Below are 113,658 nucleotides of genomic sequence, written 5' to 3' on the forward strand. Positions count from 1 at the left end.
TGTCGGCGGCGAAATCCTGGCCAGAGGCTACACGCTGGATTCGATTGTCCCCTTTAAAAACATCATTGAGCATCTGCAGCATCCCGATATTATGCTCAACGTCGGCAACCACGTGATCAACCTGTTCTGCGCGTTTTATCAGCAGCGGAAAATGGGCGATCTGCGTTTTAACCTTAACGTCTCACATCTGCAAATTCAGCACCAAAAATTCCCCGCCATCATTGAGAAGACGCTTAAAAACTATCATATCGAGCCCAAAACGCTGATGCTCGAAATTTCCTGCGATGAACCAGCGCTGGATGAGGTCGCGATACAAAATCTGCATCAGCTTGAAGCGCTAGGAGTAGGCATTGCCTGGGATAATATCTCCAGTGAGGAGCAGCTGCGTGCGCTGCATGGCCTTTTTAAAGTCCGCACTCTGAAGCTAAAGCCGGGGAAAATTGATGAGAAGCAGACCCAGGAGATTAACCTGATCATTGATTTCGCGGACCAGCATGATATCGAAGTGATCGCAGAACAGATTGAGACCATGAAGCAGGCCTCCATCTTCTTAAAAAGGAACGTCACCAAGGGCCAGGGCTACATCTATTCCCGGGCGATTAACACGACGGAATTTAAGAAGCGCTATATTAATACGCAGTAAAGGGCGAACCGGTGCCAGACGCTAACGCGAGAACGATTTATGACTGCTACCAGAGAGAGTTCCTGAGTTTCAATACCAACCCGGGCTCAGGCGTCATGCTAAAATGAGGTCTGGGATCATGATTTAAAAGGGAATAATAAACCCGGAAATCAAATTTACACTTTCCACACAAAATAAATACCGAATAGCCGACGTATTTAACGATATTCACACTCATTTTCATGCTAATGATTAATAAATAAATGTTCCTCCTTATGACTATTATCATTTCCAGGCAATGCCTTCCCCCATTTTTAATTGACCTTAATCAAACAATAGACACTCTCCATCGATTAATACAGACACATCAGCTTACCTTTCTTTACGAAACTGTTGCAGAAACCTCCCATCCTTTTGTACTAGCATACTGATTAATAAAGTATACTTTAAGTGAGTATTTGCATAATCAATCAAATTTGATGACTAAACCACGCTGAATAACGATCGTGCATTTTCGCGAAACCGAATGCCGTAATTGGCTGGCAGCGCTGAAATTTATGTCAATACGCAACACGCTCGGGTCTGCGGATCAGACTGTCCCTCGCCGCTTTCGTCCCATTATTTACGGTCTACTATTTCTAAATATCGTGTGTGCTTCGAACTTACGATGTCTACTTTCATTCGAATAATTAAATAATAATCATCAATCGCCTTAACGTTTTTAATACAAAATGTGAGGTAACCTACAAATATTGACATGTCTTTTTTCCCGATTCATATTTTACGAAGAAAAATAATGAAGCGGATTGCAATATGAATCTTATAAACAACACAAGAACCTATCCCGCGAAACGCAGACGTCGCGGTGAAGCACAAAATGACAGTTTAACCATGCTCAGCGCGCGTATCGCCAACGATCTATGTGAATACGTCCGTGAGGTCGCGTTTCAGACGCGCAAAAGTAAACAACAAATTATCACCGAAGCGCTGAGGCTACATCAGGCCCACAGCGCAGAGACAGCGGAATAGACGGAATAAACAACAATAATAACCCGTTTTTTATTTATTTTTTTGGATGCCGTATGCAAAAGAGTGAATAACAACAATTTACCACTTTTCATATTTAGAGAGATGCCCCATTGGGTATCGGCTTTTGAAGTAGCAGAAGAAATGACTTAACAAAGCTGTAATAACGACAACAGCGTTGTGGCAGATCTGACTGACCCTTTCTCACCGCGAGAGTTAACCACCGCTGGCGAGACATTCGGACATGAGACCGCCGACAACCCCACTGACCTGCCTGATATATCCATTTTTAGTATGTCTTATACTGACCCCCTGGTGATGAGGGGGTATTTTTGACTGCATAAAATCGGATGCCGCGGGCGGTTATGCTGAATATTCCTGACTAGATAGGCTATAACACAATGAAAAAAATCATGATGTCTGTTCTGACGCTAGCGACTATCGCCGCCGCTCCCGCGCAGGCCATTAATGCGAAGTACCGTGAGCAGCTTATTCGCTCCGGCTGTACTGAAATGAACGCCGGCATCTCCTGCGACATCCACAAAACGAAGGCGCAGAATGCCAGGCCGTCTTCGAAAACGGCAACAAAACCAACGCAGACAACCAGCCAACACTATGAGCAGATCGTCCGCGAGGTCGAAACCATTATGGGCATGAAACATATTGAGGCGGAGGCGTATTTGGTCGAAAAAGGCTGGCGTCAGCGGCCCAACGGCGACTGGAAAAAAGCGGGCCACGAGATGCGTACCGTCGAAGAGAAAGGCGTCGTGGCTAACGCGCAGATGCTTAAATAATAATAAGGCTCCTCAGGAGCCTTATTATTACCTTAAATGATGAGGTCGCAGACCTGTCCGTGCGGTCATTCTGGGCAAAACCGAGGATCTTCTTACCCGATGACGCAAATCAGTCGCCAGCGCTAATTCGCCCCTCGGCGCCATAAATTACATGATATTATGCGCGCATTCCTTGATTGTCGCGGCATACAGACCGTCGATAAAAACGATTTCTAACCCATAAACCATTGCCACAATGCCTACGTATAATAAAAAAGTTCGTGCCTACCATTTCCCCGCGTTTCGTTACCTCTTTTCCGCTCGCTTGTTGACCGTCCTTGGTAACGGTATGGCGCCGATTGCGCTGGCCTTCGCGGTTCTTGATATCGGCGGTACCGTGTCGGATTTGGGGATCGTCGTAGCCTCACGTTCGATTCTTAACGTCGCGTTTCTGCTGCTGGGTGGCGTGCTGGCGGATCGCTACTCGCGCAGCCGGGTGCTGGTTTGCTCCTCCACTATTGCCGCTCTTTCACAGGCCATCGTGGCGTGGTCGGTGCTGGATGGCTCCGCCACGGTATTAAGCCTGGCGCTGCTGGGTGCGCTCAACGGGGCTTCCGCCGGTATTGCGTTACCCGCCTCTCAGGCGCTGGTGCCGCAGACGGTGCCAACCCAAAATCTGCGTGAAGCCAACGCGCTGGTTCAGCTCGGCATCTACAGCGGTACGGTGATTGGCGCTTCGCTGGGCGGCATCCTCGCCAGCTCGGTCGGGCCGGGATGGGGGCTGGCGATTGACGCCATGGGCTTTGCCGCCTCCGCCCCGCTCTATTATATGATTCGTGTGACGGCAGCCAGAGTCAGCGCCGCGCCGAGCAACATCCTGCAGGATTTAAAAGAGGGCTGGAAAGAGTTCGCCAGCCGCTCCTGGGTGTGGTCGATCGTGGTGCAGTTTACCATCATCAACGCGGCGTTCAGCGGCGTGATGATGGTGCTCGGCCCGGCGATTGCCGACGCCACCTTCGGGCGGGCGAACTGGGGCATGATGATTGCGGCGCAGAGCGTGGGGCTGATTGTCGGCACCTTCATTGCCCTGCGCTGGCGTCCACGCCGCGATCTGTTCATCGGGGTGATGCTGGTGGGGCTGTGCGCGGCGCCGATTCTCCTGCTGAGCCAGGCCGCCTCCGCCGCGTGGCTCATCACCGCCTTCTTTATGACCGGCGTGGCCATGGGCCGATTCGGGGTGTCGTGGGCCCATTCCCTGCAAACGCATATCCCGCCGGAAAAACTGGCCCGCGTCTATGCCTATGATGCCGTCGGCTCCTTCGTGGCGATTCCTTTTGGCGAGCTGGTCGCCGGGCCGCTGGCGATGCAGTACGGCAACAGCCATGTGCTGCTGATTTCAGGCATCGCCGTGGTCATCGCCACCGTCTGCGCCAGCCTGGTACCGGGCATCCGGCGGCTGGAGAACGCCGCGCAGATCAGGTCTCTGTAAGCTGATAAACCGGCACGCGGCGGGTGGTGCCGGTCAGGGTATCAAACACGTCTGTTTCCGAGGTGGCGATACGCATACCCGATTTACGCAGCCGCTGCACATCGGCGGCGATGCGCTGAAGGCCAAACCAGAACAGCCCATCCAGCGCCGTGACCGCCAGCCGCTTTTCCAGCGCCAGCCGTAGGCGCTCGCGCGGATGTTTCACCTGCTGGGCAATTTCACGGTACGGTGTTTCGCCGTGGCCCGCTCCGTCGGTGCGCCGGATACGCGTGGAGAGGTGGTACTGGAAAGCGTCCGGTATGCCGCTGAGATCGCCTTTCAGGCTATAGACGCAGCCAAAGCGCTTACCGTTAAAGGTGGCGCTTTTCTGACTCAGGACCAGTTCGTCGCGCACGCTGGCAATCAGCTGCGGCGCGCGCGTCAGCAGCAGCCGGAATGGCAGCTCGAAGCTGGTCACGTAATCGACGTTCAGCAGGGCTATGCGCAGACGCTCTTCGGCCCCCGCCCCGCAGGTCTGACATTCCGCAATCACGTCAGCCCACTGTTTGCTGAGGCGCTCGCTTTCCAGCGCCTCCGTAAAGCGGTATTTCTCAATCTGGTAGTCAATGCGCCCGCTCACCGTTGATACCCTTCTGGTTATCGTATTATGCGTTGATCACTTTACCAGCGACGCACTGGTCATGAAAGTCAGGTTGTCAGGGTGATTAGTGGAAATCCAACGTGTCACACAAATACAGTTCGGAGATTTGGTGGCGACAAGGACAGCAACTCGCCTATCAAAGATAACGTAACTAATACTCCATTACGTTTCAACATAGATAGCTATGCTTTCAAAAAGCCACTTGAACAGTATAAAATACAGCCATATCAATGCTGTTTTTGTACTGGAAGTGGAATCTTGTGTTTTTCGTTAGTTACCGCTAAAGCAGTTCCAAGTTTCGGAAAATCAGCTACTATCATTTTTGGCACTTCACAATATTTTTTGAGGCAGTTAAATTCAATGCACATGAAATTTATCATCGCCTGCAAAACATGCAGATATAATCCAGGTTCGCTTCATAATTTCATTTAGTTAAACACCTCACTTAAGTTCAAATCCACAAACAAAGGGAAAAATATGATAGCAGGAGTACACATATCAGTTCTGGTCGTTATCATTGGCGCTGGTCTTGCGTTAGCGCCAATGATGTTATTCTCCACATCATGCCTCTACTTTATTTTTATGCATTTTAAAGGCACAAAAATATATTTATTAAAGACCATAGCCATAGGGTTGTTGTCAGTCCCTGTCGCTCTATTAATTTCAATTCTTGGGTTTTATTACTTAATATCTATGGCATGGCTTTGGGCGCACAGACTCTTTCAAAAAACCTACAGAAGATACTTTACTAAGGACTTAAGTGACAGTCACCAGGATAAAGTTGATGATCGACCTGTTGATGCCAATACAGTTATTGTCCATCTGGTACATGGCACTTTCGAAACAGAGGCTCCCTGGACAAAACCTGGCTCTGCCATGAGAAAAGCGATTGAGGATATTAACCCCGAAGCACATTTGGTGCGTTTTAACTGGAGTGGCGGAAATACCCCTGGAGCAAGAACGCTAGCAGCGAAGGAGCTTGCCGATAAAATTTTATGTTCAACCAGTGAACAACATTATATAGTCGCTCACAGTCATGGTGGAAACATTGTTCGAGAAATGTCTCATTTCTATCCAGATACTGCGAATAAAGTCCGCGGCGTTTGCTTACTTTCGCCACCATTCCTCTACAGAAAAGTGTTATCTCGTTCAGCAAACAGATTTCTTGCTACCAATGTTTTTGGGTTTACTTTTGCACTGCTTATTCCAATCACAGCCCTCTATCTCGCCTTTGGTTTGACAGAGCCAGCTATTATTGCACTATGCGTACCGTTAGCCGCACTGCTTGAAATATGGCTTACTAAGCGATGCAGAAACTCCTTTGAAAATGAACCACAGGCACCTGATGACTCTGTTGATTATAGTTCTGTCGAAATAATCCATGCAGCCGGAGATGAAGCTGATTCTGCATTGAGGTTTTCCAGTTTTGTTCACGAAGCTTGTTTTGGTGTACTTACCCAGTTAAATTCAGCATCAGAAATTGCCCACAAGAAACGTCATACTCCCTTTATCCTGAGTTATTTTATTCTTTTTTTATTCGGCATCTATACACTTGTGATATCACAGACAGCAGAGTTTTTTACTTTATTCGTCGGGTTAATCATGCTCGTAGTTTTACACCTGGCAATGATTAGACGAAAAAAAAGTGAACCTGCTAACGTATTAATTGCTGCAGCACTCCCTATCACTATTTTCTCATTCTGGCTGGCTACGGCTAAAGCGTTAGCCTATGGCGATTGGCGGCTGATTTTTTGTCCAGAAATGTTTGTCTCCTCTTCAGAGACGCCAACCGGTTCACACCAGATACTAAAACTTGGGCCTGTGGGTGATAGTGATATGGTGCATTCCACGCACTCTCACCCCGACGCAGTGCAAAACATTGCTAATTGGATATTTGCTAGCATCACAGGGTCACAATGCCGACATACCAGCAAATGTGAAAAGTGCGGGAATTCATTAATTCATCAAGACTAATTTAGATATGCTGTTTCAAGCCATATAGCGTCAAGACATTGACAGGTAAAGTGGTAGTTTCTTCCTGTCAATGTCTTAATCAGCAAAATGAAACTATTTTGTTAAGGCATTGCGACCTATTTTATTTAGTGTACCAATTATCAATTCACATATATAACTGTTCTAATCCTATGTGCCCGTGCGTCTTTTTTCAACAAATGCTATGATATGCCAACGATTTTTAGCTGCCCTCTAGCCATCTTCAACATGATGAATGACAAGGAATCCCGGCATGAAACCGAAGTCTGTCACCCTTTATGACGTTGCCGAGCACGCCAACGTTTCTTACCAGACCGTCTCCCGGGTCATCAATCAGGCCGCCCACGTTTCTGAGAAAACCCGCCTCAAGGTTGAAGCGGCGATGGACGCGCTGAACTATATTCCCAACCGCATGGCCCAGCAGCTGGCGGGGAAACTGAGCCATACGCTGGGCTTTGCCACCAGCAATCTGGCGCTGCATGCGCCGTCGCAAATTGTCGCTGCCGCCAAGTCGCGGGCCGGTGAGCTGCAGTTTAACGTGGTGATATCCATGACCGAGCAGTCGGGGCTGGAAGCCAGCAAAGCCGCCGTGAGCCAGCTGCTGTCGCAGCGCGTGGACGGTATTCTGGTCAATATTCCGATGGAAGATGAACAAACCCAGGAAATCGTGCGGCTGTGCGGCGCGATTCCGGTGCTATTTCTTGATGCATCGCCGTCGACCGAGATGCACCACATTGTGTTCGACCCGCACATGGGTGCGAAGCTCGGCGTCGAGCATCTGGTCCAGCTGGGGCATCAGCAGATAGCGCTGCTGGCGGGCCCGCTCAGCTCCATCTCCGCGCGTCTGCGCTTTGAGGGCTGGCAGGACTGCCTGGCAGAGCATCAGTTGACGCCGGTAGCGGTGATGCACGGCGACTGGAGCTCGCTATCGGGCTATCAGCACGTCACGCGGCTGCTCAACGAAGGCGTTACGCCCACGGCTATCCTGGTGGCGAACGATCAGATGGCGCTGGGCGCACTGCGCGCGCTGTCGGAGTTCGGCCTTCCGGTGCCGGGCGCGGTCTCGGTGGTCGGCTACGATGACACGGAAGATAGCGCCTGCTTCACCCCGCCGCTGACCACCATCAAACAGGATTTCAAAGCGCTGGGGAAAGTCAGCGTTGAGCGCCTGTTGGGGCTGATCGAAGGCGAAGAGACGGTGTCCGAACTGCTGCCGGTGAGCCTGGTCGAACGCAAAACGACGGCCAAACCCCAGTCTGATACGCTCTCAGCCCAGCATCTTTCCGAAGAGCTGGCCCGCCTGGCGCGCCAGGTTGCCCGCCTGCAGTAATATCACCGTCCTCCGAGCCCCGTCGCTGGGGCCATTATTTGTGAGTCCCATCACCCTCTATCGCGATGGGGCTTTACAAGCAGCAGGTATCCTCGCATAGTGATTAAAATTGTGAGCGCATCACAAAATATATCAAGGAACCTGGATAATGAGCCTACAACCTCTCTCTTTAGCCGCTGTACTCGCCCGTCGCGACTGGGAAAACCCAGCCGTCACCCAGCTCAACGCGCTGGCCGCCCATCCGCCGTTCTCCAGCTGGCGATCCGCCGATGACGCCCGCCGTGACGCCGCGTCGCCTTCACGGCAAATCCTCAATGGCCGCTGGCAGTTCAGCTACTTTACGCAACCGGAATCGGTACCGGAAAGCTGGTTACAGCAGGACCTGGCGGACGCGCACAGCATTGAGGTTCCTTCGAACTGGCAGATGCTCGGCTACGACGTGCCGATTTACACCAACGTCACCTATCCGATCCCGGTTAATCCGCCGTTTGTTCCGCAGGATAACCCTACCGGGTGTTACTCGCTCACATTCAATGCCAATCCACAATGGCTGAGCAGCGGCCAGACGCGCATTGTCCTCGACGGCGTTAACTCCGCCTTCCACCTGTGGTGTAACGGCCAATGGGTCGGCTACGCGCAGGACAGCCGCCTGCCGTCGGAATTTGACCTCAGCGGCCTGCTGGTCGACGGTGAAAACCGGCTGGCGGTAATGGTGCTGCGCTGGAGCGACGGCACCTACCTGGAAGATCAGGATATGTGGCGCATGAGCGGTATTTTCCGCGACGTGACCCTGCTGCATAAGCCGGACACCCGCCTGAGCGACGTGCAGCTGGTCACCCAGCTCAACGACGAATTCAGCCGCGCCACGCTGGAAGCAACGGTAATGGTTGAAGGCGATATCGCCGAGGATACCCGCGTCGCCGTCCAGCTCTGGCAGGACGATCGGCTGATCGGTGAAGTGGAACAGCCGCTCGAAAGCGACATCATCGATGAGCGTGGTCGCTATAACGATCGCACGACTCTGCGCCTGCCGGTAGCGCAGCCCGCGCTGTGGAGCGCGGAAATCCCGACGCTCTACCGTACCGTGGTGCTGCTCAAACAGGGCGAAAATGTGGTGGAAGCAGAAGCCTATGATACCGGCTTCCGCAAGGTTGAAATCAGCGGCGGCCTGCTGAAGGTTAACGGCCAACCGCTGCTGATCCGCGGCGTCAATCGCCACGAGCATCACCCGGAGAACGGCCAGGTGATGGATATCGACACCATGCGTCAGGATATTCTGCTGATGAAGCAGAATAACTTTAACGCCGTACGCTGCTCCCACTACCCTAACCATCCGCAGTGGTATCGCCTGTGCGATTACTACGGGCTGTACGTCGTCGATGAAGCGAATATCGAAACCCACGGCATGGTGCCGATGCGCCGTCTCAGCGACGATCCGCGCTGGCTGCCCGCGATGAGCGAACGCGTCACCCGCATGGTGCAGCGCGACCGCAACCACCCCTCCATTATTATCTGGTCGCTGGGCAACGAGTCCGGGCACGGTGATAATCACGACGCGCTCTACCGTTGGATCAAGTCCAACGATCCGACCCGCCCGGTGCACTATGAAGGCGGCGGCGCGAACAGTTCAGCCACCGATATCATCTGCCCGATGTATTCCCGCGTCGACCAGGACCAGCCGTTCCCGGAAGTGCCAAAGTGGTCAATCAAAAAATGGGTCAGCATGCCGGGAGAAAACCGCCCGCTGATCCTTTGCGAATACGCCCACGCCATGGGCAACAGCCTTGGCGGCTTCCATAAATACTGGCAGGCCTTCCGTCAGTATCCGCGCCTGCAGGGCGGCTTTGTCTGGGACTGGGTTGACCAGTCGCTGAACAAACGCGACGAAAACGGCCAGACCTTCTCCGCCTACGGCGGCGACTTTGGCGATACGCCGAACGACCGTCAGTTCTGCATGAATGGCCTGGTCTTCTCCGACCGCACGCCCCACCCGTCGCTGCATGAAGCGCGCTACGCGCAGCAGTTCTTCCAGTTCCGCCTGCTGGACGACAATCAGCTTGAAGTGACCAGCGAATACCTGTTCCGCGCCACCGACAACGAACAGCTTTTCTGGACGCTGAAACTCGACGGTGAAGCGCTCGCCAGCGGCAGCGTCGCGCTAGCGATTCCCCCGCAGGGTAAACAGACGATCGCGCTGGATCTGCCGGCGATCGCCCGCAGCGGTGAAGTGTGGCTGAACGTCGAGGTGCGCCAGAACGCAGCCACCCGCTGGAGCGACGCCGGTCACGTCTGTGCGCACGGGCAGTGGCCGCTGCCGGGCCTGCTGTCCGCCGCGCCTGCCGCCGCTAACGGTCACGCCCCGACGCTGACGCAAAGCGACGCACATTTCCTGATTGAGCATAGCGATCAGCAGTGGCAGTTCGATCGCGCCAGCGGTTTGCTCACCCAGTGGGTAAGTCAGGGGCAAAATGTGCTGCTGACGCCGTTACAGGATCAGTTCACCCGCGCACCGCTGGACAACGATATCGGCGTCAGCGAAGTCACGCGTATCGATCCCAACGCCTGGGTCGAGCGCTGGAAAGCCGCCGGTCATTACGCGATGGAGTGCCGCACCGTCAGCCTGAACGCCGATGTGCTGGCGCAGGCGGTGCAGCTGCGTTCGGAGCATCACTGGCTGGCGCACGGTAAGCTGCTGTTTATCAGCCGTAAAACCTATCTGATTGATGACCAGGGCGAGCTGCATATCAGCGTCGACGTTGACGTGGCGCGCGGCACGCCGTCACCGGCGCGTATCGGCCTGACCTGCCAGCTGGCCGAAGTGGCGCCGCAGGTTAGCTGGCTGGGCCTGGGCCCGCACGAAAACTACCCCGACCGCTGCGCGTCGGCACAGTACGACCGCTGGCAGCTTCCGCTGGCTGATATGTACACGCCGTACGTATTCCCGAGTGAAAACGGCCTACGCTGCGGCACCCGTCGTCTGGAATACGGTGCCAACCTGTGGCGCGGTGATTTCCAGTTTAACCTCAGCCGCTACAGCCAGGATCAGCTGCGTGAAACTTCGCATCGCCACCTGCTGGTTGAGGAAACCGGAAGCTGGCTGAACATTGACGGCTTCCATATGGGGATTGGCGGCGATGACTCCTGGAGCCCGAGCGTTTCGGAGGAGTATCTGCTGCAACAGCCGCACTACCACTACAGTCTGCGCTGGGCGCGTCGTTAACCCTGCAATGCATCCCTTTCGCGGCGGCCATCAGAGCCGCCGCTTTTTTTGGCCTGCTAAACCCACATCACATTTTGAATAAATTGTTAATCGCTCACATAATTAAATAACCCAATTAAAATCAATGAATTATGGGTTTAATCGTTAATAATAGTGAGTATTAATCGGCCTAAAAGTCGAGAAAAATGAGCATCTAACAACATCTGAGTGAGCGGTCACAATTACAATTTGTAATGGATGTTAATATCCCATCATCAACAGGAATATGTATAACAGGATGACGTGATGGAACCGACGCGCTTTCTCTCTGGTAATACCTCCACTTTATGTATCGATACCGCTAACGGCGGTGAAATCCTCTACTGGGGCCGGAAAATGGCCGCCAATGCGGCGGTAAAAACCGCCCTCGCACGCGCCGTACCTTATGGCCGACTGGATAAGGACACGCCGGTTTCGCTGATGGCGGAAAACGGTCGCGGCCTGTTCGGCAGCCCGGGCATTGAAGGCCACCGTAATGGGCAGCACTGGTCACCGGTGTTTACCATTGATGAGGTGCAAGAAACCGCCGACGGGCTGCTGATCCGCAGCGAAGATCGTGCGGCGGGCCTGCGCGTGGTTTCACATCTGTTGTTCGATCGCGACAGCGACGTCATTCGTCTCAGCCACACGCTTACTAATATCGGTGAAGGCGCCTACGACGTCTCGCGTCTGGCCGTCACCCTGCCTCTGCCGGAACGCGCCAACGAATGCCTCTCGTTCTATGGGCGCTGGGTCTATGAATTCCAGCAGCACCGCCACGCGCTGCTGCACGGCGGCTATCAGCAGGAGAACCGTCGCGGTCGCACCTCGCACCAGCACTACCCGGCGCTGATTAGTGGTACCACGGGCTTTGGTGAAAACCACGGTGAAGTCTGGGGCGCGCACTTTGCCTGGAGCGGCAACCACCGCATGCGCATCGACGTGAAAGCCGACGGCCGTCGCGTTTTACAGGCCGAAGCGCTGTATGTTCCGGGCGAAATTGTGCTCCAGCCTGAGGAATCCGTTTCAACGCCGTGGCTGTATGCTACCTGGAGCGACCGCGGGCTGAACGGCATGAGCCAGCAGTTCCACCGCCACGTTCGCCGCCAGCTGCTCTCCTTCACGCCAGCGCAGCCGAGACAGGTTCACCTCAACACCTGGGAAGGGATCTACTTCGATCATAACCCGGAGTACATCATGCAGATGGCGACCGAGGCCGCGCAGATGGGCGTCGAGCGTTTTATCATTGATGATGGCTGGTTTATTGGCCGCAACGACGACACCGCGGCGCTGGGCGACTGGTTTGTCGACGAGAGCAAGTATCCGCAGGGGCTGGAGCCGGTGATTGCGCACGTGCTGCAACAGGGCATGACCTTCGGTCTGTGGGTTGAGCCGGAGATGATCAGCAAAAATTCCGACCTCTATCGTCAGCATCCGGACTGGCTGCTTCAGCTCAGTGATTATCAGCAGCCTACCGGTCGCAACCAGTACGTGCTGGATCTGAGCAATGACGCGGTCTTCAGCTACCTGTACGAACGCCTGGACACCCTGCTCAGCCGCTACGCTATTTCATACCTGAAGTGGGATATGAACCGCGAAGTGGTCCAGCCGGGCCATCAGTTGCGCCCGGCGCAAACCCGTCAGGTAGAGCGCCTGTACCAATTAATGGCCAAACTGCGCGCGAAGCATCCGAACGTCGACATTGAATCCTGCGCCGCCGGCGGCGGGCGTATCGACTATGAAATTCTGCGCCACGTTCAGCGTTTCTGGCCGTCGGATAACAACGATGCGCTCGAACGCCACGCCATTCAGCGCGGCTTCAGCTACTTCTTCCCGCCGGAAGTCATGGGCGCGCACATTGGCGCCAAAAAGAGCCACTCCACCCGCCGGGTGTCCGACATTCATTTCCGCGGCATCACCGCCCTCTTTGGCCATCTGGGTATTGAACTCGACCCGCTACAGGCCTCTGACGAGGATAAAGCAGGCTTCAGCCGCTATATCGAGATCTACAAACAGCACCGCCCGCTGATCCACGAAGGCACGCTGTACCGCCTCGACAGCGACGATCCGCAGGCACAAAGCATCACCGCTATCGTTTCCGCCGACCGCCGTCAGGCGCTGGTCGCCGTTGCCCAGCTCGCCATGCCGACATGGGCGCTGAGCGGCACGCTGCGCCTGCAAGGGCTGGACCCGCAAATCAGTTATCGAGTGCGCGTTGTCGATGCCGCCGACAACTTCCGCAATGGGATTGTTAGTACCCAACCGGCATGGGTGGAAGAAGGCGTCATCTTAACGGGCGACTGGCTGCAACATGCCGGGCTGGCGATGCCGGTACTGGATCCGGAATCTGCCGTGCTGCTGTTGCTTGAAGCACAGCCTTAATATTTCATCTTTGTTGCCGTAATTAAAAAAAGGGACGCATATGAGTATTAGTAATACCAGCAAGCTCTCCTATGGCATTGGAGCGCTCGGCAAGGATCTTGCCTGCTCCATTATCTATCTGTACCTGATGTTCTATTATACTGACGTGGTCGGCCTATCTGCCGCCTTTGTCGGTTCATTATTTTTATTCGCCCGAATCTGGGATGCCATAACCGACCCGGTGATGGGATTAATTGTTGATAATACGCAAAGCCGCTGGGGTAAATTCCGCCCGTGGATTTTAATTGGCACCATTGTCAATTCCGTGGCGATGATTGGCGTCTTTATTTGCCATGAATTTGAAGGCGTCTGGCTTTATGTTTATGCCTCGGTTTCCTACGTGTTATGGGGAATGACCTATACCATGATGGATATTCCTTACTGGTCCATGATTCCGTCATTAACCAAAGAGAAAAAAGAGCGCGAAAAGATCGTCGTTATTCCGCGTCTGTTCGCCAGCATCGCCTGGCTGCTGATGGGCGCTTTCGGCCTGAAGGCGATCGAGCTGCTCGGTGACGGCGACAGCGCCACCGGCTTCGTTCGCGTCAGTATTGCTATTGCCGTCTTCTTTATTATCAGCGCGATTATTACTGTGGTGAACGTCAAAGATGTCGTGGACGTGAAGATCAGCAAACCGAAAATCAGCTTTAAGGATATGGTCAATATCATCACCAAAAACGACCAGCTGAAGGCGCTGATTGGCATCGTGCTCACCTTTAACATGGCGATGCAGCTGGCGGGCGGCTTTGCGATTTACTACTTCGCTTACGCCATCGGCAATAAAGACCTGTTCCCGGTCTTTATGATGCTGTCCGGTGCGGCGGAAATTGCCGGGCTGGTGCTGTTCCCGAAAGTGGTGGCCAGCGTCTCCCGCCCAACGGTCTGGCGTCTCGCCTGCCTGTTCCCGCTGCTGAGCTGCGCGATATTACTGTTCTCCGGGGTCTTTATGCCGGAAAGCCACATCCTGGTCGGCCTCTCCGGCGCGCTGCTTAAGCTGGGTTCCGGCTTCTCGCTGGCAATGGCCACGGTGATGCTGGCCGACGTGGTGGACTACGGCGAGTACAAAACCGGAATGCGCAGCGAAAGCGTCATCTTCTCGGTGCAGACCATGCTGGTGAAAGCGGCCTCGGCGTTCGCGGGCTTCCTGATCGGTATTGGCCTGACCATCATCGGCTACGTGCCCAATGAAGTGCAGGACGCCGATACCGTCTTCGGTATGCGCATCCTGATGATCGCCATTCCCTTTATTCTGGTCTCCGCGAGTTTCTTTATTTACCGCCGTTATTACAAACTCAACGGCCAATATCACGACGACGTGATGGCGGCGCTGGTTGAAAGACGTGCCTGATTGCTAGTACCCTGCCAGCGGCCATCCCGCCGCTGGCAACATTCATTCATAAATAAAAAACAGTATGGAATTTTATATGATGATACGCCGTGGTCTTTTACCTCTGCTCGCTTTAGCATTGCCTTTTTCTGCCTCCGCCGCATTAGAAAACTTTACCCCCATGGGTTACGTAAAATGGGGAAATATCTATACCAATAATAAAGACAAGAATGACGGCAAAGGAAAATTGAATGACGTTATTCGCGCTTCGGAAGGTTTTGGTAATTATCGTTTAGGTAATGAAATGAACTGGTGGGAAGGCGGATTTAAAACCGATATTACCACCAGCACCGATGCCATCTTTGATTTTACCTGGTATATCGGCAGCGGCGAGTCGTGGGGCGATGTGGGTACGCTCCAGACCTGGGCTTCCGTTTATAATATTTTACCCGGCCAGCCTGATGCCAAAATCTGGGTCGGTAAGCGTTTTTACCAGCGCCACGAAGTGCATATGATCGATATTAAATACTGGGACGTCTCCGACAACGGTATCGGCCTGGAAAACGTCGACCTCGGCTTCGCCAAAGGCCACGTCGCCTGGCTGGCCCCGGAATCCAGCGCCGATGAACGCGCGCTGCACAACATCGACCTGCGTCTGAGCGAGCTGAAAATCAACGACGATGCTGATTTAACCGCCGGTCTTAACTACGTTTTCGCCCAGAATTCAAGCTACGCTGAAAAAGACATCACCACCGACGGTTCCATGCTGTCGTTAATCTATCGTCAGGCCTGGTCGATGGGCAGCAACTCGCTGGCCTTCCAGTACGGACGCGACGCGCTGGCGGGCGGGCTGATGAGCGCGGAAGGCGCCAGCGCCACGAAATACAACACCGGCGTTAACCACGATGGCTATAGCTGGCGCATCTTTAACTACGGCGAAATTAACTTCACCGACAACATCCAGAGCATGTACTCCATCGCCTGGCAGGATCTCAACCTCGATAACAACAGCGGGATGACCTGGTTCAGTGCCGGTTTACGTCCGCAGTACAGCTGGAACGACTATCTGGCCACGGCGCTGGAATTCGGCTACGAGCGCGTCGACGCGCAGAACCACGCGGGCGTCAACAGCATGTACAAAGTGACGCTGGCGCAGATGATTCAGGCCGGTAAAGGCGTGTGGGCGCGCCCGGCGCTGCGCCTGTTTGTGACCTGGTCCGACTCAGACACCCAGTGGGAGCGTCTCAACAGCTACGGCAATCACAGCAAATATGCCGCGCCGGTGAAAAGCGATCGCGGAAGCACGGAAGAAGTGACCTTCGGGTTTAACTTCGAGCTGTGGTGGTAACGGACAACATGATTCAGGAGCGAACAATGATGAAAAAGATGATCCCACTGGCTTTTGGCCTGCTGTGGCTGAGCGGCTGCGCGCAGCCTGTTTCGACGGTCACGGAAACCCGCAGCCTCTCCCCCGCCGCCTGTTGCACGACGCTTGAACAGCTGCCAGCGCAGAGTTTTAACGGCAAGTCCTCGCGAACGCTAATCTTCGACGCGCAAACGCCGCGCATTGCGCTGGCCAACGGCAGCGCTCGCGCCCAGCTGCTGGCGCTGCCGGCCTATAACGGCGCGTACACCATTGAGCTGACCACGCCGCTGAATGAGAAACACTTCCTTGCCACCGAGGCGGTGATTTATGACGCCCAGTGGCAACCGCTGCAAAAACTGGCCTACGCCGACTTCGAATACCGTAAACCGGCGCTGCTGGAAAGCCATCGCCTCTTCGCCCGCATGCAGGTACAGCCCGGCATCAACGCGCCGCGCTGGCTGGTGATTTCCACCGTCGCGCATCCGCAGCCGGACAGATTAAAGCGGGTTGCCGAGTCGGAGATTTATGCCGAGAAAACGCAGGTTGAAGCGCCGCTTGAGCAGGCGAAATATACGACGGCCAGCGAGGACGGTACGATCCACGTGCGGATTGGCCGTTTTAGCCAGCTGGCGAATGAGTTGATTGATGTGGTGACCGGGCGGTAATTCTCCTGAGCAGAGGGCGGCGGCGTGAGTCGCCCTCTCTCAACCCGCATCACGCGACCCCGTGTTTTTCTGCGTGCGCGACGCCTCGCCATATGATAATCGTATTCCTACACAGGCTTATGATTATCGCGCTTTATATCACGGGAAAAATGGATGTTGATGAAAACAACGGTCTCAGCGAATCACGAGACCAGAGCACAGTTTCGCGCCGGCGTCGTCGCCTGTTTCCCGACGATCCCCGGCTACTGGAGTATTGGCTTTGCCGCCGGAGCCATCGGCACGCTTTCCGGCTTCACCACCCTGCAAACGGCGCTGCTGGCCAGCCTGCTGTACGCCGGGTCGGCGCAGTTTTTATTCTACTCGCTGTGGGCCGCGGGCGCGGAGGTGGCGTCGGTGGTGGTCAGCGTGCTGCTGGTTAACCTCCGCTATCTGCTGATGAGTTCGGCGATGAGCGTCTTCTTTCGTGAACATACCACCCTACAAAAAATTATCAGCGGCCTGCTGCTCACCGACGAAACGTTTGGCGTAGCGGTTCAGCACGGCGGCGCGCACGGTAAAGTGCCGTTTGCCTGGATGCTGGGCATTAACGTCGCCGCGTGGCTGAACTGGATCCTCGCCTGTATCGTCGGCGCGGGGCTGGCCTCGGCGCTACCGCCTGCGCTGATGGAAGGGTTGAGCTTTAGCCTGGTGTCGATGTTTATCGGCCTGGTGCTGATGCTGTGGTTCGCCAGCCGCCGTCGGCTGCTGGAAACCGTCGCCATCGCCGTTTCGGTGCTGATTACGCTGATCATGGCGGGTCATACCGATACCAGCGTGGTGGTGATCGTCGCCGCGTCGGTTTCCGCGACCCTGGCGACGCTGGGGCTGCGCCTGTTCGTGAAGGGAGAACGCTAGGATGGAACGCAATATTCTGCTCGCCATTATTGCTTCGGCGGTGGTCACCGCGCTGATGCGCACCGTGCCGGTGCTGCTGTTGTCACGTTTTCGTATGCCGCCTGCGCTGCAGCAGTGGCTGAGCTTTATTCCGGCCGCCATTATGTCGGCCATTATCGCCGCCGAGCTGATCGGTAAACCGGCGCTAACCGCCAGCGGTATTAGCGTTTCGCTGCTCGCCGCCGCGGTGGCCACGCTGGTCGGCATCGTGAGCCGCAGCCTGTTTGCCACCGTGATCGCCGGGATGGTGGCATTTACCGGGCTAAGCTACCTGCTTGCCTGATTCCCCCGGGCGCCCTGCGCATCGGCAGGACGCCCGGAGGGCCGCGCGTTACTCCAGCGTTGCCGCTTTGACCCGCACGCCCGCCAGTACCACCATCATGGACACCACCAGCAGCACGCCGCTGGCGGTAAAGACGCCGCTGGCCCCGTTCAGGTCAAAGACCAGCCCGCCGCCTGCCGCACCGGCGCTAATCGCCAGCTGAATGGCGGCGACTAACAGGCCGCCCGCGCTTTCCGCTTCATCCGGTACCGTGGTGGCAAGCCAGGTTGACCAGCCCACCGGTACCAGACCGAAGGCGAATCCCCACAGCGTCACCAGCAGGCCGTCCAGCAGCGCCAGGTGACCAAAAGCAACCATCAGCAGCGCCAGAATCCCCATCGCGAACGGCACCAGCGCCAGCGTCAGGCGCAGATTGCGCGTCAGCAGATATCCGGCAATCGAGGTGCCGATAAAATTCGCGACGCCAAAGCCGAGCAGGATCAGCGAAATGGTTTCCACGCTGGCCTGGCCAACCGTTTCAAGGAACGGGCGCAGGTAGGTGAAAAAGGCAAAATGGCCGCTAAAAATAAAAATAGTCGCCAGCAGTCCGCCAACCATGCCAGGACGGCGCAGCACATTAAACAGCGTGCCCAGGCTGCCGCCGTGATCCGGACGCATCGACGGCAGCACCCACAGCTGCCACAGCAGCGCCAGCACGCCGGGCACCACGCAGAGGATAAAGACGTTACGCCAGCCGACCAGACTACCGAGGAAGCTGCCGAGCGGTGCCGCCACCACGGTGGCTATCGAGACGCCGGCAAAGATAATTGACAGCGCTTTCGGCACATCGCTCGCCGGCACCAGCCGCATGGCGGTGGCGGTCGACATCGCCCAGAAGCCGCCGATAGCGATGCCCAACAGCAGCCGCCCCATTAACAGCACGTGCAGCGATGGCGCAAAGGCCACCAGCAGGCTGGAGACAATCTGCAGCAGCGTGAAGAACATCAGCACCCAGCGGCGATCGATGCTTTTGGTTGCGGAGACGATCAGTAGCCCGGTCACCAGCGCCACCAGCGCGGTCGCCGTCACCGTTTGCCCGGCAACGCCCTCGCTAACGCCGAGGCTTGCCGCCATCGGGGTTAACAGGCTGGCCGGTAGAAACTCGGCGGTGATCAAACCGAAAACGCCCAGCCCAAGCGACCATACGGCACGCCAGGCGGGTTTTGCCGGGGCTAAGGACCCGCTTTCAGCGACGCATGAATTCATCTGTTACTCTCCCGTTATGAAAATGTGATGTCTGTCGCAAAGCATAGAAAGTTCCGCCTGGACGATCTATGACATATAATCTCCAATTATTGATAATTCGTCCGGAGTTGCGACTATGACCCACCCTGCCCCCGATTTAATCAGCGAGCTGCTGCGCGGAATGCGCCTTTCCGGCGTGAGATATCGCCGCATTGAAGCCAGCGCGCCCTTTGGCGTGGCCTTCGGGCAGGCGGCCGGTAAAGCGCAATTTCATTTCGTCAGCCAGGGCCCCGCGCTGTTAAAGACGCAGAGCGGCGCGCGTTTCGAGCTGCAAAGCGGCGACGCGCTGTTTATTCCCAACGGCGATGCCCACGCCCTGCTCTCCGATGACGCCGCCGACATCACCCCGCTGGCTGACTTCCCCAGCGAGCCGATTTGCAGCTCGGTGTGCGACATCCACTGCCAGCCCTGCGCCGACGGCGGTAACGTGGTTATATTCAGCGGATGTATGGATTTCGATCTCGGCGGTATGCAGCCGCTGGTCAAAGCGATGCCGGAAGTTATGATGGTCAGCCGCCTGATGTCGACCTGGCCGGAGATCCATCCGCTGCTATCAGCGATGGAACGTGAATCGCTGGGACGTCAGGTCGGTTTTGCCGGGATCCTCGCCCGGCTGGCGGATGTGGTTGCGGCGCTGATCGTCCGCGGCTGGGTAGAGGCGGGCTGCGGGAAGGCCACCGGGTGGATTCAGGTGCTGCGCGATCCGCGTCTGAGCCGCGCCATCTACGCTATGCACCAGCAGCCCGGTATTAACTGGAGCGTGGCCGATTTAGCCAAAGAGGCCGGAACCTCCCGCTCGGTCTTCGCAGAACGCTTTCTCTCTGCCACCGGCACCACGCCCGCGAAGTATCTGGGCGAACTGCGCATGCGGCTGGCGGTGCAATATATCGGCCAGGAACAGCAGGCAATTGAAACCGTGGCGCTGAAGCTGGGCTACAGCTCGGTGGCGGCGTTTAGCCGGGCTTTTAAGCGGGTGGTCGGCCACTCACCGGGGACCATGCGCGCAGCCGGCGAAGTATCACCAGAAGCGCCATAGTCGCGAGGCAGGAAATAAAACCAAGGGCCTTTCCGTCATGGAAAAGGCCGCGGCGGGAGACAAGGCTCAGAGATAATGGATAGTCACTTCCTGGAGATGAGGAGTCCCCGGCAACGTCCGACGATCGATTTTGCTGATAATCGGCATGATGGGGGCATTATCGGTGGTTGACATCGTCACCTGCTGGACCCGATGTTCGCCATCACGATAGCAGGCAATCTGTAGCGTCTGACGGTGTGACGAGACGTCGCAAGCGCCTTCAACCACCTGACCAATAAAGTGAATGGTGCCGGAAGATACCCGACTCTGAGCCTGTGCAACGCTGGATAACATCAACCCTACCAGCGCCAGACTGATTCCATGTACAATTTTCATCCATCCTCCACTTCCTGTGAGAATTACCCCGTATCAGCAGATTTCGCCAATAGCGCTTGCTTTACGTCCTTGCATCCTCATTTTTAATGAGAATTATGCGTCTCATCTTATCGCGCGCGCTACGCGGGGGAAATCACTCATTCGTCGTATTCATTCGCCACGAGATAACCCTAGCGCGATTATTTTTAGGAATATCCTTAGCCCGAAATAAAGCTATGAAAGAATAATTGCGGATATTTAGGATTGCGCGCGCGAGGTATTATGCTAGGGTAAAGTTATTGTCATCAGGCTCAGGAGAATTTATTCGTTATCTCTTTCCTTATTTCCACCTTTTATCCAAGCGGGATAATTTGCCACCTCTGGCTTAACACGCGAAAATAATAAGGTTATTATTATGCAAACAACCACGCTACGCACTATTACGCTGGCAGTGCTATTCGCCTCCCCTACGCTTTTTGCCGCAGACCTTCCTGGCAAAGGCATTACCGTTCACCCGGTACAAAGTACCCTACCGGAAGAGACTTTCCAGACCGAAATCATCAACCGCGCGCTGAAGCAGCTCGGCTATGACGTCACCCCGACGGAAGAGGTGGAATATAACGTCGCCTATACCGCGATTGCTGCCGGTGACGCCACCTATATGGCCGTTAACTGGCTGCCGATGCAGCAGGATATGTATGACGCCAGCGGCGGCGATCGGAAATTCTACCGCCAGGGTACTTATATTAGTAATGCCGCTCAGGGGTACATGATCGATAAAAAAAACGCTGAGCAATATAACATTACGGATATTTCTCAGCTCAAAGACCCTAAGCTGGCGAAATTATTTGACGCCAACGGTGACGGTAAAGCGGATTTGGCTGGCTGTAACCCCGGATGGGTTTGCGGCTCGGTGATCGATACTCAGATTAAAGCCTATGGCCTCAGCAATACGGTCACGCAGAATCAGGGAAATTATTCGGCGATTATTGCCGACACCCTCTCCCGCTATAAAGCCGGTAAGCCGGTCATTTATTATACCTGGACACCTTATTGGGTCAGCGATGAGCTGAAGCCCGGTAAAGACGTGGTCTGGCTGACCGTTCCGTTCTCCGCCAACCCGGGCTCGCTGAAAGACCAGAATACCGAACTGCCTAACGGTAAGAACTACGGTTTTGCGGTCAACAACGAGTTTATCGTGGCCAACAAAGAATGGGCGGCCAAAAACCCCGCCGCGGCGAAGCTGTTTGCCATCGCCAAACTGCCGCTGGCTGACGTCAATGCTCAGAACCAGCTGATGCATAAGGGTGAATCGAGCGCCGCCGATATTCAGCGTCATGTGGACGGCTGGATCCACGCCCACCAGCAGACGTTTGACGGCTGGATCAAAGAGGCGCTGGCCGCAGCGCAGTAAAGCAAACTCCCGGCGTCGCTAACCTTGCGGATTAAAGCGACGCCGGGACATCCCCATCAGAAGGTATAGCTCGCCCCCACCTGCACCGTACGATCGCGGCCAATCCAGCAGTTGGTGCTGTCATAGCAGGTCAGCGTCTCTTTGTTGGTCAGGTTCTGCGCGCTGGCTTTCAGCATCAGCCCGCTCAGGCTGCTGTCCAGCGCCGACATATCGTAAGACAGCGACATATCGTACTGCGTCGTGCCCCCCAGTTTACCGGCCGTGTTATCCGGGGAGATTTCCATCGGCCCGGTATAGCGCGCGCCCGCGCCGATCGTCAGCCCACGCACCAGGCTCTGGTCGAAGGTATAGTCGCCCCACAGATTGAACGCGTTTTCCGGCACCTGCGTCGGACGTTTTCCCTGGTAGCTCTCGTCCTCGGTGTTGATGGCGTGAGTATAGGCGTAGTTGGCGATCAGGTTGATGTTGTCGGTTGGCCGGCTGATGACCGACAGCTCCGCCCCTTTAGACTCAATCTCCCCGGTCTGACGGTACACCCAGCTCGGATCCGCGCTGAGAACGTTTTTCTGGCGAATGTTAAATACCGATGCGGTAAAGGTCGTCGCATAGTCTGCCAGCAGGTACTTCAGGCCGCCCTCCACCTGTTTACTGGTGGTCGGTTTCACCTGGTCGGCGGTCAGGCCGTTCGCCGGAGACACCGGTTTAAACCCTTCCGAGTAGCTGATAAACGGCGACAGCCCGTTATCAAACGCGTACAGCATGCCCAGACGCTTGGTGACGCGATCCTGAGAGATCCACTCTTTCTCACCGTTATTGAGATAGTCGGTGGTCGCCGACTGGTATTCGTCGTAGCGCAGGCTGGCAAGAATGTTCAGGCCGCCCCAGGCCATCTGATCCTGCAGATAGTAGCCTTTCTGGTTGTATGAGAGGCGGTTTTTCTGGGCGGTGTAGAGCCCCAGCGCCTGTTCATTGACCTGACCAAAGTCCGGGTTGCGCATGTCGATGCCCGGAGTAACAGAAGCATAGCGATAGTGGTAATGCGAATTCAGCTTCTGATAGTCGAACCCGGCCAGCAGGTGGTGCTGCCAGTCGCCGAACGCCAGCGTCCGCGTAATCTGGTTGTCGATATTGAAGCTGTGCAGATCCTCATCGGTGGTATAGGCAAAACGGTTTAATTCATATACCGGGTTACCCGTATTACCGGTGGAATAGACGCTTTGCTGATGGCTGTCGATATCAAAGTAGCGCGCTTTCTGGGCAATGCCCCAGCCGCTATCGAACTGGTGTTCGAAGCTGTAGCCCACCATCCACTGGCGCTGTTTGAAGCCGTTCCAGTCATCGCCAGCGTAATCGCGTTTATTGGCGTAGCTTGAGCGTAAATAGGAAAGCGGCAGCGGGTTCGACGGCGTCAGGCTCGGCGTATTCTGCGCCAGCGCATCCAGCGTCAGACGGGTTTGCTCGCTCGGCTGCCAGGTCACGCTGGGGGCCACCAGATAATCTTCATAGCGGGTAGTGTGCGCCTGATCGTCACCCTCAGTCGCTTTGCCCAGCAGGCGATAGCTCCAGTCGCTGTTGGCGATGCGCCCGGTTGAGTCCAGGTAGCCTTCTTTAAGGTTGCGGGTGCCGGTGTTAAAACCGATTTCCGTGCGCGGGGTGGTTTGCGGTTTTTTCCCCTGAATGTTGACCAGACCACCCGGCGAGCCGCTGCCGTACAGCACGGAGGACGGGCCTTTGAGGATGTCCACGCTGTCAATCAGCAGCGGGTCGATGCGCGCCTTGGTATTGCCGGTCACGTTATAGGGTAACTGGATGCCGTTATAGAATTCGTTATCCACGTTAAAGCCGCGAATCTTATATTCGCTCATATAGGTCGTGCTGCCGCGCGACTCGGTGGCCACACCGGGGGCATAGCGCAGAATTTCATTCACCGAGGTGGCGTGACGCTGGCTGATTTCATGCTGGCTGATGGTGTTGATCACCTGCGGCGTTTTGCTTTCCGCCACCGCCGATTTGGTGGCGCTATTGGTCCAGCCTGGCAGCTCGCTGCCCTCACCGGAAGCGGTGACCACCATGGTGGTTTCATTTTTTTCGGCATAGGCCTGCGGCGCAAGCGCGAGTGCAATCATCCCAGAGAGTGCGCAACGGCGAAAAACGGTGTTATTCATTATCGTTAAGCTCAGATACAAACAAAAAACGATAATTATTATCATCCGCATTTACTATTCAACCCCAAAATAAACAGGGATTAAAAAATGTGATCGAGGTCTTATTTTACGTCTAATGAGAAGCGGCCCCTTGCGGGGCCGTCGGGAGATGTTATTCGCGGCGAATCAGGCGGAATACGATCAGCACAACGATGGCGCCAACCACGGCTACCAGGAAGCTGTGCAGGTTAAAGCCGGTGACGCTGCCACCTACGCCGAACGTGGTGGCGAGCCAGCCACCCACAACCGCCCCGACAATCCCCAGGATACAGGTGAGGATAAAGCCACCCCCATCGCGCCCCGGCATAATCAGTTTGGCACTAACACCGGCAATCAGACCAAAAATAATCCAGGTAATAATACCCATTTTTCCCACCTCTCCTGTTCCATTAACAACAATAAAAGCGCCGACATTCTGCGCCGCTAATGTTTCAAGTATAGGTAATTGTTCTTAAAAAACCTGGCACGGCGATGATATTTTATTCGTACGGACACGAAAATTGACGTACACGCTGCCTTAAGTCAGTTCAGCTGCACAAATCTACCGCAATGTTAAATAATTTATTGGCGACGCTTAAGTTATCTCTTCCGAAGCCGATAGTTTACTGAGAGCCTGCCCTTCAGGAGCCATTTCAGGTGAGTGAGCACAACGAACAGTTTCTTAAGCAAAACCCGTTAGCCATCGTCAATATTCTTCGCGATCTGCAGCGCGCCGGGACCGTTTTGCGCGTCAGCTGGTCATCGCACCAGTTTATTAGCCGTATTCTCGACGCCAGTCAGGAGCGGCTGGTGATCGACTTTGGCAGCCAGGGCGGAGACAACGAAGCCGCCCGCGCCGCCAAAAATCTCACCATGGTGGCCGAGACTAACGGCGCAAAAATTGAATTTAGCGTTGAGCAAATGCAGGTCGCCGATTTTCAGGGGCTACCGGCTTTTGTGATGCCGACGCCGCCGTCGCTGTGGTTTATTCAGCGCCGCGAATTTTTCCGTATTCCCGCGCCGCTGCACCCCGCCTATTACGGCGTGGCGACGCTGCCGGATAAAACCGCGCTGCGCTTCCGTCTGGTTGACCTTTCTCTGGGGGGCATGGGCGCGCTGCTGGATGCACCGCCGCCGGAATGCCTGCAGTGCGGCATGGAGCTGAAAGAGATCGAACTGGATATGGGGGAATGGGGGCGTTTTCGCTTTGATGTCCAGCTGCTGGCGATCAGCGAACGCAAGATGGTGGATCGTAAAAATGAAACCGTTGTCGTACCGCGCCTCAGCTTCCGTTTCCTGCATATTACCCCGGCGCTGGAACGATCGCTCCAGCGCATTATTTTCTCGCTGGAGCGTGAGGCCCGCGAACGGGCCAATAAAGTCCGCTAACTACATGGCGTCCATCGCTTTCTGTACTTTCCAGATATAGCGCGGCGCCTGCGGTGCCGGATGGTTCTTCACCACATGCTCGAAGAACTCATCCTTATCCAGTTCATTAATTTCCGCAATCGCCTTTTTACGGTCCGACGAGAAGGTGCGCAGCAGCGCACCGGCGCCGTTAGCGTACGAGACCACCAGCGCATACTGCATCACTTCCGGGTCGTTAATCCCCGCCAGCGATCCGTGCTCCAGGATGCTCAGATAGGCCGCGCCCATCGAAATATTCCGCTCGGGGTTTTTCAGCTCGCTGGTCGACGGCTGGCCGCTCCAGCCCATATGACGGTATACGTCCAGCCCGGAGGTAGAGGCCTTAAGCTGCATCAGACCGACCGCGTTTGATTTGCTGACCAGCGTCGGGTTCCCGCCGGACTCCACGGCAATAATCGCGGTGATCAGGCGCGGGCTTACGCCCCATGCCTCACCGGCTTTTTCGCTAATGGGCATCCACTGCATCGCTCGCTTCACCGGCACTTCAGGGTTCCAGGGGGGATTGCGGTAATCCGATTTAGAGCTACACCCGGCGAGTAATACAATTAAAAAAGCAAACCATCTTAATTTCACGCATCTATCCTTTTAGCTGAACTTTGTTGCCGTTAATGACAACCACGGGCTCAGGCGGCATGATACTCGTTTCATACTCAGCAAGGAAATGCCATGTCTCAGTTTCATCTTATCGCCCCTTCCGGCTACTGCATTAACCAATCCGCGGCGCTGCGCGGGGTGTCGCGATTAGAAGAGGCCGGGCATCAGGTCGCCAATCAGCAGGTTATTGCCCGCCGCGACCGCCGTTTCGCCGGGGTTGAAAGCGAGCGTCTGGGCGATATTAACGGGCTGGTGACGCTGGCGGGGAAAAATCAGATTGTGATGCCGGTGCGCGGCGGCTACGGCGCGAGTCGTTTACTCGACCGAATCGATTGGCAGGGGCTGGTTGCCCGTCAGCAGCGCGATCCGCTGCTGATCTGCGGCCACAGCGATTTTACTGTGATCCAGATGGGTCTGCTGGCCCACGGCAACGCCATCACCTTTAGCGGGCCGATGCTGGCGGGCAACTTTGGTGCGGAAGCACTCAACGATTTTACCGAGCACCACTTCTGGCTGGCGTTGAAAAACCCAACCTATAGCGTGGAATGGGCGGGTGACGGCCCGAACTGCACGACTCATGGCACGCTGTGGGGCGGCAATCTGGCGATGATCGTGTCGCTGATAGGGACGCCGTGGCTGCCGGAGATCCGCGACGGCATTCTGGTGCTGGAGGACATTAACGAGCACCCGTTCCGCGTCGAACGCATGCTGCTACAGCTGCTGCACGCGGGTATTTTGTCGCGTCAGCGGGCCATCGTGCTGGGCAGTTTCACCGGCGCTGCGCCGAACGACTACGACGCCGGTTACGATCTCAACGCCATGTACGATTATCTGCGTTCCCGGCTGGCCATTCCGGTCATTACCGGCCTCGATTTCGGCCATGAACAGCGCACGGTGACGCTGGCGCTCGGCGCGCAGGCGCAGTTAACCCATTCATCCGGTCACTCAACGCTCACCCTGAGCGGCCATCCGGTAGTAAATGAGTAAAAAAAACAATATTCACCGCTTATTAGTCCAATGTTCGCGCCCTAAATATGGTAACGTTTTGTTACTAGTCAGCACGTTTAGGGGAGTACGTGAACATTGGACGCCACGGCAGTCATTAGTCTCTTTATTTTAGGTTCGGTCTTAGTAACCTGCAGTATTCTCTTAAGCTCATTTTCTTCCCGCCTCGGCATCCCGATTCTGGTTATCTTTTTAGCCATCGGTATGCTGGCAGGCGTTGACGGCATTGGCGGCATTCCGTTCGACAACTACCCTTTCGCGTATATGGTCAGTAACCTGGCGCTGGCGGTGATCCTGCTGGACGGCGGGATGCGTACGCAGGCCAGCTCCTTTCGCGTGGCCCTCGGCCCGGCGCTGTCGCTGGCGACAGTCGGCGTACTGCTCACCTCCGGCCTGACCGGGATGATGGCGGCCTGGCTGTTTAAGCTGGACATGATGGAAGGCCTGCTGATTGGCGCGATTGTCGGGTCGACCGACGCCGCGGCGGTGTTCTCGCTGCTCGGAGGCAAAGGGTTGAACGAGCGCGTGGGCTCGACCCTGGAGATCGAATCCGGCAGTAACGATCCGATGGCGGTGTTTCTGACCATCACCCTGATCGAGATGATTCAGCAGCATGAAACCGGCCTGAGCTGGATGTTCCTGGTGCATATTATTCAGCAGTTCGGTCTGGGGATTGTGATTGGTCTTGGCGGCGGCTATCTGCTGCTGCAAATGATCAACCGCATCGCCCTGCCCGCCGGGCTGTATCCGCTGCTGGCGCTGAGCGGCGGGATCATGATTTTCGCCGTCACCACTACCCTCAACGGTAGCGGGATTCTGGCGGTGTATCTGTGCGGCTTCCTGCTGGGCAACCGCCCCATCCGCAACCGCTTCGGTATTCTGCAAAACTTCGATGGTCTGGCCTGGCTGGCGCAGATTGCGATGTTCCTGGTGCTGGGGCTGCTGGTTACGCCGTCGGATCTGCTGCCCATCGCCATTCCTGCGCTGCTGCTCTCCATCTGGATGATCTTTATTGCCCGCCCGCTGTCGGTGTTCGCCGGGCTGCTGCCGTTCCGCGGCTTTAACCTGCGCGAGCGCACCTTTATCAGCTGGGTCGGCCTGCGCGGCGCGGTGCCGATTATTCTCGCGGTGTTCCCGATGATGGCCGGGCTGGAGAACGCGCGGCTGTTCTTTAACGTCGCCTTCTTCGTGGTACTGATTTCCCTGCTGCTGCAGGGGACATCTCTGTCATGGGCGGCGAAAAAAGCCCGGGTGGTGGTGCCGCCGGTGGGCTGGCCTATCTCCCGCGTGGGGCTGGATATTCATCCGGAGAATCCGTGGGAGCAATTTGTCTACCAGCTTAGCGCCGACAAATGGTGCGTAGGCGCGGCGCTTCGCGACCTGCATATGCCGCCGGAAACGCGCATTGCGGCCCTGTTTCGCGACAACGCGCTGCTGCACCCAACCGGCAGCACCCGCCTGCGGGAGAATGACATTCTGTGCGTGATTGGCCGTGAACGCGATCTGCCGCTGCTGGGCAAGCTGTTCAGCCAGTCGCCGCCGTTATCGCTGGATCAGCGCTTCTTTGGTGACTTTATTCTGGAAGCGAACGCCAAATTTGCCGACGTGGCGCTGATTTACGGCCTCGACGGCGGTGAGGAGTTCCGCGATAACCAGCAGTCGCTGGGGGATATTGTCGAGCACCTGCTGGGCGCCGCGCCGGTGGTCGGTGACCAGGTCGAGTTTGCCGGGATGGTATGGACGGTGGCCGAGAAAGCGGAAAATCAGGTGCTGAAGGTCGGCGTGCGCGTGGCCGAGGAAGAAAGTGAGTAGTTCTCATCTTGTCGCCCGGCCGAACGAAGTGACGCCGGGGTTCCCCGGAGTCGGTGCTTGCGCACCTCGTCCGGGCGACACGTAAAGTTACACCGTCACAACGGGTACGCGCGGTGCCAGCGCGCACATGAGCTCATAGCCTACGGTGCCAGCGCTGGCGGCCACGTCGTCAATTTTAATCTCTTTGCCCCACAGCTCAACCGGCGTACCGATTCCCGCCTGTGGGCAAGGGGTTAAATCCACCGCCAGCATATCCATCGAAATTGCCCCTACCGTGCCGGTACGGATGCCATCCACCAGCACCGGGGTGCCGCTGGCGGCAATCCGCGGATAGCCATCCGCATAGCCGCAGGCCACAATACCAATGCGCTGCTCCTCTTTCGCCCGATAGCGGCTACCGTAACCTACCGCATCGCCCGGCTTAAGATTCTGCACGCCGATAATCTGGCTGCTGAGGGTCATCACCGGCTTCAGACCGGTGTTGGCGATATCCTGCCACTGGCCGGTAGGCGACGCGCCGTACAGCACAATGCCCGGCCGCACCCAGTCGAAATGGGTCTCCGGATGCCACAGGGTAGCCGCCGAGTTGGCGAGCGAACGCGGGCACTCCAGCCCTTCCGCAGCCTGCTCGATAAGCCGCATGGGCTCGGTGACGCCGTCGGTGTTTTCCGCCTGCGCAAAGTGCGACATCAGCGTCATTCCGCCGACGTTGCCCATGCCGCGCAGCTGCTGCCAGACGCTCTGCACCCGCTCCGGCGCAAAGCCGAGTCGGTTCATGCCGCTGTTGACCTTCAGATAGACATCAAGCGGCGCATGCAGGCGCGCGTTTTGCAGCGCTTTAACCTGCCAGTTGCTGTGCACGCTGGTGGTCAGCCGATATTTATCGAACAGCTCCAGCTCGTCGGCGTGGAAAAAGCCCTCCAGCAGCAGAATCGGCCCCTTCCAGCCGCGCTCGCGCAGCAGAATGGCCTCTTCCAGATTCAGCAGCGCAAAGCCATCGGTTTCGCGCAGGGCGCTCCACACCCGGTCCAGACCATGACCGTAGGCGTTGGCTTTCACCACCGACCAGACGCGAGCGCCGCTGGCGGCCCGGCGGGCAATGGCGAGATTCTCTTTCAGCGCCTGCAGATCGATGCTGGCGAGCACAGGACGTGACATGCTTTCTCCTTAGTGGTGCGCACCATGCAAGTGCTGCAAACGAGTGGGGGTAAAGCCCGGCGAGTAACGCGCAACGCTGAGATCATCATAGGGGATTGCCGGCATTCTGCCAGACATCAAGTCGCTCAGCAGTTGCCCGGAACCGCAGGACATGGTCCAGCCCAGCGTACCGTGGCCGGTATTGAGCCACAGGTTTTTAAACGCCGTTTTACCCACCACCGGCGTACCGTCCGGCGTCATCGGGCGCAGCCCGGTCCAGAAGGTGGCCTCTTCCACGCGACCGCCGCGCGGGAACAGATCGCGCACCACCATCTCCAATGTCTCACGCCGCGGCTGGAGCAGCTTGGTATTAAAGCCCACGATTTCCGCCATGCCGCCCACGCGGATCCGGTTATCAAAGCGGGTAATGGCAATTTTGTAGGTTTCATCGAGGATCGTCGACACCGGTGCCCCGCTCTCTTCCACAATCGGGATGGTCAGCGAGTAGCCTTTAAGCGGGTAAACCGGGATATCCACCAGCCCTTTGAGCATCGCGGTCGAGTAGGAACCGAAGGCCATCACGTAGGCGTCGGCTTTGATGATTTCATCACCGCATTTCACCCCGACGATGCGTTCACCGTCTTTGATCAGGCTCTCGACCGGCGTGTTAAAACGGAACTGGACGCCCGCCTGCTCGGCCATTTTGGCCAACCGTTGGGTGAACAGCTGGCAGTCGCCGGTTTCATCGTTAGGCAGACGCAGCCCGCCGGTGAGCTTGTGGGCAACTTCGGCCAGCGCGGGTTCCACTTCCGCCAGCCGCGAGGCCTCCAGCAGCTGATACGGCACGCCCGCGTCTTCGAGCACCGCGATATCGCGGGTCGCGTTCTCATACTGTTGTTCGGTGCGGAACAGCTGCAACGTGCCGCCCTGGCGGCCTTCATAGGAAATACCGGTGGTTTCACGCAGGGTTTTCAGGCAGTCGCGGCTGTATTCCGCCAGCCGCACCATCCGCCCTTTGTTTTCCATATAGTGGCGGGTGTCGCAGTTGCGCAGCATTTGCCACATCCACTTCAGCTGGAAGCCGGTGCCGTCAAGGCGAATCGCCAGCGGCGCATGGCGCTGGAACATCCATTTGATCGCCTTCAGCGGTACGCCCGGCGCGGCCCACGGCGCGGCGTAGCCCGGTGAGATCTGCCCGGCGTTAGCGGCGCTGGTCTCCAGCGCCGGGCCGGCCTCGCGGTCGATCACCGTGACCTGATGCCCCGCCTGACTTAAATACCAGGCGCTGGTCACGCCCACCACGCCACTTCCCAGTATGACAATGTGCATAGCCACTCCAGTCCAGAATGAGTAAAAGAACAATCATCTAATTACAAATTGATAACCCAGATGAAAATATTATTCAACATATGCTTTTTTTATGGTGACTTACCTCACAGAGCGCCCATGCAGCGGGCTAGTGCGGATATTGATATCTCCTGCTACGCGCTATTTTTTGTCAGCATAAAACTCTGCAAAACAGCCAAAATAGCGCCGGCAAAATGAATAAATCATGAAGTTTAGAAAACGTGGTTGTTACAGAATTTCTGCGGTGTTCTATCCTTGAAGAGAGGCTCTCCAGACAGAGAGAGTCGCCAACAATGAGGGCGCGCTAATGGCTACGATTGACTCGATGAATAAGGACACAACTCGTCTGAGCGATGGACCCGACTGGACGTTTTCGCTGCTGGAAACCTACCTGGCGGAAATTGACCGGGTGGCGAAGCTATACCGACTGGATACCTACCCGCATCAGATCGAAGTCATTACCTCCGAACAGATGATGGATGCCTACTCCAGCGTCGGGATGCCGATTAACTACCCCCACTGGTCGTTTGGTAAAAAGTTTATTGAGACCGAGCGTCAGTATAAGCACGGGCAGCAGGGGCTGGCCTATGAGATCGTGATTAACTCCAACCCGTGCATCGCCTATCTGATGGAAGAGAACACCATCACCATGCAGGCGCTGGTGATGGCGCACGCCTGCTACGGACATAACTCGTTCTTTAAAAACAACTATCTGTTCCGCAGCTGGACCGATGCCAGCTCGATCGTCGACTATCTGCTGTTCGCCCGTAAGTACATTACCGAATGCGAAGAGCGCTACGGCGTGGATGAGGTTGAGCGGCTGCTCGACTCGTGCCATGCGCTGATGAACTACGGCGTTGACCGCTACAAACGGCCGTCGAAAATTTCGCTCCAGGAAGAGAAAGCGCGGCAGAAGAGCCGTGAAGAATATCTGCAAAGCCAGGTGAATACCCTGTGGCGCACCCTGCCGAAACGCGATGAAGAAAAGGCCGTCGAGTCGGCGCGCCGCTACCCGTCCGAGCCGCAGGAGAACCTGCTGTACTTTATGGAGAAAAACGCGCCGCTGCTGGAGCCGTGGCAGCGTGAGATCCTGCGCATCGTGCGTAAGGTCAGCCAGTATTTCTATCCGCAGAAGCAGACGCAGGTGATGAACGAAGGCTGGGCGACCTTCTGGCACTACACCATTCTTAATCACCTGTACGATGAAGGCAAAGTGACCGAACGCTTTATGCTGGAGTTCCTGCACAGCCACACCAACGTGGTGTTCCAGCCGCCCTATAACAGCCCGTGGTACAGCGGTATTAACCCGTATGCGCTGGGCTTTGCGATGTTCCAGGACATTAAGCGTATCTGCCAGAACCCGACTGAAGAAGATAAATACTGGTTCCCGGACATGGCTGGTTCCGATTGGCTGACCACCCTGCATTTCGCCATGCGTGACTTTAAGGACGAAAGCTTTATCAGCCAGTTCCTGTCGCCGAAAATCATGCGCGACTTCCGGCTGTTTACCGTGCTGGACGACGACCGCAATAACTATCTGGAAATTTCGGCGATCCACAACGAAGAAGGCTATCGGGAAATCCGCTCCCAGCTCTCTTCTCAGTACAACCTCAGCAACCTGGAGCCCAATATTCAGGTGTGGAACGTCGACCTGCGCGGCGACCGTTCGCTGACCCTACGCTACGTGCCGCATAACCGCGCGCCGCTCGATAAGGGACGTAAAGAAGTGCTCAAGCACGTGCACCGGCTGTGGGGCTTTGATGTGCATCTGGAACAGCAGAACGCCGACGGCAGCGTTGAGCTGCTGGAGCGCTGCCCGCCGCGGCCGAATGCGCTGTAAGGGGTAATAGAAGCAGCCTGAGATAAAACAAAAATCCCCGCATCGGCGGGGATTTTTGTTAGCGTCCGTGGAGGGCTAAATCACCCGGCAGCGACTTCTGCATGCGATGCCAGATCTCGCCGCTCTCATGACCGTAGCGACGAACCGTTTCGTACACCTTGTCATACTCGCCTTTCTCGCACAGCTCGATCAGCTGATGATAAAAACCCAACCCCAACGCGCGGGCTTCCGGGCTGGAAAAATAGTGACGCCCCAGACGGGTATACAGCCCTTTCATGCCGTTAAGGATCAGCCCATAGATTGGGTTGCCGGAGGCAAACGCCAGGCCACGGAACACGCTGTAGTCCAGTTCGGCAAACGCGTCAGCGTGGTCGGCAACTTCACGAGTTGTCGCCAGCACTTCCAGCGCTTTCTCAGGGTGCTGACGGAACGCGGTACGGATATAGATAGTGGCAATGTTGGTACGAACGGACAGCAGATTATCAATCAGCTGCGGCACGCTGTCGTGATCGAGACGCGCCAGCGTTTCCAGAATATTGAGCCCGGACGTTTCCCAGAAATTGTTGACCTTTGTCGGCTTACCGTGCTGAATCGTCAGCCAGCCGTCTCGCGCCAGGCGCTGCAACACTTCACGTAAGGTAGTGCGGGTAACCCCAATTAATTCAGAGAGTTCGCGTTCTGCCGGAAGAATTGACCCTGGAGGAAAACGGTTGTTCCAGATGCTTTCGACAATATACTCTTCCGCGAAACCCGCCGGGCTTTGCGCCTTAATAACCATAGTAAAAATTCCATTACACAGCGTTGCAATTGGACTCATCATACCAGAGCCAACATAGCGCAGATAGCAGGGCGACCGAATTAAAAAGGGATCGCCGTTTCATTTTTCACATTTCGTTGAAAGGACGGAAACGGCCATTGCAGGGGGAATTCTGGCGGCATATCTGTTTTAATGGTAAAAAAATGTCAACTTTTCAGGAGGAAGACGATTGCCATGGAAATCTCTTACGGTCGCGCCCTGTGGCGCAACTTTCTGGGTCAGTCACCGGACTGGTACAAACTACTACTGATTATTTTCTTAGTTATCAACCCGCTGGTCTTTTTGATCAATCCATTCGTCTCCGGATGGCTGCTGGTGGTGGAGTTTATCTTCACGCTGGCGATGGCGTTGAAATGCTACCCGTTGATTCCCGGCGGCCTGCTGGCGATCGAATCGGTCTTTATCGGCATGACCTCCGCCGAGCACGTTCGTAACGAGGTGGCCGCCAATCTGGAAGTGCTGCTGCTGCTGATCTTTATGGTTGCCGGTATCTACTTTATGAAACAGCTGCTGCTGTTCATTTTTACCCGGCTGCTGCTCTCTATTCGCAGTAAACGCCTGCTGTCGCTGGCTTTCTGCCTCGCTGCCGCCTTCCTCTCCGCGTTCCTTGACGCGTTAACGGTGGTAGCGGTTATCATCAGCGTGGCGGTGGGGTTCTACAGCATCTATCACCAGGTCGCTTCGTCGCGACCGGATGATGGCGACCTGCTCGACGATAGCCATATTGATGCTCACGCGAAAGAGATCCTTGAGCAGTTCCGTGCCTTCCTGCGTAGCCTGATGATGCACGCGGGGGTCGGTACCGCCCTGGGCGGCGTGATGACGATGGTGGGCGAACCACAAAACCTGATCATTGCCAAAGTCGCGGGCTGGCACTTTGGCGAGTTTTTCCTGCGGATGTCGCCGGTGACACTGCCGGTATTTATCTGCGGCCTGACGACCTGTCTGCTACTCGAAAAATTTAAAGTCTTTGGCTACGGGGCGGAGTTGCCTGATTCAGTGCGCAAAATTCTTCATGATTATGATGTGCGCAGCAGCAAGCAGCGTTCTCGTCAGGAAAGCATGCGTCTGATTGTCCAGGGCATTATCGGCGTCTGGCTAGTGCTGGCGCTGGCGCTGCATCTGGCGGAAGTGGGCCTGATTGGTCTATCGGTGATCATTTTCGCCACCGGTTTTACCGGCATTACCGATGAACATGCCATCGGCAAAGCCTTCACCGAGGCGCTGCCGTTTACCGCCCTGCTGACGGTCTTTTTCTCGGTGGTAGCGGTGATCATCGACCAGCACCTTTTCGCCCCGATAATCGACTTTGTGTTGCAGGCCTCGCCGCACGCCCAGCGTTCGCTGTTCTATCTGTTCAACGGCCTGCTGTCATCGATTTCCGATAACGTCTTTGTCGGCACGGTCTATATCAACGAGGTGAAAGCCGCACTCGACAGCGGTGCCATCAGCCAGAACCAGTTCGAACTGCTGGCGGTGGCGATTAACACCGGCACCAACCTGCCGTCGGTCGCTACGCCAAATGGGCAGGCGGCATTCCTGTTTCTGCTCACATCGGCGCTAGCGCCGCTCATTCGTCTCTCGTATGGCCGGATGGTGATCATGGCGCTGCCTTATACCCTGGTCCTGACGCTCGTCGGTCTGCTGTGCGTGGAGTTCACGCTGCAGCCCGCTATCGACTGGATGACGCTTCACGGGTTCCTCAGTTTGCCGAATGTTGTGCATTAATCCACCAGCCTGCGGTTTTACCGCAGGCTTTATAGATCCATTTACGAATTATTGCGTATAGCCAGATGGCAGGGCTACCGTTTTCGTTTACACTGCGTTTTCAAAGCACGTTCCAGGGAAATGATTATGTTGCGATATTTAAACCAGAGCTCACGTGGCCGCAGTGCCTGGTTATTACTGGCGTTAACCGCTTTTGCGCTCGAGTTAGTGGCATTATGGTTTCAGCACGTGATGTTGTTAAAACCGTGCGTCCTGTGTATTTACGAACGCTGCGCGCTGTTTGGCGTGATGGGCGCCGGGATTGTCGGCGCTATCGCCCCGAAAAGTCCATTGCGCTATGTGGCGCTGCTGATCTGGCTGTACAGCGCGTTCCGCGGGCTGCAGCTGGCCTGGGAGCACACCATGATTCAGCTGCACCCATCGCCGTTTATGACCTGTGATTTTATGGCCCGTTTCCCAAGCTGGCTGCCGCTCGATAAGTGGCTGCCGCAGGTGTTCGTCGCCTCGGGCGACTGCTCGGTGCGTCAGTGGGAATTCTTATCGCTGGAAATGCCGCAGTGGCTGGTGGGGATTTTCGCCGCCTACCTGATCGTGGCGCTGCTGGTGCTGATTGCTCAGCCGTTTAAACCTAAACGTCGCGACCTGTTCGGCCGTTAATCGTCTCCTCCGCCAGCTGCGATCGCCTCGCGGCTGGCCCCTCTCCTACCAGATCCCCGCCAGCGCCCCAACGCCGTAACCGGCGACAAACAACAGCCCCCAGCCCCCGAGATTAATCATCACCGCCAGCGCTAACAGCTTTATTGAATTACGCATAGAAATCCTCACACCCATGCCGATTATTTATCTATCGGCACGGCGCAAGAATTAAGGAGTGGTTTTTATTAGCAGAATAATAAAAAAGAGCATTAAACCAAAAATCGGGCTTTAGTCCGCCCACTCAGGTTTGTTTAAGATGTGATCCTGCCAGTCGCGCACTTCCGACTCTTTTACCGCAATATGGCGCACCGAAATACGTTCACCGTGCATGGCCGCTTTTGAGCCGCTAATCAGCGGGTGCCACTGCGGCAGCGGCTGCCCTTCCGCCAGCAGGCGATAGGCGCAGGTATGCGGCAGCCACTCGAAGGTGGGCAGATTATCGCGGGTCAGCTTGATGCAGTCCGGCTCGTATTCAAAGCGGCGCTCGTAGTTACGGCACTGACAGGTTTTGATATTCAGCTGTTTGCAGGCAACGTTGGTGAAGTAAATCTCGTCGGTGTCTTCATCCATCAGCTTGTGCATGCAGCACTGCCCGCAGCCGTCGCACAGCGACTCCCATTCGGCATCGGTCATGTCGTCAAGGGTTTTACTCTGCCAGAAAGGTAATTCGCTCATCAGGATGTCCACATCAAAAATCAGGGTGCTTCTTATAACCAGTCTGGCACAGGGATGCAAGTTTTGCCGCCCGATTAAGGCGGCAAGCTGGGATTACAGCACGCGGGTCGTCAGCGAATGGCCGTTGAACATCACCTCCAGCTCATCGCCGGCGCTGAGCGGGCCAACGCCTTCCGGCGTGCCGGTGAGCACCACATCGCCCGGCTTAAGGGTGAAAAAGCGGCTCATGTAGGCAATCAGCGGCACGATTTTATGGATCATGTCGGCGGTGGAGCCCTGCTGGCGCACCTCGCCGTTCACCTTGAGGCCCAGCGGGGTATTTTGCGGGTCGCCCTCGAAGGCGGCTGTCGGAATAAAGCCGGAGATCGGGCAGGAATTATCAAAGCCTTTGGCTTTTTCCCACGGCTGCCCGGCTTTCTTCATTTTGCCCTGCACATCGCGCAGCGTCAGGTCCAGCGCAACGCCGTAGCCAGCGATCGCCTGCAGAACATGATCTTCCGTGGCCTGACGCAGCGTCGCGCCAATCAACACCGCCAGCTCCACTTCGTGATGCACCGACCCCAGCCCCTGCGGCAGAATCAGCGGCTGGCGCAGATCGCACAGCGCCGTTTCCGGCTTAATAAACAGCACGGGCTCTTCCGGCGTCGCGCTGCCCATCTCCTGGATATGCTTTGCATAATTACTGCCAACACAGACAACTTTGCTTACCGGGTAATCCAGCAGGGCGCCCTGCCAGTTATGATGTTGATACATACTTTTCCCTTATTTGTTGTGTAACCAGGAGCAGACATCCGCCGGAAGCGAAAATTATTCGCCCTTATTTTTGGCGTCGGCCAGATGCTGCTTCAACAGATTTTCAGGCGGCGGCGGGATCTGTAAATAATAACCCTGCTCTTTTAACGCCTGTTTTACCTTTTCCAGATCGGCATTGATTAACTTCTTACGACCATCCAGCGGCAGCAGCATTGCCAGCTGCGGCTGGCCAAAGCCCTGCATCAGCTCTTCAGGCACGCGAGAGAAATCGTCTTTTTTTTCGACATACAAATAGGTTTGATCACGTTTAGAACTACGATAAATCACACAAAACATACTTTATACTCGGAATTAGGACTGTGGTTACTTGCTTGAATATATTAGTGACTATAACATGACTGATAGTCTTCGGAATATCGCTGCGCGCGAAGCGGCGATAAATAGCAAATTGAGTAAGGCCAGGATGTCAAACACGCCAATCGAACTTAAAGGCAGCAGCTTCACCTTATCTGTGGTCCATTTGCATGATGCAAGACCCGAGGTTATTCGTCAGGCGTTAGAAGACAAGGTCGCCCAGGCTCCGGCTTTTTTCCGTCACGCCCCGGTTGTGGTCAACGTCAGCAACCTTGAAGAGTTTACCCAATGGCGCGCGATTCAGCAGGCGATTATGGCTGCCGGTCTGCGCATCGTGGGCGTCAGCGGCTGCAAGAACCCGCAGTTTAAGGCTGCTATCGATCAATCGGGCCTTCCTTTACTGACTGAAGGTAAAGAAAAAGTGGTTCGTGCGGCCCCGATAGAGCAGCCCAAACCCGTTGAACCCGAGCCAATTGTTAGTCCGATCACAAAAACGCGAATGATTGATACGCCGGTACGTTCCGGTCAGCGCATTTATGCACCAAACTGTGATCTGATTGTGACAAATCACGTTAGCGCAGGCGCGGAGCTTATTGCCGACGGTAATATCCACGTGTACGGCATGATGCGTGGGCGCGTTCTGGCTGGCGCCGGCGGAGACCGGGAAGCACAAGTATTTTGTACCCACCTGGCCGCGGAGCTGGTCTCCATCGCCGGGGAATATTGGCTGAGCGACAAGATCCCAGCCGAATTTTATGGCAAAGCGGCGCGTCTGCGTTTAGACGACAGCGCTTTGACTATTCAACCGTTAAATTAATCCCTTTTTAACAAGGAATTTCTATGGCACGCATTATTGTTGTGACTTCAGGTAAAGGGGGCGTGGGTAAGACCACCTCCAGCGCGGCCATCGCGACTGGTTTGGCGCAGAAGGGAAAGAAAACGGTCGTTATCGATTTTGATATCGGTCTGCGTAACCTTGACCTGATCATGGGCTGCGAACGTCGCGTCGTGTATGATTTCGTTAACGTTATTCAGGGCGACGCTACGCTGAACCAAGCATTAATCAAAGATAAACGTACCGAAAATCTCTATATCCTGCCCGCTTCGCAGACGCGTGATAAAGATGCGCTGACCCGCGAAGGCGTCGAGAAAGTCCTCGACGAGCTGAAAAAGATGGAATTCGACTTCGTGGTCTGCGACTCCCCTGCGGGTATCGAAACCGGCGCGCTGATGGCGCTGTACTTCGCCGACGAAGCCATTATCACCACTAACCCGGAAGTCTCCTCGGTACGTGACTCCGACCGCATCCTGGGCATTCTGGCGTCCAAATCTCGTCGTGCGGAAAATGGTGAAGAACCGATTAAAGAGCACCTGCTGCTGACGCGCTATAACCCAGGCCGCGTGAGCAAAGGCGACATGCTAAGCATGGAAGATGTGCTGGAAATCCTGCGCATCAAACTGGTTGGCGTCATCCCGGAAGATCAGTCCGTCCTGCGAGCGTCAAACCAGGGCGAGCCGGTCATCCTGGATACCGTGTCTGACGCAGGCAAAGCCTACGCCGACACCGTGGAACGTCTATTGGGAGAAGAACGTCCTTTCCGCTTCATTGAAGAAGAGAAGAAAGGTTTCCTCAAACGCCTGTTCGGAGGATAACTCATGGCATTACTCGACTTTTTTCTCTCACGGAAAAAGAATACCGCCAACATTGCTAAAGAACGCCTGCAGATCATTGTCGCGGAACGCCGCCGCAGCGACGCAGAACCGCACTATCTGCCGCAGTTAAGGAAGGATATTCTGGAAGTGATTTGCAAGTACGTGCAGATTGACCCAGAAATGGTCACGGTGCAGTTAGAGCAAAAAGACGGGGATATTTCGATTCTGGAACTCAACGTCACGCTACCGGAAGCAGAAGAGTCAAAATCCTGACTTTCGGCGGTGTAAAAGAGAGGCGCTAGCGATAGCGCCTTTTTTTTTTGTGAGGTTTGGTGCCCCCGGCGGCGCTTCGCCTGGCCGGGCTACTGTCGCTCGTAGCCCGGCCGAACACAGTGCCGCCGGGAAGCTCCCCGCTTAACGCGGATATTCCGCCAGCAGCTTGTCCAGCGCGCCGGACAGCAGCTCGCCGCGCCAGCCGGAGACCATTTCCGGTGCGGTGTTGCGTGGTTTCAGCTGCCAGTGCCAGTTCAGCAGTTGGTTAATCTGGCGGCGCGAGGCGAGCATTTCGGCGCTAACGTCGTTCGCCTGCCCCACTTCCTGCACCAGCGCCTTAATCTCTTTAAACGCTTTACGATAGCCCGGCATATCCATCAGGTTCAGCAGCGGCTCCGGCAGCGCCTCATCGGGCAACGCCTGTGCTTTCTCAACCAGGCTAATCAGGGTTTTACCGTGGAAGCGAATTTCGCTGCCCGACAGCCCCAGGCTATCCAGCTCGCCGAGGCTGCCCGGCATATAGCGCGCTACGCTCCACAGGTGCTCTTCACGCACCACGAAGTTCACCGCCAGGTCGCGCTCACGCGCTTTGCGCAGACGCCAGTCGGCCAGCAGCTGGAGGCAGGCGAGCTGACGGGTGCGCAGCTGCCAGGCGTTGGTGATATCGCGCCACGCTTCGCGCGGGTCGGTCACTTCCTGACGGCGCTGCTGCATCAGCTGGCACTCATTCAGCGCCCACGCCAGCCGCCCCGCCTGCTCGGTTTCCGCCATCAGCTTATGGGCGATGGGCAGCAGATACCAGACATCCGCCGCCGCATAGTCGCACTGACGCGCGGTCAGCGGGCGCGCCAGCCAGTCGGTACGCGACTCGCTCTTGTCCAGCTCAACGCCGGAATATTCGGCCACCATCGCGGCAAAGCCCCAGGACATCGGGCGACCGCAGAACGCGGCCAGCACCTGGGTGTCGATCAGCGGCTGCGGCATAGCGCCGAAAACGTTCATAAACACTTCTAAATCTTCACTGCCCGCGTGCAGGAACTTGGTGATGTTGCGGTCCTGCATAATCGCCTGCAGCGGCGACCAGTCGGTAATCTCCAGAGGATCGATCAGCGCCGTGCGCTCCCCATCAAAAAGCTGAATCAGGCCCAGCTGCGGATAGTAGGTGCGGGTGCGGACAAACTCGGTGTCCAGCGCAACGGCGGTGGTCTGACGAACGGCATCGCACAGGGTGCGCAGCGCATCGTTGGTAGTGATCATCTGATAGTTCAAATCATACTCTCTTATTTTGTGCCAAAAAAAACGCCAGCTGAGCTGGCGTTAGGCATCATGACTCGTGACTTATCCCTTATTGTCCACTTTGGCGCGGGCTTCGTCACGTAATTCTCGTCTTAAAATTTTACCGACGTTAGACTTCGGCAATTCCTCACGGAATTCAACCAGTTTCGGTACTTTGTAGCCGGTAAGATGGCGACGACAGAAGGTGATCAGCGCCTCTTCGGTCAGGCTTGAGTCTTTTTTGACGACGAAAATCTTCACCGCTTCCCCGCTGTTGCCGGACGGCACGCCGACGGCAGCCACTTCCATTACCCCAGCGTGCTGCATCACCACATCTTCAATTTCATTCGGGTAGACGTTGAAACCGGACACCAGAATCATATCTTTTTTGCGGTCGACGATACGCAGGAAACCCTCTTCGTCCATGACCGCGATATCACCGGTGTGCAACCAGCCATCTTTGATAATTTCAGCGGTGGCATCCGGACGCTGCCAGTAGCCTTCCATTACCTGCGGCCCCCTCACGCACAGCTCGCCAGGTTGACCGGCGGGTACTTCATTATCGTCGTCATCGACCAGCTTGACGTCGGTAGACGGCACCGGCAGGCCAATGCTGCCGCTGTGGTAGTCGATATCGTGCGGATTCACGCTCACCAGCGGCGCACATTCGGTGAGGCCGTAACCCTCAAGCAGATACTGCCCGGTTAGCTTCACCCAGCGCTCGGCCACCGAATGGTTAACCGGCATCCCGCCACCCGCCGAAAGGTGCAGCGTTGAGAAGTCGAGCTGCTGGAACTCTTTATTGTTCAGCAGCGCGTTGAACAACGTGTTTACGCCGGTCATGGCGGTGAACGGGTATTTCGCCAGCTCTTTCACCAGCCCCGGAATATCGCGCGGGTTGGTGATCAGGATGTTCTGGCCGCCCAGCTCGATAAACAGCAGGCAGTTCATGGTCAGCGCGAAGATGTGATACAGCGGCAGCGCGGTGATCACCACCTCTTTACCTTCGTGCAGCAGCGGGCCGTAGGTCCCTTTCACCTGCTCGAGGTTGGCGAGCATATTGCGATGGCTCAGCATCGCCCCTTTCGCCACGCCGGTGGTGCCGCCGGTATATTGCAGGAAGGCGATATCGTCGGCCTTCACCACCGGTTTCACGTACTGTAAGCGGTAGCCGCTATGCAGCGCGCGGCGGAAAGAAATAGCGTCCGGCAGATGGTACTTCGGCACCAGGCGCTTAATGTATTTGACGACAAAGTTGACCAGCGTCCCTTTGGCGGTCGAGAGCTGATCGCCCATGCGGGTCAGGATCACGTGCTTGACCTGGGTTTTGTCGACCACTTTTTCCAGCGTGTGGGCAAAGTTGGAGACAATCACGATCGCCTGCGCACCGCTGTCGTTCAGCTGATGCTCCAGTTCGCGTGGGGTATACAGCGGGTTGACGTTAACCACAATCATCCCGGCGCGCAGGATACCGAACAGGGCGACCGGGTATTGCAGCAGGTTAGGCATCATCAGCGCGACGCGGTCGCCCTGCTTCAGCCCCAGCCCCTGCTGGAGGTAGGCGGCGAAGGCGCGACTGCGTTCTTCGAGCTTACGGAAAGTCATCACTTCGCCCATATTGACGAAGCCGGGCTGATCGGCAAAGCGGGTTGCCGCGTGTTCAAACAGTTCCACCAGGGATTGATAACGGTCAGGATTGATCTCTGCCGGGACATCGGCAGGATAACGGTTGAGCCAAACCTTTTTCAAAGCATCACCTCTAAAATACGTATTCGTCGTCATCGCAGCCCCAAATGATAAACTTTCGTTAACATAATATTAACTCAGCGTACCAGTTTAAGAATCAATCAGAATTAAGGTTGCGAAGCGCGTCACTCTTTATTTTTTTTATATCCATTACAACGACGAAACAGCGGGCTAGCCGCTGTTTCGTTTTTGTCTGCTTTATCTCAGATCTTATTCCGTTACGACGTTGCGAACTTCCGCAGGACCGGGGTTATACCATCCCCAGCCGCCGTAACCGTAGTTCCAGGGGTGTGGGCCGAAGACCCACGGATCGATAGGCTGTGGCGGCATCACCACCTGTTGGGTGACGCGCCAGCGTTTGTAACCCGTCACCTTGACGTGCAGGAAACGATATTGCGTGGTCCCGATTTTACCTTCGATGGTGTCGATAATCGGGCCGACGACCGTCACCAGCTGGCCGCGGAAATCAACCGGGTCGAGGAAGCCGTTGATGTCTGCATAGATGCGCCCGCGCGACGCTTCGCCAAGAATCGGCCGCGCGCCGCTGTCCAGCGGTACGGTGGCAATTTCCAGACGGGTAAAGCCCTGCTGGTTCTCTATACCAACCACTTTACCGCCAAAGCGTGACTCCTGGCCAACGTACAGCTGCGGTGCCGCCATCACGCGCACCAGATCCTGCTGCGGCGTAGGGCTGCTGCCCTGAATGGCCTCCGGCACGCTGACGCAGCCGCTTAACGCCAATGCAAGAAGCCCGACGACCGCGCCGCGAACAAGGTATTTTTTTGCTGCCATCATCTGGCTCCTGGTCACAATATTTATCAACTTAGAGTCATTCGCGGCCAGGAAGTTTCTTCCACGCAACTTCGTTACGCAAATAAACCGGTTCCGCTTTATCCACGGCGACGGTGTTGCCCGCCGCCAGCAGCTGGCAGGCGATAGGCAGCATATCTTCTGCCTCCGGCAGGTTAACGCCGCCGTCGTTCAGCGTCGCGTTGGCGCCCTGGACCATCTCCGGCCATGCCGCCCAGCCGGTGCCGACGGTGGCCCATTCGCCACTTAATTCAGCCAGACGCTGCTGTACCGCTTCCGGCTTCAGTACCGCTTCGGTCTCTTCACCGTGCCACACGCCCTGTTCATCACGCTGGTACTCGGCCCAATAGACCTCCCCCATACGCGCGTCGATGGCCGCCAGCACGCGGGTTGCGCCCTGCTTACGCCATGCGCCCTGCGCCATGGTCGCCAGCGTTGATACGCCGATCATCGGCAGTTCTGCGCCCAGCGCCAGCCCCTGTGCGATACCAATACCGATACGCACGCCGGTAAAGCTGCCCGGCCCGCGGCCGAACGCCAGCGCGTCGAGATCGGTCAGGCTTACGCCGCCTTGAGTGAGAATATCCTGCACGATCGGCAGGATACGTTGGGTGTGTTCCCGAGGACAAAGCTCGAAGTGAGCACAGGTGTTACCATCATTCCACAAGGCAGCCGAGCAGGCTTCCGTGGCGGTATCGATAGCCAGAATTCGCATGGTTAGTCGCGCTCTCGCAGTTACGGATCAACAAAATGGCGCGCATCTTATCACACTTTGCCGCGTATTACCGCGTCGATGACAGGGCGAGGAACCGCACCGCCCGTCGAATGTCGCGGGTGCGCGGCGCGGGCGGCAGGCTGGCGAGGAACGTTGCGCCGTAGGGGCGCATCACCAGACGGTTGTCGCAAATCACCAGCACGCCGCGATCGTCCACGTCGCGAATCAGGCGGCCTACGCCCTGTTTGAGGGTGATCACCGCATCCGGAAGCTGCACCTCTTCAAACGGATCGCCGCCGCGCAGACGGCAGTCCTCCATCCGCGCCTTCAGCAGCGGGTCGTCAGGCGAGGTGAACGGCAGCTTGTCGATGATCACCAGCGACAGCGCGTCGCCGCGCACGTCCACCCCTTCCCAGAAGCTGCTGGTCGCCACCAGCAGGGCATTACCGGCGCTGACAAACTGCTGGAGCAGCTGGCCCTTACTGGTTTCCCCCTGTAACAGCACCGGCAGCGTCATGGTGGCGCGGAACTGCTCGGCGAGATCGCGCATCATGGCGTGCGAGGTACAGAGCATAAAGCAGCGGCCATCGTTGGCTTCAATCAACGGCTTGAGCATGGCCGCCAGATGCCGCGCCGCCCCCGGCTGGTTGGGCAGTGGCAGGTTTCGCGGCACGCACAGCAGCGCCTGGCTGGCGTAGTCGAACGGGCTTGGCAGCAGCAGCGAATGCGCCGCTTCAATGCCCAGGCGTTCGGTGAAATGGTGCAGATCGTCATTGACCGACAGCGTCGCGGAGGTGAAAACCCAGCTGCCCGGTTTGGCCGCCATCACCTCTTTAAATTTGTCCGCCACGGTGAGCGGCGTCAGCGCCAGCGTAAAGTGGCGCGAGTTGCATTCGTACCAGTAGCTGTAGCCGGGTTTGTTAATCTCTTTTAAGCGTTTCAGACGCGCGCGGTACAGCGTGGCGCGCTCGAAGGCGGCGTCGAGCAGCGCGGAGCGGCCGAGCGACAGCTTCGCCACGTCGTAGCACAGCTCCAGCGCATCATCGAGCAGCAGCAGCGCGCGCTGCACGGCGCTATCCGCCAGCAGATCGCGCAGGTTACCGCGGTATCCCGGGTCCCCCACCTGCAGGCGAAAATCCTGGGTGGCCTGCGCCAGACGGTCGGCGCACTTTTGTAACTGCTGGGTATCTTTCAGTTCGGTACGGTAGGCAATGACCACGTCTTTCGCCAGATCCAGCAGCTGACGGCTGGAGAGCGACTGGCCAAAATACTGGCTGGCAATATCCGGTAGCTGATGGGCTTCATCGAAGATCATCACGTCGGCCTCGGGAATAAGCTCGCCGAAGCCGCTCTCTTTGACCACCATGTCGGCGAGGAACAGGTGATGGTTGACCACCACGACGTCGGCGTCCATCGCCTTTTTACGCGCCTTCACCACAAAGCAGTCCTGGTACTGCGGGCAGTCGCTGCCAAGACAGTTATCGTTGGTGCTGGTGACCAGCGGCCAGGCCTGGGAATCTTCGGCCACGCTCACGCAGGTGCTGATGTCGCCATCGACGGTCTGGTTGGCCCAGCTGCGCAGCAGGATCACATCGCTTAAGGTATTGACCGGCAGATCGCCGCCCGCCAGCGCCTGCTGCTCCAGACGCTCCAGGCACAGGTAGTTTGAGCGCCCCTTCAGCAGCGCCAGCTTGCCGGTGTAGTCCAGGGCTTTCGACACGGTGGGCAGGTCGCGGCTATAGAGCTGATCCTGCAGCGCCTTCGACCCGGTGGAGATAATCACCTTTTTGCCCGAACGCAGCGCGGGCGCGAGATAGGCGTAAGTTTTACCGGTACCCGTACCGGCCTCAACCACCAGCGGCTGACCTTCGTCAATCGCCTGAGCGACGGCGTGCGCCATCTGGCGCTGCGGTTCACGCGGTTTAAAGCCGGTTATCGCCTGCGCAAGCTGGCCATCTGCTGCAAAATCGTCCGTCACATTACCCCCTGGAAAAATTCCCAGTGATTATGTCAGGCCAGTCCAGGTTATGCCAGCCTAAGCCGTGACGTCGCGGCGACAATGTGGCAGTCTTAGCGCATCGACGTGATGTTAAAAAGGAAAGGAAAATGACGATTGTCCGTATTGATGCCGAAGCGCGCTGGTCTGACGTGGTGATTCATAACCAGACGCTGTACTACACCGGCGTGCCGGCCAACCTGGATGCCGACGCGTTTGAGCAGACGGCTAACACGCTGGCGCAGATTGACGCGGTGCTGGAAAAACAGGGCAGCGACAAGTCGCGCATCCTCGACGCCACCATTTTTCTCCCCAACGGGGATGATTTCGCGGCGATGAACAAAGCGTGGGATGCTTGGGTCGTTGCGGGTCATGCGCCAGTGCGCTGTACGGTGCAGGCTAAGCTGATGAACCCGAAATACAAGGTTGAGATTAAGATTATCGCCGCGGTGTAAGCGACAATCCCGTAGGCCGGATAAGGCGGCACGCCGCCATCCGGCAACGTGCGCCTGCAATGCCTGATGGCGCTGCGCTTATCAGGCCTACAACCCCGGGCACCACATCAGCTGCTCTTTTAACTGCAGCGTCTCCTGCGGCAAGCACTTCAGCACGTCGCGATAGCTCGCCGCCTGCTTCGGATATCCGCGCACCGACTGCAACAGCACCCGCAGCGCGCTATCCCAGACGATCCCCTGCAAATCGCTGTAGGGCCACAGATCCGGTTCACGGATAAACGGCACCAGATAATCAATCCCCTGCTTCACCCCGCGCCCGTCGCGAATGGTGTTCCAGCGGTCAAACTCCACGTGCTCGGCGTAGCGGTTGAGCAGCAGATGCGCCTCAAGGTTAAACAGCGAATAGTGGAACGGAATGGTGCGCTCCAGCTCCATCGTCTGCTTGCCGTCCTGGTCGATCTGCGCCGCCATGCGCTGGGTGATCCCCTGCTCAATAATGCGCGCCGCCAGCCCTTTATCGCCATAGAACAGCGCGTTCACCGTGCGCTGCGCGTCGTACCAGGTGCCGTGGTTGTTATGCCAGACGTATTCCGAGTGGCCAATTTCGCTGTAGTACATCCAGTGGTTGAAGTCGCGGAACCACTGGTGCAGGCCAATAATATCGTCAGTATCCAGCACGCTGGCGCCGTTAATCAGACCGATGGTGTCGACCACCATCCACAGCAGCCGGGTATCAATCAACCCGGTGCCGCGCCCGGAGACGATCCCCGGGATCGCCTGGCCGTAGTTAAGGTGTGGGTTCATCCGCGTTTCGGCGTCGAGGAACCAGCAGCGGATCTGCTGCGCGGCGGCCTGCGCGTACTGGCGCTGGCCGGTGAAGTACCACGCCAGCCCCAGCGTCAGGCAGCGCTCGCACATACGGATAATGCGCGAGGTGTCGGTGTCGTTGTTTTCGCACTGCGGGTTGATATGCCCGTCGCGGCGAATATAGGGCAGCCCGTTGGGCCGCCGTGGGTTCGGCCACCAGTAGGTGCCGAGGCTGTAGTAGTCGTGGGCGTCGCCGCTCGCCGGGCGCAGTTTCTTATGCACCACGCTTTCCGGCGGCTCGCGCCGCAGCTGGTCGGCTTCCGCCACCAGCTTGCTGAGCGCCAGCTGCAGCGGCGAGAACGGCTGTTTCAGCCCGGCGCGGGCGTTTTCCAGACAATGTTCATCCAGGGTGTACAGCTTCATTGCCACCTTATTGGCCCTCCAGGCACGCTATGCGCTGGCCGCTTTGCGCATCGAACAGATGCACGCCGGAGAGCTTCGGCTGCAGCCAGATGTTGTCGCCCTCTTTCACCGCCAGTCGCTGCTTAAACACCGAGGTAAAGGCCCCGCCGCCGGTATCGCAGAACAGCTGCATATCCGAGCCGGTATTCTCCACCGCCGTCACTTTCGCCGCCAGCGCATCGTCCCGCGCTTCGCTGACCACGTTCACCTGCTCGGGGCGAATAGCGTACACCACCTGCTGGCCGTTTTTCACCTGTAATCCGGCGGGCAACGCCAGCAGCGAACCATCCTTCAGGCGCAGGCTGGTGCTATCACCGTTCAGCACCACTTCGCCCGGCAGCTGGTTAATTTCCGGTGAGCCGATAAAGCCGGCAACGAACAGATTGGCCGGCTGGTCGTACAGCTCCAGCGGCGTCCCCGCCTGCTCGATACGCCCGTCGCGCAGTACCACAATCATCTGCCCCATGGTCATCGCTTCAATCTGATCGTGAGTAACGTACACCGACGTGGTCTTCAGGCGACGATGCAGTTCGCGGATCTCGCCGCGCACCTGGGTACGCAGCTTGGCATCAAGGTTCGAGAGCGGTTCATCAAACAGGAACACCTGCGGCTTACGTACAATCGCGCGCCCCATCGCCACGCGCTGGCGCTGGCCGCCGGAGAGATCCTTCGGCAGGCGCTCCAGCAGCGGTTCCAGACCCAGCAGCGCCGCCGCTTCGTCCACTTTCTGTTTAATTTCGGTCTTCGGCAGACGCGCCATTTTCAGCGCAAAGCCCATGTTTTCGCGCACCGTCATCTGCGGATAGAGCGCATAGCTCTGGAACACCATCGCGATATCGCGCAGCTTCGGTTCCACCTCGGTGACGTTGCGCTCATTAATATGCACTTCGCCGCCGGAAATCTCTTCCAGCCCGGCAATCATCCGCAGCAGCGTGGATTTGCCGCAGCCGCTTGGCCCCACCAGCACGCAGAACTCACCGTCAGGGATAGTCAGCGACACATCTTTAATCACGTGCGCATCGCCATAAGATTTACGCACGCTGTTCAGTACAACGGATCCCATTGGTAACTCCTTATCCTTTGACCGCGCCGGACATAATCCCGCGGTTGAAATGTTTTTGCAGACCCAGATACACGATGATGCTCGGCAGCATCGCCAGCAGCGTAATCGCGATGAAAATGTTCGGCGTGATGCTCTCGTCGGTACGCAGCGTACCGAGGATCACCGGGATGGTGTTCAGGCTGTCCTGGTTAACCACGATCAGCGGCAGCAAATACTGGTCCCAAATCATAATGAAGCCGAACGTGACGACCGTCCCCAGCGCCGGTTTGACCAGCGGCAGAATGACGTGGAAGAAAATCTGCCATTCGTTGGCGCCGTCGATGCGCGCCGCCTCTTCCAGCTCTTTCGGGATCGCCGACATAAACTCGGTCAATACGAAGATAGAGAACGCCCAGCCGACCACCGGCAGAATCATCCCGAGGTAGCTGTTGTACAGCGAGGCGTCGATAAACGGCAGCCGCCAGTTGATGATCATGTACAGCGGAATGGCGATCACCTCTTCCGGCAGCATCATGGTGGACAGAATCACCAGGCTCACCAGCGCCACGCCGCGAAACTTCTTGCGGGCCAGCGCGTAGGCCGCCAGCGCGCTCACCGACACCTGCAAAATGGTGCCAAAGAACACCACCAGGATGGAGTTGAGCAGGTACTGCCAGACACCGATGTCCTGCCAGGCGAAGATAAAGTTCTCCAGCGAGAACTGGTTAGGCCATGCCAGCAGCTCGCCCGGCTTTACCGGCGCGCCGCTGAAGGCGGTGGCCACGATGCCCCAGAACGGCCCGACGAAAACAATCAGCAGCAGCGCGTAGATGCACCAGCGTCCTGCGGTATCCCAACGTTTACTTAACATCACGGCTCCTTAGTAACGTGCGATACGTTTTTTCAGCGTCAGATGGCAGATGGTTAACACCACCGTGAAGGCGAACAGCAGGAACGACACCGCCGAGGCGTAACCGTAGTCGAACTGCTCGAAGCCCAGCTTATAGATGTGGGTCATGATCATCTCCGTGGCGTTAGACGGCCCGCCGCCGGTGGTGGCATACACCTCGGCAAACACGCGGAAACCACGAATAAAGGAGAGCATCAGCACCACCGACAGCGCCGGAATCATCCCCGGCAGCGTGACGTAGCGCAGACGGTTCCACCAGTTAGCGCCATCAACGTTAGAGGCGTCGTACAGGTCGCGGCTGATACCGGCCAGGCCGGCGATGAAAATCACCATGTTGTACGGCACCGCCTTCCAGATATGCAGCAGCATGATGACCCCCAGCGCCTGATCCGAGCTGGCGAGGAACCCCTGATCCGCCACGCCAAACCAGCTGAGAATATGGTTCACCACCCCGTTCGGCGTTGGGTTGAACAGAATGCGCCACATTTCGGCGACGATCGCCGCGCTGGTGACCGCCGGCAGGAAAATGGCGGTACGAATAAAACGCAGGTGGCGCGCCGGGCCTTCCAGCAGCATGGCGAGGAAAAAGGCCAGAATCGCCGCGGCAAACATGGTCACCAGCACGTACAGCAGCGTGTTGACCACCGCCGCGTGCAGCTCTACATCAGCAAACGCGCGGGTAAAGTTGTCGAAGCCTACCCATTCGTTCGGCTGGTTAAAGTTGACCTTGTAAAAGCTCATCACCAGGCCCTGAATCATCGGGATGAACTTAAACCAGCTGAAGATCACCAGCGCCGGGGCCAGAAACAGCCACGGAATCAGCGCCCGTTTGCGTTTTGCCGTTAGCCATCCGGTCGCGTCAGGCGAAGCGGCTGGCTTTAGCGGCGCGGACTTCGTCTCATGCAGCGTCATCACTTACTCCTTTACTTAGCCAGCACGTTTTGTTTCGCCAGCTCGGCGTTCACCTTGCCGTCAATGGTCTTCAGCTCGGCGCTGATATCGCTATTGCAATCGGCAAAGATACGGTTGAAACCGTCGGCGGCCACCTGGCGGACCGGCGTCCAGTTCGGGATCTGCGGCACATAGCGGCCCTGCTCGTTATACAGTTTGGCGAAGGTTTCCCAACGCGCGTCCTGATAGACGGCTTTGACATCAACATTCTTGTTCACTGGCAGGCGCACCACAGGAATATTCTTGCTGCCCTTACCCATGCCGATCTCCTGGCCTTCAGCAGAGATCATAAATTCAATAAATTTCCGCGCCGCCTCTTTCTGCTGGCTGCTCTTCATCATAAAGACGGTGGTCCCCTCGGCGAGCGTCGCTTCTCCTTTTGGCCCGACGACCGGCACCACTTCAAAATTGTCTTTGCCTGGGTCTCTATCAAACAGCGCAATGTGGTACGGGCCGCTGAAGAACATGCCGCTCTGGCCGGAGCGGAAGGACGGGATCACGTCGGCGGTGGTGGCGTTAATCGCCCCCGGCTGGGTGACTTTCTCGCACATCATAGTGCGCATAAAGGTCAACGCCTGGGTGACTTCCGGCGTATTTAGCGAGGCGCTGAAGGTACCGTTGTGCTCTTTGACAAAATCGCCGCCCGCCTGCCAGATAAAGCTGCTCATAAACCAGCTGGCGTAGCCGCGGGTGGTGGAAGCCGGCACGATAAAGCCGTAGGTATCGTTTTTACCGTTGCCGTCCGGATCCTGAGTGGTAAAGGCTTTCGCCAGCGTTTGAATATCTTCCCAGCTTTTCGGCTGCGGCAGGCCGAGCTTTTCGCGCCAGTCTTTACGGACAAACAGGGCGAAGGTTTGCGCAGAGGTGGGCACGCCGTAGTATTTGCCGTCGATATAGCGCGTACTGTTCCAGGCGGTGGGATACAGCTGATCGCCGCCGTTGATGGTTTTTGGATCGATCTCATCGGCAATACCGAGCTGGATAAACTGCCCCAGCGATGCCGCATCGTTAAAGATCAGATCCGGCAACGCGTTGCCCGCCGCCGCGCGCGCCAGGCGCTGCTCAAAGTCGGTGGTGGCGTTGAAATACTCAATTTTGATACCGGTTTTCTGTTCGAACGTTTCTGCTTCTTGCTTGTAGATGTTCTTTGAGTCGTTACTTGCGCGGATCCAGACGTTAAGGGTGGTGGCGGCGTAGGTCTGACCCGCGCCAAGCCCCAAAGCGGTGAGAAGTAATAATGAACGTAATTTATTCGCAGACATGATCGCATATCCTTTATTGTAGGGCACAACGGTAAATAAATTCGCACCGTCAACTTAACCTTTGGGATAAGTTGACGGTATTAATACAACAGGCGTAAAAATTATTTTCGAATATTAAATAGAATTAAATTTTTTCAATACAACCACACAAAAAAGAAATCCTATTTCAGAAACACAAAACTTGAAGCAGATCACACACAGAAGTGACACAATAAGTGACAAAAATAATTAATAATTACATTTCAATAACTTAAGTTATTACCAATTTTGTTGACGTTATAAACAAAAATAGAAAATGGCCAAAATTTGTGACCCACCCTGCATAAAAAACGTCATTTTTTATTCAACTCGATAAGCATGATGAACATCACAAAAAAAATCACTTTGTCTTTTACACTGCACGCCATCCTATTCGTTCATTTATTTTTCGTTAATTAACAACCCGCCTTTGCGTTTCAATAAATATGCAACGGCGTCATTCTCTTGTTATCTTTTCTCATATTTGCAGAAGGGTTATCACTATGCGCTCAATATCACGCCGAGGATTATTAAGCCTTGCTTTACTGACTTCCGGTCTCAGCGCGTCGCTGTACGCCGCCGAGCCGTATACGCTGGATGCGAAAGATCTCGCCTTCAGCCGCCAGCAAATTGCGGCGAAAGATCCGCTATTTTTGCAGGCCGAAAGCGCGCTGCTGAAAAAAGCCGACCTGGCGCTGAAGCACCCGCTGTTTTCGGTGATGGATAAGACGCTGGTGGCCGCCAGCGGCAACAAGCACGATTACTACAGCTTCCCACCGTACTGGTGGCCGAATCCGGACACCAAAGACGGCCTGCCGTACATTCGCAAAGATGGGCAAACCAACCCCGCCGCGAACAGCGACGCCACCGATAAAAATCGACTGGTGAAGATGAGCAACGATGTCTCTACGCTGGCGCTGGCCTGGTATTTCTCACAGGACGCACGCTACGCGCAAAAAGCGGCGCAACAGCTGAAAACCTGGTTCCTCGCTCCCGAAACCCGCATGACGCCGAATCTCCAGCACGCCCAGGCAATCCCCGGCATCAATACCGGCCGCGGCATCGGCATTATTGACAGCCGCGCGCTGGTTGACGTGGTTGACGCTATCGCCATTCTGCAATCTTCCGGCGCGCTCGATGACCAGCAGGTGAACGGGTTAAAGCAGTGGTTTGGCGATTTTTATCACTGGATGACCACCAGCCAGAACGGCTTTGAAGAGGAGAACTGGCACAACAACCACGGCACCTACTTTGACATGCAGGCCGCGACCTTTGCGCTGTTCAGCGGTAAAAGCGAAGAGGCGAAAAAGCGGCTGTACGTCACCCAGCTGCGGCGTATCGCCGGGCAGTTTGACGTGGAAGGCCGCCAGATGGCCGAGCTGGAACGCACCCGCCCGTGGCACTACAGCAACTTTAATCTCGACGCCTATAGTCGCCTGGGCCGCCTTGGCGAGAAGGCGGGCGTCGATATCTGGAACTTTACCCTCGACGATCACAGCCTGCGTAAGGGTTATCACTACATTGCCGGGTTTATCAACAGCGATACCCCGTGGCCGTGGAAAGACCTCGACAAAATGGACGACAAAAAAGCGCTGCGCAATATCGCCACCGCCGCCCACGCCTGGCCGGAGGATGCCCTGTTCCGCGAGAAAGCGCAGTGGCTACGCGCGAAATATCCCGATGACATCACCACGCTGATCGCCCCACTTAACGTGCCAGCAGAGGTCAGGGATAATCAACAATGAAACAATTTTCTGGGCTATGGCCCGACATTGCCAGACGTGCAGCCGGCAATAGTGGCCTGATTGGACGGCTCATCAAGGATGCACAACCGACGCTCGACGCTGAAGTGCGCATTCCGCAAAGCGGGATTGCCACCTGGAATCTGTACTATTTTTGCCCGCACCACGGGGTGCGGCTGATCTGGCGGCCAGACTCACCGCACCGCCACTGCTGCCCGGTAGACGGCGAAGCCTTCAGCGGCGAACCGTGGGACGGCGCGTGGTGGCGCGAGATGAACGGCCGCAACGCCAGCGCCTGCCAGCAGCTTGGGCTGCTGTGGCAGCTGACCGGCGAGGCGGTTTATCGCGATAAGGTGCGCACGCTGCTGATGGGCTACGCCGACGTTTATGTGATGAAGTAATCTATTCTGGACTCTGAGGGAATTATTTAAATCTGCTGGAAGCCTTGTGAATCCTAGTGCTGTGAGTTTTTCTATATTTTGGACTCTTCCGTATGTTTTTCACGGAATGCCCTAATTCAGCACTCAATTCTGGACTCTACTGAGGTGTCATGAAATGGGTTTAAAAGCGCTTTAAAACGGTCGAATTAGCACTGCTAATCAAGAATAACAAAACTCCCCTACCAATGATAGCAGAGGCCTCGTGGTGAATCAGCCAGCTTGTCTGTGCGTGGGGTCAGTCAGGTCGTTTTCTTGATCAGCTTCAGAAGCCCCCTCTCTAATCTGTTGAGCCAAACGAACAACTCTCTCAAGTTCTGAGGGGGACAGAGAGGCCAATTCCTCTATCAGTTCAAGCATTGTATCAACACCTTTCCTCACCATCGCTTGATAGAGTGATTGCCTCTCTTTGTCAGTTAAGATGCTCAGTAAGGCATACAACCCGTCTGGTTCCACATTTACACCAATGGGTGTTTTTATTGGTGGGCTGGTGTTTTTATCTGGAATCGAATGTGGAGCTTCTCCTTCACCGTTCATCAGCCATTCAAGAGACACGCCTTCATGCTCTGCGATCTTTTTCAATAATGCAGGTCTGGGAGTGGGCTGGTCTTCCTGTCTGCGATAGTAATTCTTGATGGTATTAACATTAACCCCCCAAGCCCGCGCTGCAGCATTCCGCGAAGGGTATCGTTCAACAAGTGTAAAAATCCTATCAATTACAGGTTCTTTTCCTGCCCCAAGAAAAACACCTTCGGGTTCTTTTCCCATTATTGGTTTTATTCCTCGTAATGTGTTGATTTAAATGAACAAATAAATTAAACACCAAAAAACCCAAAAACACCTTGAAAAGGTTCTTTGTGGTGTTCTATATTTACCCATACAGATAACCGCGCAGATGTCCGCGCGGATAACTTTTAAGGGTAATCCAATGACGGATAAAAATGAAGATCAACGCAGAGACTGGCTCCCGGCCAAGGTTCGGTTTGAACTTGAAATGCGTGGTCTGTCGTTACGTGCTTTGTCACTGGAGGCAGGCTACAGCCGGGATTCGCTCAAGGCGGTACTGCGTACCCCATGTGAAACCTATGAACAGGTAATTGCCGATGCCCTCGGGATGAAACCAGAAGACATCTGGCCTTCCCGTTGGGAAATCCGTAGCCGTAAACGTAAGGCGGCATGATTATGTTCTTTACAGTGAAAGAGTTGGTCGGTCAGCCCGGTCTCCCTGCGACTGAGAAAGGGATTCGCGGGGCGTTGAAAAAATTGACCTGTGGATCATCGGAGTTTGTCCGTAAGCGTCCAGGCTCAAAAGCGTTCGAATATCACGTTGATTGCCTGCCACGTGAGGCCCGCGAATACGTTCGCCTGAAGCACTGCCGCACGACGATTGAACAGCCTGAGCTTGAACTGGCCGACGCGCCAGCCGGGAAAGTGGTTAAAGCCACGGCAACGCTTGCCACACTGGATGTGATCCGCCAGCACCCGGTTATTGCCGAGCGCCGCGTGGAAGGGCTGACAACTCAGCAAAAACAGATCGCCGATGCGCGAATGGTTCTGGTCAATGAGGTCCTGCGCCTGATGGGTAATGGCCTGAACCGTAAGGAAGCGGTTCAATTTATCGCATCTGAATCAAGACTGGGTTCACTCCCTGCACACATCCAGTCAGCGGCTGCGCTGGCTAATGCCCGCAAAGGAACAACCCGCTCAGGCGTTGGTAAAAGCAGCCTGCAGAAGTGGCTGACGGATTATATGGCAACCCGCAATGTTACTGAGCGTCTTGCCCTCATGGCCCCGGCGGTGATTAAACCCCGCAAGCCGGAAGATATTGCCTGGTTCACGCTTTTCTTATCGTACTGGCGTGACCCACGCGGCTTCAGCATCAGGGCTTGTTATCGCAAGTTTACTGATGACTGGGCGAAAAATTTCGCCGGTCAGGACGCGATGCTCGCCGTGATGCCGTCATATGACGCGGTTCGTCGCGCAATGGATAAGCTCCAGCCTAATGAGAAGCTACGTGGCCGTGTTACGGGTGGAGCCTGGACAGCGCTGCAGCCGTTCGTCCGCCGCGACTGGTCAGTACTGACAACCAATGACGTGTGGATTGGTGACGGTCACGGTATGAAGATGACCATTCGTCATCCAGACCACGGCCAGCGCTTTAAACCGGAGCTGACACTGATTATCGACGGCGTGACCCGCTATGTTGTGGGCTGGAGTATTTCATATTCTGAGAACGTCATCGCGATAGCGGACGCTATGCGTCATGCGGTCCAGAAGAATGGTGTCCCCTTGTTTTATTATTCAGATAACGGTGGCGGTCAGAGCAACAAAACACTGGACGCTGATATTACCGGTATGCTGCCTCGCCTCGGTATTGGTCACGAAACGGGTATACCCGGCAACGCTCAGGGGCGCGGCATCATTGAACGTGCGCACCAGACCATCCTGATTCAGGTGGCGCGTGAGTTTGCCACGTTCAATGGCAGCAGCGCAGATCGTGACTGGGTACGAACCACCAGCATTGCGATTGATTCTGCCGTCAATGCAGAAAGCAAAGGCCGTGAGCTGACGACGAAGCAACAGCGAGACCTGCGTAAGCTGCCAACATGGCACGAGCTTATTCTGGCGGTTGAAGCCGGTGTCGAGTGGTACAACAACAGCCACGAGCACTCAGAGCTTCCAAAGCGGGCCAACGGTAAGCATTACACCCCTGCACAGTACCGCGCAGAGAAAATCGACGCTGCAGCGCTGGAGCTGCATTATCTGAGTGATGTTGAGCTGCGCGAAATGTTTCGCCCTGCCTTCAAAATTCCGGTGCGCCGGGCTGAAATTCGTTTCCTTAATAATATTTACTTTTCAGATGCACTGGCTGCATATCACGGCGAAGAAGTCATGGTCTCTGTGGATATTCACGACGCTAATAGCGTTATTGTCCGTACGCTGGAAGGGGCTTATATCTGCGAAGCAATATGGGACGGGAATAAACGTGCCGCCTTCCCGGTTGCGATGGTGGATGATGCCCGAGAGAAACGCGCCCGCCGCCGTGAAACACTCGTTAACCGCAAGCTCGAACAGATTGAGGCTGAACGCAACCCTCACCGCACCATCGAACACGCGCCTGATTTTAGCCTTCTGGCCGGTGGTGAGGTTCTGAGACAGGAAGAAGAACCCGTATTTTTATTCCCGTCAGAGCGGGAAAAATGGCTGAAGCAGCAAAAGCAAAAAGCCGGATAACTATTTTAAACAGTATTTAAAGAGGTCCTAAATATGACGACTTATGCAGAGCAATTAACCGCCATGATGGCTAAACGCAACTGGAGTCAGGGTGATGTGGCACAAAAAATTGGAATGAGCCACGCGACTATTAGCGCATTTATCAGCGGGAATTATGCCGGAAATGTGGAAAAGCTGACGGGCAAAATTATTAACCTGATTAACCGGGAAAATAAGAAAGACGGTATGACCTGTGTTTCGACCGGCTTTGTGATGACCGAGACGGCAAAACAGATGCTGTTTGTCTCTGATATTGCCCGTGATGATGGCGACATATCCGTTATCTGTGGCGGTGCTGGCCTCGGAAAAACCAGCTTCCTGATGCACTATGCCCGTGAAAATCCGGGTTCGATCCTGATTGAAACCGACCCCAGCTTCACCGCCCGCGCCATGTTGGAGGGGCTGTGCCGCAAACTTAGCCTTGATGTAAAGGGCAACATGCATGTGCTTACTGAAGCGGTCATTAAGAAGCTGCAGAACTCCGGTCGCGTGCTGCTGGTTGATGAAGCCGAACTGCTACCTTACCGGGCGCTTGAAGTTATTCGACGCATCCATGACAAGACCCGTATTGGCGTTGTTCTGGTCGGGCTTGAGCGACTGGTTACCAACCTCAAGGGGCGTCGGGGTGAATTCCTGCAGCTATACAGCCGTGTCGGCTGCTGCCTGAAGATTGGTAACGAACTGCCAGCCGATGATATTCGGGCTATCGCGGGCCAGCTGATTGATGGTGATGACGATGATCTGATGGCGACCCTTTATGAAAAATCCGGAGGCAATGCCCGCCGGTTATCTAAATTGCTGCGCGGTGCCATCCGCATGGTTGAGACCAACAACAAACCCGTAAGCACTACCATCGTGCGTGAGTTCGCAAAGTATCTGATTGATTAAAATCCAGGAGAACAAGTCATGTGTAAATCAATGCCTATTAACAACCCAGCACTGATGGCCCCGATTAATTCGCTTCATCGTCGTGGCGTTGAAGTTATCAACTCCAGCATTGGTAACAGCGGAAGGCCAATTATTGAAATCAGCCACCCGCTGAAGGAGTGGGAAAAGCAAGCGGTAAAAATAACGGAACGTAAAGCCGGTGCATGTCGGCGTGAAGTTAACATGCATATCTGGAAAGAATGTTATCTCATTTGGGCATAATTAATTAACTCAATTCATTTAATGTAAATAAGGTATTTATATGACTATTCACGACTCTGTCGCGGCCACCCCGCACCTGATTGATGGTAAATACATGAAAGACCGCAAAGGTCGTCTGGTGCCGGTTGACCAGGTTCCTGCACACGATATGGAAATGGATGCCTTCGTCCGCTCTAATATTGCGGCAGCAATTGAGCTTCAGCAGCATATGCGCGAATTCAAGCAGCGTATATTTGGCGACTGCAACGCCTTCATTGCCCTTCTGGATGAAAAGTACGGCGTCAAGCGTGGCGGCGCGAAAGGTAACGTTACGTTCTCCACCTATGATGGAGAGCAGCAAATCATCATCAGCATGAATAACATCGTCGGTTTTGGTCCGGAAATTCAGTCGGCAAAATCGCTGATTGATGAATGCATTGAAGACTGGAGCGAGGGTGCCAATGAAAAGCTGCTGGCTATCATCAACGATGCTTTCGTGGTTGACCAGCAGGGCAAGCTGAATATGTCGCGCATCGTTAGCCTGCTGCGCATTGATATTGATGACGAGCGCTGGACCGAGGCCAAGAACGCCATTAGCGATGCCCTTATCGTCAACGAGACCAAAGCCTATCTGAACTTCAGACAGCGCAACGACGACGGGAAGATGGTTGAAATCCCACTGGCAATGGCGGCGCTGTAATGAAGGCGGCTGAATTCAATAAGTGCTATCCGGTTGGTACTTCCTTTATTTACCAGCCACACCCGGCTTTGCGTGGTGGCCGTGTTGTTAAAACGGTTGATAGTGCAAATGACTTTAAAAGTGGTGCCGTGGTTGAGATTGATCGCGAACCCTACTTCGCCCGCGTTGCAGCCCTTAAATGTGCAGAACAACCTAAATAAGGTTTAGTCGCTAATATCTGGCGCGGTAATCACCGCGTCAGTAACAGGAAAATACAGGTGAATAAATATTGCCATCTTTGCGGGTGGGTGCCGCCCCGCATCCGAAAACTGGCGATGCGCAGACTTTCAGATTATCGGGAGGGCTTTATTAAACCGCGCATTACCCGAGTAAAAAGGCACTTTGTTATTAACGTCACTCCACACTACCGGCTTTTATCCCGTGATAAAGGTCAGCACTGGAACCTTATGTCTCACAAAATATATGACACAGAGGTCGATATATAATGAACGCAAAAGAATTTAATGAAGCCTTTCCGGTCCGTACTCAGGTTATTTATACCAATCCACTCGGCGGTAAGCGGGTTACTACGATAACGTCTCCTGCCCGCGTCATGTTTGGCGGCGCGATGGTCTGCCACGTGGGCGGCGTTGCGGGTGAAGTCGATATTAACCGCCTTGAGAAAGTCACGCCGGAAGTGAAATTAAAGCAGCTTAAAACGGTGAATACGGATGAAGAATTTAACCTCCTTTATCCAATTGGCTCCTCGTTCCGTTATTACCCGGTAAAGGGGGATGACAATTATCGCGAAGTTAAAACACGTTCAACCGCCTGGAAGCTCGGCTGCAATGAAGTGGTGGTGTGTGTCGATGGTATTGCCGGTGGCGTCAGTATTCGCCATCTGGAAGCGACGGAGGCGGGGTTATGACGCTCTATCCTGCAACTGATCGTCAGCGCCGCCTGAATGCCGCCAACGCGCTTATTCAGGTTATTGCATCCTGTGGCAAGCAATTTTTCCGTAATAAGTCCACCGGTCAGGTGGCAGAGCTGACATTCGACTGGGGCGGTCGCGTATGGCTCACCGACGAAGTCACAGGTCAACGCCTGCCCGCCTATGACACGACCGCTCACAACTGGCGTCATTTCAGTCACGGCCAGCAGCTGCGTTTCTTCATTCGCTATCTGTGCGAGTACATCCTGGATGGCCGCAAGCTGGAGCAGTCTATTTTCGTTCATAACGACGGTCAGGAACGCTGGGGATACGGAGACGACATCTGGCAGGTTATCGCCGCAGCTGCGACAGCTGATATTTTGGCTAAAAGCAAGGGTTAATATATGGAATATCCACAAGTATTAGATCGCTTTATTAATGATATTCGTGACCATCAATTATCAGTTCTGCGCGATGATGGTTTATATCGCCACCTGACTTTTGGTCGTCCGGGCACTAACTCTTATCGCTTCGATCTGGTTACGTGGCCTGGTTATCTGTGTGTCTCCGGCGATATGGGCACATGGACATTCAGCCGTATACCGGACATGTTCGAATTTTTCAGCGAAAACATCGTCAAAGGGATTAACCCTGGCTACTGGGGGCAGAAACTTGAAGCTGGTGCTGGCGGTGGTCTTCATGATTTTTGCTATGAATTTGATGAGACAGCATTTATTTCAATGCTTGATGAGTGGCTCTCTGATTATTTATGCAATGATGAGCGTGACAAATATTTAGATATTGATGTTATAGATAAAGTCAGTGAATTAAAAAACTTATCATTTTGCACTGCAAATGAAGCATTAATTGAAATAAGCGATTACGACTTACCAGGGTTTGATGTTTATGATGCGCCAAGCCTTAATAAGTTCTCTTTTCATTACCTCTGGATTTGCTACGCCATTGTATGGAGCATTGGTCGTTATAGTACCAACAAAATTGTAGATAAGGCGATGTCCATTTTTCTTGGCATTCGCGGGGCGACTGAGTGTTTCGACTATCAGGAGGCCGACAATGCCTAAGATTTATATTGCTGGCCCAATGACCGGACATTTCGATTACAACCGCCCGTCATTCTTCCGTGCTGAGGCTTTACTGAGAGTTGAGGGACATATCGTACTCAATCCGGCAGCGTTACCGGGTGGTCTGAGTCAGCGTGAGTACATGCTTATCTGTACCGCAATGGTCCATTGTGCGGATGTTCTGCACATGCTTGATGGCTGGATGCATTCAGAAGGCGCACGCGCTGAATTTGCGCTTGCCCGTAAACTGGGGTTACGCATCGAGTATCAAACTGCACTCAATCCCGAAGCTGAAGGAGTCCAGTATGCAGCTGAATAACCGCAATGCGTATTACGGCCTGATCCACAAAGGTTTCGCCAGCCGTGCAGCTTCCGAAGCGGGACGCCCTCTGACGAAAGACGAGCTGGACACGCTCTATCGCTCATGGCTTGAACAGCGTACCGGCCAGCGCAGCTGCAAGACGCTTACCTATGTGCAACTCCAGCACCTTCTCGGCGAGCTGAAAGCCGGTAACTGGATTAAAGACCGTACTGAATATCGCCCCGGAGGGGGCGGTGATGATCGCCCTACGGATGCTCAATGGCGCAAGCTGGCAGCGCTGACAAAGGTCATGGGGTGGCAAGGTGGACTGAACGCGCATGAGCTGCAGTCGTTCGTTCAAAGAACAACACAGCTACAAGGGACGCGTTTTCTGACGAGGCCGCAGGTTAGCCGGGTTATCACTGGCCTTCAGCGGTGGATTAATGGAGGCAATCATGGGAAAAATTAATATCTGGACTGACGCGGAGGTAGCTTTCCTCAAGCAAAATTATGGCAATATCCCGCGCGGGCAGATTGCCGCCGCGCTTGGCCGAACTGAAAGCGCCATTATCTCGAAAGCTACCAGCATGGGCTTTCGCACTCCGGGAAAAAAAGTCGCTCCCGTTGACACCGTTAAGCAGCTCAAAGCTGACGGCTACACAATAGCGGCGATTGCTGAGCATCTGAATATCACGCTGCATCAGGTAAACCATTGTCTTTATCATATGAAGCACAGCAGTGTAGCGTTCACCCCGCGCCCACGAATTACCTGGAGTAAAGAGAAGATCGCGATTCTGGTTCAGCGGGCGAAGACTTCAGTCCCGGTCGAGCAAATTGCCCGAGAGCTGGGGGCCACTCCTGCAGCGGTTCGTGTTAAGGCCAGTACGCTGGGTCTGGTGTTGCCGAAAGGCCGCAAGAGCTACTCGCAGCTGGACATTGACCTTGCGCATCAAATGAAGAATGCAGGCTTTCGTATGCGTCAGATAGCCGCCAAGCTGGACGACCCACCCATTTCAATTGGCACCGTTCGTCGTATCCTCTCGAATGAGTCTCCATCATGGGAAATGGTATGAGCCGTATCAACCCGGATCACGTTGTGACAATCATCAGCCCGGATTCGCTGGACGAGCTGATAGAGCTTCTGGAACTGCGCTGGCCTGACCGGCGCATTCCCGCCGCTGAGTTTCATCAGTTGGTTGAGGGGATGCCGGAAATCAACTGGCGGGTCTGGCTCTCGCAGACCGGGCTTGGCCGCAGCTGGTACAATACAAGGGAAGTGGCAGAGATATTCTGGAGGGCTTATGAAAGTACGGATAACGCCGATGACTGACTTTGACCGCACTCTCTTAACGCCCGACAGCTTCCGTCTGGTTGAGTGCTGCAAGATTATTGGTGAGAGTCAGCGCAATATGTACCGCCGTATAAAGCGGCGGGAGTTCTTCGCTACGCGACTTCATTCATGGCTGGTGTTCGTTATCGTCGATGAAGAAAAGGCCCGCCAAGCGAACCCTCAAATGGATTTATTCTGAAATAGAGACCTGCGCAAATGCGCAGGTTTTTTTATCGAAAGTAAGGAGCATGGAAAGGTAGGATTTTTTGCTTGTCCGCATCCATTACGTATAGAAAAATCCTGTCTTCACCATTGCCGTTAATACGCTCTCTAAACAATGCATTTCTGTTGTAAAGATACGCATACTGTTCAGATAACAGCTGTTTGTTATTAGCCTCATGAGCTTCATAAGCATTGCTGACTTCGGTGGGTCCGCCAAACTTATTCATTATCCATTCAAAAGCAGCGCCACCACCATCAGGTAATATGTCAGCGAAAATTGTTATCAATCTATTGTTGTCTATTTCAAGTAACAAACGGTGTGCTTGCATTTTATTTTCTTTAGGGTTAATGCAGCTATATATGACATTGTCGTTACCGTACATTCGCTTTGTCAAAGCTGCTGCTTTTTCATCTTCTTTATAAATAGTGAATATTTGGCAATTTTCATCAGCCTTGTTTTTAACCGTCGCAACATCATCACCAATTATAAAACCGCCCATACTTAACTCTGGCTCAGCTGCGAGGCATGATGAAGCGACAAAAAGTAAAGTGTACAACATGTGTTTTTTATTCATTTTATCCTCGTTTTATTTTTTGTTGTCCGGACTGATAACTGCTGCAAAGCGTCGCACACCGGCGGCGATTCGCTCAAGCACCAGTCGCGGGTTCTGCGCGAAATTCTCCAGAACGGTATTGAATCCTCGCAGCAAATACTTGGCCGCGAATGCGGCAATCCCCGAAACCCATAACCGTTGGTCGTTCGTCTTCAGCCCGAACCCGAACGCACCGATGCCGACCCACGTCATCAGGATGACGAAAAGGCTTGCCACGATCCCCCGAAGAAACGTCTTCCATGTCCAGTCTGCATCTGTAGTCGCCTGAGCCAGTGCTGCCACCAGCCCGACCATTGCCAGCAAAATGAGAACGTCACTACCAGTCACACGCGTCAGAAGCGCATCCATCGTCCGGGTGTTCATCATGCCTCTACTTCATCAACGATGCTGGTCACAATGTCCGTAATAGTGACGAGCGGGAACTGGTTTGTATCCAGCTGCTGGTACTCAATATCGGTCGTAGCGCGATAAACACCGCCGATGTTCTGGACGATGGATGTCAGCGCCTCCGGCACAATATCGCGCCCGAGCTGGCCGCACCATTGACCCGTCAGGGCTGCGACACGATTACTGGCAGTCTGCTTGATGCTGGCTTCCAGCGCCTCAGAGGCTTTATAAATCTGAACGTTGATAACACCTGATGCAGTAACGCCCACGGAGTCAATAGCGCTAACACGGTCGCCAAGCGGACGAGTTCTCTTGTCTGAGCAGATGTCGAGCATCGCCTGCTTGATGGCCGCATCCGGCACAACGCCATTATCCAGAACGGCACTGATGTAGATGTCGTTCGGTTCAGGACTCCATACCGCCACATCTGAAATCGCCGGGCTGGCGCTTCGGGCGAAATACTTATAGGCATCATAAGGCCCGGCCACACTGAACCGGCTTGGCGCGAGGTAAATACGACGGGCGTATTTGTCGTCGTTTTCGACCTCCGCACCGCCCTGAGAGGTGGTGGTATTGGTCGCTGTGCTGACGTAATTGTTCTGTGTCACCGGCGTGGCAATCTCTCCGGGCAAAAAACCATTGGCCGCGATGCCCACCTCGGTCGCCGTCAGAATGGTATCAACGCTGTTCATCGCGGTGGTGATCGGGATGTCTGCCGTCGTGGCAAACAATGTGATCCCGTCTTTCGCCATCACCTGATAACCCGTTGCCAGCACGAAGTCAGGGTGGCCGCTGACCAGCGTCAGCGTAGCCGATGCAGTCGCTGCTGATGCATCAAGCCGCAGGGTTTCAACCAGTGCGCCGAGGTTGTCAAGATTGCCGTCTGTCGCATAGCCAAGCAGGTTCTGTTTGGCGGTTTCATTGATGTCATCGACCAGTTCTTCACGTTCGTAAGCCACCTGTTCAAGCAGGAAGGTTTCAGGATCGTTCGTGTCGGGATAATGCCCGGTGAGTCCCTGATACTCCGATTTAACCCGCTTCAGTGTGCCTTCATAATCCGGGCTGATAATCACGGGAGCGGGGATTTGCGGGAAGCGTTCACTCATTTTTTACCCTTCTTTTTCATTTTGATCGCAGCCTGCCAGTTACTGCCGCTGACCGTGGTTGTCTGCTCGGCGATCTCCCAACTGGCCGGGAGCTTTCCGCAATTGGTGAGTGTCACCGGCTGACCTACAGCAACAGGGGTATTAATCAGCGTGATACGGGACTCTGCTTCATGCTTATCGCCACCGCCACTGGCCTTCGATTCAGCCCAGCGCTTAGCCTCTGCCGCGTCCTTTACATCCACGTTGTAGAAATTCTGCGTGTGCTTTTCGTCGGTCGCTTTGCCAGTGGAATAAACCCCTGCTTCTTTGGTTTCCGCGTTGTAGTAATGGACACTCACGGCGGCGGTGGTGTTGCGCTTGCTGGCCGCGATGATGTCGGCACTTTTCACCGCAGAACGGTTCATCAGATCGACCACCAGCACACCCAGCGACGGCTTGCCAACGTACAGACTGGCGTCCTTCAGGGAGACCGGGAGATCGTACTGTTCTGACAGGCGCTGCAGCAGCTCACGAGGGGACTCGTTACGTTGCTGCACCAGCGCAAGAATGGTGTCCTCCCCCGTAAAGCTGCATTCCATGCCCGCTTCACCGGCAAGCGTGGTGCACAGCTCTTTAAGGCTGATGTTTTGCCATGTCCGGTTGTTGACCTGTTCGAACTTATCCGAGGCGGGGCCGGAGGCCAGCGCCCCGATAATCACCTGGTCAGGGCCGAACCTGAACTGAATGTCGTCAATGGTGAACTTGCCCCAGCGCCAGACACCACGCTTCGCGGTAATTAGGTCCAGCCAGCTGACACCCGGCTGCAGAATGTCCCCCTCAGAGGGATACCAGGCATTGCTGAAGATACCGTTCTGGTTATTCAGCGTGAGCTGGATACGGTCACGGCCAGCGCTCTTTTTACGTTTGCTTTCCGTATAGGTGATCGAGATGACAAACTGGCTTAAATCCGCAGTCACAGCCCGACCGGCCCAGTTCAGAAGCACCGTTATCTTGTTGGGGTTCAGCGTTGCCACGGTGCCACCTCCACCACGTCAACGGTCAGCATCTCGATGGCAATCTCAGGGACGTTCAGCAGCGCACCGGCGGGAAGTAAAAACGGGGCATTTCCGCTTGTCACCGCCCGGTTAGCGTGGCGCAGCTGCATCACGGCGTCTTCCGTCACCATCCCGTAAACGCGATAACAAAGCTGGTCCCAGCGTTCACCCTGAATGCTATACGTTGTTCTCACCGCGCACCTCAAGCAGCTGTAGGCTGTAACGAACGGCGACCACGACCCCTTCCGGGGTGGTGTCCGTCAGCGTTTCCCTGATACTTTTCAGGGCAAACTTGCCTTTGGCATCGCTGCCAATGACCAGCGCACGGGGAACCTGATTAGATGCCATCGAGATGAGCGTCTGATAGGTCTGCGCAATATTGGTAAAGCGGTTATGCAGCGTGATTTCCAGCTGCATGGTGCGCTCACCTTCGCCCCCGGCCTGATGGGCGGGATAGCCGTTGATAAGTTTCTGCGCCTGCCATGTCCACTGACGGCTGTCGGTCACCTGTCCGGGGGCTGAGTGGGTTTCGAACACGACATCTCCCAGCGCCCCCCATTGGGTATGGCGGGGTTTTGTGGTGTTGCTATTGAATGTGTTTGTCTGTGCCATCGACGATCAGCTCCTCACCTGAATAATCATTTTTGTAAATCACCTTCTGGAGGCGCGGGTTCGGGAAGTAACGGTGCAGTGTCATCACCAGAACGCCGGTCCATACCTCGGTATAAACCGGCATAGCGGCAGACTGAGCGTCGTTCTGCGCGTTGTTGTCGAGGTGGTAAGCCACTCGCCTGACATCTGTCAGTTCGGCATCACCGACAATCCGCGTCCCCGTATACTTACCTACAGCATCATTTGCCAGCAGGGGTAATTCCTGCCCGATGTCTTTCAGGATCATCAGGTCATCCAGAAGAAAACAGTTCATCCCGATGCCCGTCTCAACAATCTGGCTGGTCAGGAAATCCCCGGCATTTCCCCCGGATAGCTTGAGTGTCATTTGTACGGTCAGCAGCAGCTCGAAGGGGGTGTAATCTCCCGGTTTGTCTGATGGCAGTGCCGACATTTTCATTCCCGCCGGTGCGATGCGCACAGACCGACGCGCCAGTGCGTTGTTCGGCTCCATGATGGCGGTCATGTTGAGCTGCACTTCAAGCCATTTCCGCAGCCGTTCGATGACCACCAGCCCCTGTGTCTCACTCATGGTTTCCCCTTAAACAGGTACTGTTTGCCAACTTCCTGCAGTACCTTCATTTGCTCAGGCTTGATGACCATAAATTCACGTCGTGGAACGGTGATGCTTTTCTTACGATAGAAGATCAGGTAGTAGCTGAAGCGCTTGCTGGTCTTTCTGCTTTTCCTCCGCGTCTTCCCCTGACTTGCGGCAATCTGCACCCCAAACCCTTTACGCCCTTCAGGACACTGCCCGATAAGCGCACCCGGTCGCCAGAACAGCTTCCAGCCGCTGGACTCAAGCCAGCTGATTGTCTGTTTGACTCCCCAGCTATCGACGCGAAGCTTTACGTCCTTGCTGGCCGGAAGAATAAGTTTCTGCGCATTCTTCGCGGTCACGGTCCCGCCGAAGTTAATCAGCGGGGCGTGCTTTTTGTTGGTGCCGACGACAAACCCATTCCCCACCAGCTTGAAGGTGATGCTGGCGCGAGTTTCGCCGGTGGCAATCAGTGGACTGGCTCCTCCGTTCTTCAGCGCCTGCGTCAGTGCCGCGTTCGCTGTCCACGGGCCTTCAGTCATATTCGCCTGAACCATGCCAACAGCTACCGGAGCCATAACCGAATTAACGCTACTCACCCGTTTGGTTATTGCCGAAAGTTGCATTCGAAAACCATCAACAGTACCGGCCATAAATAACCCCTTCTTAAAAGATTAATTGTAATTTTAACGCTGAATGTTTTTACAAATGGCAGAACTGCCACGCACGCGTAATAAATGCCGTACTATTTAATTAATGTTTTCAGGGAAATTAAATTATGGGCCGACGTTCTAAGGTAGATATGTTCGGGCTGGTTGAGCGAGTGTTAGGTCTTTATCAGCGCGACAAAAAAACAATCAAAGAAATTGCCGCCGTACTGAAGGAGGACGGCTTCGACGTGTCTTTCAGCGCGATTCAGCGCACGCTGAAATCCAATCAGGAAATTGCGCTGCAGATGCGTAAAGCCGCAGAGGAAACCAAAATCCTTCTGGCAGAAGTTAAGGACAATCCGGGGACCGACCTTGTCGAAGTCTCCCAGCAGATCATGGCGAATAAATTACTTGAGGTAATTAAAAGCGTTGATGATCTGCAGTTCGAAAAAGCCAGCGACCTTGTGGAAGCGCTTGCCAGTCTTAGCCGTGCTCAAGTTAACACTGGCCGGTTACGTCTGGAATTTACTGCAGGCGTGACAGCGGCTAAGTCAGCCATTGAGGATAAGCTTACCGAACTGCTGCAGGGCAACTACCCCGAACTGTTACGCCAGTTGCTGGATGCACTCGACCAGATTGAAATCACTAAACAGGACATCACCCGTGCGAAAAAATCTGTTCAGTGATCCCGTTGCGCGGGAAAACCTGCGCCTGAGTCTGGAAGCCCGCGAGCGGGAGAACGCCGCCCGTGTTGAAGTGGATGCCGAAGACGCCCGCCGAGACGCTGAGCGGGCCGAACGTATGAGCCGTGCGAAAACGGAGCTTGCCTATTTCTGCCGCGAATATATGCCCGCCGCTTTCCCGACGCCGTTTGCTGAGTATCAGCTTGCGCTTGCCCGCACGGTATCAGCCCGGACGCTGACCCGCGCAGATGAACGGTTATTCAAATCACTGATACCGGAAAAGGACCACGCCTATATCGCAGGGGAGCAGTCCTGTTATGAGGGGATACTGGACATTGAGCCACGTGATCACGGTAAGACCACGCGTAACACTCAAGCGATGCCGCTCTGGCTTGCGCTCAATTACCCCGGCTCCTTTATCGTCATTTGTGCGGCCAGCCAGGATTCCGCCTACGACATGATGGATGCGGTTAAGAAGAACCTGGAAGAAGATGAACGCATTATTGAGGACTACGGCCAGCAGCGTGTCCGGGGGAACACCTGGGCAAAGCGAAAAATCCAGTTGGCTAATGGTTCCGCTATTGCTGCTGTAGGTGCGGGCCAGTCGCTGCGCGGTATCAAAAACAAATACCAGCGCCCGACGCATATCATCTGTGATGACCTGCTGAAGGATGAAGACGTCGAGTCGCCAACCATGCGTAAGAAGCTCTACAAATGGTTTAAGCGGGTCATTCTTAACCTGGGTAAAGGCGCATTGACGATTGTCGCCAATACCATTATGCACCCTGAAGACCTCCCCAGCCTGCTGCTGAAGGAGATAGCTGAAGGGAAGCTGGAGGACTGGATCGGGTTACGCTTCGGAGCCATCACACCAAACGGCCAGTCACTCTGGCCGGAGCGCTGGCCGTTACCTGAGCTTGAGAAAAAGCGCCGTCAGCTGGGTTTCCTGTGGTTCACCGAATGGATGAACGAACCCGTCGCGGAGGACGAGAAAGCATTTCGTGAGGAGGATATTTCCTACTGGCAACCGCGCGATTTCAGTCTGGCTGACTGTGAGATAGTCATGGGCGTGGACCCAGCAACCGGCACCAAAAAAGGCGACTATTCCGCTATTGCGGTTACTGCGAAGCATCGGGCCACTGGCATTGTCCGCTCCCTGTTCTGTAAAGGCTGGCGAGAATCAGATCTCAAATTTGCCGGGCGCATATGTGATGTCTTCCGGATGTTTCGCCCGACAAAAGTTCTCTTTGAAAGCGTGTCATTCCAGGCGATTTACCGACGTGAGGTCATGCGCGAAGCCAGTCGTCAGGGATTGCGTATTCCGATGGAGCCATTTAAAGGTGGCAATAAAGAGATCCGTATTCGTTCACTTTCTCCATTAGTGGAAAACGGCGTCGTGCAGCTGGCTGAGAGCGGTCAGGAGCTGCTTATTGAGCAGCTGCTTAATTTCCCCCGTGGTCACGATGATTGCCCGGATTCGCTGGAAATGTGCGTCAGTGCGCATGAGTCGCGCTTTATTGGCGGTGCCCCGGTGAAAACGCCGCCGGTGTCTAATGCCGTCCGCCAGCTGTCGCGCTTTGTTAAACGCTTTGGCCGGATGAGGTAACACCATGCTGCAGAACGTCAACGATCTGGAATGGGATAAGAAAGACCAGGATGCCCGTCTTAATCGCATGGTGCAGTTCGGCGAGGTCATCGAAGTGGACCCCGTTAAGCGCCGGGCTAACGTCAAGTTCCCGGCATTGGGCGGCGTCTCCCTTTGGCTGAAGATTGGCGTGCGGCGTGCGTTGGGTGTCAGTGCCGTGCATACCTACAGCGTCGGTGAGCAGGTTGTCTGCCTGATGACGCCGGTCGGGGATGTCACCACCGGGGCTATTCTCTGCGCCACTCATAACGATCAGGATGAACCCTGGACAGACAGCGCCGACATTGAGGGCGTGAAGTACGCCGACGGCACAGAGTTCAGTTACGACATGGCGAGCAAGGAATTTAACGTCAGCCTGCTGGACGGCAGCGTCAGCATCCGGATGACTGAGGCCGGGATCGTATTCAAGGGAAAGACCACGTTTGAAGACCCGGCCAACTTCAGACAGGCTGTGACCTGCGATGAAACACTCGATGCCAAGGGGAATATCTCCACGGATGCCGAACTGTCAGACAAGACCGGTACGATGTCTTCAGTACGTGAAACCTATGATGATCATGACCACAATTATGACGATGGGACTACGGACAAACCCAACCAGAAAATGTGACCGCCTCAGACGCTCTGTAAGCGTTTATCTCTTGCGGGTGGCGTGATGGTATGGGGTAAGTGCTTTAAATTCGAATTTAAAGCGATTTAAAGGGGTTTTAAAGGGGGTAGCGATGAGCTTTGGTATCAGCCTTGCGCATGACGGGCGAAACGCTGACTTGCTTGATGACATTGATCAGGCCATCAGCATCATTGTTTTTACCGTTCCGGGGGAGCGCATCTACGACCCGGCGTATGGGTGCAAGTTGCGTAACATCCTGGATGCGCCACACTACTTTTTACAGCAGGCGATAGTCTCGGTCGTGGAAGCGGTCGAGAAGTACGAACGCCGCGTTGATGTTCTGAGTGTCAGTATTGGTGTTAATAGCGACGTCATCAGCGGCGCACAGCTGGCGAAGGGAATTATTCAGGTTAAATTGACCTATAAATTATCCGCAAGCGGGCTTATCATTTCCCGGCTTTATCAGAATGACGGAGTGATAACAAAACTCGCCGCATAATTTCAGCGCTATTTCCATAATGGCAGTACTGCCACCTCATAAAATTAACTGAGCCATAATAACCCTGGAATTTAATTACGGGGTTTAATTATGCCAGCTATCAGCAGCTCCCCCGGCAAACCGTTAAAAACGCGATTAAATAAAACAACGCGTTATTTGCGGCTGGCCGGTTCAACAAATAGTTTTCTTCACGGCGTTGAAACTACCGAAGTGACAACCGGCACATCCTCTGTCATTGAGGTAGCCAGCTGCATTATCGGCATCACCGGCACAGCGGAAATTGCGCCAGCGGGCGAACTGCTGGTGGTCCGCAATATGGATGACGTGAAGACGAAGGTCGGCACCGGCTCCATTTATGAAGCGCTGCGCCGTATTTATACCAACTACCTGTCCAGCCAGACGGCGATTGTCCTGCCTTTGGGGAAGGCCAGCGCGTTTACCGATACCAGCCCTAAACCGTCTGGTGTCAGCGCGAGTTCTGCCGATGTCACCCTTTACAATGACAGCGGCATCACTTCCCCTGCATGGGACATCACGAACCCTCATAATCTGCCGGTGGCGTATTCGTCCGATGATGAAACCGTTCTGACCATTGATGAAGACGGGGTGCTAACCCCTGTCGGCGAAGGAACCGCAACAGTCACGCTCACCGTTACCGGCGGCACCACGTATACCTCGGATGTGGTGACCGTGAATTTCACTGTCGCTGCTGATGATGACATCCCGGCGGGGCTGGTTCCGTCAGAAGCCGCGTTTAATGGCAGCGCCACTAACATGTTTGTGGCTCAGCCAGGTTCGCCGGTTGTACTGACCAATCCGGATAATCAGACGGTTATCTGGTCCGGCAGTGATGACGCGGTGGCGACCGTGGATGCAGCCACCGGCGCAGTCACTCCAGAAGCACCGGGGACCATGACGCTGACAGCGAGCCTTGCCGCGACCGCCAGCATCATGGCTGTTGAGGTGACCTGCATCGTCACCGTTCTGGCCGCACCAGCTAACCCGTTGCTGGCGGCATTCATTGACAAGCTTCCGCTCTTTCGCAAAGCGCGTCAGCTGTTTGGCTACAGCCCTAAGATTATGCTGGCCCCGGACATCCTCGATCAGGAAGGCGCACAGGGACCAGCACAAAGCATCGGCACGCAAATTCGCGCGTTCTGGTTCGGTGATCTGCCGACCGGTATTGAGTCGCCGGAGGAAGCCTATCAGTGGAAAGAAACCAACTGCGTGTATTCCCGCGTCTTTATGGACTGGCCGCGCGTGTCGGTGATTGGTGAAGATGGCGCTACCCAGTGGGGCTGGGTCGGAACATCAATGGTGGGATTATGCTGCCAGATTGACAAGAACCTGACCGGCTCAGAGTTTGAAACCGGCTACTGGTGCAGCCCGTCCAATTACGTGCTGCCGGATGTGGTCGGCGTTGAGAAAGTGCTGGAGTACATCCCGAACGACCCGGACTGTGAAGTTAACTATCTCAACAGCCAGGGCATTTCTACCGTCATCAACCAGCTGGGCGGCTGGCGTGCGTTTGGCAACCGCTCAACCGCGTTCCCGACCACCAGCGATGCGACGACGTTCGTCAGCTGGCGGCGCGTCTGCGACATCATTGAAGACTCTATCGAGTACTTCACCCTGCAGTATCTGGATAAACCGATGTTCACCCGCCCGACCGATATTTCGTCGAGCCTCATTGGGATCGTACTCGATGCCGTCAACGGCTTTCTGCGTGGCAAGGTGGGAACGGCGCTGGTGTATGGCCGCTGCTATATCGACCCCAGCGAGAACACCGCCGAAACCCTGCAGCAGGGCATCATCAAGTATCACTATCAGCTGACGCCACCCGTGCCGATGGAGCATGTGGAATACACCAGCGAGGTGTATATCGCCGGGCTTGAGCTGGCATTTCGTAAGTTAATCGGGGGCTGATAATGGCTGAGAAAAACGTTATCTGGCGCAATCAGGCGGTGATGCTGAACGATACGCAGTATATCGGTCGCATCAGTAAGGGAAGCCAGACCCTTGAGCGCAAAACCTCCACGCTGTCTTCACTCGGCGGGATTGGTGATATTGCAGTGCCAAACGGCAAATTTAACGCCAGCACGGCCACGCTGGAATTTAACAACCTCTCGACGGCTGATGCCCGCCAGCTCAGCGGGAACGATGGCTGGGTACGCCTGCGCCTGTCCGGTGAGTGCCGCGTGACCGACAGCAGCACGGGAACCCGAACGGTGAACCGCGCCACGACCCTGATTAATGGTTGGGTGACGAACCCGCCGGTAAACCTGTTCAACAACGACGAACCCTACACCGCCAACATCAGCGTGCTTTATCTGCAGGTGTCGGATGAAAGCGGTGTCGTTCTGGAAGTTGACTGGGATAACGGCACGGTTTACCCGGATGACGCGCCGTCTGAAGGTTTCACCATCACCATTTAAGGAGCACGTATGGCACGCCGTCGCGTACTGAGCCTGATTACTGCAGGCGTACAGAAAAACGGAAAGCCGGTAGACACCGGCATTCTTGAACAGGTGGTGAAGAACCACAACGAGCAGGCCCGCGCCCCGATAACCCTCGGCCATCCAGGGAAAGAAGCCGACAAAATCGCCGCACTGGGGCGCATCAGCTACCCCCGCGTGGAAGGTAACGAGCTGATCGTCGAGCTGGTGTATACGCCGGAGCTGGAGCAACTGGAGGACTCCGGCAAGTTCGAAGGATTCAGTGCCGGTATTTATCCGCGCCCGGATAACGGCGAGTACTACATGCACCACGTCGCCGCGCTGGGCCAGTTACCACCGGCTGCAGATATCACAACACGGGATGTGGTGGAGTTGTCCGCCACCGACCCGGAAAACATGATCACCTTATCAACATCAATTAAGGGTTTCACGATGACTGAAGATGAAAAAAAAGCGCTGGTGGCAGAAATCACCGGTCAGGTTAAAACCGAAGTGACGACAATTGTCAGTGCTGCCGTCAAGGATGTCATGGTCAAGAAACCTGACGATAAAACCGGCACGGGTACTGGCACCGGCGACGACAAAACCGTTACCGATCCAAAAGTCGGCCTGCTCGAACAGCAGCTCGGCACCATGCAGGAGAACACCAAAACAGATCGCATCGAGCAAATTACCGAACTGGCCGACAAGAAGGGACTGAGTGACAAGGAAAAAACACCGCTTATCGCCATGCTGAAGGCCCGTTCAGCGGTTGAACTTTGCGATAACAGCGAAGGCGGCATCTTTGCCACCACCAAAGCGATGCTGGGTGCGCGTGCTGATAAGCAGGAATCCACCACCACCGGCGATATTTTCCAGCCGCTGGAATTTGCCGACCACAAGGGCCAGACCGTGAAGGTCGAAGACATCTCCAGTCTGGCACTGAAAACCGGCTTCTAAAGCGGGCTGTCTCTCACTCAAACAGGATATTGCACCATGACTAAATATTCACAATCTCTCGACGTCAGCGCCAGCGGCATTGTCAGCTCAGGCCACCCGCCGGTTATCCATAACTGGGTTATTCCGGACGATCTTGTTGTTCTTGCCGGTCAGGTACTGGTTAAGCCGCTTGGCGGCGCTGTGAAGTTGTGGGACGGGGCGTCCTCCGGTGCCAGTGGACTGACAGCGACCAGCACCGCAACCAGCACGGCCACCAGCACAGTGACACAGGATGATACGACCAAAGATGTCAGCGCCGTAGATACCGACGTCGAAACTGAAGTCGAAACGGTGCTGAGTGGTTCTGCCGGTGCCGCACCGCTGATGGCGATTGCCGTTAACGATACGATCACCGGTGATACGTCTGTCAGCGTGCTGGTTCACGGTTGCTATCTCTACAGCCGCGTTCGTGTGGGTACTTCCACGCCGACGTCCACGCAGACCGACACGCTGACAGCTGCGGGCCTGTTCGCTGAAAACGTCTGGTAAGCCGTGCGCTACCGTTTAAACCCTTTTTAAAGAGAAGTTAAAACATGGAAATTATCGACCTTTTACGCAAATGCTTTGGGCTTCAGGCGGTGGCGGTACTGCTGGGCAATCGTAAAAATCTGCCGTCCCCGGTCCGCTCTCAGTTCTTTATGGACGGCGGGCAGTACCCGCTGGCCTCTATCCCTATTGCGGAGCTACGCTCTGTTATCAGCAACATTCCGGTCGTTCGTCGCGGGACAACAGCCTACGCACTCGACCGTGGCAAGGACTCGCTCATTAGCATTGAGCCGCAGGGTATCGACATGTCCGACTTCATCACAGCGGCCATGCTGAATAACCTGAAAGTGCTGTCCAGTGGTGGCGTGCAGGAATATGCCAACGGGATCATGAACTACATGATGAACACCGCTCAGCGCACCACGGAAGCGCTCTGTGCGCAGGCGTTAACCGGCTTCATCTCCTATCCGATGAAAGCCGACGGTGGTCAGCTCGATACTTATGAGATTGATTACGGCACCCCGGCCAGCGTTCCCGATGTGGATTTGAGTTCGGCCACCACGGTGATGGACTTCTATAACGTGCTGGACAGCATGTACCAGACGCTGCAGGACGCAGGTTACGGCGACACCATGACGGTGGCGGCAGGTAAGAGCGCTTTCTCCACTGCACTGGCGCTGGCGGACAACTCCCGCTCTAACATTCTGCAGGTGAAGATTGTTAACCAGGGTGAAGTCAATATCGGCGGCTATACCATCAAACTGCAGTCCGGGAAGTACCGCGACATTAACGGCCAGATGGTGTCCAAAATCCCCGATAACGCGCTGTGCGCCGCTGACCCGTCAGCCGGTGCTAACGTGAAATACCTGGCGCTGGATGACATTGCCAACGGCCTGCAGCCGTCGCCGTTCGCCACTAACACCGATATTAAAAACAATCCGTCAGGGCTGGAAATTGTCGGGCGCAGTAAGCCACTGCCGATTGTGGCCACCAGCGCTATTTGCTGGGCGAAGGTGCTTCCGGACACAGTCACGACGTTGCAGAGCGGCCGCCGTAAAACGGTCAAGGCTGAGCAGCAAACCTCGATGTCAGACAAGCTGAACCAGTACCGCGTCAGCTTCTCCCAGCCAGCGACTGACAACGGCACTGACACGGATATGACGGAGTAACTGATGACCCTCAACGACCTGCGCCAGCTAATAACGGAAGGTGAAGTAAAGGCCGCACTGGATCAGCAGATTTATGATTCGCTGACGTTCAACCGGGAAGGGAACACCCGTGTGAATGTGCCTTATGCCATCGCGGCAGCGGCTCGTTGGGGGTACGCCCGCCTGCTGGGGGCAAAGGCACAACACAAGGGATTCGACGAGGATGAACTGGAAGTTATCCGTGAAGCCCTGATTAAACGCGCTGTTTACGAGCTGGGCCGCACTTCCGAGTACAAAGAAAACTTTGATATGGACAGGGACGACGCCGACACGCTTTTTGATGCAGTGCTCGGTCGCGGCGATGGCAGCAGTGACAGCGGAGATAACGGAACGTCAGCCGACGCAATGGTCGGCGCATCAGGTGTCCAGTATGAGCAAGTCCATAAACCCTGCAACTCAACTATATTCCCAGCTGCCCGTTACCGGGGCCGCTAACGCCTTCTCTGATTACTATCCCGTACCGGTCAGCCTCGGCATGGCCGGTAACCAGTTCTCTGATTATTACTGGATGTGCATTGATGCCATGCTGCAGGACGAGGAAATCACTGCAGACCTTGAACTTCGCCACTCCACCAGCTTTATGACCCCGTACCGCGTTGAGGCCACCAGCGAAGACCTGAGCTTCGCCAATGCCGTTCTGGCCCGCCTCGACCTGGATAATCTGATCGAGCGCTGTCTATACCATGCTGATTATGGCTTCAATCCGGTTGAAATTGACTGGGTTAAAGATAACGGGATGGTGCTGCCGGTGGCATCTGAGCGGCGTCATCCGCGATCATTCCGCTGGGGGAAGAACGCCCAGTTGCTTTACTCCAGCACTGGCGGCACCGGCTTTGATTATCAGACCGTCCCGGTGGGGAAAGTGATCCCGATTGTGCGCAATGGCTCCCGTGAGAAACCCTACGGCGAGTCAGTGCTGGAATCGGCCTGGGCCACCTGGCAAAGCAAGTGGTCCCATGTGGAGCAACTGGAGCGCCTGTCCTCAAAATACAGCGTCCCGACGTCCATTGCGCTGATAGACAGCGGTAACGCTACTCCTGACGGTCTGAACGATGTTGCGGCCCAGATGGCTGCAATCGACAGCGGCGGCAGTGTGGCGCTGTCAGGTGTGAGGGAGGTAGTCCAGCTCACCGCAGCGGGTAAAGCGTCTGAGCTGATGGGCGTTATTAAGGACTTTGACAACAAGCTGGCGAAGCTTATCACCGGGCAGACTCTGGTGAACGGGACGCAAAAATACGGGTCGAGGGCGCTGGGTGAGATTCAGGAACGCGCCGTTCTGCGCATCATGACCAACGATGCCCGCACGGTATACGACGCCCTGAACAAAACCCTGCTGCGCTGGATCTTCCAGTTCAACAACCGTCCAGGCAGCGTGCGCATGGTCTTTGATAAGAAAGCATTCCAGCAAAGCATGATTTCAATGCAGGGCAACGGCGGGAGTATCACCCTGTCCAACACCGGAGACGCGTCGCTGAAACGCGCTAAGGGGCTGTGCCTGTGAGCGAGCTAAGCAGCACTGACGACCGCGAATACGATTACCTGCAGCAGCTGGCCGCAGCGGAAGACCTCGGACTGCAGGTGACCGCGCAGGCGTTGTCCGACGAAATCACCGCCCGGTTCGATGATGAAACCGTCGTGCCATCGGATGAAGTGGATCAATACGCTACGCTCTACACTGATTCGATGTTGTTGTCCTGGTTGCTCGGGCAGTATCACGTCATGCAGCTGGTGGCCCAGCCAGTCGAGCTGGCCGACGGCGACGAAGCCAGCATTGATGATGCTGAAATGGTCTTTTCTGAAGCCATCGATTTTTTGCGTTCTCAGGTGCCGACGGACTCCACAACGTACCGGGATATGGAAGCGAATATTAAGCTGCGCGGTTTTACCGTTGCCGCCGTATCGTCACAGCACGCGGTCGATGACGTGAAGCGGCTTTATGAGGCAGCGCTGAAAACCGGCCAGACCTCATCTGAAGCAAAGCAGAATATGAACGCTTATCTGATGGCTGCAGGCGTTTCACCGGCTAACCCGTACTATCTGGAGCTGCACTACCGCAACAATATGATGACCAGCTACAACGTCGGGCGCTGGACGCAGGTTGTGGACAATGACGCGGTGCTGTATCTGGTTTATGTGTCCGTGCTCGATGACGGTACAACAGACTTATGCCGTCATCTGGATCATACGATAAAAGAGAAAACGAATGAGTTCTGGCAGAAGTACTACCCGCCAAACCACCATAAGTGCCGTGCAACCGTTAGCCCCTACAGCCAGACACAATACGACGCGTTGCCAGACAGTGTGAAGAATGCCTCTGCAGCGGTGTCCGATCATGCCATCAAAGGCAACAGCACGATGGCCGCAGAACATCAGTTCAAAGGTTCGCCGGTGAATACTATGTCCACATTGCCCGCGTCCCTCATGGCACAGGCGCAGTCTTACGGGCTGGTCAGCAACATACTGAACTACACACGCAGCGTCAGCGGTGACGTGCTGAGCGCAAGGAACGCCACGCTTAAAGCGTCTGCAGTCAGCCCGGACATCATCAGTAAGGCGGTGAAGATGGACCCGGCGCTGGACCCATTTGCCGAAATGGCCGCTGGCATCACGCAGAACGCCGACGAGATGCGGCTGGGGTTTTTGAATCTCTATGACAGCGAAGACCCGACGCTTGCCATCCAGTATCTGCAGCAGGCTGATGAAGATACCTGGCTGGTGGGTTCTGCACCGGCTTACACGGAAGATGGCGTTCTGCAGGTGCAGGCACTGACCGATAAGCAACGGCAGCAACTGGAGGGCAACAGCATCAGCTATACCGACGAGGGAACGACTATCCATTAACACAACGCCCGCAGATGCGGGCGCTGTTTCTTCTGCTATCTTCTGCCATTACTGCTCTGTTTTCCCCACCTCCAGCTCCAGACGGCGACAAGCATCGTCGAATGTCTTCTGATGCAACTCAATCCCGGTAAAGCGGCCACCACGACGCAGCACGGGGATGGCCGTTGATGCAGACCCCATAAACGGGTCCAGAACATGTGGCTCTTTTAACGGCTTGATCAGCGCATCCATCAACGGCACCGGCTTTCCGGTCATATGCCATTTCTCTGAGGGGATTACGCGCTGGGTGACTAATCCCGGCCAGGGGCCACCGTGCGAACACTTCGGCAACGGGCCAACGCTTCCCCACGCGACATATTCGCACTGGTGGCGGAAATAGCCTGTATGCGGCGCACGGCTTGACAGGGTTTTATCCCACGGGATGATCCCCCGCCAGATAACGCCGCCTGCCTGCAAAATATCCGTGGTGGCCGGAAGCTGTCGCCAGTCGGTAAACAGCATCACATAGCCGCCGGGTTCGACCAGACGAACGGCTTGCCCCAGCCATAGCACCGACCAGAACGCCCAGGAATGCGCGTCACGGTTGTCGCCGGAAAACGTCGTATAAAGCGCGGGGTTGTGGCAGTACTTACTGCCCGGTGGAGCCTGACGTTGAGAAGTATAAAGCCCTCCGCTGCTGTATGGCGGGTCAGTTATCAGCCCGTTAAATCCGGGCGTTAACTCTCTCATTACGTCCAGTGCATCACCACAATATAACGTCGCATTGCCGATAGTTTCTTTTTGCATGATGGCTCCATTTAAAGCGATGTAAAAAGGCTTTAAAGCGGCTAATTACTTGGCCGCTGGTGGTCGTTCGTGCTCATTAACTGTGACAGGGCGTATTCCAGTGACTGGATAAGCTCAGGGTTAGACTGCCGGAGTGCTTCCTGCAGGGCTTTGCTGATGTCATCAGGGTTGGCGGTCATCGCCTGAATGTTAATAGGCTGGCTGAGGTTGATGTTCAGCCCGTCGAATGAAGCGGTGGTGCTGTCGGCGCTGGCAGCGTCAGGTGACGGCAGGCCTGCTGCAGTATCAGTCATGCGTTTCTGGGACTTATCGTCATCGTCGGTAAACCAGTCGTACAGCTTTGACCCCAGCTTATCGCCGCCCCAGTAGCCCAACGCGCCACCAATCAGGCCACCGATGGCCGTACCCACGACCGGCACGACAGAGCCAACAGCAGCCCCAGCAGCGGCACCCGCGCCAAGCCCGCCCAGCGTACCGCCAACATCACCAGCAACACCGCGCATGTTTCCCTGCTGATAATCGGAATAAGCGCTAAGGCCACCGGCTGCAATCTGCCCGGCGGGGCCAAGCCAGCGACCGCCAATTCGGCCAACGCGCCCGAAAACGCCAGCCGTCCGGGAGAGGATGCCGCCAGCCTCGACAGCTTCACCGGCTGCAGCTGCAGCGCCACCCATACCGAACAGAGAACGCGCACCGCCCAGCAGCTTGAACAAACCACGGAACTTACCACCAGCCAGCCCCAGCCCGAGTAAGCCCATGCCCCCGGCAGTCAGTAACGGGTGGCTGTTCATCTCACCTGAAATCCCGGAGCTTAGGGAGCCGAGCGCATCAGCAAACACGTTCAGTTGTTTGGTGGCATCAGCTGCGCCGTTCTCAAGTCCGTCCATAGCTTGCTTTTGGGCTGCTTCAACATGTTCCTGCGTGGTCAATAGTTCTTTGGGATCAATACTGGTTGAGTCTAAATAATTGCCCAGTACTGAACCTGAGTTAAGAATGGCATTGCCGATAGGCGCTGCGGCTTTTTTCCCTGAGTCTTCCGCAAGAATGGTCCCCCCGATTTGCTCGGATATGTCACGCAACGCCAGAGGGTTTTTCTTGCCAATTTCACCCAGTATCGAGTAAAGGCTACCAACATCACCGGCGGTGCTTTGCCCCGATGCAAGATGCTGCTGGTAGTTTTCCAACGCGTTTCTGAATTTATATTTGAGGGAGGAATCGGTTATTTCTTCTATCACACCCTTTGTCTTTCCATGACCTAATAACGTTTGCATCATGCCCTGGTCACTCAGGCGGGCGTTAAACGTCTCTTTTAATGAGTCGCCAATTTTATCGTAATTAAATACTCCGGCTCGCTGCCCGGCTTGAAGCGCAGCGAAGAACTGTTCTACGCTTAGCCCGCTGCTGTGCAGGTTGGCATAATATTCCTGGACAGTATCAAGAAGGTCGTGCTTCTGGTCGCCAGTTTTTTTGAATGTGTCATAAATCAGCGCAGTGGCTTTTTCCGGTGATACACCGCTCCTGATTAGCGGGCTAATAGCGCTAACGACTTCCTCTTGGTCATAGTTGGTTAATTTGCTGAGTTTTAAAGCAGCATCTGAGGCTTGCTGATTTTGGGTTCCTTTCAATCCGGTTTGCTGGTTAATTAGTGTCTGCACCCCCATAATTTCGCCAGCTTCGATGTTATAACGCCCCTTTGTATTTTTAATAAAATTACGCTGACTTGTACTTGTGATTTCGTCCATCGAATAATTAGAAAGCTTACGCATTTCTATTTGTGCTTTTTGCACTTTGTCAGCCATCGACATGAAGTTTTTCAACAAACCAGAACTGGCGACGGCAGTCACACCACCGACGATCATGTCCTTCATGCCAGACCGTTTCTGTAGCTCAGAGTTGGTTTCCTTCATCTGGCGGGACAGACGGGCTTCTTCCTGTGTGACGTTGTTAATATCGACCCCGGCCTTTTTCAGGCTTTTGGCAAGGTCTGTAATTGTTTTCTCCTGGTTCTTAATGTCCTCCGCGCTGGCATCACCAGCACGCATCAAATCCTCCAGCGCTTTGGTGGCCTTCTGGTAGGAACTGACATCATCAAAAGTCTTCTGAAGCTGCGTGGTGTCTTTCTCCAGTTTGTTCACCTCAGCGTCTATTTGCTTCGCTTTTTGGGTAAACATATCCTGAATGCCAACCATCAGCTCCAGTGCAAAATCGCTACCTTCAGCCATTACTAATCTCCATTGCAAAAAGTAATTCCTGCCACGTCATCCCCATCACTTCAGCGAAGCTCGAGCGCTTCACTTTGGGATGGGTCAGGTAATCAACTGCCTTTTTTAACGTTTCGCCTCTGACGCGGATGAGGCCGGACTCTTTACCAGTAGCTGGTTCAGCAGCATCAGGTCCGGATAAAGGAAGTTATCGACAATAAACGCCAGCGTGACATCCACCTGATTGGTTAGTCGTGGCTGGCCGTTCTCCATCGTCAGGGTGCCGAAGGTCATCGTTCTGGCCGCAGTACCGGCAATGACGATGTCCGTGAAGTGATGGCCCCAGCGCTCAAGCGAATAACCGCGAGATTCAACGTGATCGCGAACAACAGGACGGCGGGTGCGAATAGCTGCGTTAAATTCAGTGCCGTGAATGGTGTAGGGAATATGCAGCGGAATAATGTCGTTATTAACGATAAGACCTTTGATTTCCTCTGGCGTCATTGGATGCCTGGCACCTTTCCCCATAAGGGCATTAATCCGGAGTAAATCGGTATAATCGAAATTATCAATAATCCAGTCCGGGGTAACAGTGAGTTCATTCGACAGCTGCAGCTCGTCACCGTTTTTCACTGCTTTACCAAACTTCATCACAGATGCGGCCACAAAGGCGATAATCACGTCGAGGATTTCCCCGTCGAAGTTTTCAACGCTGAAGCGGCAACCGCTGACCCGGTCTGCTACAGTTGGAATACGTAGCCGCTTAGCCGCGTTAACCAGCTGCTTATGGTCAAATTTATAATCAAGAATAAGATTGACCATATCAAATTTTTCGATAGTCTCTTTTAGCTCGTTAGGTTTACTCACGTCAGCACTCCTCAGTTAATTTCCTGTAGTGTAATTCACCCTCTATTCCATAATGGCAGTACTGCCACCTCCAAAAATTTACGGTGCTAATATCAGCTCGTAAGTCAGGCGAGGTAATTATGATTCCGTCAATTCTGTTGAAGAAGAAGTCATTAAAAGCGGTTAAAGAGATAAGCCAGAAAGAAATGGCAAGTCTTACACCGGTCATCAGGCAACTGGTGATAATGGACATTGATAATGTGCTTCCTCAGTTCCTGCCGTTTCTGGCGGCATGGTTCAGAGTTGAATACTGGGATTCGTCCTGGACAATTCCGCAACAGCGGCAAAAGGTAAAGCAGGCTCTCGTGGTATTTAAAAAGCTGGGTACACCGGATGCCGTCGAACAGACAATTGACTTTTTGTCTGAGGCTTACGGTTATCCCCTGAAACTTACTGAATGGTTCGACATGCAACCCGAAGGAACGCGGGGGACGTTTATTATCGACCTGCTTTCAGGCGACGAGGGGTTTCAGTTAAATGATGAATTCTACAACAAGCTTTTCTCAGGGGTCGAAAGAAACAAACGCGGCTCGCAGCACTGGGGTTTACGTATTAAAGGAAACGTGTCTGGTACTGCTTATGTGGGTAGTTATTTATATTCTTCTGAATTTGGCTCGGTAATCAGCAATGAGTGATTTTAAAGCGATATTAACGGATTTAGGTCAGCAGTTAATCACCACCGCTTATCAAGCCGGTGAAGTAGTCACTGTCACACAGATGGCTTTTGGTGATGCTAACCAACAACCTGTCACCGTTGACCCTGCGATGACGGCCTTAATTCATCAGACGGCTATTCTTCCGCTTACTCGTGGCCCACAGACGGAAGACATTATCGGAGGCGGCATTGATATTTTGTCCTCTGATTATCCTGATTCGTGGATTTATGAATGTGGGCTGTTTGATGACGATGGCAATCTTATTATCTATGCCAGCTATCCACCGGCCCTCGTTCCTCCTGATGTCGATAATGTCAAAAAAGGTGTGTCCATTGATATTGGGCTGGTTATGTCCAGCACCGACGGCATTACTGTATATGTTGATCCAGAAATTGAGGCACTAACGAAGGCTGTTGCCGACACGCTGTATTTTAAACTTGACCAGAACTTTGCAGAGCTGGAAGACGAGGACCACGGCGACGAAGCTAAAGCTGAGGCTCGGGAACATTTGGGCTGCGGAACGGCTGCCGTACATGATGTGACTGAATCATCCGAAGATACGACAACTGATCGCGTATTGAAGGTCGGTGATTATAATCTCGGGCTGAAAGACATTACATCTCAGTCATTCGATTTTAATGTTTACGAGTTTATTTCCGGGCAGCGAATGCTTGTAGATTTAGCTAATTGCACCAATGTCCCTGCTGATTTGCTGGCATCCTATGCCGCGAATAGTTTCCCGAGCTTTGTTATTGCCTGTACGGATAATAATGCAGGATATGAAACGCAGGTCGTGGAAATTATAGTTGTTCCGACATGGTTCGATACGCCGATGTTAGTAATGAATCGGGATAACTCAGGTAACTGGTCCTCACAGCGTTTCTATTCAACTACCCACAAACCGACCGCTGGCGATGTCGCCGCGCTGCCAATTGCTGGCGGAACAATGACAGGGAGAATTACGCTAAGTGGAAATAGTGCATTAGACTTCCCTGAAACAACTTATGTCAATCAAGCTATCGGACGTACGGGTACATATGCAACATCGACGCTCGATTATCGGTGGGAGCTGTTTGCCATAAGTGTGGCAGACCAAACCATTCGCTCTAATATCATTACGGTCGACATTACTGATATATCAAAGGGGGCATCAACTAGCGGTGGTGGTACAAACTCAACAACACAAATTACTTTAGCAGCAGGCCTCCATGTTTCATATCAAGTTGTCCCCGGTGATTATGGGAATTTTGATTCTCGCTACATTGCTGATATTCAGCTGGGTGCTGTAGGGCAAACAACAACATGGAATCAGTCTGGTCACTGGCCGAATAAAGCCGGTTATGTACTTACCTCTGTATCCAAAGACACGGAAGACTACAACATAGATGTTGTTTATTACGCCCCATTACAGAAAAAAACAAAAACAGGTTCGTGGGTAACAGTGGCCGGTGGAGTGTAAAATGCAAAATATCAAAAATTTCAAAATAATTAAGCCCTCAAAAAAGCTATTAAAAACTTACGCCATTGACGGTGGTGAAACACCTCTGTTCCTGCAAGCAGATGACGGCCAGGACTGGTATACATGCCAAGCGTTATTTTCTGATGATACTGTGAAAATACAGTATGACAGCGATGGTGTGATTAGGTTTGTTGTCGATAAGCCAGTACCGCAGCGTGGCAACGTATATGCCGTATCCATGCTCTGGCCTGATGGTATGAGTGTTGCCGAAATTGCTCAGGCTGATTACCCGGCTGGTTGTTGTACCGACGGCACATGGAAATTTGATGGTGTAAGTATTTACCAGGATTCTGAAGTTCTTGCATCTCAAATATCAAGTGGTAATCAGCGCCTGCGCAAGATGCATGCATTAACAGCATCATTAGCCATCGCGACCATTCAGGCGGGCATGTCCCAGAATCGACAACAGGAAAATGACGATTCCCTGTTACTTCAATGGCAGGATTATTTATGCAACTTACGGGCTATGACCGAAGAAGAACTGCAACAATCACCAGCACCATTCCCTCTTTCACCGCAGTTAATTTTTTAAACTATTAAACTCAGGAAATTAATATGAAAATTATCGATATTGCCAAGTCACAATTAGGCGTTTCTGAACAGCCATTGGGTAGCAATGATGGCCCTCAAGTAAAGGAATATTTAAAATCTGCTGGCATTGATTTTCCGGCGGCATGGTGCGCGGCGTTTGTTGTGTGGTGCCATCTGCAGGCTTCTATCAACAGCATACCTAAAACTGGGGGAGTTCTGGATTTATGGAATAAGTCTCCTGATAACCGTGTTATAGACCCTCAACCTGGTGACGTTATGATCCTGGATTATGGCAATGGACAAGGGCATACGGGGATTGTCATTGAAGTTAATGGAAATACTCTGACAACGATCGAAGGGAATACAAACGACGACGGCAGTCGTGAAGGTTACGAGGTGGCTCAACGTTCCCGCTCGGCCGGCAAATGCAAAGGTTTCCTGCGCTTTGTGTAAGTAGCGAAGTATGTAACACAGACAAATAACCTCTCGAGTGAATTATATATTTCAAAGGTAAATTATGAAAGCTAAATTATGTAACGCCGCCATTATTGTTGGTGCATTTATTTTGTCCGCCTGTTCTGTGACTCAAGACCAATTGAAGCAAGAACATGATCTGGTGTCGGCGTTACGTGAAGTCAATAAAGCTGATCGCGAAGTCTCGCGACAGGAACAAGCTGTGAAGTTGTCTGGTGCGTCTCTGGCAGCCGCTAACGTAGCGTTGGTCAAAGCAAAGCAGGACCAACAGAAAGCCCGTGATAACTTCAATAATATGTATTCTGCGTCTCAGGTCACTCCAGAACCATCACCGCAGCCAGCTCAATAATAAAAAGACATAATCTGTCTAAGCAGCGGTTGATAGCCGCTGCTTTTATTATTGAGAATAATTATCATCATTCTTTATGATTCGCCTAGGTTCGCTATTATTCGAAATTAAGCGGGATATTTTGGACTCTTCTCGGCTTTGTCGTGAGTCCAGAATACACCGCTATTCAGTCCAAAATTTCGCGCCGCGTGTCATTTACCCGGACTATGAAGTTCACGGCGGCATTCCCCACAACGGCCCGGGCAAGATGAACGCCCAAACGCTATGCGAAGCCAACTGTATTCTCGATATGGCGCTGGGCTACGATTTTATTCAGCAAAGCCTGGCCGACGCCGAGCGGCAGCATATCAGCCAGCGCCTGCTGCGCTGCGCAGCGACGTTTTTGCAGGCCCATCGCAGCCCGCAGATTCATAACCACGAGGTAAAAATCAGCGCCGCGCTGGGCGTGCTGGGCTTTGTGCTGGAGGATGACGGCCTGCTGGAGTTTGCCGTCAACGCCCCCTACGGGCTGCGCTGGCAGCTTGAGCATGGCCTGCTGGCGGAAGGGCTGTGGTTTGAAGGTTCGGTGCACTATCACTACTACGCGCTACAAGGCTTTTTCGCCTTTGAAAAGCTGGCGCGCGGCACCCGCTGGAGCCTGCTTGACGGCCCGTGGTACCCGCAGATGCTTCGCTTCCCGCTGTCGCTGCTGCTGCCGGACGGCACCTTCCCACGGCTCAACGACTGTATCGCCGGGCAGGAGCAACTGCACCACCGGGACCTGTATGAGTTTGCCTGGTTTATCTGGCACGATCCGCAGTACGCGGCGGTGCTGCAATTTACCGAGAGCCAGCCGGAGGAGAGGGAAACGCTGCTGTGGCGCGACCAACCGTTACCGGAGACCACGCCAGACCTGATTCCGCAGCAGTCGCTGTTTGCGCCAGGGGCCGGGCTAACGCTCTGGCGTCGGCCGCAGCATCAGCAGGCGGTGCTGATCAAACACAGCCCGTGGGGCGGCGAGCATGACCATTACGACCGGCTTAGCCTGCTGCTGTGGCAGCGCGACGGCTGGCTGCTGCCGGATCTCGGCACCACCGGCTACGGGGCGAAAATGCACTATGACTATTACAAAAACAGCGCGACCCACAACACGCTGACGGTGAATCAGACCAATCAGCCGCCGGCCAACGCAACGGTGCTGGGCTGGCATATGGGCGATGACTACCTGTGGCTGGATACGGCGGTTGACTGGTCGCAGGCGCCGCCGCAGCTCAACAGCCATACCCGGGTCGAGTGGGACGTTGACGCCTGGCGCGAGGTGCGCTTTCGCCGCCGCCTGCTGTGGCTCGACGATGTGCTGATCGATCTGTCAACGGTCGATAACCCGCACCGCCAGCAGCTTGACTGGACGCTGCACCTGGCCGCGCAGGCGCTCGATCAAAGCGGCACCCCGCTGCCCTTCGCGCTTAGCGGACCGCTGCGTCAGATGTCCGATTCAACCATGACGCCGCTGCACGGCTGCCAGCCGCGCCACTTCGCCCGCGAAGGCGATACCGTAGCGCTGTGGCTGGCCGGTGACGGCGAGCTGTGGCAAGGGCTGGCGCCGGATAACCCGGCGGTAGGCAACCTCAGCTATCTGGTCATGCGCAACCATCTGCCGCAGGCGCGATTTGTCTGTCTGTGGGATCTGGCAACGAAATCGCCGCTGACCGAGGTCAACGTGCATCACACGGCCATCGGCACCCAGCTCTCGTTCTGGCGCGGTGATCGCGTGGCGCATGTGACGCTGCACGATGACCCGGCGTTGCCGCCGGATATCCTGCTCTGACCCGCCGCCTTCCGGCGACGGAAGGCGCATTTACCGTTTCTCGACGGTGATCATGCTGACGAAAGGATGGTACTGCCAGGGAATCGAGCCGCCCTGCTGGTACATTTTTGAAATGGTGCCGTCGAGGTAAAGCATCTGCCGCACGTTGAGGCGCGATTGCGCGTAACAGGCAAAGTCGTAGAAGTTGCTCTCCCGATCGCTCAGCATGAACACCACTTTCCCCGTCGCGGTGATGCCGACGCCGTTGCGCAGCTTACGCGAACTGGCCGACGGCTTTAGCCGCCAGTTAATCACGCCGTTTTCAATCAGCATCGGGCCAGACTGCACCGCGTAGTCCATCCCCTTTGTCGATTTCAGCTTATCGAGGCTGACGATCCCCGCCCGCTGGCCGCGTAGATAAAATACGCCGCCGGGCTTAATAAAAAAGTTACCGCCGCCGGAGGCGCGGTTCACCGCCACCTGCTGCTGGCCGTTTTCGATATACAGCCCCAGCGGCGCATAGGCTTTATCGTAGATGCCGCCGTTCATCGCCATCCGCACCCGGCCATCGCCGTTGATCGCGTTTAATAGCCCGCGCAGCGAGTCGTAGGCCTTGCCGTTGGGTTGACGCCAGTACATGGCGATGCGCTCGTGTTGAGCATCGACGGTATAGCTTTGCAGCGTGAGAGTGGGATCTGTCAGCTGGCACGCATCCTGCGCAGCCGCCGCCAGCGGCGCTAGCGCCAGCAGCAGCGGTGTAAACCGAAAGGTCATCGTTTACTCGTCTTCATCCTCGAAACGGGCGACGATACGTTCACCGGTATGGGTTGCGCGCAGTTCATCAGCCACCAGCGCAATCGCCTGGCCGCTCGCCATGCCCTGCGCCATCAGTTCCTGAATACGCTCGACGGCTTTCTGCTGTTGCTCATGGCTCAGCGAAGGTAATCCTGCAAACATCATTTACTCCTGCTACATTGTGTGCGCTTATTATTTCATGCTGCCCGATTATTCGCCATAGGCAGCGCAGACCTGGCTGGACAGAATAACGATGTTACACCCTTCAACCATGACGCTTCCCTGGCGACAGGACGCCGCAGAATACTACTTTGCCCCGCTCAGCACCTCACCGTGGGCGATGATGCTGCACTCCGGCTACGCCGAGCACCCGCACAGCCGTTACGACATCGTGGTGGCTGAACCGCGTAAAACGCTGGTGACTCACGGCGAAATCACCACTATCAGCGGCGAGAACGAAACCATCACATCGGCCGGCGATCCGCTGCATCTGCTCCAGCAGGCGCTGGATGGCTGCGGTTTCACCCGCCAGCCGCTGACCGATTTACCCTTTACCGGCGGTGCCGTAGGGCTGTTCGGCTACGATCTGGGGCGTCGCTTTGAAACACTGCCCACGCGCGCGCAGCAGGATATCGCGCTGCCGGACATGGCGGTGGGGATCTATGACTGGGCACTGGTTGTCGACCACCAGTGCCAGGTCGTGACCTTGCTGAGCTACGGCGATGTCAACGCACGTCTCTCCTGGCTACAGCAGCAGACGGCACCGCCGGCGGTGCCTTTCGCTCTCACTTCGGCGTGGCGGTCCAATATGAGCCGCCAGCAGTACGGCGAGAAATTCCGCCAGGTGCAGGCGTACCTGCACAGCGGCGACTGCTATCAGGTCAATCTGGCGCAGCGCTTTCAGGCCCGCTATCGGGGCGATGAATGGGCGGCGTTTGTCCGCCTGAACCGCGCCAACCGTGCGCCCTTCAGCGCGTTTCTGCGCTTTGCCGACAGCGCAATCCTCAGCCTGTCGCCGGAGCGCTTTATTCAGCTCGAGCAAGGCAAAATCCAGACCCGCCCGATTAAAGGCACATTGCCGCGCCTGAACTGCCCGCAGGCCGATGCGGAACAGGCGCAAAAGCTGGCCAGCTCCCCCAAGGATCGGGCCGAAAATTTGATGATTGTCGATCTGATGCGCAACGATATCGGCCGCGTCGCGACGCCCGGCAGCGTCAAGGTGCCGGAACTGTTTGTGGTGGAGCCGTTCCCGGCGGTGCATCATCTGGTGAGCACCATTACCGCCGATCTCCCGGCGACGCTGCACGCCAGCGATCTGCTGCGCGCCGCCTTCCCCGGCGGCTCGATCACCGGCGCGCCGAAAGTGCGGGCGATGGAAATTATCGACGAGCTTGAGCCGCATCGGCGTAACGCATGGTGCGGCAGCATCGGCTACCTTAGCGCCTGCGGCAATATGGATACCAGCATCACCATCCGCACCGTAACCGCGACCGACGGCACGCTGTACTGCTCGGCGGGCGGCGGGCTGGTGGCCGATAGTGATGAAGATGCGGAATATCAGGAAACATTTGATAAAGTTAATCGTATCTTACAGCAACTGGAGTCCTGAGCATGGTTGACCCTTCGCTGAACCTGGACGATTTTCTCTCCCGGTTTCAGCTACTTCGCCCGCAGCCGACCCGCGCCGCGCTCAATGCCCGCCAGGCGGCGGTGCTGATCCCGATCGTCCGCCGTCCCGAGCCTGGGCTGCTGCTGACGCAGCGCTCCGCACGTTTGCGCAAACACCCGGGCCAGGTAGCGTTTCCCGGTGGCGCGGTAGACAGCAGCGACGCTTCACTGATTGCCGCCGCCCTGCGGGAAGCGCAGGAAGAGGTGGCGATTCCGCCGGAGTGCGTGGATATTATCGGCGTACTGCCGCCGGTCGATAGCGTCACCGGTTTTCAGGTGACGCCGGTCCTCGGGGTTATTCCGCCAGACCTGCACTATCACGCCAGCGAAGATGAAGTGGCTTCGGTCTTCGAAATGCCGCTGGCCGAAGCGCTGCGGCTGGGGCGCTATCACCCGCTCGATATCCACAGACGCGGTAATTCGCATCGCGTCTGGCTCTCGTGGTATCAGCACTATTTTGTCTGGGGCATGACCGCTGGCATCATTCGTGAGCTGGCGCTACAAGTGGGCCTGAAGCCCTGACTATACTTATCACTACCGCCGGTTTTCAGTATTAGTAAAATCACAGCCATTCATTAGTTAAATTCATGTGAATAGTTAAGCTGAATACCGGGTTCCCTCATACACTATGCGCAGTTATTACATCGTTGCCGCAACAGCGCGGCAACCCTGTTCAGGAGTGTTAAAGTGATTAGTATATTCGACATGTTTAAGGTGGGGATTGGTCCCTCATCTTCCCATACTGTAGGGCCGATGAAGGCTGGCAAACAGTTCGTCGATGACCTGGTCGAAAAGGGACTGATTGATGACGTGACGCGCGTTGCGGTTGACGTCTACGGTTCACTGTCCCTCACCGGTAAGGGCCACCATACCGATATCGCCATTATCATGGGGCTGGCGGGCAACCAGCCGGATACCGTCGATATCGACGCGATCCCGGCGTTTATCCGCGATGTAGAAACCCGCGGGCGTCTGCTGCTGGCCAACGGCCGCGTAGAGGTCGATTTCCCGGCGGACGACGGTATGCGTTTTCGCAGCGAAAACCTGTCGCTGCACGAAAACGCCATGCAGATCCACGCCTGGGCGGGCGAAACGCTGGTGTACAGCAAAACCTATTACTCCATCGGCGGCGGTTTTATCGTTGATGAAGAACACTTCGGCAAAGAAGCCAGCGACGCGGTAAACGTGCCCTATCCGTTTGCCTCGGCGACAGAGATGCTCGGCTACTGTAAAGAGACCGGTCTGTCCCTGTCCGGCATGGTGATGCAAAACGAGCTGGCCCTGCACAGCAAAAAAGAGATTGAAGACTATTTTGCCAACGTCTGGCAGACCATGCGCGCCTGTATCGATCGCGGCATGAATACCGAAGGCATTCTGCCCGGGCCGCTGCGCGTCCCGCGTCGTGCCTCCGCGCTGCGGCGGATGCTGGTCTCCAGCGACAAACTCTCTCACGACCCGATGAACGTGGTCGACTGGGTGAATATGTTTGCGCTGGCGGTTAACGAAGAGAACGCCGCCGGTGGCCGCGTGGTGACCGCGCCAACCAACGGTGCCTGCGGTATCGTCCCGGCGGTGCTGGCCTATTACGATCACTTTATCGAATCGGTTAGCCCGGATATCTACATTCGCTACTTCCTCGCCTCCGGCGCGATTGGCGCGCTGTATAAAATGAACGCCTCCATTTCCGGCGCGGAAGTGGGCTGCCAGGGCGAAGTGGGCGTCGCCTGTTCCATGGCGGCGGCCGGTCTGGCCGAGCTGCTGGGTGCGAGTCCGGAGCAGGTGTGCGTGGCGGCGGAAATTGGTATGGAGCACAACCTGGGGCTGACCTGCGATCCGGTCGCCGGCCAGGTGCAGGTGCCGTGTATCGAACGTAACGCCATCGCCTCGGTTAAGGCGATCAACGCCGCGCGCATGGCCATGCGCCGCACCAGCGAACCGCGCGTGTCGCTTGATAAGGTTATCGAGACGATGTACGAAACCGGTAAAGATATGAACGCCAAATACCGTGAAACCTCCCGCGGCGGTCTGGCTATCAAAGTGCAGTGTGACTAATCTCCGCTCACCCACCCCTAATACGGGTGGGTGATTTATTTCCCTCTTTTCCCTCACAATGTTTGCTGGCCGCTACACTTGCTTTGCCGACACTGGTATTTTCAGTATCAATACATCCGCACTGAGCATCGGACATGCAGACAGCACAATGGATTATCAGGAAGTATCTGCGTAAGCGAATCGCGGTCTGTGTGATTATCGCGGTGGGTGCCTTTGCCCTCACCCTGGGTACGCGATTTATTTCGCAGCGTGGCGTAAATCAGCAGCAGATAGACGCGCTGACGGCCCATTCTGTCGAAAGCTTGAATAAAATATTGCGCCCCGTGGAATTTCAGCGTCAGGAGATGCTGGCGCTGGTGGGGCAGCCCTGTATGGCCATTCACCTGCCGTTGCGCAAACTGGCGGTCATGCTACAAACGGTACGCTCAGTGGCGCTGGTAAAATCGGGGCAGCTGTACTGTTCCAGCACGCTGGGCGCCCGCAATGTTGCCGTGCACACGCTTCAGCCCTGGCTGCCCAACGGCCAGCCGCGCCTTGAGCTGGCCACCGACCATTCGGTGCTGAAAGGCACGCCGATACTGATTCAATGGTACCCGGCGTCCGCCGACGGCCAGGACGGCGTACTGGTGTCGATCAACATCGACCTGCTCAGCAATATTATCCTCGAGCCGGCACCGCCGCTGATTAACCACATCAGCCTCAACGTGGGGAACCAGCATTACCAGCCCGACGTCGGAATTACCGATGCGCTGTCCAGCAACGGCGACAGTATCTACACCCGTAGCTCCGCGGCGTTCCCGTTTAGCGTCAGCGCCCTCAGCCCCGGCGCTGAACGGCTGGCGCTGCGTAACCTGCTCTCGCAACTGCCGCTGGCGATTATCATGAGCGTGCTGTTTACCTGGATTGCATGGTTGGCCACCGCCGGGCGGCTCAGCTTCTCGCGGGAAATTAATATGGGTATCGCGGGGAAAGAGTTCAGCCTCTACTGCCAGCCGCAGATGGACGCCCGCATGCAGCGCTGCATCGGCGTGGAGATCCTGCTACGGTGGCACAACCCGCGAGTGGGCTGGGTAGAACCGGACGTGTTTATCCCCATTGCGGAAACGCAACACCTGATTATTCCCCTCACCCGCTATGTGATCGGCGAAACAGCAAAAAAACTGTCTCTTTTCCCGCAGGACCCGGCGTTCCAGATAGGCATCAACGTTGCCGCCCCGCACTTCAAGAATGGCCGTCTGATGCAGGATTTACATCAGCACTGGTTTAGCTATCAGCCCGTTCAGCAGTTGACGGTAGAACTGACCGAGCGCGATGCCCTGCACGATGTTAACTATCAGGTGCGCAGCGAGCTGGGGAATCGCCAGGTCAAACTGGCGATCGATGACTTTGGCACAGGCAACAGCTCTCTGTCCTGGCTTGAGATGCTGCATCCCGACGTGCTGAAGATTGATAAATCCTTCACCAGCGCCATCGGCACCGATGCGGTGAACTCAACGGTCACCGAGATCATTATCGCGCTGGGGCAGCGGCTGAATATTGAACTGATTGCGGAGGGCGTGGAAACGCGCGAGCAGGCGCAGTATTTACAGCGCCACGGCGTTCACCTGTTGCAGGGATATCTGTTTTCGCCGCCGATGCCGCTGGAAGATTTCCCGCAGTGGCTGGCTGAACATGAGGCGAAACAACCGTAGCCCGGCGTCTACGCTGACGCCGGGCTACCGGGGGTTACTCTTCTTCGTCGTGGGCTGAAACCCGCTTCACCACGCGTACCTGATCGACACGATACCCGTTGGCCGCCGTCACGGTAATCTGCGCGGACGGCAGTTCAACCGTCTCGCCGACTGCCGGGATCTGGCCATTGACCGCAATCACCAGCCCCGCCACGGTGGCGTAGTCGTTATCTTCATCCACCAGGTTTTCGAGGCCCAGCGTTTGCTGTAGCGCGTGCAGGTCGGTGGAGCCTTTTACTAACCAGCCTTCACCGTCGGCGACGATTTCCGGCGTTTCATCCGCATCCGGGAATTCACCGGCAATGGCCTCCAGCACGTCCAGCGGCGTAACCAGCCCCTGCACCACGCCAAACTCGTTGGTCACGATAACGAAGCTGCCGCGCGCCCGGCGCAGCACGCCCAGCATGTTGATCGGATCCAGCGTGTCCGGCACGATAATCGCCGGCGTCGCGGCGGCAATCGCCAGCACGTCTTCACCCGCTTCCAGCGCCACCAGCAGCTCTTTAGCGCGGACAATACCGACGATTTCATCCAGTTCACCGCGACACACCGGGAACAGGCTGTGCGGCGATGACAGCAGCTGTTCGCGGATTTCGTCCACGCTCAGGTCGGCGTCCACCCAGCTGATTTCGCCACGCGGCGTCATAATGCTGCGCAGCGAGCGCGAGGCCAGCGTCAGCACGCCGTTAATCATGTAGCGCTCTTCTTCAACAAACGCCCCTTCCGGTACCGGCACGTTGGTCGGATGCCCTTCTTCCTGCGCGGCGCTTACCGGCTTGCGGTTGCCCATCAGGCGCAGAATGGCATCGGCGGTGCGTGCGCGCAGCGGCAGCGTCGACTGATGACGAATAAAGTTACGGCGTGCGATCTGGTTAAACAGCTCAATGATGATTGAGAAGCCAATCGCGGCGTACAGGTAGCCTTTCGGAATATGGAAGCCAAAACCTTCCGCTACCAGGCTCAAGCCGATCATCAGCAGGAAGCTCAGACACAGCACCACCACCGTCGGATGCTGGTTGACAAAGCGCGTCAGCGGTTTCGAAGCCAGCAGCATCACGCCCATGGCGATCACCACCGCGGCCATCATCACCGGCAGATGGTTCACCATCCCGACCGCGGTGATTACCGCATCCAGCGAGAACACCGCGTCAAGCACCACAATCTGCATGACCACGACCCAGAAGCTGGAATAGCCTTTACCGTGGCCCGAGTCGTGCTGACGGTTTTCCAGCCGCTCGTGCAGCTCGGTGGTGGCTTTAAACAGCAGGAACAGGCCGCCCACCAGCATGATCAGGTCGCGTCCGGAGAAGGTCTGCCCCCATACGCTAAACAGCGGCGCGGTCAGAGTCACCATCCACGAGATCACGGAAAGCAGTCCCAGACGCATGATTAGCGCCAGAGAAAGACCGATAAGACGGGCTTTATCTCGTTGTTTCGGCGGCAGTTTATCGGCAAGAATCGCGATAAATACCAGGTTATCAATACCGAGAACGATTTCCAGAACGACAAGCGTCAACAATCCGGCCCAGATTGACGGGTCCATTAACAGTTCCATAAACCACTCCAACGAGAGACGTGACGAGTCATCGCTATGTCATGTTTAAGCGAGACGATACCAGGCGATAGAAAAATGTGGCGCGCAGGGCCAGGACGTGTGCCGCAAAAGCGGCTGGTGGTGAAACGGCGTCGGTGACGATCCATACTACGGGCTGATGCCCTATACTCCTGTGTAGTTAAACGGATATACAACATAGCAAAAACAAATGACATTTTGGCAGAGATTTACGAGTCTTTGCAAAATGTAAGGTAATTTTTTGCAGCATGAAATAATTGTCGCCCTTTAACTAAATTACGGATCTTCATCACATTAATTATTCTTTCACTGTCTAAAATAATTCTCGGTATTTATTGGTTTATCTCTCTAACCCTTGTCTGAATCGATTCGGTCACGACATCGGCTCAAAATGTATCGGGCATACTGATACACACGATAATAAAAGGAGGTAGCAAGTGACGATTGCTATTGTAATAGGCACACATGGTTGGGCAGCAGAACAACTGCTGAAAACGGCAGAAATGCTGTTGGGTGAGCAGGAGAATGTTGGCTGGATCGATTTCGTGCCTGGCGAGAACGCAGAAACGTTAATCGAAAAATACACCGCACAGCTGGCTAAGCTTGATACCAGCAAAGGTGTGTTGTTCCTGGTCGACACCTGGGGCGGTAGCCCATTCAATGCGGCAAGCCGTATCGTTGTCGATAAAGAAAACTATGAAGTGATCGCTGGCGTCAACGTCCCGATGCTGGTCGAAACCTTCATGGCCCGCGACGACAACCCGAGCTTCGACGAACTGGTCGCTCTGGCCGTTGAAACCGGTAGCGAAGGCGTGAAAGCGCTGAAAGCCAAACCGGTGGAAAAAGCCGCGCCGGTTGCTGCACCTGTCGCACCAAAAGCCGCTGCACCAGCGAAACCGATGGGCCCGAACGATTACATGGTCATCGGCCTGGCGCGTATCGATGACCGTCTGATTCACGGTCAGGTTGCGACCCGCTGGACCAAAGAAACCAACGTGACCCGCATTATTGTTGTCAGCGACGAAGTGGCTGCCGACACCGTGCGTAAAACGCTGCTGACTCAGGTTGCTCCTCCAGGCGTAACGGCACACGTTGTCGATGTCGCCAAAATGATCCGCGTCTACAACAACCCGAAATATGCGGGCGAGCGCGTGATGCTGCTGTTCACTAACCCGACTGACGTTGAACGTATTGTGGAAGGCGGCGTGAAAGTGACTTCCGTTAACGTCGGCGGCATGGCGTTCCGCCAGGGCAAAACCCAGGTGAACAACGCCGTTTCCGTTGATGAGAAGGATATTGAAGCCTTCCAGAAACTGAACGCACGCGGGATCGAGCTGGAAGTCCGTAAGGTTTCCACCGATCAGAGACTGAAAATGATGGATCTGATTGCCAAAGTGCCGAAATAAGCGCTCTGGCAACCTTTTTTAGCCTTCACACTTAAGTTTGAATTAGCAATAGGAGAAGTACAATGGAGATTACCACTCTTCAGATTGTGCTGGTGTTCATCGTCGCATGTATCGCGGGTATGGAATCGATACTTGATGAATTTCAGTTCCACCGCCCGCTGGTCGCTTGTACCCTGGTCGGTATCGTTCTCGGGGACATGAAAACCGGTATTATCATCGGTGGTACCCTTGAAATGATCGCGCTGGGCTGGATGAACATCGGTGCAGCCGTTGCGCCGGATGCCGCCCTGGCCTCTATCATTTCAACCATTCTGGTTATCGCAGGCCATCAGGGCATCGGTGCCGGTATCGCGCTGGCGATTCCGCTGGCCGCTGCGGGCCAGGTTCTGACCATTATCGTTCGTACCATCACCGTGGCCTTCCAGCACGCAGCGGATAAAGCGGCGGAGAGCGGAAACCTCACGGCGCTGTCCTGGATCCACGTGTCCTCCCTGTTCCTGCAGGCGATGCGTATTGCTATCCCAGCTGTCATCGTTGCCGTTTCCGTCGGCACCAGTGAAGTTCAGGGCATGCTGAACGCCATTCCGGAAGTGGTGACCAGCGGTCTGAACATCGCCGGTGGCATGATCGTGGTGGTTGGTTATGCGATGGTCATCAACATGATGCGCGCAGGCTACCTGATGCCGTTCTTCTACCTGGGCTTCGTGACCGCCGCATTCACTGACTTCAACCTGGTTGCTCTGGGTGTGATCGGCGCAGTGATGGCTATCCTCTACATCCAGCTGAGCCCGAAATACAACCGCGTAGCCGGTGCACCAGCTCAGGCAGCTGGCAATAACGATCTCGACAACGAACTGGACTAACAGGTGAGCGAAATGGTTGATGTGACTAAAACTACCACCGAGAAAAAACTCACTCCGGGTGATATTCGTGGCGTGTTCCTTCGTTCTAACCTGTTCCAGGGTTCATGGAACTTCGAACGTATGCAGGCGCTGGGCTTCTGCTTCTCCATGGTTCCGGCGATTAAACGCCTGTACCCAGAGAACAACGATGCGCGTAAACAAGCGATTAAGCGTCACCTGGAATTCTTTAACACCCATCCGTACGTTGCGGCGCCGGTACTCGGCGTAACGCTGGCGATGGAAGAACAGCGTGCTAACGGCGCAGAGATTGACGATGGTGCCATCAACGGTATCAAAGTAGGTCTGATGGGCCCGCTGGCAGGCGTGGGCGACCCGATTTTCTGGGGTACCGTACGTCCGGTATTCGCCGCGCTGGGCGCCGGTATCGCGATGAGCGGTAGCCTGCTTGGTCCGCTGCTGTTCTTCATCCTGTTCAACCTGGTACGTCTGGCAACCCGTTACTACGGCGTGGCTTACGGCTACCGTAAAGGTATCGATATCGTTAGCGATATGGGCGGCGGCTTCCTGCAGAAACTGACTGAGGGGGCGTCAATCCTCGGCCTGTTTGTTATGGGGGCCCTGGTGAACAAGTGGACACACGTGAACATCCCGCTGGTGGTTTCAACCATCACCGGTCAGGATGGCCAGACTCGCGTGACCACCGTGCAGACTATCCTTGACCAGCTGATGCCGGGCCTGGTACCGCTGCTGTTGACCTTCGCCTGTATGTGGCTGCTGCGTAAGAAAGTTAACGCCCTGTGGATCATCGTTGGCTTCTTCGTCATCGGTATCGTGGGCTACGCAATCGGCCTGCTGGGTCTGTAATATCTGCTGTACGCCGGGGGCCTCTGCCCCCGGTTTTTTTTATCTGGAGGCTTAATGACAATAACGGATCTGATACTGGTTCTTTTCATCCTCGCGCTGCTGGCATTCGCCATTTACGACCAGTTCATTATGCCCCGCCGCCACGGCGCTACCCTGCTTTCGGTTCCCCTGCTGCGTCCCGGACGCGTAGACAGCGTTATCTTCGTCGTGCTGATCGCCATTCTGATTTACAACAACGTGACCCACCACGGCGAAATTATAACCACATGGTTATTATGTGCGCTGGCGCTGATGGGCTTTTATCTGTTCTGGATCCGTAGCCCAAAGATTATTTTCAAAGCGGAAGGTTTTTTCTTCGCCAATGCGTGGATTAAATATAGCCGGATCCAGAAAATGAATTTATCCGAGGATGGCGTGCTGGTGATGCAATTAGAAAAACGCCGTCTTCTTGTGCGGGTCAAGAATATTGATGACCTCGAAAAGATATACAACCTTCTCATTAATAATCAATAAGTTATAATATAGCCTTCGCTATAACTGTGTTATTTTCAGGCAATGTAGTTATAGCGTTGGCTATGTTTAGCCCAGCATTTCCCTTCATATTTATTAACTTCCTGATTACGCAATAAATCCAAATGAAAATCGTTATCACTAAACGATTAAATAAGCAATAGCAAGAGTTGTTTTATATTCTAAAAATATGTTAAGGTTGCGCCCGTCGTTGGGGAGTAGCTGATTTCCACTAGCTGGAAATGTACGTGTCAACATACTCGTTGCAAAACGTGGTGCGTACGGATTACGTCAGTAGTCAAGCGAGACCATAGACGCATTTACTGCTGATTACTGGGGGCAGGAATGTGTCGTATGGAAACTTCCCGGTCTGGACACGCACATGAATTTAACCGCCACTATCCTCCTTGCCTTAGGTATGTCGATGGATGCATTCGCTGCATCGATTGGTAAAGGCGCCACCCTGCATAAACCCAAATTCTCTGAAGCGCTGCGTACCGGCCTGATCTTTGGCGTGATCGAAATGCTCACCCCGCTTATCGGCTGGGGACTGGGGATGCTTGCCAGCCAGTTCGTGATGGAATGGAGCCACTGGGTGGCCTTTGTACTGCTGGTGTTCCTCGGCGGGCGTATGGTTATCGAGGGGATACGCGGCAATGACGACGACGAAAAAGAAGCGCCGCGTCGCCATGGTTTCTGGCTGCTGGTCACCACCGCGATTGCCACCAGCCTCGATGCGATGGCCGTTGGCGTTGGCCTGGCGTTCCTGCAGGTCAATATTCTGACTACCGCGTTTGCCATCGGCTGCGCCACCTTTGTGATGTCGACGCTTGGTATTATGGTCGGCCGCTTTATCGGCCCGCTGCTCGGCAAACGGGCCGAAATTCTGGGCGGGATCGTGCTTATCGCTATCGGCGCACAGATCCTCTACGCCCACTATATGGGTTAATCGGCTTCCCGGCGCCAGGCGTGAATCGCGAAATCCGTCTGGCAGTCAAACTGCGTCTGCTGCTGTAACCTCTCCCACACTTCTGGCTTTGCCCGCCATGCAAATGGCGTCATCTGCAATAGCGTCACCGCTTCAGCGCCGGTTAACTGCATCGGATAGGCCAGCGCATCGTGGCTCTCGAGCGTAAACCCGTCAATCACCTCTGAGTGCGGCGCATGCAGCTGTACTTCACTGTAAATCAGCCCTTTCAGCTCAACGAGATGGTGCGGGCCCGGGGTGACGGTAATCACCCAACCGCCCGGCTTCACAACCCGTTTAAGCTCCTGCGGATTACAGGGAGCATAAATGCGAATCACCACATCCATACTGTGATCAGCAAAAGGCAGACGCTGGCTAGAAGCAACGCAAAAGTTCACCTGCGGATAACGCTTAGCGCCGAAGCGGACCGCGGTTTTCGACACATCCAGGCCCCACGTTTCCTGCGCCTGGGCGGCAAACGCGTGGGTGTAGTACCCTTCTCCACAGCCGATATCCAGCAGCTGCTGCGGCTGAATCGCGCTCAGTTTATCGCTTACCGCATCGCGCAGCGGCTGATAGTGCCCAGCATCAAGAAAGGCCCGGCGCGCCTGCATCATCTCCGCACTGTCGCCCGGGTCGCGAGAACGTTTATGCTGCACCGGCAGGAGGTTAACGTAGCCCTCTTTCGCCCGATCGAACTGATGACGCTGCGGGCAAAGGTAACTATTGCCGCTGCGCGTGAGCGGCGCGTGGCAGAGCGGACAACTGTAGGACATAACAACTCCGGCTAGATAACAAAGGGCGAAAGTGTACCGCTATTCTGGCGCGGGCGGAAGGCGAAGCGAGGGTTCAGGGCGGATGATGATAAAAATGATAAAGCCCCGCAGTCGCGAGGCTTTATGTCTGATAACGTTGCGCTTGCGCGCCGCAAGATCAGTGGGTATCGAATCAGATAGCGGTTACGTTAACAGCCGCTGGGCCTTTCTGGCCGTCCTGAATTTCGAACTCAACGTTCTGGCCTTCAGCCAGAGTTTTGAAGCCGTTACCCTGGATCGCAGAGAAGTGTACGAATACATCTTTGCTGCCGTCAGCCGGAGTAATGAAGCCAAAACCTTTAGACTCGTTGAACCACTTAACTTGACCTTTAATCTTTGCCATTTGCAAAATTCCTTAGAGTGTTTTCTGCGCCCGCAGGCGTTTTCATAGATAAAACTGAGACATGACTGCATGAGGCACTAATATAAGGTTCGGCAGAGAAGCGGTATTCAACGTCAACGTGTTTACTCAGAACTTCTTTACTGATAATGCCATACATAAACAGAACTGTACCTCGTTTAACCCAAAACGTGTTATCACATACAACGTAAATAATGGCAAGCCATTTTTAAACGTGACTCGATCGGCCGCACAAATCCCAACAAATCATTTGCTCAGGGGCGTCGTTGCGCCTACGAGAGCAACCTGCCGGGCAGGTGGCAGATGCCCTAAACGTGACCTAGCTTACGGTAACGTAAGGCATTTTTAACATAGACCAACTTTTTTACCGCGTCCAGAATCGCTGTGCCGCAACACAAAAATTTATATCGTTAGATTATTTTCACTATAACTTTTTCGCCTGCCATTTTGATGGCCGGTTATAAGTGCATGATCTCCCCACGATGCGCATCGAAGCAGTTCCGGTTAATCATCCGCGTTATTTTGCACCAAAATAATGATCGTTTTGTGACATTGCTTCATAACAACGCAATAAAAACGTTTCGCTATTATCAAGCCGATTCGCCCGATCGTTAAGCACCACTACAACATTATTATGAACGATAATAATAGGCGTATAAAAATAATACTCATCAATGGATGATGGATAACAATAACATACCGTTATGCCATCAGACGGGATGGCGGTTCCACATTTGGGGTGACTCAGTTTGCGCAAAAGCCCAATCGACACGCGCAATGAAAGGATAACAAACAGGGGGAAACGAACTTGCACCGGAACGGTGCATCAGCATTCTGTCCGGCAGCCTGCGATAGGCTGCACGGAGTCATCGCACAACGTTATTACCGCTCGGCAACCAGGCGAATAAAATCGTCTTTGTCGTCTTCTTTTTTCTCTTCTGCCTGCAACGTTTCTTCTTCCTGTTTCTCTGGCTCATTGGCTTCGCATAAACGACGCAGCAGCGCATTCTGACGCTTTTGCTGATCGAGCAGCGATTCAAGGAGTTCGATTTGCTCGTTTGCGCGGGAGCTGGCGCGATTCACAAAGAACCACAGAACCAGACCGACCAACAGCAGCAGGAAGGATAACGCCAGAGATGCCAGATTTAATGCCCCAGAACTTACAAGATCACTCATTTCACCACCTCAAAAGGAACGATCCATTCTACCACTCACATCACGGAAGGAAATGCTGCCGGCAAAAATGTTTTACCAGGGTATAAACCGGTTAATGCTGCAAACGCCGCTAAAAAACTGAACGTCCTGATCGCACATCACGTTGATCATTTGTGTCCAGAGCAGCAGGCAGGCGGCAATCACGAGTATCAATAATACCCACCGAAACTTTTTCACTCCACTCTCCGCATGAATTCTTATTCAGATGTCACCAGGTTAGCATGCTAACCTTAAACCGCGGCTAACTGTAACGGCAACTCGTGCTTTTAGGAATCATAGACTTGTGTCAATCCGTAATCGCGATACGGTAGTATTCATGAAGGAAATAATAGAAGAGGAATTTTTATGCGCCTGTTAATCAGGATCATCGTTTGCCTGGCCATCATCGCCATTGGTGTGCTTTTGAGCGGTTATGGCGTACTGGCGGGAAGCCAGAAGACCGCCGGTGGCCTGGGGCTCCAGTGTAAGTATCTGACGGCTCAGGGGTTCAGTACCGCATTTTACCTGCACGGCGATAACGGCGTGGTTGGCCGACCGAGCTGCCCGCTGCTGCGCAAAACCGCCAGCGTCGTCGACGAGGGTTAAGACAGACGAAAAAAAGCCCGGTGCAGACAACCACCGGGCTTTTTTATTTCGCGATTAGAACGGGTAGTCGTTATAGCCCATCTGTTCGGAAATTTTACGCGCTGCGGTATGCAGCATCTCGACATACTCATGCAGACGTTCCTCAGAGAAACGCAGCGTGGGGAAAGAGATACTCAGACCGGCGATCACTACGCCGAAACGGTCAAACACCGGCACGCCGATACAGCGCAGCCCTTCTTCCTGCTCTTCGTTATCTTCGCCGTAGCCCTGCTTACGCACCTGTTCCAGCACGGTAATCAGCTCATCGGTGTTGGCAATCGTGCGTTCAGTACTGCATTTATACTCAACGCCTTCCAGGATCTGGCGAACTTCAGCGGTATCACGCCACGCCAGCAGAACCTTACCAATAGCCGTACTGTACAGCGGGTTACGACGCCCTACGCGGGAGTACATACGCAGGTTATACATGGAGTCAATTTTATGGATGTAGACAATACTGTCTTCATCCAGCGCGCCAAGGTGAATGGTCTCTTTCGTCAGACGAGAGAGTTCACGCATCTGGATATCCGCGCTGCGGATCAGGTCGACGTTTTGCAACGCCCGCGCGCCCAGCTCAAAGAGCTTCAGGGTCAGCGAATACTTTTCAGATTCCCCTTCCTGGGCAACATAACCCAAAGACTTCATGGTTTGCAAAAAGCGATAAACGGTGCTTTTCGACATCATGACGCGCTGCGAAAGTTCAGTAATGCCAATTTCGCGTTCTTCGCCAAGTGCCTGCAGGATACCAAATACCTTTAGTACCGAAGAGACAGAATCTGGCTGCTTGTCCAAATCTGCTGCTGACATTTATCACCTCATCGCAACTGTTTTATAAATATTAGAACCGGTTTTTATTATAATTTCGCAAAGCCTCCGTAGCAATGAAACTTCTGTGACCTGGTTACAAATCTTAGACATTCAATTGATTAATCAATGCTAGAATCATTCTCTGGTTAATAATTTCCTCCAAAACAAGTTCCAACATGACTAGAAACATGATTGATGGGCTGCCGTTGCCTCAGCGTTACGGGGCCATTCTGACGATTGTCATCGGCATCACCATGGCCGTTCTCGACGGCGCGATCGCCAACGTGGCGTTACCAACCATCGCCAGCGATCTCAACGCATCGCCGGCAGCCTCTATCTGGATCGTTAACGCTTACCAGATTGCGATTGTCATCTCTCTGCTCTCCCTCTCTTTCCTTGGCGATATGATTGGCTACCACCGCATCTATAAAGCGGGCCTGGTGGTCTTTACCCTGACTTCGCTGCTGTGCGCTTTTTCTCATTCACTTGAGATGCTGACCCTCGCGCGTATTGCCCAGGGTTTCGGCGGCGCGGCGCTGATGAGCGTCAACACGGCGCTGATTCGTCTGATCTATCCGCAGCGCCAGCTTGGGCGCGGGATGGGGATTAACTCCTTTGTGGTGGCGGTCTCTTCGGCTGCGGGCCCGACGATTGCCGCCGCGATTCTGTCTCTGGCCTCCTGGCAGTGGCTGTTCCTGATTAACGTGCCGCTCGGCGTTATTGCCTGGCTGCTGGCCGTGCGCTTTCTGCCGTCTAACGGCAGCCGCAGCGAGAAACCGCGCTTCGACCTGCCCAGCGCGGTGATGAACGCCCTGACCTTCGGCCTGTTGATTACCGCGCTCAGCGGTTTTGCCCAGGGGCAATCGACTACGCTGGTGCTAGCCGAAGTGGCGGCACTGCTGGTGATTGGCTTCTTCTTCGTTCGCCGTCAGCTTCGCCTGCCGGTGCCGCTGCTGCCGGTTGATCTGCTGCGCATTCCGCTGTTTTCACTCTCTATTTGTACCTCCATCTGCTCTTTCTGCGCGCAGATGCTGGCGATGGTCTCTCTGCCGTTCTTCCTGCAAACCATGGTTGGACGTAGCGAAGTTGAGACCGGTTTATTGCTGACCCCGTGGCCGCTGGCGACCATGGTGATGGCGCCGCTGGCGGGCTACCTGATTGAGCGGGTTCACGCCGGGCTACTCGGTGCGCTGGGAATGGGGATTATGGCCTGCGGGCTATTTGCGATGGCGCTACTGCCCTCATCGCCGAGCGATCTGGATATTATCTGGCGCATGCTGCTGTGCGGTGCGGGCTTTGGTTTATTCCAGTCGCCTAACAACCACACCATTATTGCTTCCGCCCCGCGCAACCGTAGCGGCGGCGCCAGCGGCATGCTCGGCACCGCGCGCCTCCTTGGTCAGAGTACCGGTGCGGCGCTGGTGGCGCTGATGTTTAACGTCTTTGGTAACGGCGGCACGCATATTTCGCTGCTGCTGGCCGGCACGCTCGCCGTCGTCGCCATGCTGTTTAGCGGCCTGCGCGTGACGCAACCGCGCGCCCAGAGCTAAACGCGCTCCCTGGACGACACCCGCTGGTTAGCGACATGGCGGGTGTCGTCTGGCGTTTCCAGCAGATGGTTTTTGAAGATAAATAAGCAGGCCTCGTTAAAGTTCTCCACGCCAAGTCGCTCCGACAGTTCAGCCCGCTGGCGATAAAGCCCTCTTACCGACGTATTCAACGTCGCAGCCGCCTCCTCCATCGTCATTCCCGCCATTAAAAGACGCAGCATAAGCCGTTCAGCGCCGCTGAGCGCAAGGTTTTCCAGCCAGACCGGCGTCAGGCGGCGGCTTTTCATGTTCAGCAGCAGCGTAAACAACGCAGTGATATCGGTCGGTTCAAGCAGGTTGCGTAAAAACAGCTTCATATTCAGCATCTCCGCTTCGCGATAGCGCATATCCAGCATGATACAGGAGACCGGCTTTTTCGAGCGCGTTGCATCCATTATCAGATAGTCGTAGCAATGGAGCGGCGAGCGGCTATCAATCAATACTGAATACTCATCGGCGCCGCCATCAAATACCTCGCGATCAATAGAATCTAACTGAATAATATCAGGGAACAACAGTTCAATGCCTCTGACGAGGTAGCTGTCTTGCGTTACTAACAGTATAGATGTTGCCACAAATCATCCCTTATACATTAAAGCAAGAACATCCTTTCAGGAGAAAAGACAATTTCCATTGCATGGCTTATTATAATGATGACAAAACGATGTAGATTAGACTCCTTCTCTCCCCGTCATTTCCGCCATTCACAACAGGCAGCACTGTAATGACTAATCGTGATTATAATTAAAAAACAACCACAGAAAAGATACTGCTTATCAGATTAAGAGTTTTTGTCATAAAACATCCTAAATATTAGCTGTTAAAAAGACATTTCACAGCTTCAGCGCTTGTATTTAGCAGTAATGAAATCAATACAAAAACCCAATAAAACAGATCATTATCAATAGGTTAAAAATAGTTATTATGAATCCAAAAATCCTGAAAATGGCGTTATCTACAGATAAATCCTAAAACATAGCGTCCATTTTCCGTATATTTATCGTCAAACATAACCGGTGTATATTAGCGCTTAAACGCCCCCCACGACGAGGAAAATCCTTTATTACCTAAAGGTAAGTTAGGCACCGCAAAAGAACAATCTGGTTATCAGCTTTATTACCTTTCCCTGAATCAGGATTGAAAGGCGGCCACGTTTTGTCATGGACTCTGGATACAGTTATGGTAAATAGATATGGATAGTTCGTCGCAACACAATAAAATACGCCATTATCGCAGTTCAACATTATCGATTTCATTTAGCCTGCTATTACTCATTCCGGGTCTGGTTTATGGTTCTGAAGCCATATATGAACAACAGATTCAGCAGGCCCGTAACGGTAATTACCGCGCATACCTCAACTACGTTCAGCGTTACCAGCAGCATCGCGCGTTAAATACCGAGCAGGTGGCGGATTGGCTACAGGTGGCGCTATGGGCCGGAAACGACCAGGATGTTTTGCAGATCTGGCAACGCTATCAGGTATATATGCCGCTCCCACCGCGCGCGATCGCCGCGGCGGCGCAGTCTGCGCGAAACCTTCAGCAGTGGCAAACGGCCGAGTCGCTTTGGCTTCAGGCGCTTACGCTGGCCCCCGAAAATGATGACTACCATATCGGCTACATAAAAACCCTGGCCGACGCCCGCCAGGATGCACTGGCGTTGCTGGAAGCACGTCGCTTGCTCACCGAGCGGCATACGTCTGTCCATCTGCAAACGCTCGCCTATGTGTACCAACAGCAGGGGAAAAACGCGGACCGACTCTTAACCGATACCCTCGCACTCGCCCGTCAGCCGCACGATCGCGCGATGCTGAACGAGTGGGTTGACGCCCTAAGTCAAAATCGGATTGATACCCCAGCACAGGCGCATTCATCCGCCGCAGCGCTGTCGCCTGCCCAACGGCGACAGCTGGAGCTCAACGCGGCGGCGGAGCGGGTGCGCATAGCCACCCTCCCCACCCGAAGCGAGCAAGAGCGCTACCGTCTGGCGCAGCAGGTGCTTAGCCGCTACGACGCGCTGTTGGCCCGCTGGCGGGTCGACCCAGAGGCGCAACAGGATGTGATGCGCGCCCGCATCGACCGGCTTGGCGCACTCTACGCCAACGCCGACTACCCGCGAGTGCTCAGTGAATACCAGAGCCTGGTCGCCGCACAGCAGGACGTGCCTGACTGGGCCATCGGCTGGGTGATATCGGCTTATCTCGAACAACAAAATATCGCCGCCGCGCAGGCGCTGCTCGCCGAACGCCCCGGCTATCGCCCGGCCCCTGATGACGATCGGAACGACCTTTTTTTCGCCTTACTGGATACCGGTCAGTACGCCGCGGCCCGGCAGTACGAAGAGCGGGTGATACAGAACACGCCCTGGGCCCGCTATGACCTCGGCGACCCCAGCCCACAGCCCAATGACCTGTGGCTGATCGGCCAGTCACTCCACGTCCAGTATCTGGCGGCGAGCAACGCGCTACCGCAGGCCGAAGCCCGCGCCCAACAGCTGGCCGATTCCGCGCCGGGCAATCAAGGTTTGCAAATCGATTACGCCGGTGTGCTACAGGCCCGCGGGCAGCCCAGAGCTGCCGAGCGCCGGCTCAAAATGGCCGAAGCGCTGGAGCCGTCCAGTATCGAACTGGAAAGCCAGCAGGCCTATGTCGCGATGGATCTCCATGAGTGGCGGCAGATGGATTTACTGGCGGACGATATCATCGCCCGGCGGCCAAGAGATCGCAGCGCACAAAGGCTGGCCAGGCTGCGCGATATTCAGCATTTTTCCGAACTGCGCGTGAACGCTGGTAAAGGGCTGTATTCCGATAACCCAATTAGCGGTACGCACGATCTCAACTGGGACGCCACGCTCTACAGCGCCCCCACCACCGACGGCTGGCGAGCGTTTGCCGGTACCCGCTTTACGCAAGGCCATTTTGATGAAGGTAGCGGTTCCGCGCGTCACCTTTTCGGCGGCGTGGAGTGGCGGCCGCGCGATTTCTGGGGGGAAGCCGAACTCTCCAGCAACCATTTTCACGGTGCCAGCAAGCCCGGCGGGCGTATTGCGGTGGCTTATCAGCCCGTCGATAGCTGGCAGTTTAGCGGTGAACTTGAGCGGATTTCACGTACCACGCCGCTGCGGGCGCTGCGCAACGGCATCAGCGCCAACCGGGCCGCCGCCTCGGTGCACTGGTACCAGAATGAGCGTCGCGACTACCGCGTCAGCGCCGCCGCCAGCGACTTTTCCGACGGTAACCGTCGGCAAGAGTACAGCGTGAGCGGCCAGCAGCGCGTATGGCAGAAGCCAGCCATAACGCTGACCTTATCGCCGGAAATTGCTGCCAGTGCCAATAGCCGCGCCGATACGCTGTATTACAACCCTGCGCGGGATCTCTCCACGGCGGCGTCGTTCACCCTCGACCATCAGATGTACCGGCACTACGACACCCTCTGGAGCCAGCAGATCGTCGCCGGCGGCGGCGCCTACTGGCAGAAACAGCACGCTCCGGGGGCTATCACCCTCCTCGGCTACGGGCAGCGCGTTCAGTGGAACAACGTCCTCGACGCCGGGCTGATGCTGAACTGGGATAAGCGCCCTTACGACGGCAAACGCGAAAGCAATCTCGCCGTCACCTTCGATGCAACTTTACGGTTTTAAGGATGATTATGCTGAACCAAAGCCTCCGTATCAGCCTGGTCGCAATCAGCTGGCTATGTCTTAGCGTGGCAAGCTCTGCCGAAGCGTTACCATTTATCGCGCCCAAAGATCGCCCGCAGCTGGCCGCCAGCCAGCCGTGGCCGAAAAATCATTTTCTGGTGCTGGGTTATCACGACGTTGAGGATGATGTCGCCGATCAGCGCTACCTCACGGTGCGCACCAGCGCGCTTAACGAGCAGATCGGCTGGCTGCTGCACAACGGTTACCACGCTATCAGCGTCCAGGATATTGTCGATGCGCATCAGTCGCGCAAAACGCTGCCGCCGAAAGCGTTTCTGTTGAGCTTTGACGATGGCTACAGCAGCTTTTATACCCGCGTCTGGCCGCTGCTGAAGGCGTGGAATGTTCCCGCGCTGTGGGCGCCGGTTGGGAGCTGGGTCGATACGCCCGCCGGGCAGAAGGTTAATTTCGGTGGTTTGATGACGCCGCGTGAACGTTTCGCCACCTGGGAGATGGTGCGCGAAGTCAGCCGCTCGCCGCTGGTGGAAGTGGGCGCGCATACCTGGGCCTCACATTACGGCATTGCCGCTAACCCCCAGGGGAGCCTGGAGCCCGCGATTGCCAATCGGTTTTATGACCGGAAAACCGGCCGCTATGAAACCAACCAACAGTTTACCCAGCGCATTAGCGAAGATGTGCGCAAAGTCACCGGTAAAATTGCCGTGGAGACGGGCAAGCCGCCGCGCGCCTGGGTCTGGCCGTACGGCGAAGCCAACGGCACGTCGCTGGATATCGCCAAAAAGCAGGGCTATCAGCTGGCCTTTACGCTCGCCGATGGTCTGGGCAACGCACGGGATATCGACAATATTCCGCGCCTGCTGATTTCCGGAAACCCATCGCTGAAAGCCTTTGCCAGCATGGTCACCCAGGTCCAGGAGCCGGAAGTCGTGCGGGTGATGCACGTCGACCTCGACTATCTCTATGACCCGGATACTGCCCAGCAAACCCGCAATATCGACAGGCTGGTGCAGCGGGTCTACGACATGAAAATCAGCCACGTTTTTTTACAGGCGTTTTCCGATCCCCAGGGCGACGGCAATATCAAGGCGCTCTATTTTCCTAATCGCTGGCTACCGGTCCGCGCCGATCTGTTTAACTTCGTCTCCTGGCAGCTGCAGACACGCGCCAGAGTGAAGGTTTATGCCTGGATGCCGGTGCTGGCGTTCGACCTTGCGCCGTCCCTGCCCCGCGTACAGCGCTGGGATCCGCAAAACGGACGCACGCTGACGGCCAGCGAACCCTACATCCGCCTGTCGCCGTGGGATGCCCAAGCGCGCCGTCAGATAACGGATCTCTATGAGGACCTCGCCCGCTACGCGCCGTTCAACGGGATTTTGTTTCACGATGACGCGGTGCTGAGCGATTTTGAAGATGCCAGCCCGCAGGCCGTTAGCGCATGGCAGCAGACCGGTTCGCCCTACGCTATCGCCGACATGGCGCGCCACCCTGCCGCGCGGCGGGCGTGGACGCGTTTCAAAAGCCGGACGCTTATCGGCTTCACTCACCAGCTCACGCAGGCCGCCCAGCGCATTCGCGGCCCGCAGCTAAAAACGGCGCGTAATATTTTTGCCCTGCCGATTATGCAACCGGACAGCGAAGCGTGGTTTGCGCAGAATCTCGACGATTTTCTTGCCGCCTATGACTGGACGGTGCCAATGGCCATGCCGCTGATGGAATCGGTGCCGCCCGCGCAAAGCAATGCCTGGCTTGCGCAGCTGGTGCGCAGGGTCGCGGCCCGCCCCGGCGCGCTGGACAAGACCATTTTTGAGCTTCAGGCCAAAGACTGGCGCTCACGGCCACAAACCGCCGTTCCTGACGCGCAGCTGCGGGAGTGGATGCAGCAGCTCCAGCTTAACGGCGTCGAAAACTATGGCTATTACCCCGACGATTTCATCGAAAATCAGCCCGATATTTCTCGTATCCGGCCCGCGTTCTCTTCGTACTGGTACCCAAACAATGACTGACCGCCTTATCGCATTTTGTATTTTAGGACTGGTATTCGGGCTGCCGCTTGGCGTCGCGGCCATCTTTACCGGCGAGTTGATTCTCGATTTCGTGTTCTTCTGGCCGCTGTTTATGTCCGTGCTGTGGGTCACCGGCGGGCTTTACTTTTGGTTTCAGCTCGAACGCCACTGGCCGTGGAGTCGCGAAACGCCGCCGCCCGCTCTTGCCGGTGAGCCGCTTATTTCCATCCTCATTCCCTGTTTTAACGAGGGGAAAAACGCGCGGGAAACGATCGGCGCGGCGCTGGCGCAGCGGTATCCGCATATTGAGGTGATCGCCATCAACGACGGTTCGGCGGATGACACCGCCGAGGTGCTTGAGCAACTGGCGCGCGAACAGCCGCATCTGCGGGTGATCCATCTGGCGGAAAATCAGGGCAAGGCCGTGGCGTTAAAAGCGGGTGCCGCGGCGGCCCGGGGCGACCTGCTGGTGTGTATCGAC

114 protein-coding genes and 2 pseudogenes (1 of these 116 only partly in view) are annotated in these 113,658 nt (G+C 55.2%); 72 read left to right on the top strand and 44 right to left on the bottom strand.

The window, feature by feature from the left end:
- The 3 genes from ACK5JN_RS02560 to ACK5JN_RS02570 all read left to right on the top strand — a co-directional run.
- Positions 1-643: EAL domain-containing protein (locus tag ACK5JN_RS02560; RefSeq protein ID WP_416868719.1), on the top strand; the 643-nt coding region annotated here is incomplete at its 5' end.
- Positions 644-2,061: 1,418 nt separating this feature from the next.
- The gene (locus ACK5JN_RS02565) at positions 2,062-2,442 is read left to right on the top strand and encodes a hypothetical protein (RefSeq protein WP_416868720.1); all 381 of its coding nucleotides are present in this window, start codon (positions 2,062-2,064) and stop codon (positions 2,440-2,442) included.
- A 235-nt stretch (positions 2,443-2,677) separates the two neighbouring features.
- Positions 2,678-3,910 carry an MFS transporter gene (locus ACK5JN_RS02570; RefSeq protein ID WP_416868721.1) on the top strand — a complete coding sequence of 411 codons (1,233 nt, stop codon included), beginning with the start codon at positions 2,678-2,680 and terminating at the stop codon, positions 3,908-3,910.
- On the opposite strand, the gene ACK5JN_RS02575 is transcribed toward ACK5JN_RS02570, so the two are convergent.
- Complete coding sequence (locus ACK5JN_RS02575; RefSeq protein ID WP_416868722.1) at positions 3,897-4,529, bottom strand: helix-turn-helix domain-containing protein; 633 nt, start codon at positions 4,527-4,529, stop codon at positions 3,897-3,899. The two genes, ACK5JN_RS02570 and ACK5JN_RS02575, sit on opposite strands and share 14 nt — an antisense overlap.
- A 498-nt stretch (positions 4,530-5,027) precedes the next feature.
- On the opposite strand from ACK5JN_RS02575, the gene ACK5JN_RS02580 reads away from it, so the two are divergent.
- From ACK5JN_RS02580 to ACK5JN_RS02620, 9 genes are all read left to right on the top strand, one after another.
- Positions 5,028-6,524, top strand: coding sequence for a hypothetical protein (locus ACK5JN_RS02580; protein ID WP_416868723.1), 1,497 nt, complete (start codon positions 5,028-5,030; stop codon positions 6,522-6,524).
- Between the two features lie 271 nt (positions 6,525-6,795).
- Positions 6,796-7,872: a LacI family DNA-binding transcriptional regulator gene (locus ACK5JN_RS02585; RefSeq protein WP_416868724.1), complete on the top strand. Its 1,077-nt coding sequence runs from the start codon at positions 6,796-6,798 to the stop codon at positions 7,870-7,872.
- A 148-nt stretch (positions 7,873-8,020) separates the two neighbouring features.
- Positions 8,021-11,092, top strand: a complete 3,072-nt coding sequence (locus ACK5JN_RS02590; RefSeq protein ID WP_416868725.1) for a beta-galactosidase — start codon at positions 8,021-8,023, stop codon at positions 11,090-11,092.
- A gap of 285 nt (positions 11,093-11,377) precedes the next feature.
- Positions 11,378-13,492 carry an alpha-galactosidase gene (locus ACK5JN_RS02595; protein WP_416868726.1) on the top strand — a complete coding sequence of 705 codons (2,115 nt, stop codon included), beginning with the start codon at positions 11,378-11,380 and terminating at the stop codon, positions 13,490-13,492.
- 40 nt (positions 13,493-13,532) lie between these two features.
- Positions 13,533-14,879: a melibiose:sodium transporter MelB gene (gene melB / locus ACK5JN_RS02600; RefSeq protein WP_416868727.1), complete on the top strand. Its 1,347-nt coding sequence runs from the start codon at positions 13,533-13,535 to the stop codon at positions 14,877-14,879.
- 76 nt (positions 14,880-14,955) lie between these two features.
- A complete protein-coding gene (locus tag ACK5JN_RS02605) occupies positions 14,956-16,206 on the top strand; it encodes a carbohydrate porin (protein ID WP_416868728.1) in 1,251 nt (416 codons plus the stop codon).
- Between the two features lie 26 nt (positions 16,207-16,232).
- Positions 16,233-16,889, top strand: a complete 657-nt coding sequence (locus ACK5JN_RS02610; RefSeq protein ID WP_416868729.1) for a MalM family protein — start codon at positions 16,233-16,235, stop codon at positions 16,887-16,889.
- 153 nt (positions 16,890-17,042) lie between these two features.
- On the top strand, positions 17,043-17,783 hold the full coding sequence (locus ACK5JN_RS02615) for an AzlC family ABC transporter permease (RefSeq protein ID WP_416868730.1): 741 nt from the start codon (positions 17,043-17,045) through the stop codon (positions 17,781-17,783).
- 1 nt (position 17,784) lies between these two features.
- Positions 17,785-18,105, top strand: a complete 321-nt coding sequence (locus ACK5JN_RS02620; RefSeq protein WP_416868731.1) for an AzlD domain-containing protein — start codon at positions 17,785-17,787, stop codon at positions 18,103-18,105.
- 48 nt (positions 18,106-18,153) lie between these two features.
- Here ACK5JN_RS02620 and ACK5JN_RS02625 read toward each other — a convergent pair whose 3' ends face one another.
- Positions 18,154-19,350: an MFS transporter gene (locus tag ACK5JN_RS02625; protein ID WP_416868732.1), complete on the bottom strand. Its 1,197-nt coding sequence runs from the start codon at positions 19,348-19,350 to the stop codon at positions 18,154-18,156.
- A gap of 115 nt (positions 19,351-19,465) precedes the next feature.
- Here ACK5JN_RS02625 and ACK5JN_RS02630 point away from each other — a divergent pair, with 115 nt between their 5' ends.
- A complete protein-coding gene (locus ACK5JN_RS02630; RefSeq protein ID WP_416868733.1) occupies positions 19,466-20,425 on the top strand; it encodes a cupin domain-containing protein in 960 nt (319 codons plus the stop codon).
- A gap of 66 nt (positions 20,426-20,491) precedes the next feature.
- Here ACK5JN_RS02630 and ACK5JN_RS02635 read toward each other — a convergent pair whose 3' ends face one another.
- On the bottom strand, positions 20,492-20,800 hold the full coding sequence (locus tag ACK5JN_RS02635) for a hypothetical protein (protein WP_416868734.1): 309 nt from the start codon (positions 20,798-20,800) through the stop codon (positions 20,492-20,494).
- A gap of 394 nt (positions 20,801-21,194) precedes the next feature.
- Here ACK5JN_RS02635 and proX point away from each other — a divergent pair, with 394 nt between their 5' ends.
- Positions 21,195-22,193 carry a glycine betaine/L-proline ABC transporter substrate-binding protein ProX gene (gene proX / locus ACK5JN_RS02640; protein WP_416868735.1) on the top strand — a complete coding sequence of 333 codons (999 nt, stop codon included), beginning with the start codon at positions 21,195-21,197 and terminating at the stop codon, positions 22,191-22,193.
- A gap of 56 nt (positions 22,194-22,249) precedes the next feature.
- Here proX and ACK5JN_RS02645 read toward each other — a convergent pair whose 3' ends face one another.
- Both ACK5JN_RS02645 and ACK5JN_RS02650 read right to left on the bottom strand, forming a co-directional pair.
- Positions 22,250-24,358, bottom strand: a complete 2,109-nt coding sequence (locus ACK5JN_RS02645; protein ID WP_416868736.1) for a TonB-dependent siderophore receptor — start codon at positions 24,356-24,358, stop codon at positions 22,250-22,252.
- A gap of 151 nt (positions 24,359-24,509) precedes the next feature.
- Entirely contained in the window at positions 24,510-24,764 is a 255-nt protein-coding gene (locus ACK5JN_RS02650; protein WP_416868737.1) for a GlsB/YeaQ/YmgE family stress response membrane protein, read from the bottom strand.
- A 269-nt stretch (positions 24,765-25,033) separates the two neighbouring features.
- Here ACK5JN_RS02650 and ycgR point away from each other — a divergent pair, with 269 nt between their 5' ends.
- Positions 25,034-25,765, top strand: a complete 732-nt coding sequence (gene ycgR / locus ACK5JN_RS02655; protein WP_416868738.1) for a flagellar brake protein YcgR — start codon at positions 25,034-25,036, stop codon at positions 25,763-25,765.
- Here the strand turns inward: ycgR and emtA are convergent, their stop codons facing one another.
- On the bottom strand, positions 25,766-26,377 hold the full coding sequence (gene emtA / locus ACK5JN_RS02660) for a membrane-bound lytic murein transglycosylase EmtA (protein ID WP_416868739.1): 612 nt from the start codon (positions 26,375-26,377) through the stop codon (positions 25,766-25,768).
- A gap of 93 nt (positions 26,378-26,470) precedes the next feature.
- Between emtA and ldcA the strand changes: the two genes are divergently transcribed.
- Positions 26,471-27,385 carry a muramoyltetrapeptide carboxypeptidase gene (gene ldcA / locus ACK5JN_RS02665; protein ID WP_416868740.1) on the top strand — a complete coding sequence of 305 codons (915 nt, stop codon included), beginning with the start codon at positions 26,471-26,473 and terminating at the stop codon, positions 27,383-27,385.
- 96 nt (positions 27,386-27,481) lie between these two features.
- The gene (locus ACK5JN_RS02670) at positions 27,482-29,215 is read left to right on the top strand and encodes a potassium/proton antiporter (protein ID WP_416868741.1); all 1,734 of its coding nucleotides are present in this window, start codon (positions 27,482-27,484) and stop codon (positions 29,213-29,215) included.
- A gap of 87 nt (positions 29,216-29,302) precedes the next feature.
- Here the strand turns inward: ACK5JN_RS02670 and dadX are convergent, their stop codons facing one another.
- Positions 29,303-30,373 (bottom strand): catabolic alanine racemase DadX, encoded by a 1,071-nt coding sequence (gene dadX / locus ACK5JN_RS02675; protein ID WP_416868742.1) that lies wholly within the window; start codon positions 30,371-30,373, stop codon positions 29,303-29,305.
- Positions 30,374-30,382: 9 nt separating this feature from the next.
- On the bottom strand, positions 30,383-31,681 hold the full coding sequence (locus ACK5JN_RS02680; RefSeq protein WP_416868743.1) for a D-amino acid dehydrogenase: 1,299 nt from the start codon (positions 31,679-31,681) through the stop codon (positions 30,383-30,385).
- Positions 31,682-32,006: 325 nt separating this feature from the next.
- Between ACK5JN_RS02680 and ACK5JN_RS02685 the strand changes: the two genes are divergently transcribed.
- On the top strand, positions 32,007-33,539 hold the full coding sequence (locus ACK5JN_RS02685) for a SpoVR family protein (RefSeq protein WP_416868744.1): 1,533 nt from the start codon (positions 32,007-32,009) through the stop codon (positions 33,537-33,539).
- 58 nt (positions 33,540-33,597) lie between these two features.
- On the opposite strand, the gene fadR is transcribed toward ACK5JN_RS02685, so the two are convergent.
- Positions 33,598-34,317 (bottom strand): fatty acid metabolism transcriptional regulator FadR, encoded by a 720-nt coding sequence (fadR, locus tag ACK5JN_RS02690; RefSeq protein ID WP_416868745.1) that lies wholly within the window; start codon positions 34,315-34,317, stop codon positions 33,598-33,600.
- Between the two features lie 213 nt (positions 34,318-34,530).
- Here fadR and nhaB point away from each other — a divergent pair, with 213 nt between their 5' ends.
- Positions 34,531-36,084, top strand: a complete 1,554-nt coding sequence (nhaB, locus tag ACK5JN_RS02695; RefSeq protein WP_416868746.1) for a Na(+)/H(+) antiporter NhaB — start codon at positions 34,531-34,533, stop codon at positions 36,082-36,084.
- A 126-nt stretch (positions 36,085-36,210) separates the two neighbouring features.
- Positions 36,211-36,741 carry a disulfide bond formation protein DsbB gene (gene dsbB, locus ACK5JN_RS02700; protein ID WP_163449263.1) on the top strand — a complete coding sequence of 177 codons (531 nt, stop codon included), beginning with the start codon at positions 36,211-36,213 and terminating at the stop codon, positions 36,739-36,741.
- Between the two features lie 267 nt (positions 36,742-37,008).
- Here dsbB and ACK5JN_RS02705 read toward each other — a convergent pair whose 3' ends face one another.
- The 3 genes from ACK5JN_RS02705 to ACK5JN_RS02715 all read right to left on the bottom strand — a co-directional run bounded on the left by ACK5JN_RS02705 (position 37,009) and on the right by ACK5JN_RS02715 (position 38,544).
- Positions 37,009-37,455 carry a YcgN family cysteine cluster protein gene (locus ACK5JN_RS02705; RefSeq protein WP_416868747.1) on the bottom strand — a complete coding sequence of 149 codons (447 nt, stop codon included), beginning with the start codon at positions 37,453-37,455 and terminating at the stop codon, positions 37,009-37,011.
- 93 nt (positions 37,456-37,548) lie between these two features.
- Complete coding sequence (locus ACK5JN_RS02710) at positions 37,549-38,208, bottom strand: fumarylacetoacetate hydrolase family protein (RefSeq protein ID WP_416868748.1); 660 nt, start codon at positions 38,206-38,208, stop codon at positions 37,549-37,551.
- 54 nt (positions 38,209-38,262) lie between these two features.
- Positions 38,263-38,544 carry a YcgL domain-containing protein gene (locus ACK5JN_RS02715; RefSeq protein WP_416868749.1) on the bottom strand — a complete coding sequence of 94 codons (282 nt, stop codon included), beginning with the start codon at positions 38,542-38,544 and terminating at the stop codon, positions 38,263-38,265.
- Between the two features lie 127 nt (positions 38,545-38,671).
- On the opposite strand from ACK5JN_RS02715, the gene minC reads away from it, so the two are divergent.
- Genes minC through minE form a run of 3 tightly spaced genes read left to right on the top strand, consistent with a single transcriptional unit; the run spans position 38,672 to position 40,488 of the window.
- Positions 38,672-39,379, top strand: a complete 708-nt coding sequence (gene minC / locus ACK5JN_RS02720) for a septum site-determining protein MinC (protein ID WP_416868849.1) — start codon at positions 38,672-38,674, stop codon at positions 39,377-39,379.
- A 23-nt stretch (positions 39,380-39,402) separates the two neighbouring features.
- Complete coding sequence (gene minD / locus ACK5JN_RS02725; protein WP_416868750.1) at positions 39,403-40,215, top strand: septum site-determining protein MinD; 813 nt, start codon at positions 39,403-39,405, stop codon at positions 40,213-40,215.
- Between the two features lie 3 nt (positions 40,216-40,218).
- A complete protein-coding gene (gene minE, locus ACK5JN_RS02730; protein ID WP_064544824.1) occupies positions 40,219-40,488 on the top strand; it encodes a cell division topological specificity factor MinE in 270 nt (89 codons plus the stop codon).
- Between the two features lie 141 nt (positions 40,489-40,629).
- Here minE and rnd read toward each other — a convergent pair whose 3' ends face one another.
- The 5 genes from rnd to ACK5JN_RS02755 all read right to left on the bottom strand — a co-directional run bounded on the left by rnd (position 40,630) and on the right by ACK5JN_RS02755 (position 47,012).
- A complete protein-coding gene (gene rnd / locus ACK5JN_RS02735) occupies positions 40,630-41,745 on the bottom strand; it encodes a ribonuclease D (RefSeq protein WP_416868850.1) in 1,116 nt (371 codons plus the stop codon).
- Positions 41,746-41,826: 81 nt separating this feature from the next.
- Positions 41,827-43,512, bottom strand: a complete 1,686-nt coding sequence (gene fadD, locus ACK5JN_RS02740) for a long-chain-fatty-acid--CoA ligase FadD (RefSeq protein ID WP_416868751.1) — start codon at positions 43,510-43,512, stop codon at positions 41,827-41,829.
- A 207-nt stretch (positions 43,513-43,719) separates the two neighbouring features.
- Positions 43,720-44,301 carry a Slp/YeaY family lipoprotein gene (locus tag ACK5JN_RS02745; RefSeq protein ID WP_416868851.1) on the bottom strand — a complete coding sequence of 194 codons (582 nt, stop codon included), beginning with the start codon at positions 44,299-44,301 and terminating at the stop codon, positions 43,720-43,722.
- A gap of 37 nt (positions 44,302-44,338) precedes the next feature.
- Positions 44,339-45,034, bottom strand: a complete 696-nt coding sequence (tsaB, locus tag ACK5JN_RS02750; RefSeq protein WP_416868752.1) for a tRNA (adenosine(37)-N6)-threonylcarbamoyltransferase complex dimerization subunit type 1 TsaB — start codon at positions 45,032-45,034, stop codon at positions 44,339-44,341.
- Positions 45,035-45,101: 67 nt separating this feature from the next.
- The gene (locus ACK5JN_RS02755) at positions 45,102-47,012 is read right to left on the bottom strand and encodes an ATP-dependent DNA helicase (protein ID WP_416868753.1); all 1,911 of its coding nucleotides are present in this window, start codon (positions 47,010-47,012) and stop codon (positions 45,102-45,104) included.
- Positions 47,013-47,140: 128 nt separating this feature from the next.
- On the opposite strand from ACK5JN_RS02755, the gene ACK5JN_RS02760 reads away from it, so the two are divergent.
- A complete protein-coding gene (locus tag ACK5JN_RS02760) occupies positions 47,141-47,485 on the top strand; it encodes a RidA family protein (RefSeq protein WP_416868754.1) in 345 nt (114 codons plus the stop codon).
- Positions 47,486-47,572: 87 nt separating this feature from the next.
- Here ACK5JN_RS02760 and ACK5JN_RS02765 read toward each other — a convergent pair whose 3' ends face one another.
- The 5 genes from ACK5JN_RS02765 to ACK5JN_RS02785 are packed head-to-tail and all read right to left on the bottom strand — an operon-like array spanning position 47,573 to position 52,919.
- A complete protein-coding gene (locus tag ACK5JN_RS02765) occupies positions 47,573-48,715 on the bottom strand; it encodes an alginate lyase family protein (protein ID WP_416868755.1) in 1,143 nt (380 codons plus the stop codon).
- Between the two features lie 7 nt (positions 48,716-48,722).
- On the bottom strand, positions 48,723-49,817 hold the full coding sequence (locus ACK5JN_RS02770) for an ABC transporter ATP-binding protein (protein ID WP_416868756.1): 1,095 nt from the start codon (positions 49,815-49,817) through the stop codon (positions 48,723-48,725).
- Positions 49,818-49,827: 10 nt separating this feature from the next.
- Positions 49,828-50,667, bottom strand: coding sequence for a carbohydrate ABC transporter permease (locus ACK5JN_RS02775; RefSeq protein WP_064544808.1), 840 nt, complete (start codon positions 50,665-50,667; stop codon positions 49,828-49,830).
- Between the two features lie 9 nt (positions 50,668-50,676).
- Positions 50,677-51,618 carry a carbohydrate ABC transporter permease gene (locus tag ACK5JN_RS02780; protein ID WP_416868757.1) on the bottom strand — a complete coding sequence of 314 codons (942 nt, stop codon included), beginning with the start codon at positions 51,616-51,618 and terminating at the stop codon, positions 50,677-50,679.
- A gap of 11 nt (positions 51,619-51,629) precedes the next feature.
- On the bottom strand, positions 51,630-52,919 hold the full coding sequence (locus tag ACK5JN_RS02785) for an ABC transporter substrate-binding protein (protein ID WP_416868758.1): 1,290 nt from the start codon (positions 52,917-52,919) through the stop codon (positions 51,630-51,632).
- Between the two features lie 521 nt (positions 52,920-53,440).
- Here ACK5JN_RS02785 and ACK5JN_RS02790 point away from each other — a divergent pair.
- Together ACK5JN_RS02790 and ACK5JN_RS02795 are read left to right on the top strand one after the other, a co-directional pair.
- Positions 53,441-54,682 carry an alginate lyase family protein gene (locus ACK5JN_RS02790; RefSeq protein ID WP_416868759.1) on the top strand — a complete coding sequence of 414 codons (1,242 nt, stop codon included), beginning with the start codon at positions 53,441-53,443 and terminating at the stop codon, positions 54,680-54,682.
- Positions 54,679-55,068 (top strand): annotated as a pseudogene (locus tag ACK5JN_RS02795) (alginate lyase); the annotation flags it as partial. The gene ACK5JN_RS02790 and the pseudogene ACK5JN_RS02795, both read left to right, overlap by 4 nt.
- A 261-nt stretch (positions 55,069-55,329) precedes the next feature.
- Here ACK5JN_RS02795 and ACK5JN_RS02800 read toward each other — a convergent pair.
- Positions 55,330-55,884, bottom strand: coding sequence for a hypothetical protein (locus ACK5JN_RS02800; protein WP_416868760.1), 555 nt, complete (start codon positions 55,882-55,884; stop codon positions 55,330-55,332).
- Between the two features lie 160 nt (positions 55,885-56,044).
- Here ACK5JN_RS02800 and ACK5JN_RS02805 point away from each other — a divergent pair, with 160 nt between their 5' ends.
- The 14 genes from ACK5JN_RS02805 (at position 56,045) to ACK5JN_RS02870 (ending at position 64,039) form a co-directional block, all read left to right on the top strand.
- On the top strand, positions 56,045-56,296 hold the full coding sequence (locus ACK5JN_RS02805; protein WP_416868761.1) for a helix-turn-helix domain-containing protein: 252 nt from the start codon (positions 56,045-56,047) through the stop codon (positions 56,294-56,296).
- A gap of 2 nt (positions 56,297-56,298) precedes the next feature.
- The gene (locus ACK5JN_RS02810; protein WP_416868762.1) at positions 56,299-58,350 is read left to right on the top strand and encodes a Mu transposase C-terminal domain-containing protein; all 2,052 of its coding nucleotides are present in this window, start codon (positions 56,299-56,301) and stop codon (positions 58,348-58,350) included.
- Positions 58,351-58,383: 33 nt separating this feature from the next.
- Positions 58,384-59,277: an AAA family ATPase gene (locus ACK5JN_RS02815; RefSeq protein WP_416868763.1), complete on the top strand. Its 894-nt coding sequence runs from the start codon at positions 58,384-58,386 to the stop codon at positions 59,275-59,277.
- 18 nt (positions 59,278-59,295) lie between these two features.
- A complete protein-coding gene (locus ACK5JN_RS02820) occupies positions 59,296-59,538 on the top strand; it encodes a hypothetical protein (RefSeq protein ID WP_416868764.1) in 243 nt (80 codons plus the stop codon).
- 40 nt (positions 59,539-59,578) lie between these two features.
- Complete coding sequence (locus ACK5JN_RS02825) at positions 59,579-60,217, top strand: DUF3164 family protein (protein WP_416868765.1); 639 nt, start codon at positions 59,579-59,581, stop codon at positions 60,215-60,217.
- Positions 60,217-60,417 (top strand): hypothetical protein, encoded by a 201-nt coding sequence (locus ACK5JN_RS02830; protein ID WP_416868766.1) that lies wholly within the window; start codon positions 60,217-60,219, stop codon positions 60,415-60,417. Before ACK5JN_RS02825 ends, ACK5JN_RS02830 begins: the two co-directional genes overlap by 1 nt.
- A gap of 284 nt (positions 60,418-60,701) precedes the next feature.
- Complete coding sequence (locus ACK5JN_RS02835) at positions 60,702-61,124, top strand: hypothetical protein (protein WP_416868767.1); 423 nt, start codon at positions 60,702-60,704, stop codon at positions 61,122-61,124.
- The gene (locus tag ACK5JN_RS02840) at positions 61,121-61,528 is read left to right on the top strand and encodes a hypothetical protein (RefSeq protein ID WP_416868768.1); all 408 of its coding nucleotides are present in this window, start codon (positions 61,121-61,123) and stop codon (positions 61,526-61,528) included. Before ACK5JN_RS02835 ends, ACK5JN_RS02840 begins: the two co-directional genes overlap by 4 nt.
- Positions 61,529-61,531: 3 nt before the next feature.
- Complete coding sequence (locus ACK5JN_RS02845) at positions 61,532-62,209, top strand: hypothetical protein (protein WP_416868769.1); 678 nt, start codon at positions 61,532-61,534, stop codon at positions 62,207-62,209.
- Entirely contained in the window at positions 62,202-62,528 is a 327-nt protein-coding gene (locus ACK5JN_RS02850) for a DUF4406 domain-containing protein (protein WP_416868770.1), read from the top strand. The genes ACK5JN_RS02845 and ACK5JN_RS02850 overlap by 8 nt, the downstream gene beginning before the upstream one ends.
- Complete coding sequence (locus ACK5JN_RS02855; protein WP_416868771.1) at positions 62,515-62,979, top strand: regulatory protein GemA; 465 nt, start codon at positions 62,515-62,517, stop codon at positions 62,977-62,979. The genes ACK5JN_RS02850 and ACK5JN_RS02855 overlap by 14 nt, the downstream gene beginning before the upstream one ends.
- The gene (locus ACK5JN_RS02860) at positions 62,966-63,583 is read left to right on the top strand and encodes a hypothetical protein (RefSeq protein WP_416868772.1); all 618 of its coding nucleotides are present in this window, start codon (positions 62,966-62,968) and stop codon (positions 63,581-63,583) included. The genes ACK5JN_RS02855 and ACK5JN_RS02860 overlap by 14 nt, the downstream gene beginning before the upstream one ends.
- Entirely contained in the window at positions 63,580-63,840 is a 261-nt protein-coding gene (locus ACK5JN_RS02865) for a hypothetical protein (protein ID WP_416868773.1), read from the top strand. The genes ACK5JN_RS02860 and ACK5JN_RS02865 overlap by 4 nt, the downstream gene beginning before the upstream one ends.
- A complete protein-coding gene (locus ACK5JN_RS02870; RefSeq protein WP_416868774.1) occupies positions 63,833-64,039 on the top strand; it encodes a hypothetical protein in 207 nt (68 codons plus the stop codon). Before ACK5JN_RS02865 ends, ACK5JN_RS02870 begins: the two co-directional genes overlap by 8 nt.
- Before the next feature lie 31 nt (positions 64,040-64,070).
- On the opposite strand, the gene ACK5JN_RS02875 is transcribed toward ACK5JN_RS02870, so the two are convergent.
- The 8 genes from ACK5JN_RS02875 to ACK5JN_RS02910 are packed head-to-tail and all read right to left on the bottom strand — an operon-like array spanning position 64,071 to position 68,952.
- Positions 64,071-64,637: a hypothetical protein gene (locus ACK5JN_RS02875; RefSeq protein WP_416868775.1), complete on the bottom strand. Its 567-nt coding sequence runs from the start codon at positions 64,635-64,637 to the stop codon at positions 64,071-64,073.
- A 12-nt stretch (positions 64,638-64,649) separates the two neighbouring features.
- The gene (locus ACK5JN_RS02880; RefSeq protein ID WP_416868776.1) at positions 64,650-65,042 is read right to left on the bottom strand and encodes a hypothetical protein; all 393 of its coding nucleotides are present in this window, start codon (positions 65,040-65,042) and stop codon (positions 64,650-64,652) included.
- Complete coding sequence (locus tag ACK5JN_RS02885; protein ID WP_416868777.1) at positions 65,039-66,169, bottom strand: baseplate J/gp47 family protein; 1,131 nt, start codon at positions 66,167-66,169, stop codon at positions 65,039-65,041. The genes ACK5JN_RS02880 and ACK5JN_RS02885 overlap by 4 nt, the downstream gene beginning before the upstream one ends.
- Positions 66,166-67,182, bottom strand: coding sequence for a phage late control D family protein (locus ACK5JN_RS02890; RefSeq protein WP_416868778.1), 1,017 nt, complete (start codon positions 67,180-67,182; stop codon positions 66,166-66,168). Before ACK5JN_RS02890 ends, ACK5JN_RS02885 begins: the two co-directional genes overlap by 4 nt.
- Positions 67,170-67,397: a tail protein X gene (locus ACK5JN_RS02895; RefSeq protein ID WP_416868779.1), complete on the bottom strand. Its 228-nt coding sequence runs from the start codon at positions 67,395-67,397 to the stop codon at positions 67,170-67,172. Before ACK5JN_RS02895 ends, ACK5JN_RS02890 begins: the two co-directional genes overlap by 13 nt.
- Positions 67,381-67,815: a phage tail protein gene (locus ACK5JN_RS02900; RefSeq protein ID WP_416868780.1), complete on the bottom strand. Its 435-nt coding sequence runs from the start codon at positions 67,813-67,815 to the stop codon at positions 67,381-67,383. Before ACK5JN_RS02900 ends, ACK5JN_RS02895 begins: the two co-directional genes overlap by 17 nt.
- Entirely contained in the window at positions 67,790-68,404 is a 615-nt protein-coding gene (locus tag ACK5JN_RS02905; protein ID WP_416868781.1) for a hypothetical protein, read from the bottom strand. The genes ACK5JN_RS02900 and ACK5JN_RS02905 overlap by 26 nt, the downstream gene beginning before the upstream one ends.
- Positions 68,401-68,952: a hypothetical protein gene (locus ACK5JN_RS02910; protein ID WP_416868782.1), complete on the bottom strand. Its 552-nt coding sequence runs from the start codon at positions 68,950-68,952 to the stop codon at positions 68,401-68,403. Before ACK5JN_RS02910 ends, ACK5JN_RS02905 begins: the two co-directional genes overlap by 4 nt.
- Positions 68,953-69,188: 236 nt before the next feature.
- Between ACK5JN_RS02910 and ACK5JN_RS02915 the strand changes: the two genes are divergently transcribed.
- From ACK5JN_RS02915 to ACK5JN_RS02970, 12 genes are all read left to right on the top strand, one after another.
- Entirely contained in the window at positions 69,189-69,746 is a 558-nt protein-coding gene (locus ACK5JN_RS02915) for a phage protein Gp27 family protein (RefSeq protein ID WP_416868783.1), read from the top strand.
- Entirely contained in the window at positions 69,724-71,349 is a 1,626-nt protein-coding gene (terL, locus tag ACK5JN_RS02920) for a phage terminase large subunit (protein ID WP_416868784.1), read from the top strand. Before ACK5JN_RS02915 ends, terL begins: the two co-directional genes overlap by 23 nt.
- 4 nt (positions 71,350-71,353) lie before the next feature.
- Positions 71,354-71,998, top strand: coding sequence for a phage baseplate assembly protein V (locus tag ACK5JN_RS02925; protein WP_416868785.1), 645 nt, complete (start codon positions 71,354-71,356; stop codon positions 71,996-71,998).
- A gap of 112 nt (positions 71,999-72,110) precedes the next feature.
- A complete protein-coding gene (locus ACK5JN_RS02930) occupies positions 72,111-72,497 on the top strand; it encodes a GPW/gp25 family protein (RefSeq protein WP_416868786.1) in 387 nt (128 codons plus the stop codon).
- Between the two features lie 90 nt (positions 72,498-72,587).
- Positions 72,588-74,423: a hypothetical protein gene (locus ACK5JN_RS02935; RefSeq protein WP_416868787.1), complete on the top strand. Its 1,836-nt coding sequence runs from the start codon at positions 72,588-72,590 to the stop codon at positions 74,421-74,423.
- A 2-nt stretch (positions 74,424-74,425) separates the two neighbouring features.
- Positions 74,426-74,932, top strand: coding sequence for a phage major tail tube protein (locus ACK5JN_RS02940; RefSeq protein ID WP_416868788.1), 507 nt, complete (start codon positions 74,426-74,428; stop codon positions 74,930-74,932).
- Between the two features lie 9 nt (positions 74,933-74,941).
- Positions 74,942-75,892: a hypothetical protein gene (locus ACK5JN_RS02945; protein WP_416868789.1), complete on the top strand. Its 951-nt coding sequence runs from the start codon at positions 74,942-74,944 to the stop codon at positions 75,890-75,892.
- 36 nt (positions 75,893-75,928) lie between these two features.
- Positions 75,929-76,420, top strand: coding sequence for a hypothetical protein (locus tag ACK5JN_RS02950; RefSeq protein WP_416868790.1), 492 nt, complete (start codon positions 75,929-75,931; stop codon positions 76,418-76,420).
- A gap of 44 nt (positions 76,421-76,464) precedes the next feature.
- The gene (locus tag ACK5JN_RS02955; RefSeq protein ID WP_416868791.1) at positions 76,465-77,586 is read left to right on the top strand and encodes a major capsid protein; all 1,122 of its coding nucleotides are present in this window, start codon (positions 76,465-76,467) and stop codon (positions 77,584-77,586) included.
- 3 nt (positions 77,587-77,589) lie between these two features.
- A complete protein-coding gene (locus ACK5JN_RS02960; protein ID WP_416868792.1) occupies positions 77,590-78,060 on the top strand; it encodes a hypothetical protein in 471 nt (156 codons plus the stop codon).
- Positions 77,996-79,126 carry a phage portal protein family protein gene (locus ACK5JN_RS02965; protein ID WP_416868793.1) on the top strand — a complete coding sequence of 377 codons (1,131 nt, stop codon included), beginning with the start codon at positions 77,996-77,998 and terminating at the stop codon, positions 79,124-79,126. The genes ACK5JN_RS02960 and ACK5JN_RS02965 overlap by 65 nt, the downstream gene beginning before the upstream one ends.
- The gene (locus tag ACK5JN_RS02970; protein ID WP_416868794.1) at positions 79,123-80,466 is read left to right on the top strand and encodes a phage minor head protein; all 1,344 of its coding nucleotides are present in this window, start codon (positions 79,123-79,125) and stop codon (positions 80,464-80,466) included. Before ACK5JN_RS02965 ends, ACK5JN_RS02970 begins: the two co-directional genes overlap by 4 nt.
- 48 nt (positions 80,467-80,514) lie before the next feature.
- On the opposite strand, the gene ACK5JN_RS02975 is transcribed toward ACK5JN_RS02970, so the two are convergent.
- The 3 genes from ACK5JN_RS02975 to ACK5JN_RS02985 all read right to left on the bottom strand — a co-directional run bounded on the left by ACK5JN_RS02975 (position 80,515) and on the right by ACK5JN_RS02985 (position 84,320).
- Entirely contained in the window at positions 80,515-81,252 is a 738-nt protein-coding gene (locus ACK5JN_RS02975) for a DNA-methyltransferase (protein WP_416868795.1), read from the bottom strand.
- Positions 81,253-81,293: 41 nt separating this feature from the next.
- Complete coding sequence (locus ACK5JN_RS02980) at positions 81,294-83,474, bottom strand: phage tail tape measure protein (protein WP_416868796.1); 2,181 nt, start codon at positions 83,472-83,474, stop codon at positions 81,294-81,296.
- 105 nt (positions 83,475-83,579) lie between these two features.
- Entirely contained in the window at positions 83,580-84,320 is a 741-nt protein-coding gene (locus tag ACK5JN_RS02985; protein WP_416868797.1) for a hypothetical protein, read from the bottom strand.
- A gap of 119 nt (positions 84,321-84,439) precedes the next feature.
- Between ACK5JN_RS02985 and ACK5JN_RS02990 the strand changes: the two genes are divergently transcribed.
- The 6 genes from ACK5JN_RS02990 to ACK5JN_RS03015 all read left to right on the top strand — a co-directional run bounded on the left by ACK5JN_RS02990 (position 84,440) and on the right by ACK5JN_RS03015 (position 89,695).
- Positions 84,440-84,994 carry a phage tail protein I gene (locus tag ACK5JN_RS02990; protein ID WP_416868798.1) on the top strand — a complete coding sequence of 185 codons (555 nt, stop codon included), beginning with the start codon at positions 84,440-84,442 and terminating at the stop codon, positions 84,992-84,994.
- Entirely contained in the window at positions 84,987-86,474 is a 1,488-nt protein-coding gene (locus ACK5JN_RS02995) for a phage tail protein (RefSeq protein ID WP_416868799.1), read from the top strand. The genes ACK5JN_RS02990 and ACK5JN_RS02995 overlap by 8 nt, the downstream gene beginning before the upstream one ends.
- A gap of 1 nt (position 86,475) precedes the next feature.
- Positions 86,476-87,066 carry a tail fiber assembly protein gene (locus ACK5JN_RS03000; RefSeq protein WP_416868800.1) on the top strand — a complete coding sequence of 197 codons (591 nt, stop codon included), beginning with the start codon at positions 86,476-86,478 and terminating at the stop codon, positions 87,064-87,066.
- A 23-nt stretch (positions 87,067-87,089) separates the two neighbouring features.
- The gene (locus tag ACK5JN_RS03005; RefSeq protein ID WP_416868801.1) at positions 87,090-87,518 is read left to right on the top strand and encodes a CHAP domain-containing protein; all 429 of its coding nucleotides are present in this window, start codon (positions 87,090-87,092) and stop codon (positions 87,516-87,518) included.
- Positions 87,519-87,582: 64 nt separating this feature from the next.
- Complete coding sequence (locus ACK5JN_RS03010; RefSeq protein ID WP_416868802.1) at positions 87,583-87,888, top strand: hypothetical protein; 306 nt, start codon at positions 87,583-87,585, stop codon at positions 87,886-87,888.
- A gap of 247 nt (positions 87,889-88,135) precedes the next feature.
- The gene (locus ACK5JN_RS03015) at positions 88,136-89,695 is read left to right on the top strand and encodes a heparinase II/III domain-containing protein (RefSeq protein WP_416868803.1); all 1,560 of its coding nucleotides are present in this window, start codon (positions 88,136-88,138) and stop codon (positions 89,693-89,695) included.
- A 30-nt stretch (positions 89,696-89,725) separates the two neighbouring features.
- Here the strand turns inward: ACK5JN_RS03015 and ACK5JN_RS03020 are convergent, their stop codons facing one another.
- Positions 89,726-90,448, bottom strand: coding sequence for a phosphodiester glycosidase family protein (locus tag ACK5JN_RS03020; protein WP_416868804.1), 723 nt, complete (start codon positions 90,446-90,448; stop codon positions 89,726-89,728).
- A 3-nt stretch (positions 90,449-90,451) separates the two neighbouring features.
- A complete protein-coding gene (locus ACK5JN_RS03025) occupies positions 90,452-90,631 on the bottom strand; it encodes a YoaH family protein (RefSeq protein WP_163449278.1) in 180 nt (59 codons plus the stop codon).
- 91 nt (positions 90,632-90,722) lie between these two features.
- On the opposite strand from ACK5JN_RS03025, the gene pabB reads away from it, so the two are divergent.
- The 4 genes from pabB (at position 90,723) to ACK5JN_RS03045 (ending at position 95,880) form a co-directional block, all read left to right on the top strand.
- The gene (gene pabB / locus ACK5JN_RS03030) at positions 90,723-92,078 is read left to right on the top strand and encodes an aminodeoxychorismate synthase component 1 (RefSeq protein WP_416868805.1); all 1,356 of its coding nucleotides are present in this window, start codon (positions 90,723-90,725) and stop codon (positions 92,076-92,078) included.
- Between the two features lie 2 nt (positions 92,079-92,080).
- Positions 92,081-92,659, top strand: a complete 579-nt coding sequence (locus ACK5JN_RS03035; RefSeq protein WP_416868806.1) for a CoA pyrophosphatase — start codon at positions 92,081-92,083, stop codon at positions 92,657-92,659.
- A gap of 165 nt (positions 92,660-92,824) precedes the next feature.
- Entirely contained in the window at positions 92,825-94,189 is a 1,365-nt protein-coding gene (gene sdaA, locus ACK5JN_RS03040) for an L-serine ammonia-lyase (protein WP_416868807.1), read from the top strand.
- 134 nt (positions 94,190-94,323) lie between these two features.
- Entirely contained in the window at positions 94,324-95,880 is a 1,557-nt protein-coding gene (locus ACK5JN_RS03045) for an EAL domain-containing protein (protein WP_416868808.1), read from the top strand.
- Between the two features lie 34 nt (positions 95,881-95,914).
- Here ACK5JN_RS03045 and yoaE read toward each other — a convergent pair whose 3' ends face one another.
- Positions 95,915-97,474 (bottom strand): CNNM family cation transport protein YoaE, encoded by a 1,560-nt coding sequence (yoaE, locus tag ACK5JN_RS03050; RefSeq protein WP_416868809.1) that lies wholly within the window; start codon positions 97,472-97,474, stop codon positions 95,915-95,917.
- Positions 97,475-97,929: 455 nt separating this feature from the next.
- On the opposite strand from yoaE, the gene manX reads away from it, so the two are divergent.
- From manX to mntP, 5 genes are all read left to right on the top strand, one after another.
- A complete protein-coding gene (gene manX / locus ACK5JN_RS03055) occupies positions 97,930-98,898 on the top strand; it encodes a PTS mannose transporter subunit IIAB (protein ID WP_416868810.1) in 969 nt (322 codons plus the stop codon).
- A 62-nt stretch (positions 98,899-98,960) separates the two neighbouring features.
- Positions 98,961-99,761: a PTS mannose transporter subunit IIC gene (gene manY / locus ACK5JN_RS03060; protein ID WP_416868811.1), complete on the top strand. Its 801-nt coding sequence runs from the start codon at positions 98,961-98,963 to the stop codon at positions 99,759-99,761.
- A gap of 12 nt (positions 99,762-99,773) precedes the next feature.
- Positions 99,774-100,625: a PTS mannose transporter subunit IID gene (locus ACK5JN_RS03065; protein WP_416868812.1), complete on the top strand. Its 852-nt coding sequence runs from the start codon at positions 99,774-99,776 to the stop codon at positions 100,623-100,625.
- A gap of 54 nt (positions 100,626-100,679) precedes the next feature.
- Positions 100,680-101,138, top strand: coding sequence for a DUF986 family protein (locus ACK5JN_RS03070; RefSeq protein WP_416868813.1), 459 nt, complete (start codon positions 100,680-100,682; stop codon positions 101,136-101,138).
- 379 nt (positions 101,139-101,517) lie between these two features.
- Positions 101,518-102,084 (top strand): manganese efflux pump MntP, encoded by a 567-nt coding sequence (gene mntP, locus ACK5JN_RS03075; protein ID WP_416868814.1) that lies wholly within the window; start codon positions 101,518-101,520, stop codon positions 102,082-102,084.
- Here the strand turns inward: mntP and rlmA are convergent.
- The 5 genes and pseudogenes from rlmA to mgrB form a co-directional block, all read right to left on the bottom strand.
- Positions 102,081-102,878 (bottom strand): 23S rRNA (guanine(745)-N(1))-methyltransferase, encoded by a 798-nt coding sequence (gene rlmA / locus ACK5JN_RS03080; RefSeq protein WP_416868815.1) that lies wholly within the window; start codon positions 102,876-102,878, stop codon positions 102,081-102,083. The genes mntP and rlmA overlap by 4 nt on opposite strands.
- Before the next feature lie 172 nt (positions 102,879-103,050).
- A complete protein-coding gene (gene cspE, locus ACK5JN_RS03085; protein ID WP_001062678.1) occupies positions 103,051-103,260 on the bottom strand; it encodes a transcription antiterminator/RNA stability regulator CspE in 210 nt (69 codons plus the stop codon).
- 12 nt (positions 103,261-103,272) lie between these two features.
- Positions 103,273-103,417, bottom strand: a pseudogene (locus ACK5JN_RS03090) (DUF2627 domain-containing protein).
- A gap of 743 nt (positions 103,418-104,160) precedes the next feature.
- Positions 104,161-104,454, bottom strand: coding sequence for a YebO family protein (locus tag ACK5JN_RS03095; protein ID WP_416868816.1), 294 nt, complete (start codon positions 104,452-104,454; stop codon positions 104,161-104,163).
- Between the two features lie 72 nt (positions 104,455-104,526).
- On the bottom strand, positions 104,527-104,670 hold the full coding sequence (mgrB, locus tag ACK5JN_RS03100; protein ID WP_064544774.1) for a PhoP/PhoQ regulator MgrB: 144 nt from the start codon (positions 104,668-104,670) through the stop codon (positions 104,527-104,529).
- A gap of 168 nt (positions 104,671-104,838) precedes the next feature.
- Here mgrB and ACK5JN_RS03105 point away from each other — a divergent pair, with 168 nt between their 5' ends.
- Positions 104,839-105,078, top strand: coding sequence for a YobH family protein (locus ACK5JN_RS03105; protein WP_416868817.1), 240 nt, complete (start codon positions 104,839-104,841; stop codon positions 105,076-105,078).
- Between the two features lie 54 nt (positions 105,079-105,132).
- Here the strand turns inward: ACK5JN_RS03105 and kdgR are convergent, their stop codons facing one another.
- Entirely contained in the window at positions 105,133-105,924 is a 792-nt protein-coding gene (kdgR, locus tag ACK5JN_RS03110; RefSeq protein ID WP_064544768.1) for a DNA-binding transcriptional regulator KdgR, read from the bottom strand.
- 176 nt (positions 105,925-106,100) lie between these two features.
- On the opposite strand from kdgR, the gene ACK5JN_RS03115 reads away from it, so the two are divergent.
- The gene (locus ACK5JN_RS03115) at positions 106,101-107,474 is read left to right on the top strand and encodes an MFS transporter (RefSeq protein ID WP_416868818.1); all 1,374 of its coding nucleotides are present in this window, start codon (positions 106,101-106,103) and stop codon (positions 107,472-107,474) included.
- Here ACK5JN_RS03115 and ACK5JN_RS03120 read toward each other — a convergent pair.
- Positions 107,471-108,088, bottom strand: a complete 618-nt coding sequence (locus ACK5JN_RS03120; RefSeq protein WP_416868819.1) for a helix-turn-helix transcriptional regulator — start codon at positions 108,086-108,088, stop codon at positions 107,471-107,473. The genes ACK5JN_RS03115 and ACK5JN_RS03120 overlap by 4 nt on opposite strands.
- A gap of 617 nt (positions 108,089-108,705) precedes the next feature.
- Here ACK5JN_RS03120 and pgaA point away from each other — a divergent pair.
- The 3 genes in view from pgaA to pgaC are tightly spaced (at most 8 nt apart) and all read left to right on the top strand, a layout consistent with a single transcriptional unit that may run on beyond the window.
- Positions 108,706-111,153 carry a poly-beta-1,6 N-acetyl-D-glucosamine export porin PgaA gene (gene pgaA / locus ACK5JN_RS03125; RefSeq protein ID WP_416868820.1) on the top strand — a complete coding sequence of 816 codons (2,448 nt, stop codon included), beginning with the start codon at positions 108,706-108,708 and terminating at the stop codon, positions 111,151-111,153.
- An 8-nt stretch (positions 111,154-111,161) separates the two neighbouring features.
- The gene (pgaB, locus tag ACK5JN_RS03130; RefSeq protein WP_416868821.1) at positions 111,162-113,177 is read left to right on the top strand and encodes a poly-beta-1,6-N-acetyl-D-glucosamine N-deacetylase PgaB; all 2,016 of its coding nucleotides are present in this window, start codon (positions 111,162-111,164) and stop codon (positions 113,175-113,177) included.
- Positions 113,170-113,658: the start of a poly-beta-1,6-N-acetyl-D-glucosamine synthase gene (pgaC, locus tag ACK5JN_RS03135; RefSeq protein WP_416868822.1), read on the top strand. It continues 843 nt past the right edge of the window; 489 of the gene's 1,332 nt are visible here — the first part of the coding sequence; its start codon is at positions 113,170-113,172; the stop codon falls past the right edge of the window. The genes pgaB and pgaC overlap by 8 nt, the downstream gene beginning before the upstream one ends.

Origin of the sequence: Kluyvera sp. (assembly GCF_047971185.1) — a bacterium.
Taxonomy (GTDB): domain Bacteria; phylum Pseudomonadota; class Gammaproteobacteria; order Enterobacterales; family Enterobacteriaceae; genus Kluyvera.

Excerpts from the sequence above, each read along its gene's own strand:
- ACK5JN_RS03005 (WP_416868801.1), top strand. The coding sequence starts at position 87,090 with ATGAAAATTATCGATATTGCCAAGTCACAATTAGGCGTTTCTGAACAG.
- ACK5JN_RS02905 (WP_416868781.1), bottom strand. The coding sequence starts at position 68,404 with ATGAGTGAGACACAGGGGCTGGTGGTCATCGAACGGCTGCGGAAATGG.
- ACK5JN_RS03010 (WP_416868802.1), top strand. The coding sequence starts at position 87,583 with ATGAAAGCTAAATTATGTAACGCCGCCATTATTGTTGGTGCATTTATT.
- minC (WP_416868849.1), top strand. The coding sequence starts at position 38,672 with ATGTCAAACACGCCAATCGAACTTAAAGGCAGCAGCTTCACCTTATCT.
- ACK5JN_RS02870 (WP_416868774.1), top strand. The coding sequence starts at position 63,833 with ATGACTGACTTTGACCGCACTCTCTTAACGCCCGACAGCTTCCGTCTG.
- ACK5JN_RS02855 (WP_416868771.1), top strand. The coding sequence starts at position 62,515 with ATGCAGCTGAATAACCGCAATGCGTATTACGGCCTGATCCACAAAGGT.
- pabB (WP_416868805.1), top strand. The coding sequence starts at position 90,723 with ATGTTACACCCTTCAACCATGACGCTTCCCTGGCGACAGGACGCCGCA.
- ACK5JN_RS02775 (WP_064544808.1), bottom strand. The coding sequence starts at position 50,667 with ATGTTAAGTAAACGTTGGGATACCGCAGGACGCTGGTGCATCTACGCG.
- tsaB (WP_416868752.1), bottom strand. The coding sequence starts at position 45,034 with ATGCGAATTCTGGCTATCGATACCGCCACGGAAGCCTGCTCGGCTGCC.
- ACK5JN_RS03000 (WP_416868800.1), top strand. The coding sequence starts at position 86,476 with ATGCAAAATATCAAAAATTTCAAAATAATTAAGCCCTCAAAAAAGCTA.
- ACK5JN_RS02840 (WP_416868768.1), top strand. The coding sequence starts at position 61,121 with ATGACGCTCTATCCTGCAACTGATCGTCAGCGCCGCCTGAATGCCGCC.
- ACK5JN_RS02935 (WP_416868787.1), top strand. The coding sequence starts at position 72,588 with ATGCCAGCTATCAGCAGCTCCCCCGGCAAACCGTTAAAAACGCGATTA.
- ACK5JN_RS02715 (WP_416868749.1), bottom strand. The coding sequence starts at position 38,544 with ATGTTTTGTGTGATTTATCGTAGTTCTAAACGTGATCAAACCTATTTG.
- proX (WP_416868735.1), top strand. The coding sequence starts at position 21,195 with ATGCAAACAACCACGCTACGCACTATTACGCTGGCAGTGCTATTCGCC.
- ACK5JN_RS03025 (WP_163449278.1), bottom strand. The coding sequence starts at position 90,631 with ATGTTTGCAGGATTACCTTCGCTGAGCCATGAGCAACAGCAGAAAGCC.
- ACK5JN_RS02785 (WP_416868758.1), bottom strand. The coding sequence starts at position 52,919 with ATGTCTGCGAATAAATTACGTTCATTATTACTTCTCACCGCTTTGGGG.
- ACK5JN_RS02955 (WP_416868791.1), top strand. The coding sequence starts at position 76,465 with ATGGAAATTATCGACCTTTTACGCAAATGCTTTGGGCTTCAGGCGGTG.
- ACK5JN_RS02630 (WP_416868733.1), top strand. The coding sequence starts at position 19,466 with ATGACCCACCCTGCCCCCGATTTAATCAGCGAGCTGCTGCGCGGAATG.
- fadR (WP_416868745.1), bottom strand. The coding sequence starts at position 34,317 with ATGGTTATTAAGGCGCAAAGCCCGGCGGGTTTCGCGGAAGAGTATATT.
- manY (WP_416868811.1), top strand. The coding sequence starts at position 98,961 with ATGGAGATTACCACTCTTCAGATTGTGCTGGTGTTCATCGTCGCATGT.
- ACK5JN_RS02945 (WP_416868789.1), top strand. The coding sequence starts at position 74,942 with ATGGCACGCCGTCGCGTACTGAGCCTGATTACTGCAGGCGTACAGAAA.
- ACK5JN_RS02885 (WP_416868777.1), bottom strand. The coding sequence starts at position 66,169 with ATGAGTGAACGCTTCCCGCAAATCCCCGCTCCCGTGATTATCAGCCCG.
- ACK5JN_RS02595 (WP_416868726.1), top strand. The coding sequence starts at position 11,378 with ATGGAACCGACGCGCTTTCTCTCTGGTAATACCTCCACTTTATGTATC.
- minD (WP_416868750.1), top strand. The coding sequence starts at position 39,403 with ATGGCACGCATTATTGTTGTGACTTCAGGTAAAGGGGGCGTGGGTAAG.
- ACK5JN_RS02620 (WP_416868731.1), top strand. The coding sequence starts at position 17,785 with ATGGAACGCAATATTCTGCTCGCCATTATTGCTTCGGCGGTGGTCACC.
- ACK5JN_RS02900 (WP_416868780.1), bottom strand. The coding sequence starts at position 67,815 with ATGGCACAGACAAACACATTCAATAGCAACACCACAAAACCCCGCCAT.
- ACK5JN_RS02745 (WP_416868851.1), bottom strand. The coding sequence starts at position 44,301 with ATGGCAGCAAAAAAATACCTTGTTCGCGGCGCGGTCGTCGGGCTTCTT.
- dadX (WP_416868742.1), bottom strand. The coding sequence starts at position 30,373 with ATGTCACGTCCTGTGCTCGCCAGCATCGATCTGCAGGCGCTGAAAGAG.
- cspE (WP_001062678.1), bottom strand. The coding sequence starts at position 103,260 with ATGGCAAAGATTAAAGGTCAAGTTAAGTGGTTCAACGAGTCTAAAGGT.
- ACK5JN_RS02580 (WP_416868723.1), top strand. The coding sequence starts at position 5,028 with ATGATAGCAGGAGTACACATATCAGTTCTGGTCGTTATCATTGGCGCT.
- ACK5JN_RS03115 (WP_416868818.1), top strand. The coding sequence starts at position 106,101 with ATGACTAGAAACATGATTGATGGGCTGCCGTTGCCTCAGCGTTACGGG.
- ACK5JN_RS02820 (WP_416868764.1), top strand. The coding sequence starts at position 59,296 with ATGTGTAAATCAATGCCTATTAACAACCCAGCACTGATGGCCCCGATT.
- pgaB (WP_416868821.1), top strand. The coding sequence starts at position 111,162 with ATGCTGAACCAAAGCCTCCGTATCAGCCTGGTCGCAATCAGCTGGCTA.
- ACK5JN_RS02845 (WP_416868769.1), top strand. The coding sequence starts at position 61,532 with ATGGAATATCCACAAGTATTAGATCGCTTTATTAATGATATTCGTGAC.
- kdgR (WP_064544768.1), bottom strand. The coding sequence starts at position 105,924 with ATGTCAGCAGCAGATTTGGACAAGCAGCCAGATTCTGTCTCTTCGGTA.
- pgaA (WP_416868820.1), top strand. The coding sequence starts at position 108,706 with ATGGATAGTTCGTCGCAACACAATAAAATACGCCATTATCGCAGTTCA.
- ACK5JN_RS02980 (WP_416868796.1), bottom strand. The coding sequence starts at position 83,474 with ATGGCTGAAGGTAGCGATTTTGCACTGGAGCTGATGGTTGGCATTCAG.
- ACK5JN_RS03070 (WP_416868813.1), top strand. The coding sequence starts at position 100,680 with ATGACAATAACGGATCTGATACTGGTTCTTTTCATCCTCGCGCTGCTG.
- rnd (WP_416868850.1), bottom strand. The coding sequence starts at position 41,745 with ATGATCACTACCAACGATGCGCTGCGCACCCTGTGCGATGCCGTTCGT.
- ACK5JN_RS02865 (WP_416868773.1), top strand. The coding sequence starts at position 63,580 with ATGAGCCGTATCAACCCGGATCACGTTGTGACAATCATCAGCCCGGAT.
- ACK5JN_RS02760 (WP_416868754.1), top strand. The coding sequence starts at position 47,141 with ATGACGATTGTCCGTATTGATGCCGAAGCGCGCTGGTCTGACGTGGTG.
- ACK5JN_RS03035 (WP_416868806.1), top strand. The coding sequence starts at position 92,081 with ATGGTTGACCCTTCGCTGAACCTGGACGATTTTCTCTCCCGGTTTCAG.
- ACK5JN_RS02685 (WP_416868744.1), top strand. The coding sequence starts at position 32,007 with ATGGCTACGATTGACTCGATGAATAAGGACACAACTCGTCTGAGCGAT.
- ACK5JN_RS02835 (WP_416868767.1), top strand. The coding sequence starts at position 60,702 with ATGAACGCAAAAGAATTTAATGAAGCCTTTCCGGTCCGTACTCAGGTT.
- dsbB (WP_163449263.1), top strand. The coding sequence starts at position 36,211 with ATGTTGCGATATTTAAACCAGAGCTCACGTGGCCGCAGTGCCTGGTTA.
- melB (WP_416868727.1), top strand. The coding sequence starts at position 13,533 with ATGAGTATTAGTAATACCAGCAAGCTCTCCTATGGCATTGGAGCGCTC.
- ACK5JN_RS02915 (WP_416868783.1), top strand. The coding sequence starts at position 69,189 with ATGGGCCGACGTTCTAAGGTAGATATGTTCGGGCTGGTTGAGCGAGTG.
- ACK5JN_RS02925 (WP_416868785.1), top strand. The coding sequence starts at position 71,354 with ATGCTGCAGAACGTCAACGATCTGGAATGGGATAAGAAAGACCAGGAT.
- ACK5JN_RS03095 (WP_416868816.1), bottom strand. The coding sequence starts at position 104,454 with ATGAGTGATCTTGTAAGTTCTGGGGCATTAAATCTGGCATCTCTGGCG.
- ACK5JN_RS02830 (WP_416868766.1), top strand. The coding sequence starts at position 60,217 with ATGAAGGCGGCTGAATTCAATAAGTGCTATCCGGTTGGTACTTCCTTT.
- rlmA (WP_416868815.1), bottom strand. The coding sequence starts at position 102,878 with ATGTCCTACAGTTGTCCGCTCTGCCACGCGCCGCTCACGCGCAGCGGC.
- ACK5JN_RS02635 (WP_416868734.1), bottom strand. The coding sequence starts at position 20,800 with ATGAAAATTGTACATGGAATCAGTCTGGCGCTGGTAGGGTTGATGTTA.
- ACK5JN_RS02960 (WP_416868792.1), top strand. The coding sequence starts at position 77,590 with ATGACCCTCAACGACCTGCGCCAGCTAATAACGGAAGGTGAAGTAAAG.
- minE (WP_064544824.1), top strand. The coding sequence starts at position 40,219 with ATGGCATTACTCGACTTTTTTCTCTCACGGAAAAAGAATACCGCCAAC.
- ACK5JN_RS02765 (WP_416868755.1), bottom strand. The coding sequence starts at position 48,715 with ATGAAGCTGTACACCCTGGATGAACATTGTCTGGAAAACGCCCGCGCC.
- ACK5JN_RS02605 (WP_416868728.1), top strand. The coding sequence starts at position 14,956 with ATGATGATACGCCGTGGTCTTTTACCTCTGCTCGCTTTAGCATTGCCT.
- ACK5JN_RS02650 (WP_416868737.1), bottom strand. The coding sequence starts at position 24,764 with ATGGGTATTATTACCTGGATTATTTTTGGTCTGATTGCCGGTGTTAGT.
- ACK5JN_RS02965 (WP_416868793.1), top strand. The coding sequence starts at position 77,996 with ATGAGCAAGTCCATAAACCCTGCAACTCAACTATATTCCCAGCTGCCC.
- ACK5JN_RS02910 (WP_416868782.1), bottom strand. The coding sequence starts at position 68,952 with ATGACTGAAGGCCCGTGGACAGCGAACGCGGCACTGACGCAGGCGCTG.
- ACK5JN_RS02995 (WP_416868799.1), top strand. The coding sequence starts at position 84,987 with ATGAGTGATTTTAAAGCGATATTAACGGATTTAGGTCAGCAGTTAATC.
- ACK5JN_RS02990 (WP_416868798.1), top strand. The coding sequence starts at position 84,440 with ATGATTCCGTCAATTCTGTTGAAGAAGAAGTCATTAAAAGCGGTTAAA.
- ACK5JN_RS02570 (WP_416868721.1), top strand. The coding sequence starts at position 2,678 with ATGCCTACGTATAATAAAAAAGTTCGTGCCTACCATTTCCCCGCGTTT.
- ACK5JN_RS02610 (WP_416868729.1), top strand. The coding sequence starts at position 16,233 with ATGATGAAAAAGATGATCCCACTGGCTTTTGGCCTGCTGTGGCTGAGC.
- ACK5JN_RS03065 (WP_416868812.1), top strand. The coding sequence starts at position 99,774 with ATGGTTGATGTGACTAAAACTACCACCGAGAAAAAACTCACTCCGGGT.
- ACK5JN_RS02565 (WP_416868720.1), top strand. The coding sequence starts at position 2,062 with ATGATGTCTGTTCTGACGCTAGCGACTATCGCCGCCGCTCCCGCGCAG.
- ACK5JN_RS02585 (WP_416868724.1), top strand. The coding sequence starts at position 6,796 with ATGAAACCGAAGTCTGTCACCCTTTATGACGTTGCCGAGCACGCCAAC.
- ACK5JN_RS02950 (WP_416868790.1), top strand. The coding sequence starts at position 75,929 with ATGACTAAATATTCACAATCTCTCGACGTCAGCGCCAGCGGCATTGTC.
- ACK5JN_RS02800 (WP_416868760.1), bottom strand. The coding sequence starts at position 55,884 with ATGGGAAAAGAACCCGAAGGTGTTTTTCTTGGGGCAGGAAAAGAACCT.
- ACK5JN_RS02615 (WP_416868730.1), top strand. The coding sequence starts at position 17,043 with ATGTTGATGAAAACAACGGTCTCAGCGAATCACGAGACCAGAGCACAG.
- ACK5JN_RS03020 (WP_416868804.1), bottom strand. The coding sequence starts at position 90,448 with ATGACCTTTCGGTTTACACCGCTGCTGCTGGCGCTAGCGCCGCTGGCG.
- ldcA (WP_416868740.1), top strand. The coding sequence starts at position 26,471 with ATGTCTCAGTTTCATCTTATCGCCCCTTCCGGCTACTGCATTAACCAA.
- ACK5JN_RS02645 (WP_416868736.1), bottom strand. The coding sequence starts at position 24,358 with ATGAATAACACCGTTTTTCGCCGTTGCGCACTCTCTGGGATGATTGCA.
- ACK5JN_RS02810 (WP_416868762.1), top strand. The coding sequence starts at position 56,299 with ATGTTCTTTACAGTGAAAGAGTTGGTCGGTCAGCCCGGTCTCCCTGCG.
- ACK5JN_RS02770 (WP_416868756.1), bottom strand. The coding sequence starts at position 49,817 with ATGGGATCCGTTGTACTGAACAGCGTGCGTAAATCTTATGGCGATGCG.
- ACK5JN_RS02875 (WP_416868775.1), bottom strand. The coding sequence starts at position 64,637 with ATGAATAAAAAACACATGTTGTACACTTTACTTTTTGTCGCTTCATCA.
- yoaE (WP_416868809.1), bottom strand. The coding sequence starts at position 97,474 with ATGGAACTGTTAATGGACCCGTCAATCTGGGCCGGATTGTTGACGCTT.
- ACK5JN_RS02940 (WP_416868788.1), top strand. The coding sequence starts at position 74,426 with ATGGCTGAGAAAAACGTTATCTGGCGCAATCAGGCGGTGATGCTGAAC.
- ACK5JN_RS02825 (WP_416868765.1), top strand. The coding sequence starts at position 59,579 with ATGACTATTCACGACTCTGTCGCGGCCACCCCGCACCTGATTGATGGT.
- ACK5JN_RS03105 (WP_416868817.1), top strand. The coding sequence starts at position 104,839 with ATGCGCCTGTTAATCAGGATCATCGTTTGCCTGGCCATCATCGCCATT.
- ACK5JN_RS03015 (WP_416868803.1), top strand. The coding sequence starts at position 88,136 with ATGAACGCCCAAACGCTATGCGAAGCCAACTGTATTCTCGATATGGCG.
- ACK5JN_RS02780 (WP_416868757.1), bottom strand. The coding sequence starts at position 51,618 with ATGACGCTGCATGAGACGAAGTCCGCGCCGCTAAAGCCAGCCGCTTCG.
- ACK5JN_RS02975 (WP_416868795.1), bottom strand. The coding sequence starts at position 81,252 with ATGCAAAAAGAAACTATCGGCAATGCGACGTTATATTGTGGTGATGCA.
- ACK5JN_RS02680 (WP_416868743.1), bottom strand. The coding sequence starts at position 31,681 with ATGCACATTGTCATACTGGGAAGTGGCGTGGTGGGCGTGACCAGCGCC.
- nhaB (WP_416868746.1), top strand. The coding sequence starts at position 34,531 with ATGGAAATCTCTTACGGTCGCGCCCTGTGGCGCAACTTTCTGGGTCAG.
- mntP (WP_416868814.1), top strand. The coding sequence starts at position 101,518 with ATGAATTTAACCGCCACTATCCTCCTTGCCTTAGGTATGTCGATGGAT.
- ACK5JN_RS02790 (WP_416868759.1), top strand. The coding sequence starts at position 53,441 with ATGCGCTCAATATCACGCCGAGGATTATTAAGCCTTGCTTTACTGACT.
- ACK5JN_RS02850 (WP_416868770.1), top strand. The coding sequence starts at position 62,202 with ATGCCTAAGATTTATATTGCTGGCCCAATGACCGGACATTTCGATTAC.
- ACK5JN_RS02625 (WP_416868732.1), bottom strand. The coding sequence starts at position 19,350 with ATGAATTCATGCGTCGCTGAAAGCGGGTCCTTAGCCCCGGCAAAACCC.
- ACK5JN_RS03045 (WP_416868808.1), top strand. The coding sequence starts at position 94,324 with ATGCAGACAGCACAATGGATTATCAGGAAGTATCTGCGTAAGCGAATC.
- ACK5JN_RS02860 (WP_416868772.1), top strand. The coding sequence starts at position 62,966 with ATGGGAAAAATTAATATCTGGACTGACGCGGAGGTAGCTTTCCTCAAG.
- ACK5JN_RS02705 (WP_416868747.1), bottom strand. The coding sequence starts at position 37,455 with ATGAGCGAATTACCTTTCTGGCAGAGTAAAACCCTTGACGACATGACC.
- ACK5JN_RS02710 (WP_416868748.1), bottom strand. The coding sequence starts at position 38,208 with ATGTATCAACATCATAACTGGCAGGGCGCCCTGCTGGATTACCCGGTA.
- ACK5JN_RS02590 (WP_416868725.1), top strand. The coding sequence starts at position 8,021 with ATGAGCCTACAACCTCTCTCTTTAGCCGCTGTACTCGCCCGTCGCGAC.
- ACK5JN_RS02880 (WP_416868776.1), bottom strand. The coding sequence starts at position 65,042 with ATGATGAACACCCGGACGATGGATGCGCTTCTGACGCGTGTGACTGGT.
- ACK5JN_RS02805 (WP_416868761.1), top strand. The coding sequence starts at position 56,045 with ATGACGGATAAAAATGAAGATCAACGCAGAGACTGGCTCCCGGCCAAG.
- ACK5JN_RS02930 (WP_416868786.1), top strand. The coding sequence starts at position 72,111 with ATGAGCTTTGGTATCAGCCTTGCGCATGACGGGCGAAACGCTGACTTG.
- ACK5JN_RS02815 (WP_416868763.1), top strand. The coding sequence starts at position 58,384 with ATGACGACTTATGCAGAGCAATTAACCGCCATGATGGCTAAACGCAAC.